Genomic DNA, 115,343 nt, shown 5'->3' on the forward strand with positions numbered 1-115,343 from the left:
GCTGTGCGTAGCGTGCTTGAAGCCTGCTATCGAGCGGGCATCTCCATACCAATCCAACTGGCTGTCAAAAAGCGGCTGAGCTAGGCACGCACCAGACGCGTCCGCTGACACCCACATTTATCAATGTTGTGTGACTAAAAGCCAGAAGTACCCGGTTGTGTGTGAACAAATCCCACACAACTTCGATACTGTGTGCGAAAAAACCAAAAACAGCCCAAAATCAGCCCAAATTTGGCTTTTACCACACACAAATAGTACTCACAATCCTTTCCCGACTTTAGGGACACTTCTATCGCGGTCTGAGCGCCTCTACGATAGTGAGCTGACGCGCTAGCATCCAAGCTGGAACGCTCAGACCAGTACTAACTATGCCAAGAACGATAGCAAACACTGAGATGCTACCTGCTGAAGGCACAGAGAAGAGAACTGGAATAACATTGCTGTGCTTCAGTAATAGCACGGCGCTATGTCCACCCACCACTCCGATAGGTACTCCTACAATTACACCGAAGAACACTATAATGAGAGTTTCATACATAGACGTGCGGAATAATTGCCAAGTAGACATACCCATAGCTTTCGCGGTTGCCAATAAGGGAAATTGTCTCCGAGTGGCTACCAGCTGTAAGTACACCAAGCCACTAACGGCTACGAGGAAAGACACCCCAAGGATGGTAATAAGGAAAACAAAGAGTCCCTGAGTTTGTCTTGAAGTTTCGTCCACATAAGTCTGTTTCAATACTAGATTGTAATCGGAATGCGTTCGCGTGTATTGGATCAAGTCCTCTTCAATATCCTTGCCATCATTCGGAGTCACCATCAACACACTGGGTTCGATCTGCCTAAAAGTTCCTCCTCGTGCTACCTCTTTTGGAATAATCAGTTCCCCATGCAACAAGTGGCTATCGACTATCGCACCTATCTTGACCGTCGTGCAATGCCCTTCATTGTCGGAGATAGAAATCCGGTCACCAATCCTAAATCCCCTATCAGAAGCGTAACTCTGATTCAAAATCGCAAAGTCACTGCTGCGCGAATTATCGGCCAATAGATTGTCTAAACTACCGTCAACTAGAGGCAAACTAGCGGCAATAGAAAACGACTCGAAATCCAATAAATTCACGTTTACCGCTTGCGATTCTATGTTTTTGCTGGGAGCAGATTCACACAAGGGCGCAACGAAGAGCCCTGTAGAACCATCTACAGATGCTACATTTGGCAGATTTCTAATTTTTGTAATATCTTCATTAAAAGTCTCCGTATCAGCATAGGTCGTGAGCAAATACGGCGCTTTTAGCTCCTCCGTAATAGTTTTCGAGATGCCCTTTTCGAGACTTGCTTGTACGAAAAGGCCGGAGATAACCACCCCCGAGGCTAACATGATTGCAACTGTGCCAAAAGATAGCCGTTTCCGATCGTTGAGCAAGGAATTAAGCGAAAGAGCTAGAGCTACTCTCTTCCTGCCGGTCAAACGTTGCACCTGTAGTAAAAGATATGAAACAAGGTATCCGGAGACCAGGATACCTGCTAGGTAAAGCAGGAAAGACAGAATAAGCTTAAGTCTTGCATCAGCAGAAAAGAGCAAAGCCAGCGCAACTGCTCCCAATGAAACAAAACCCACAATGTGCAAGTAGTTCAACTTCACATGGTTAACATCAGTTTCTTTTCGATTTTTGGTGCTGGTGTATCTTGCCGCCGCGACTGCCGCAGAAACCGCAAATATAATGATTGATGTTGCTAAGCCTACAACCGCCACTAGGATACTAAATCGGTAACGAATTGGGGGCAAACCTAGCTCAAAGAACAGCCGATTAATCGCAATAGAACTTGGAACGGACAACAGCACGCCAGTAAGCCCCGCAATTACCCCGGCCGACAAGAATCGTCTGAGAGTTAACCCAATAACTTGTTTCCTAGACATCCCTAGAATCTGCAGTTCTTTTAATCTATCTGATTCAATTGTGAGCAGATAGTTTATCGAGTTAGTGGATAGGTACACTGCAACCAAAGCTGAAAGAACTAAGAGTAGTGCCACTATTGTTAAAGAGTTGAGCTGCCGCTGGAAACCGTCTTTGATTTCATCTCTCAATTGAACCTGAGTCCGTAGTTCTAGACCTGGTAGCTCGTATATTGTTGTCTTGACTTGCTCAAGCGTCAAGCTCTCGGAGCCATCTGGAGCAAGGCCAATCCGGTTAATCTGCTGCTCGCTACGCACAAGTTTATCTCGGTCAGCATCACTAAGGTACAGGTGATGTTCGGATTTAGGTGCTGAATCATTTGAAATTACTGCAACAACTCTGCCTTGGGCTGTTTTACTTCCACTTATAACTTGAATGGGGTAGCCGAGACTAAGATTCAAAGTCTCAAACAGGTACCGATCAACTACTATTTCTCCGGGGGAATTGGAAAACTCTCCTTCGATTACAGAATCTAGAGAATCACTGTAGGCAGACCAACGATCAGCAGCATATTTGGCTTGAATACCTGACCTAAGTACATGGTCACCAATCTTGAGGTCAACCAATATCGGCGCCTCTGGCACTACCTGCCATCCCGGTAGCTGTTTCTCTATAATGGTTAGGGTTTCGTGGTCAATCCCAACCCGTGCAGGAGCTTTCAGCGTCACAGCATTTTCGTTTACCGTAGAATCTCTTTCTCCCACTACATACAAATCGTACTGTAATTTATCCAGCTCGGTTTTTTCTACAGTCTTTCCAACCGAAACTAGGCTGGTCATGATGCTGACCCCAAGCATGACAGTAATAGCAACAATGGCCACAATGCCAACCAGTCGCTTCCGTGAATCGGCAAACAGTTTTCGTGTAACTCTCCAATACCTCATGCATGATTCCTAACTTGTATCCTAAAAGCGATAGAACCAACTCATAAAGACGAGTCAGCTAGTTCGGATAAACTCGACTCGGCAAGAACACCGTCTTGCATTGTTACAACACGCGAGGCATATCCTGCTGCTACCGGATCGTGGGTTACCATGACCAAAGACTGTCCGAAATCAGTAACGGTTTCTCTAAATATTTCCAACAAATCTTTAGACGCCTTGGAATCTAGCGCTCCTGTAGGCTCATCTGCGAAAATTAACTTGGGTTTTGTGATTAATGCTCTAGCGCATGCTACACGTTGTTGTTGGCCTCCAGATAGTTCCTGAGGTTTTCTATGTAAGACTTGGTCGATGCCTAGCCGGCGAGCGATTTCTTGGAAATAACTACCATCCACCTCACCCTGGGAAATAGCTAGTGGTAACAGAATGTTCTCTTCCGCCGTGAGTGTCGGAATCAGTTGGTAGTTTTGAAAAATAAATCCGAAAGTTCTCCGCCGCAGTTCTACGAGTTGCCTACTGTCTTTAGGATTAAAGCGTTTCCCTTGCACCAATATTTCGCCAGAGTCTGGAATGTCGAGTCCGGCCAAGCAATTCAGAAGTGTCGACTTACCAGAACCTGAAGCTCCCATAATCGCCAAAAAATCGCCCCTAAAAATGGACAAGGAAACGTTTTTAAGTGCATGGACTTTAGCCAATCCGCTTCCGTAGGTCTTAGACACTTCAGTAGCTTCCATGATTAGACTTGCATTGAGACTCATAATTGACCCCTTCGTAAATCATGTAAACACACTTAAAAATCACTATCAACAGATTCCAAGTTTGCCAAGTATTTCACAGTATATCGTTTCACAGCTGATTTTTTAGCTTTCCCTGCACGAATTGAAAGTAAATACCGGCTGGAGTAGCTATTATCTGGGTGAAACTACTCTTCCAAACACAAACTGTGCGGGAATCTTCCACACACAAACCGCACTCAATGGTTTTGTGCTGAAAAAGTACAATTGTCTTATGGCTACTGGCTGCTTTCCAAGCTGTCAGCATGGGATAACACTTAACTCTCACCCATTCGCGGACATAAAAATCGGGCGCTACCTGTCTGCAAAGATTGCCTTGCCAGATAGCGCCCGATTCGTTTAGTCTCAGTGCTCGTCGTAATGATCGCCGTCAGGATGATGCAAATGCCCATCATGCAGATAATCAGTATGATCCCCATGCTTCACGGCTGGGTGTCCGCAGTCCTTACCGTGATCATGGTCGACGTGAGCTTCAGCGATTACTTCCTCGGTAACCTCATGCTCGTCGTAATGATCACCGTCGGCATGGTGCAAATGCCCATCATGGAGGAAATCTGTGTGATCCTCACGCTCAATCGCGGGGTGCCCACAATCCTTGCCGTGATCATGGTCGGGATGGGGTTCAGCAATTTTGTGATCGCTCATCGGTTTGCTCCTCTAAGTCTTAGAACAGTAAATGTTACTGTCTTTACAGCATACAAGATATCCTGCATCCAACCTAGACCCAGGCAAGGCGGCCTCTAAAACTGCGCTGCTCTTTGCGATTTCGGAAAAGATCGGATTTTTGCCGGCGACCTAGTTATCCGCGTCCACGCCCCCGTCCGCATCGTTGCTTTCGGTCAGGCCTTGGGCAATGCCTTGCCCCACCATCCTACCTTGCAACATGGCAGCCAAATCCAGGCCGGTAGCTGCCTTCATTGACTCAAATACGCCAGACATTGCGACCGGCATTTCCTGAGACAAATTTTCGCCGGCAGAGGCCTGGCCGCTGCCACCAACAATCGTAATCTTGCCAATCTTCGCGTAACCGTCAGCGAAAGCCATCATCAGTTCTGGCAAAATCTCCAAAGCTCTCTGCGCTAGGATGGCGTCCTGATTCTCCCGCAAGGCTTGCGCTTCAGCAAGGATAGCTTCCGCCTTAGCTTGACCAGCAAGTTTAACCACTTCCGCATCCGCCTCGGCCTCGATCTTCCTTGCTTCCGCCTCCCGCTGCCGGCGATACAGTTCGGCGTCAGCTACCTGGCGAACCTCAGCGTCCAAACTGGATCGCTTGTTCAAGGCCTGCTGCTTCAAAACTCGTTCAGTGGCAGCTTCCCGGGCCAGCCGCTCAGCCTGCTCCGCCTCCGCATTAGCTTTACCGGTAGTGGCATTAGCTTCCGCCTGATTGCGCTTAAACTCAGTGTTTTCGATCAGGTTCTGTTCTTCATTGGCGATACGCTGTTTAGTAATGGCACGTTCAGCGTCAGTCTTAGCGATTTCAGCGGCCTGCCGTTTCGCCTCAGCCTCCGGCGTTCCCAAGGATTCAATGTAGCCGATGCTGTCACGAATTTCCTTAATGGAGAAAGAGTCAAGCACCAGACCCTGCTTTTCTAGGTCTGGACGAATTTCCGTGAAAATATGGTCAGAGAAAATCTGCCGAGACTCCATCAGCTCAGTAACTTTTTGTTTCGCGATGACCCCTCGGAGAGCACCCTCCAACTGTTCCCGAATAAAGACCTCAATGACTTCATCCTGGCTGGCGAAACGCTCAGCCGCAAGACGAACCAGGTCAGGGGTGTTACCGATCTTCACCAGTGCCACAGCCTCAACATCAACCTCAATCTTGTCCAAAGACTGCGCCTGCGCATTAACAATCACCTGACGCGATCGCAAAGAAATAATCTCATGCCGTTGCGTAATCGGATTAACCAGTGATTTCCCGTTAACGATTACGGTAACAGGACTCTCAGTGCCGTCCTCTAGCACTTGCCTCTTACCTGAAATGACTAGTGCTTCGTCGGCCCGAGCCACTTTAATCCAAGCGCGCGATGCCAGCACAAAAATTGCTGTAACCACCGCCGCGATGATAAGAAAAATAATCAAGGCAACTAGGAAGCCGCCGATTTTGATTGTGGTGACTGTATTGTCTATGACATCAAGTCCCTTGTAGGAAAACATTTCCCCACCTTCCGCTAGTGTAATAATGTTGCCATTATATACGTCCGACACTAGCTGAAAAGCCCCCAAGATCAACTTCACCCCCGAAAGCAACTAGGTCTTTCGGGGGTGAACTTCTGGGGGTAATAACCTAAGCGTTTAGAGCATGCAAGAGACGCAGTTATCTACTTCGGTGCCCTGCAGCGCCATCTGTCGCAGGCGAATGTAGTACAGCGTCTTGATGCCCTTACGCCAAGCGTAAATCTGCGCCTTGTTCAAATCACGTGTAGTCACATTGTCCGGGAAGAACAATGTCAGTGACAGACCCTGATCCACGTGCTGGGTAGCTACCGCGTAGGTATCAATAATGGCTTCCGGGCCAATCTGGTAGGCGTCCCGGTAGTATTCCATGTTGTCGTTAGTCATATATGGCGCCGGGTAGTAGACGCGGCCAATCTTGCCTTCCTTACGGATTTCAATCTTGGAAGCAATCGGGTGAATCGACGACGTGGAGTTATTAATGTAGGAGATGGAGCCGGTCGGCGGAATAGCCTGCAGGTTCTGGTTGTACATGCCGTACTCGTGTACGTCAGCGGCCAGCTGCTTCCAATCCTCCTGGGTGGGAATCTCCACACCAAACTGCTCGAACATGTCCCGCACCCGGTCAGTGGCAGGCACCCATTCCTGGGTCACGTACTTTTCAAAGTACTTGCCGCTGTAGTAGTCGGAACGCTCGAAACCATCGAAGCTCTCCCCCCGCTCACGCGCAATCTGGTTCGAAGCCTTAATGGCATGGTAGACCACGGTGTAGAAGTACATGTTGGTGAAGTCCAAGGCTTCCTCGGAGCCGTAATGAATATGCTCACGGGCCAAGAAACCATGCAGGTTCATCTGCCCCAAACCAATCGCGTGGCTCATGGCGTTACCGCGGGCAATCGGCGGAACCGCCTGCACATTGGACTGGTCAGAAACCGCAGTCAGGGCGCGAATCGCCACGTTCACGGCCTCACCAATATTGCCTGAATCCATCACCTTCGCAATGTTCAAGGAGCCCAGGTTGCAGGAAATATCCTTACCCACCTTCGCGTAGGTGAGATCCTCATTCAGTTCCGAGGCTTCCGAGACCTGCAAGATTTCGGAGCACAGGTTCGACATGATGATGCGGCCATCAATCGGGTTCGCCTTATTGACGGTGTCCTCGAACAGAATGTACGGGTAGCCGGACTCGAACTGGATTTCCGCAATCGTCTGGAAGAACTTACGGGCCTTAATTTTCCTCTTGCGGATGCGGCCATCGTCCACCATTTCACGGTAGTGCTCAGTCACGGAAATATCAGACAGCGGCTTACCGTAGACGCGCTCCACATCATAAGGGCTGAAGAGGTACATGTCCTCATTCTTCTTCGCCAGCTCGAAAGTAATATCCGGAATGACAACACCCAAAGACAAAGACTTAATCCGGATCTTCTCATCCGCGTTCTCACGCTTCGTATCCAAGAACGCCATAATGTCCGGGTGGTGGGCGTGCAGGTAAACCGCGCCCGCACCCTGACGGGCACCCAGCTGGTTAGCGTAGCTGAAGGAATCTTCCAGAATCTTCATCACCGGAATCACGCCAGAGGACTGGTTTTCAATCTTCTTAATCGGGGCACCAGATTCCCGCAGATTCGTCAACGACAACGCCACGCCACCGCCACGCTTAGACAACTGCAGTGAAGCATTCACGGCCCGGGAGATCGACTCCATGTTATCTTCCACGCGCACCAAGAAGCAGGAAATCAGTTCGCCACGCTGCGCCTTACCGGCGTTCAAGAAGGTCGGCGTAGCAGGCTGGAAACGACCGGAGAGCATCTCATCAACCAGGCGCTCAGCCAGCCGCTCATCCCCCTCGGCCAAAGTCAACGCAACCATGCAAACCCGGTCCTCAAAGCGTTCCAGGTAGCGGCGTCCGTCGAAAGTCTTCAGGGTGTAGGAAGTGTAGTATTTGAAGGCGCCGAGGAAGGTCGGGAAGCGGAACTTCTTCGCGTAAGCCCGCTGATACAGCGACTTAATGAAGTCGAAGTTGTAGCGCTCCAGTACCTCAGGCTCGTAGTACTTTTCCTCCACCAGGTAGTCCAGTTTCTCCTGCAGGTTATGGAAGAAAACCGTGTTCTGGTTGACGTGCTGCAAGAAGTACTGGCGGGCGGCCTGACGGTCCGCGTCGAACTGGATCTTGCCGTCCTTGTCGTAGAGGTTCAGCTGCGCGTTTAGCGCATGGTAATCGACCTCATCTGGGATCTTCTCTACGCCGGTATCTGTGAGATTTTCTGCCAAAACTTACTCAATCCTTCTTGGACTTTCTGAACATCCTCAGGGGTTCCAAGGAGTTCGAACTTGTACATGTGGGGGACCCCAAGCTTTTTGGCGACAATGTCACCAGCCAGCCCGAAAGCGGGGCCAAAGTTAGTATTTCCAGCGGAAATGACGCCGCGACAAAGCGACCGGTTGTGCTCATCGTTTAGGAACGCAATCACCTGTTTCGGGACTGCCCCACTAATTTTTCCGCCCCCGTAAGTGGGAACAATCAACACGAACGGCTCATCAACCCGTAAGAAAGGGTCATTGCGACGCAGAGGAATCCGCAAGGCGGGCATCCCCAGCTTCATGACGAAACGGTGGGTGTTATTGGTGGCGGAAGAGAAATACACGATTTGCGGCATGCTTATCCCTCCCTAGTTCCAAAACGTTGGTCAGCCGTTAGCCACTGCGGAGGCCTGCGCAACCTGCTTAATCAGGTCGGGGCGGAAGCCCGCCCAGTTCAGGTCGCCGGCAACTACGACGGGGGCCTGTGCGTGGCCGAGAGAGCGGACGAAATCCAAAGCTTCAGCATCGGTGGAGATGTCAACCGTTGAGTAGCTGACGCCCTGCTTGTCCAAGGCCCGGTAGGTGGCCGTGCACTGTACACAGTTCGGCTTGCTGTAAACGGTGATCGTCATGGTGACTCTCCTTCTTCGTGGGCCGTTTCAACGCTGGGGGCGCGACCCGTTTCCATCTCATTTTCGTCTTTGGTTGATTCGGTGACAGCTACCTAGCTATCTCTTGAACCAACACGCAGAACACTACACCTAGTGGTTGAACTTTGCTACTACCCCAATATGTCGTGTCGCACCCATTTTTCCCTTTCTGCCTGTGGGTAGCTTGTGGACAAGTTACACCGATGTGGTTTATTCGAACCATTCCAGTCAATCAGGCAGGCGGGACATTTAAGATGTTTACCGGCCACAAAGCAATTTCCAGCCTCTCAGACCCACCAAAAACACCCGCACACATCCTGTGGATAACTTTATTAACAGGAGGAAAAAATTGTGAATAACATGACTGTGATTTACTTTCCGACAGCCATCATAAAACCCGCAGCCAACCGCCCATTCTGACAAATTAGCCGACGGGTGTCAGAATGGCCTCTTAGCACTCCACCACGTTGACAGCTAGGCCGCCCACACTGGTTTCCTTGTATTTACTCAACATGTCGCGGCCCGTTTGCCACATTGTTTTAATCGCCGCATCTAAAGTCACGGTATGCCGCCCATCCCCCCACAGGGCCATCCGCGCCGCGTTAATCGCCTTCACCGCCGCGATTGCGTTACGTTCAATGCACGGCACCTGCACTAGCCCCGCCACCGGGTCACAGGTCAGGCCGAGGGAGTGTTCCATCGCGATCTCCGCCGCGTTCTCCACCTGTTGCGGGGTTCCCCCCAGCGCCTGCGCCAAACCGGCCGCCGCCATGGCAGAAGCAGAACCAACTTCACCCTGGCAACCCACCTCAGCGCCAGCAATCGAAGCATTAGTCTTAATCAAGGCGCCCACCGCAGTGGAGGCCAGCAGGAAGTCGCGTACCAAATCAACATTCACATGGCCGCGACAATCAGCGCTGCGGACCCGCTCAGCTTCATCCACCGCACCCTCCGCCGGATAGCAATCATTGCAATCCTCGTCCCCACACAAGAAACGACCCTCGGGGCAGAAAAACTCCAAATATCCCAATACTGCGGGAATTACCCCGGCCGCCCCGTTCGTCGGCGCGGTCACCACCCGGTGCCCAGCAGCGTTCTCCTCATTAACTGCCAGCGCGTAAAGATTCACCCATTCCATCGCCCGCAACGGGTCATCGAGGGTGGCCGCCCAGCGGTGCTCCTGGGCGGGCTGGCCGAGGCGACGCGACAGCCGATCCGCCATGTAGGGGGCGCGGCGGCGCACGTTCAAACCGCCCGGCAAGATTCCTTCCCCGCGGCAGCCCGAATCCACACAGGCGTTCATTGCGTCGTAAATATAGTCCAGGTAGTCATTCACTTCGAAAGCTGAGCGGGCCGCCTCCTCATTCGCGCGCACAATCTGCGCAATCGACAAGCCTGTCTGTTCACAGTGCTCCAGCAGCTGCGCGGCGGTAGAGAACGGGTAGGGCGCCACCACATCCGCCACCGAAAGTGCTTCCGCAGAAGCAATCGCCTCCACCTCCGGACGGAAAACATCATCATTGGTTTGCGCCATGACGAAGCCACCGCCCACCGAATAGTAGGTGCGGCGCAGAATCTGCCCTTCCTCTGGTTCCGCACAGTAGCCGTCAGAGCAGCGGGTCAAAGCGGTAATCGTTAAAGCATTCACATGGTAGGGCAGGACAATGCTAGGCAGGAAACGCATATCACGTTCTAGGACGTACTCGACCTCTTTACCGCCCAGTAAAGTGAAACGTTCAGACTGGCGAATCTGGTCAATAATGGTCTTCACCGTCTCCAAATCCACGGTTTGCGGGTCGTGTCCAGCCAATCCCAGCAGGGCCGCCCGGTCGGTGGAGTGTCCCCGGCCGGTCGCCCCTAAAGAACCAAATAGATCGACCGTCAGATGGGTCGGTTCAGGAGCCCCTTCAGCACACATTTGGGCCAGTTCTTCAGCGAAAGCTAAACCGGCCCGCATGGGGCCTACCGTATGCGATGAAGAGGGGCCAACCCCCACCCGGAACATATCAAAAACGCTCAACGGGCGGATTGCGTCTGCTGCTTCCACCTCACCGGAGATCAGATCGGCGGGCAGAGAAAACTGACTAGTATTCGATTCCATACCACTATTGCAACATATCAACGCCGGACCGGCGCGTTAAATCATTCATGGCAACACTGTCGGCTGGGCACTCCGCGCCCCCTCGGCCCCACCTCGGGAAGCTCACGATAAACTTAAGCTCATGAATGATAAACGCATGAACACTGAGTCTTTTAATCTTGACCATCGCACGGTGGCGGCGCCTTATGTGCGGGCCGCGGACCGGAAGGTGCTGCCGGGCGGGGATGTCCTCATCAAGTATGATGTCCGTTTCGCGCAGCCGAATCGGGCGCATATTGACATTCAAGCGGTCCATTCGATTGAGCATATGACGGCGGAGTTCATGCGCAACCATACGGATCGGCTGATTGATTTTTCCCCGATGGGTTGCCTCACGGGCTTCTACTGCCTGACATTGGGTTTGGAGTTGGATGAGTTCTTACCGATCCTGGAGGCCAGTTTTAAGGATATTTTGGGGGCCGAGGAAGTGCCCGCCGCCAATGAGGTACAGTGCGGTTGGGGCGTTAATCATTCCTTGGAGAAAGCCCAGGCGGCGGTGCGTGATTTTTTGGCGGCCCGCCCCGAATGGGAGCAGGTTACTAAACAGTAGCTACGGTAAGATTCTCTGTCACCCTTAACTGAAACTATTGTCGCAACACTGTGGCCGCTCTCGGGGTAGTGGTCGCACTTATTCTGGGAGTAACCATGTTTGTACCTGCAACCGACGCCGCGGCTGACAGTCAAAAGTCTTTGCTTGACGCAGTCGTTATCTGCGCCATGGATTCTGAGGCTGCGCCTTTCTTGGCCATGTCCACCCTCGACCCGAAACCTGACCCACTGAAACCAGATTTTAAGAACGGCAAAGCTGAGGGCTGGGTCATTAGAATCGGTGAGCATCAGCTGCTGGTGGTGAAGTCCGGGATCGGTATTTCGAATGCTTCAGCGGCCGCCACTTGGGCGATCAACCTGACGGCAGCGCCCCTCCTGTTCTCTGCTGGTTCTGCTGGCGGTCTGGCCGCTTCGGTGAATGTGGGTGAAGTGATTGTTTCTTCCGCATCCCGCTATTCTCAAGTGGATGCGACCGCTTTTGGTTATGAAAAGGGCCAGCTCCCGGGTGAGCCCGTCAGCTTTGATTCCCCCGCTGAGCTAGTGAAGCTGGCTACCGAGAACGGTGGTATTGCCGGCCAGATTATTTCCGCTGACCGTTTCGTCATGTCCGACACGGTGGACAGGTTCCGCACTGATTTCCCGGAGGCTCTAGCGGTGGATATGGAGACTGCCGGGCTCGCCCAGGTGGCCAGCCATTTCAACACTCCGTTCATGTCAGTGCGCGGCATCTCTGACCTGTGCGGACCGGCCGCCGACCAAGATCATCACCGTGAGGTTGATGAGGTCGCAGCCTCTGCCGCGAAGGTAGTTATGGCTGTGATTGACGGCCATAAGGCTGCTCAAAACTAAAGCTCCGGGGTTACGGCCGGAGACTTAGAGACGTGAACTGCAACCTATTCGAATATATTTTCCCTTTTGCGTTTGCTAAGAAGCCGGGCTTTCATTTATTATTACTTGGCACGCGCGAGTGGCGGAATAGGCAGACGCGCACGGTTCAGGTCCGTGTGCCCGAAAGGGCGTGGGGGTTCAACTCCCCCCTCGCGCACGTGAAAAGAATCGCGGTACTACCGAAGTAGTACCGCGATTCTTATTTTTTGCGCGATTCTTATCTTTGCTCAGGGACTAGCCATCAGCCATTGATGACTACTATGAAGCCTCAGTCGTTGCGATTGTTTTCTTCGCGAACATCAGGGGTAATACCGTACACGCCGTAAATGTAACCGGGCTCAGGAGCATTCCACTGACGACGGAACTGGAAACCACCATAGAAAGCCATAGCGAAACCGATTACTGAAACCGGGTATCCGATGTATGCCATGTCGAAACCTGAAAAGAGTACTCCCAGCAGGAAGACTACGATTCCAGCAATAAAGATTGCGTAGATTTTCTTATCGGTACGCTTCAACATCTCACCGAGGGAGACATTAGGATCAGCTGTTTGCCCACCCTTTTCCATTGTCGTTTCCTTTCATATATGACAAGAGATGTTCATTTGAACTCTCTATAGTCAGCTTATCGCACGCTTTATGCAAAAATTAAGGAAATCGTGACTAAAAAGGGCAAATTTTCCCAAAGCAGAATTTGAGATAAAAGGGGGATTCTTCCCTGTTTCACAGCCGATTCAGGGGGTCGTCGTCCGCGTCCTCGTCCTCATCTTCTTCACCCATCTGGTACTTATCCGGGTAACCCACATCGAGGGGGCCGAAATATCCAAAGAGGAGGCTGTCGATTGGGCCGGTCCCCGGCGGGAGTTTCCAGTGGCGTTGATAGATGAAACCGGAGGCAACCAGCAGGGCAATACCCGCCAAAACCAGTATCAGAACGCCGATCCCTTTAACCTCCAAACCCGCCAAAGCTAGGCCCAGAATCAGCGAGATCGCACCCGCCACACCGGTAATAATGAAGCTCTTACCGGTTTTCAGCAAAATGTTCTTAGTGGAGGTTTCGTCGAAGATTTTTTCCTGCTGCTCACGCTCAACTTCTTCGCGGCGACGGGCCTCCCGCTGCAGCTGCGCATACTCCGTGGAATGAGCGGAGAAACCGCGGCCTTCCGGCAGTACTTCAGCGGGCTCAAAACCAGCGCGGTCAAAGAAATCCCCCTCAGTCTCCACCCAGTCGGGACGCTCCCCGCTGCGGACCTGCTCAGAGAGCTGAATCAGCAAATCCCAGAACTGCTCCACGCTGGTGAAACTGGCCAACTCCAAAATGTCTAACTGTAGCTGATAATCTTGCGCGGTCAGCAGCAGGTAGTCAGAAAACTGTTTGAACTGGCGTGACCAAAGCGGCTGATTCATTTCCAGGAACAGGGCCGCGGTCGCAATATTATTTTGCAGGGTTTCACGCGGCAGGTCGAGGGCGGGTAGCGCCTCCACATCAAACTGGTTTACCGCATCAACCATTTCCTGACGATGCTCACGCAGGGTCTGCGGGTCCAGCAGAAGCATCCAAAATACGGGCAGGCTGTTGTAGGCCTCAAACAGATTGAACTTTTCAGCTTTCCCAGTCTCGGCCGCCTTGGTGGCGGTCAAATAAACCTGTTGTCCCATAATCTATTCTCTCTTTACGTCAGTTTTCACGGGGTCTCCCCCACCGCTGCCAGCCCCCGAACCAGGCTGTGGTTCAGCTCGGTCTCAATCTTAGCGGCCCAGACGCGGTAATAACAGGTTCACCACGCAACCGGTGTGCGCAACATTATTGCTGATGGAAACGCTGCCGCCGTGAGCTTCCACAATGGTTTTCACAATCGCTAAGCCCAGTCCAGAACCGCCAGAGTTTAATGCTTTACTCCCGGTTTTTTGCGGAGTACGGGCAATATCGCCGCGCCAGCCGGCCGTAAAAATATGTTCCAGTTCTTCCGCCTGCAAACCGGCGCATTCGTCGGCAACCTGCACCCGCAGGTCCGAACCAACCGCATCCAGCTTCACGGTGACAGTGGAGTCAGTTTTCGTGTACTGAACCGCGTTCATAATCACGTTCTGGAGGGCTCTTGTCAGCAGCACACCATCACCAATCATGTCTGATTCTGACACTAGGGTTTCACCCTCTAGGCGTACGGTTTTCGCTTCTGCGACCGGTTCAATCTGGGCGATCAGGTCAGAAACCAAATCGGCTAGACTCACTGCTTCGGTCTGTAGTTTGACCGTACCTGAACGCAGGCTGGCCATTGCCATCAGATCATTAACCATAACTGTGGTGCGCTGCGCGGATTCAATGATCTGCCCATAGTAGGCTCGCGGGTCTGAGGCAACGCCATCCTCTAGGGCTTCAGCCATGGCGCGGATCCCGGCCAGTGGCGTACGCAGATCATGAGACAGCCAGGTGATGAGTTCACGGCGGCCTTCCTCGACTTCGCGGCGGCGGCGCTCAAGTTCCAGTTCGGCTTGCGCCTGCTCCATCATCCGCTGGTTCTTCACCGACACGAAAACCCCCACCAGTAACGCTACCGGCGCGGTCGCCAGCAGAATCAGCAGGGGCACTTGCACTTCTGACACCAGCATCACTTGCATGCCGACCAGTAGCCCGGCCGCGACCGCCAACACCACGGACAGGGGTGCTAAGATAGCTGCCCACCGCACAGATCGGCGGGCCACTCGCAACGTCACGAAGGCGCACAGCAGCCCGGTCAGGAGGGTCGCGGCAATGGCTTCCAGCAAATGAATCGTCATTAGTTACTCTTTCAGTTTTCTGGCGTCTCGGCGGGTTCCCACCGGTAGCCGCGACCCCAGACAGTGACTAGGCGTTTCGGGGCGGACGCATCCGCCTCAATCTTGCCGCGCAAGCGCCGCACATGAACCGTCACAGTGGAAGGGTCCCCGTATTCGGAGCCCCAAACTTCCACCATGAGTTTCTCCCGGGAAAACACCTCGTTCGGGTGGGTCACCAGAAAGGCCAGCAGGTCATGCTCACGCAGAGTCAAACCGAGCGGCTGACCATCGCGGCTGGCTTTGCCTGCTTTCAGGTCCAAAGCCAGGTCACCATCTTCAACAATCTGGCGGGTTTCCTCCGCAGACTGCTCATCCTCGGCGCCCCGGCCGCGACGCAAAACCGACTGGATGCGTAGAACCAGCTCACGTGGGCTGAAGGGTTTAGTCAGGTAGTCGTCCGCACCCAGCTCGAAGCCGAGGATGCGGTCAGCTTCCTCCCCGCGGGCAGTCAACATGACTACCGCGGAGTTCACTTGGCTTTGGCGCAGGCGCCGGAACACTTCCAGACCGTCAATATGCGGCAACATCAGGTCCAGGACCAGCAGGTCGTAGCCGCCGGTGCGGGCCATCTCTAAGCCCTGCAAGCCGTCGCTGGCCTGATCGACCTCCATCCCGGAGGCTTTCAGGTAGTCAGCGACCACTCCGCGCACTGTGGAATCGTCATCTACAACAAGAATCTTTGGCACACCCCCATCATATTCCATGAGGGTGAAGCCGCGGACCTCAGGATTATCCGAAGGTGAAGGCATTGGCGCTCACACCCTTATCGAAAGTCAAAGTGACTTGGGTGCCTTCGGTGATTTCAGGCAGTTCAACCAGACGGTACAGCCGGTAGTCTTGCACTTTCACCTGGCCGTCTTTCACGTCCATGCCGCCGGGCTGACTGATTCCATCAACCATGACTTTCACCTGGCTGGAGGCTCCGGCAGGTACACCCTCGGCCCCCATCACGAGGAACATTTTCTTCCCGGTGAAACGGTAGCTTAAAGTGGCGCCAGCAGATTTGGCGGTGATTTTTTCGCCGTCAACCTCCCAGTCGCCGCCTAGGGTCCACTCGTTTTGGGTGATACTTTCCGCCGGCTGATAGGTGTTCAACCCAGCCTGCAGGTGAGGGGTGCCCACGAATCCACGGGCCCGGTTCACGCCCAGGTAGGTTTCCGGGGACTGCTTTTCGGAGCTGGTTTCAACCATCCCTTGGGGTTTGGCCGAGGGCGCGTCCACATTCAGAAGCTGCTGGATAGCTGATTCGGTCTGCTCATAATCGCCTTCCCCAAAATGGGTGTAGCGGATGTCGCCGTTCTTGTCGATCAGGTATTTGGCCGGCCAGTAGCGGTTATTGAAAGCACGCCAGGTGGTGAAGTTATTGTCTAGGGCTACCGGGTATTTAATGCCGGCTTCTTGGACAGCGTTTTCTACGTTGGCGGGGACTTTTTCGAAAGCAAATTCGGGGGCGTGCACGCCAATGATTTCAAAGCCTTTGTCATGGTAGTTGTCGTACCAGGCGTTCAGGTACGGCTGGGTGCGTTGGCAATTAATGCAAGAGTACGTCCAGAAGTCGATGAGGACTACTTTGCCTTTGAGCTGCTCTAAGGTGGTGGGGTTGGAGTTGATCCATTCTTGCAGGCCAGCCAGTTCCGGCGCCTGCGTGCCAGCGGGCAACAGCTCACCGGCAGGGGATTCCTCAGCGCCGGCACCATTATCGGAGTCCGGGATGAGGCTTTCTTCTAACTGGGTGATGGAAGGGGCCCAGTCTACCGCCCAGGTTTGGATTTTTTTGTCCACGCCGGTGACGATGGAGATACCCACCAGAATGAAGAGGATAGCGAGTGCGCGCTGGAACCAACCGTAGGGGTTAGCCAGCCAGCCGAGCTTGGTTATTAGGGCGCGGCCCAGCATGGCGATAGCCAAGAGGACAATAGCCAGACCAATGCAGTACATGGCCAGATAGAACAGGCCGACAGCCGGTTCGGCGGGCAGCACGGTCGCAATCACCCACGCATAGGTGGGGCTGCAGCTGGAGAAAACGGGGCCGAGGGCGGCGCCGGTTAAGATAGCGGACCAGGTGCCGTTATTTTTGCTGCGGGCGTTGTCCAGCATTTCATGGGATTTATTTCCCAGTTTGGTCCAGGTCATGACACGGGCCCAGAGGCTGGGGAAGAGCATGACGAAGCCAAGGATGATTACCAGGATGCCGGAAATGAACGGCCAAACACCGGGGTCAATATCAATCAGGAGGGTGCTGGCTTTAAGCAAAACTGTGAAGACCAGCAGTGAAGTCACCAGGGAGGCGGACACAATCAGGGGGCGTTTCCAGCCGCCTTTGTTGTCGAGGCTGCCGCCCACAATGATGGGCAGGAAGGGTAACACGCAAGGCGCGAGGGCGGAAAGCATGCCCGCCAGGAGCGAAAGTAGGGCGATTATTAGCATCGTTATGGCTTTCAGGTTTGAGGGTGTAGGTAGGCCCGGATCTGCCAGTGCCTGCGCAAGAGTTGCGGTTCTTGCCTAGGAACTAGCGGATCCGGGCCGGAAGAGGAACTGGTTACTTGCTGAGCTTCTTCGCTAGGTCCGCGGCGTTGGTGCCGGTCCACTGGTTCAGGGCTTTGCCGTCTTTATCTACCTGCACGAAGGTGTGCTGCATGGTGACGCCGTACTTCTTACGTAGGTCAGTGTGGGTGTCGTAGTCAACGGAGACGACGGTTGCGTTTTCCGGGATGAGGGACATATCGGATTTGAAGGCTTCATCGGCGGCGCGGCAGGCGGGGCACCAGGTGGCGTTAAAGAAGAGCACCACGTCGCGGTTCATGTAGGAGTCCATGTGGCCCATGTATTCGTCGTATTTGACGTAGGAGGCGGGCTTCATCATGCCGTCAGGGGTCATGGCTTTATCCATATTTTCCATGCTCTCCGGAGTCATGGACTTGTCCATTTTCTCCATTGATTCTGGGGTCATGGTCATTTCCATGGTTTTTTCCATGGTCATGCCGTCGGGGGTCATCGCATCTTTGGGCTCATCCGCACTGGAGCACCCGGCAAGGGTGGTGGCTAGTACGGCGGCGGCGGACATTGCAATCATTACTGTTTTTCTCATGTCTTTAACTCTGTCACAGGAACCCTTACAGACTGGGGGAGGATTTTATTAACAAAGTATGAACAGTTCTTTCGATTTGATTTTCTCTTGCTCTGGGGTGTTCACCCTCCCTGAATCTTTCGGGGCGGGTTAGAATATGGGTGTTGACCTATATCTTTATGGAGGAGTACTTAAATGGGACTATTCGACAAAGCAGAGCGCGCTGTCGAGAAGTCGGTAAATAGCGTCTTCTCAAAGATGTCTCATGCTCCTTTAAAGTCTGTTGATTTAGCTGCTGAGCTCAAACGCAGCATGGATGAAGCGATGCCTGTTGAGGGAACCCCGGACGTGCATTACAACTTCTTCACGGTGGCGCTTTCTCCGCAGGATTTTGAGAGTCTCACTAAGGACAGTTCGATTAGTCAGCTCTCTGAGTCTTTAGCTGATGAGCTTTACTTTTATGCGGAGGAGCAGCAGTTTTACCTGCTCGGCGATATTTCGGTGACTGTGGTTTCCAGTGAGAGCACTGGCGCGGGCCGCATCATGGTGACTCCGCAGATTCATCACACGGCGACCGCTCCGGCTTTTAACTATGCGGCGACCGCTGCGCATCCCATTATTGAGCTTGATGGCCGTCTCTACCGCCTGAATCAGCCGGTGATTGTGATGGGCCGGGGCACGCAGGCCGATATTCGTTTGAATGATAATGGGGTTTCGCGTGAGCATTTGGAGCTGAAGAACACTGACCAGGGCATGATTGCGACCGATTTGAACTCTACGAATGGCACTTTCGTGGAGGATCAGCGGGTCACGCTGGTTCGTTTGGTGGATGAGAACCTGGTGCGAATCGGCAATACGACTTTCACTTTCTTCACTGGTGATGAGGGTGGGATTTAATGAGCAATGAACTGTTAGTTACCCTCATCCGGGTGGGTTACCTGGCCCTGTTGTGGCTGATGGTGATTGCCTGCCTGTCGGTTTTGCGCCGAGATATTTTTGGCACCATGGTGACGCCTCGGGGACGAGGGCGCGGCGCCGCTACGCGTCGCCGGGCTGCGGTTGCGCCGGCTAACGCGGCGGAAGCTCCGCCGTTGCCGGGCGCTGCTACTTTCCCGAAATCCGACGGTAAAGCTCCGCTGCGTCTGATTGTGATGTCTGGTCCTTTGGCAGGCACCAGTCTGCCTTTAGATAATTCTCCGATTGTGATTGGTCGTTCCCCGACTTCGACTTTGGCTTTGCGGGATGATTATGCTTCCAGTCAGCATGCGCGTTTGTTCCCGAATCAGCAGGGCTGGTGGCTGGAGGATCTGGGTTCTCGGAATGGCACTTTCGTTGATGATGAGAGACTAGTTGAGGCACGGCCTGTGCATGAGGGTGTGCAGTTCCGGATTGGCAGCACCACTTTGCAGATTGGACGATAGTCATGCCGATCGAGTTACGTTACGCGGCCCGCTCCGATGTGGGTTTGGTCCGCAAACAGAATCAAGATTCCGGCTATGCGGGTCAGCATCTACTGGTACTAGCTGATGGCATGGGTGGTCCTGCCGGTGGCGATATTGCCTCATCGGTGGCGGTCGCTCACCTATCTGCTTTAGATCAGGATGCTTTCGCAGCGGAGGAGCTCCTCCCCAATTTGAAGCAGGCTATCCAGGCGGCTCACGATGAGCTGGTGGCGCGCTCTCAGGCGGACACTGAGCTGGAAGGCTTGGGCACTACCTGCATTGCAATGCTGCGTTCGGGCCGAAAACTGGCGATGGTCCATATTGGTGATTCACGCGCCTACGTGCTTAACGGTGGCGTGTTAACCCAGGTGACGAAAGATCATTCTTTTGTCCAGTACCTGGTTGATACCGGCCAGATTACGGAGGAGCAGGCAGAGCATCACCCTCAAAAGTCCGTGATTTTACGGGTTTTGGGTGATTCTGAATCCGATGTGGTCCCGGATGAGTCTTTGCGTGAAGCCGTGCCGGGTGACCGCTGGCTACTGTGCTCTGATGGTCTTCATGGCGTGGTCAGTAAAGAAACCATCACTGAGGTTTTAACTACTTTCAAGAATCTCGATGAGTGCGCCGATAAGCTGGTGGAGCTAGCGCTTCGCGGCGGAGGCCCCGATAACGTCACGGTGGTGGTCGCTGATGTGGTCTCCCAGGTTTCTGATGTGCCGCAAAATATTCCCCAAATTGTGGGTTCAGCTGCTACTGATCGTTTGAAGAAAACTACCGATGAAACTTCCTCGGCCTCACGCGCTGCCGCTTTGACAGCGAACTCCACGCAGCTGGAAGACCCGCAGGGTGAAGAGGCGAAAGAGAATCATCAGCCGCGGAAGCGGCGCAAACTGTGGCGCGGGTTGCTGGCCGCCGTCTTGGTGCTGGCCGCGCTGACGGGTGCGGGCGTGGCCGCCTACCAGTGGGTGAGCAGTCAGTACTACGCCATTTTGGATGATGAAAGTATCGTGATCTATAACGGACTGCCGCAGCAGATTGGCCCCTGGGTTTTAGCTTCCGAGGTGGAAGTCCGTCACGATGACCGGATTGCTGACTTGCTCCCGGCCACCAAGAATCGGCTGAAAGAGCCGGTTCGCCGGGATTCTTTGCAGGCGCTGGATGAGTATTTGGATAATCTGTTTGAGACCGATTTCCAGCAGCGTTTAGAAGCAAAAATGGAAGAAGACCGGGCTAAATCTTTTACCCCGGAGACTTTGACCACCCCCGAGTCTACTCCTTCGGCCCCGGCGCCCAAGCAGGAGTGATGGGCTGATGGCAACTATTTCTGTTCGGCCTGCCCGACCGGGGCGCCTGCCTGAACTATTCCTCATGTTCATGGCAGTCCTCATTGGCGTGGGCGGATATGCAGCCACCGCTTATTCACGGACCGGCACCCTCCCGCAAGGTTTCACCACCCATATTGCGGCTTTCTTGGGACTAGCTGTGGTCGCCTCAGTGCTGGTCAAAATCTACGCCCCCTACGCTGACCCGGTGATTATGCCGGTCGCAGTAGCTTTGAATGGCCTGGGTTTAGCCATGATTTACCGGCTTGATCAGTCATATATTGAGGCAGGAAAAACCCTCTATGTGACTGGTACCAGGCAGCTGACCTGGACCTTTTTAGGGATTGGTGTGGCCGCCCTGATTCTGATTCTGCTGACTTCGCATCGCCGGCTTCGCACCACGCCTTTGCTGTGGATGATTCTGTCTCTGATTCTGTTGGTAAGCCCGCTGATTCCCTTCATTGGACGCAGCATCAATGGCGCCACCATTTGGGTGAAGATCGGCCCTATTAGCGGCCAGCCTGCTGAGCTCGCCAAAGTGACTTTGGCGATTGCTTTCGCCGGCTACCTGGTGGCTTACCGTGACCGCCTGACTTTGGGCGGGAAAAAATTCTTAGGGATTCGCTTGCCCAGGCTGCAAGACCTCGGCCCCCTCGTCATCGTTTGGGCCATGTCTATTGTGGTGCTGGTACTGCAGCGCGACCTCGGCACCAGCTTGCTGCTCTTTGGCCTGTTCGTTGCCATGCTGTATGTGGCGACCGACCGGGTTTCCTGGATTGTGCTGGGCCTGACCATGTTCTTTGGCGCGGCGGCTGTCGCGGTGCAATACATTTCGCATGTGGGCGCTCGCATCACCGTCTGGCTCCACACTTTCGACCCGGACGTTTATTCCGCTCCGCGTGGCTCCTGGCAGCTGGCGCAAGCCCAGTTCGGGATGGCTTCAGGCGGCATGTTCGGTTACGGCTGGGGCCGCGGCTATCCGACGGAGGTTTACGCCGCGCATTCCGATATGATTCTGGCCAGTTTCGGTGAAGAACTGGGCTTGACGGGTCTGCTGGCAATCTTCATGCTGTACCTGATTTTGCTGGAGCGCGGCATGCGTGCTGCCGTCAGCGTCCGCGATGGTTTCGGCAAACTATTGGCGACTGGCCTGACTTTCTCCATCGCTTTCCAACTGTTCGTGGTGGGCGGCGGTATCCTGCGCATTATTCCGCTGACCGGTCTGACTGCGCCGTTCTTGGCGGCGGGCGGCTCTTCCTTGGTTTCCAGTTGGATTATTGTTGCCTTGCTGCTGCGCCTGTCCGATGCGGCTCGTCGTCCGGCTGAAGATCCGCTGACCTCCACTAGGTCGGTACAAAAACTGTCCAATTGGTGGAAGAAACGACAGGCCGAAGGCGCCGAGGAAGATGCAAACACTGATTCTGATGTGGCAGCGGAGGTGATGTCATGAATCCGCAGATTCGTAAACTTACTGTAGCGATGGCCATCATGATTGTCTCACTCCTAGTGATGGCCACTTACGTGCAGTTCTGGCGGGCCCCGGAGCTTTCCAATGATGCCCGTAACCGCCGTGACACTTACCAGTCGTGGGGGCAAGATCGTGGCCCCATTATTGTGGACGGCACAGAGATTGCCCTTTCTGAAAAGAATCAGGCGGGTGATCGGTATCATCGTGTCTACCCGGAGGGGCCGCTCTACGCTGCGGTGACCGGCTATTCGGCAGAAAGAATCCATGTTTCCACTGGTTTGGAGCGGGTTGCCGCTTCGGAGTTGGATGGTTCTTCTAATACTTTTTTTGCGCAGCGGATTAAAGCCATGTTCACGGGTAAGGACCCGCAGGGCGGCGCCATCCAGTTGACCTTGAATCCGCAAATGCAAAAAGCTGCTTTTGCGGCGTTGGGGGATCGGCGCGGCGCCGTCGTAGCTTTGGATGTGAAGACCGGTGCGATTAAGGCACTGGTTTCCACGCCTTCTTTCGATCCTAATCTGCTCACCATGGAAGATGGTAAGACGGCTCAAACAAATCTGGAAACCCTGCAGGATGACCCGCGCGCTCCACTGGTCAACCGGGCAATTTCTGGTAATCGTTATCCGCCTGGCTCGGTGTTCAAGATTGTCACCGCGGCAGCGGCTCTTCAGGCTAATGATTTGTCCCCGGAAACAGTGATTGACGCTCCGCGGGAACTGCAGTTACCGGGTTCAACTGCCACTATTAAGAATGATGGTGGGGCGGCCTGCGGTAGCGGCACGGTTCCCTTCAAGGAGGCGTTCGCCCGCTCTTGCAATACAGTGTTTGCGCAAATGTCCATGGATTTAGGTCAGGCAGCCATGCAGAAGCAGGCCGCTGACTTTGGTTTCGGTGAGGATCTGGCGACGCCGTTGGCTGTCACCCCCTCGATCTTCCCCGATACGAAATCAGCCCCGCAGTTAGCGCAAAGCGGCATCGGCCAGTTCGAGGTGCAAGTCACTCCGATGCAGGTCGCTTTGATTTCCGCGGCGGTCGCCAACCAGGGCAAGATGATGTACCCGTACCTGATTGAATCCACCGCTGACCGTGACTTGGTGGTGCGGGCGAAGACCGCTCCGCGCGTGTGGAAGCAGGCAATCAGCCCGCAGGTCGCGCAGCAGCTCACCAACATGATGGTTGAAGTAGTCAATAGCGGCACCGGTAAGCGGGCCGCGATCAAAGGCATTCAGGTGGCCGGCAAGACCGGCACCGCTGAGACTGGCCGAGGGGGTGCGCACGCCTGGTTCACTGGTTTCGCGCCTGCCGGCGATCCCCGATACGCGGTCGCTGTGATTGTTGAATCTGAGGACGGGAAAGCCTTCCATGGTGGACAGGTCGCTGCCCCGATTGCCGCTGAGGTTTTGAAAGCGGGGCTGAGATGATTCATAAAGGCGCGGTCTACGGCGGCCGCTATGAACTGACTGACCATATTGCGGTCGGCGGCATGGGGGAAGTGTGGAAAGCACATGACCGGCTCCGTGACCGTGAGGTTGCCATTAAGGTACTCCGTGATGATCTGGCTGGTGATAAGCATTTCTTGCAGCGGCTGGCGATTGAAGCGCAGAATGCGCAGCGGATGAAACATCCGAATCTGGCTGCAGTCCTTGACCACGGTGAAGATAATCAGGTGGGATGGCTAGTCATGGAACTAGTTGAAGGCTACCCGCTGGTTGACTATGTGGCGAACGGTCACACCCTGACGGTGGAGCAGCTTCTTCCTTTGCTTTACCAGGTGGCTTTAGCTCTGACTGCCGTGCATGCGGCGGGCGTAGTCCACCGCGATATTAAACCCGGTAATTTCCTGATTGACACAGCCGGGCATTTGAAGCTGACTGATTTTGGGATTTCGCGGGCCGCCCAGCAAGCTGATTTGACTGAGGTCGGCATGGTGATGGGGACCGCCCAGTATTTGCCGCCCGAACAAGCCAAGGGTGAGGTCGCTACCCCGCTGGGAGACCTCTACAGTGTCGGCATTATCGCCTATGAGGCACTGGTTGGGCACCGTCCTTTCACTGGTGAAACCCAGGTTGATATTGCTATCGCACATGTGAATCAGAAGGTTCCGCCACTACCGGAGACTATTCCGGCGCTGATGCGCACCCTGGTGATGTCTTTGCTGCAGAAGAACCCTGCGAACCGTCCGAAGGATGCCATCGCTTTCGCCCGGCAGGTCGCCTATGTGGCTCAGCAGCTTGAAGTGTCTTTGCAACCGGTACCGTTAGGCCCGCCCGATGCGGAGCAACTGGCCACCCCGAAGGTTACGCCCCCGGCGGCGAATGCGTCCTCGGCGCAGCCCCCTCGTCCTGCCTCCGAAACAGTGCAGGCAGCGTCGCAGCAGTCAGCGTCGGGAGCTAAATCGGCTGAGCCCGCCGCCAGACGAGTGGTACGAAAAACCGTTGCTACGAAACCCGCCCCAGCCCAGAGTACGGTCTTGGATCCAGTCCAAAGCAGCGAATGGCATCACTTCGAGCAGTCCTGGGATAGCCTTGTCAGTGAAGAAAACACTGATCTTCCAGAGGATTCCGCAGGGGCCCACAATTTTGCGGATGCGCCCGCTAAGGAGCGCAAATCTGACCACGTTACGACCAGTTTTACCCTAAAAAATGGTAATCTCACACAAAATAGCCCACTATGGCTACTAGCTGTGATTGTTCTGGTCCTCATAATAATCGCAGTACTGATGCAGTTTGGTTTGCACACTTTGAGCTACTCCGGCTCATACATTCAGGAGATGGAGGGAACCTTATGGTTGAATCACGCGCTCAGCGTCTAGCGGGACGCTACGAGTTACGAGGCCTGATTGGCCGAGGGGGCATGGCGGAAGTTCGCCTAGGCTACGATACGAGGCTGTCTCGTATTGTCGCAGTCAAGATGCTCCGCACCGATCTGGCCCGCGATTCGGTATTCCAAGAACGGTTCCGCCGGGAAGCTCACGCAGCTGCTTCTTTGAACCATCCCGCGATTGTCGCAGTTTATGACACTGGGGAAGAGCTTCTGGTTGCCCCAGATGGCAGCAAAGTCAATGTTCCCTACATTGTGATGGAGTACGTGGAAGGCCACACTGTGCGTGATCTCCTTCAAGAAGGCACCCCTCTGCCCATTGATGAAGCCGTTGAAATTGTCGCGGGCGTGCTTTCCGCTTTGGAGTATTCCCACCACGAGGGCTTAGTCCACCGCGATATTAAGCCCGGCAATATTATGGTCACCAAAACCAACAAGATTAAGGTGATGGACTTCGGTATTGCCCGCGTCTTGGAGGACTCTCAGGCCACCATGACGCAAACTGACGCGGTGGTAGGTACCGCCCAGTATCTGTCTCCGGAGCAGGCGCAAGGGGAGCTGGTTGATGCCCGCTCCGACCTGTACTCCACAGGTTGTGTCCTCTTTGAGCTTTTAACCGGGCAGCCTCCCTTCAAGGGTGATTCTGCAGTCGCAGTAGCCTACCAGCATGTGTCTGAGCCTCCACGTCGTCCCTCCGCAGTCACTCCGGACGTGCCGTACGCTCTAGATCAGGTGGTTTTACGAGCTTTAGCGAAGCGGAAAGAAGACCGTTACGCTTCAGCATCTGATATGCGCGCTGATTTGATGCGTGCCGCTGCGGGCGGCGAAGTCGCCACAGTCCCGGATTCTGCTTTCCTTTCCACCCGCCGGATTGATCCAATCCAGCAGACGACTTCAATGCCACCTTTGCCGCCGCAGGCAACCTCCCCGATTACGGGAGGCGTGCCCGCGCAGCTAGGTCACTCCACCGGTGCTTTACCGATGGTAAATGAGTCAGAGAAGCAAAAAAGTGGGAACCGTTGGGCATGGATTATTGCGATTATTGTTGCAGTGATTGTGCTTGGTTCCGCTGCACTACTGTGGTGGTCTCAGTCAGGTGGCTCCGCTCCCGCAACGGTGGAACCCACTGCGGAACAGAGCACAACAGTCCCGGATGTCACTAATATGACCCAGAATCAGGCCCGCGAGGCCCTAGAAAAGGCCGGCCTAGTGATGCGCCTACAGGATGAGCGGGTCTTCTCCGATGATGTCCCAGCTGATTCTGTGGTCTCCACTGATCCGGCTGCTGGAACCCCAGTGAGCCCGGACGCTACCGTTTATGTCACTTTATCTAAAGGCCCGGAAGCTAAGCCGCTACCGGAGCTGGCTGGCCAGAATCTTGACCAGGCGCAGCAACAACTGAAGGATGCCGGATATATTGTCACCCTGGAAACCATGGATGACCCGAATATGGAGAAGGGACACGTCATATCCACTGAACCGGCTGCTGGCTCTGAGCTGGCTGCAGGTGGAACCGTGAAGCTCAAAGTTGCCTCCGGTTATGTGAAGATTCCTTCGAACTTGGCTGGCAAATCAGTTACCGAGGTAACTCAGGTTCTGGAAGGCTTGGGCCTGTCCGTGTCCACTACCGCGATGGAAACCAATTCTAAAGCCCCTGACACGGTCCTGACGGTCAGCCCGATTGGTTCCGTGGAGATTCATTCCGCCGTGAACGTGAAGTATGCGGTAGCCCCGCCGGTGGCCCCGAAGCCACCTTCGGAGGGTAGCTCCAGCCCGGAGAACTGAGTTTAAGCATCGGTTCCTTTCCGTAGCTTGGGGAGGAGCTAAGAAGCCGAAGGAGAACGCCCTCGGTACCTGTGATTGGTGCCGAGGGCGTCTCCTAGTTTGATGCTTAGTTTAGCCTTAACCGATATTGTTATCGTTCAATCCGAAGGTGGTGAATGCCCATGGATAAACCCATAGGAACAACACGATGGTCAGCAGGTACAGCAAGAACAGGCTCTCAATGATTCTGAGCCAGTTCGGTCCAAAGAGGACGTGACGGTAGAACCAGGCGTACATTAGTTGCCTCCTGACTGGGTTAGTTCAACTGGAATGCCGCTAGAGCGCGGCACCCAGTGATCAAGTTTCAGATGCTGAATATAGCGGTGAGAGTTACCGAACTGGCCACCGGTCGCAGTAGCACAGGTAGTTAGTGTCATCAGGCGTTCGGTTGGTTCTGTACCCATCGGTTGTCCAGGAACCGGATGAATCACTTCGACTTGTTCAGGTAGCACCAGTTGATGCTGGTACACGTGGAAGATCAAATATGCGTCCTTGGTTTCCACGACAATCGGGTCGCCGGGTTGTAAGGTGTCGATCTCCCTGAAGGAGTTACCGTAGGAGCGTCGGTGCGCGGCCACAGAGAAGTTTCCGAGCTCCCCAGGCATCGCGGTTTTAATACTGTTCACATAATGACCGGCAAAAGCCTGATCGAGGATGTACTGGTCTTCTCCCTGGGCAATCGGGATGGCTAACATATTCCATCTCGGCACGTACATGGTGGCGAAAACGTCACCATGGTTGACCGGTCCAATCGGGGGTGGAGCATCATAACGCAGGTCGTTGGAGACTGTTTGCGGGGCTTCTGGAAGCTGTTCATGCCACGTGGATACTTGTTCTTGACGAACACCTTCCACCTCGAAGGTTGTCCAGTAGACCTGCCAAACCAGGAACATGCCGACCACATAGGCCGCCAGAATGAAGATTTCTCCGATTGCGCCAATTAGGTTGAAGAAGCCCCAACGAAACCATTGCTTCGCGGTACGCGGCTGTTTGCTGGTGGTAGCTGCCACTGTTTCAAATGCTCCGACTTCGTCTTCAAAGATTGGTTGGAGGCTGCCCGGGAAGGGGCCAGGATCAGGCTCTGTTGCCGTGCTTACCGTCGCGGGGACGGGGGAGATAGCTGACTGCGTGACGCCGGCTTCCACCGCGCTACCTGGCGCAGGGCCACTGGCCGCGGGGGTGGGCATTGGTTCGCGCGGGGCCGAGGGCGTCTGCGGCGCCAAGTATGAGGCACCCGCAACGGGAATGCTGTGTGGGTGAAAAGTGGGTGTGGCATCGGTTTGAGATGAACCTAGTAGCTCGCTCCTAAACTGTTCCCGGATTTCATTTCCTTCGGTTTCAACCTTTCTGGCGCGAACGCGCGAAGGAATCCGAAGAGTCGGTTCCGGAGGATTATTCTCCAAGTCCGTCATGAATTCTCCAGTGTGCTAGCAACCATGTAGGTGGGCTGTTTAGTACCAGCCGGGAAATTCAGTGTATCACTGACTTCCTCCAGATAGCCTAAACCGTAACGCTTCACATACTGTTGGTAGATTTCCAAAGTGTCATCCTGCTTTAATGCTTCCTGCAGGGATTTCGGATCACCGATTGCGGCAATCTCGTAGGGGGGTGAGAAAACTTCACCATCCACGTAGATGACGTTGCCGACGCAACGAATCTTACTGTTTAAGGTCACTCTGGCTCCTTGAACAGTCATGGCTTCCGCTCTGCCACTCCACAGCGCGTTCATTACTGCTTCCACGTCCTGCTGGTGCACCACATAAATGTCCGGGTTGGAGGCATCCTCGGCCACGGGCGCGTCAGTGAGCTGCACAACCACACCGGGACCGCGCACCGGCTTGGAGGCGCTGAGCAAGGTCTCATTCACAGTCACTTGAGTTTTTGAATTTTCTTGGTTTTGAATCAGGGAGTCTACTTCTTTGCGGAGTTTAGCGTTATGCTTTTCAGCTTTCTTCACCGACTGCACTTGATCCAGCACTGAGGCTTGAAGGTCACCCGCCCTCGTCCTCGGCTCTGAGCCCGGATTGAGAGCGGAAACACTCAAAAGCACGCCCGCTACCACCATGACCAGCATGGTGATTAGCTGCACGGGACGAAACTTTTGTCGCTTTCTGGCGCTTTCCATGGCGTCCCCCCTCTCAATCTTGCTAAACTGCTTTAGTATCGATACAACATTAGTGTGTCACGTTCGGGCTATCTTCCGCATGCGAAACCGAATCCGGTGACATTCATTGAAGGAGGCATCATGCCCGAGTCGCGTAAGCGCAAGAAGAACGGTAAGTCCGTATCTCAAATCGCGGAGAAGAAAACTGAAATCAAACCCGACTGGACTGAGGGCATTAAGCCTTCGCCGTCGTGGTGGGCGCCGGTGTTCTGCACCCTGGCTATCATTGGTTTGATTTGGCTAGCTATCTACTACATGTGGTCCGCTCAGTACCCGATTCCGGGAATCGGCCACTGGAATATGGGAATCGGTTTGGGCTTTATTTTTGCCGGCTTCCTGATGGTGATGCGCTGGCGCTGAGCCGCTGTTTAGCTTCTTAAAATCCCCGATTCGCTACCTGATTGGTTAACGAATCGGGGATTTTAGATTTCACAGATTATCTATGTGAAGCTAACCTTCACTTGTGCGCAGGAATCCAAGTGGTTACTCGGATTCTTTCGGATCCTTCAGTTCCATATTGGCAACTGCTTCTTCGACTGCTTCTTCAGCTTCGGCGGCTTCGGTAGCGAAGTCAACCTTAGTGGTTTTAGCTTCCAGGTCGGCCCAGTACTCTTCAGCCCAGGGATCTTCAATCGGCTGACTACGACGCCACAGCACATATCCGGCGGCGCCCACTACTACTGCCAGCAGTGAGAAGCCAAAGCCCTTGAGGACAGGGTGGCCCTTCTTCACCGGCTTGGTTAGCGCAGTGGAGGTAGCTTCAGCAACAGCGCCGGCTTTCTCCTTGAGGGAGCCTTCCACCTGTGCGGCATCAGCGGCATCGCGCATGGCGCGCTGTACGCGCGGCAGGTAGTCGTCAACCAGCTTTTCGTGGGCGGCATCGACATGCGGACGAACTGCCTCGGAAGCGGCCTCAATCTTGGGGGCAGCTACCTTAACGGTTTCGCTCCATGCCTGCTGCGCCTTGGGGGCGGCCCAGTCCATGGTTTTTTCTGCCAGTTCCTGAGCGCGTTCGCCTAGTTCAACCAAGTCAATCGAAGCCACAGCATCTTTGGCGGCTTTCGTGGTCTTGGCGGCTTGATCAGCGACCGTAGTGGTTGCCTCACGGACAGCCTTGCGGCGAGATGAACAGAACAACATAGTGAACTCCTTTGTCTTACCCGCCAAGTTAGACAGGTTTACCTTTACTATTGTGCCGTGAATTGGGCCACTGTGCAGAACTTTTCGCTTCCGAAGAAGAAAAACCCGGCAAGTTATGCCAGTATGAGGATATGAAAGCAACACTACATACTAATCACGGCGATATTGTTATTGAACTTTACCCTAATCATGCTCCGGTGACAGTGAAAAACTTTACCGAGTTGGCAAAGGGTGAGCGCGAATGGACCCACCCCATGACGGGAGAGAAGAGCACCGCTCCGCTTTACGACGGAGTTATCTTCCACCGCATCATTGACGGTTTCATGATTCAAGGCGGCGACCCGACCGGCACCGGCATGGGCGGCCCGGGCTATCGTTTCGGTGATGAGTTCCATCCGGAGCTCACTTTCTCTGAACCCTACCTGTTGGCTATGGCTAATGCCGGCCCGGCCACGAACGGCTCCCAGTTCTTCATTACGGTGGCTCCAACCCCGCACCTGAACCGTCGTCACACCATTTTTGGCAAGGTCGAGGATGAGGCTTCCCGCCGCGTCGTTGATGAGATTGCGAAGGTTCGCGTTGACGGCCGCGATAAGCCCCTTGAAGACGTCGTCATCAACAACATTACGGTTACCGACTAGTCAGTATCTGCTGATGAAGTTCTTTGGTTCTTCAAACTCTGACGATTCTGTTCCGTCATTTAATAACAGCTTTTCAACTGCTGGGCGTGGGCATCCAAAAGCAAAATCTTGGATGCCCACCCCAGTAGTTGCTGTTTTAATCGCGATTTGCGTGTTCTTCGGCGTCATTAGCGTGGTCACCGATGTGGTGGATCAGCAGCTGGCTTTTGTCAGTTTTTTGAGTTATTCACAGCCTTGGCGCTTTGTGCCTCTGCTTTCATTCATTTCGGTCCGGCTCACCTGTTGTTGAATATGTGGGTCTTGTATCTGGTTGGTCCGCCTTTAGAGATCGCTGTCGGCAAGATGCGATTCTTAGCTCTGTATCTGTTCAGCATTTTGGGTGGTTCCACTTTCGTTTTGTTTTGGGAGACTTTGCCGGGCACTCAGTTGGCTTTGACCGCTGGGGCTTCGGGAGCAATTTTTGGCCTTTTTGGCGCCTTAATTGTGCTGCAACGACAGTTGCAGCAAGATATCCGGGCGATGGTCACTTTGGTTGTGATCAACTTTGCGTGGGGTTTCGTGCAACCAGGAATTTCTTGGCAGGGACATTTTGGTGGTCTCCTCGCGGGCGTCGTTTACGCTGTTGTGGTTTTGCTTTTGACCCCGAGGTTGCGCGCTGTCGCTAAACGCCGGAAAGCTGTGAGTAGCGGTTTACCCTATTCTGAAATTCGCACCTCGGTTTTTGATCAGCCGGCAGTTTTAACCACTCTTCAAGTCGTTTTGACATTGGTTTTAGGAGCCGGATTATATCTCTTGAATCTTTCGTTAATATATTTTGTTGGATTACCTTCCTGATTGGTTATGCTTCGTTCTTTATCGAGTATTCACCTTTCTTGGAGCGCACCCGGCCGGTCTGGAGTGAACCGAAGGTTACTCCCTGCCGTTTGATCTAAGGAAAACTACTTAGGTGGGTAAGTTACACGCATGTAATTCATCCACAACTGTGCACAAGCCTGTGGATAACTCCGTTTTTGTGTCCACACCTGTGGATAACCTTAATATGGTTGATTTATCGCCGAATTGTGGCGAATCCTAAACTCGTTCAATTCACAGGCCTGCGCACAGCGTAGTAGGCTAGATGCTTGGTGAGAGCCTAGTTCCCTAGGTTCCCCAAACAAGCGAATATTTAGTGCGTATTACGCACACAGATTGTGGTGCCGGTGGCAGGGGCATCACCTAACAGCCCCTACCCGCGAAAGGACACCCATGTCTGAAAATTCTTCCAGCCACGCCATCCCCGCCGCGACCGTGCGCACGCAAGGAACCGCCGCCGAACTTGGTAACCGCGTCCCCCGCTACTTCGACATTGTGGTCGTAGGTTTCGTTGGATTCCTCCTGCTTTCTAATATCACCGCAACCAAGCTGATTGATATTAACGTCGGCGTCGGCCACCTGATCTTTGATGGCGGCGCCATCCTCTTCCCCCTCACCTATATTCTGGGTGACGTCCTCACCGAAATCTACGGGCTCAAGCGCGCGAAGCGTGCCATCTACCTGGGTTTCGCCATGTCGGTGATTGCCGCCCTCGTGTTCTTCCTCGTCCAGATCGCCCCACCCGCTGAAGGCTACGAAAACCAGTCCGCCTATGAGGCTGTCCTCGGTTTCGTGCCGCGGATTGTTTTGGCCTCCCTGTTGGGATACCTGTTCGGTCAGCTACTTAACGCCCTCGTCCTCGACAAGCTGCGGGCGCGCTTCGGTGAGAACAATATGTGGATCCGCCTGATTGGCTCCACCCTGGTGGGCGAGTTCGCTGACACGTTGATCTTTTGCACCGTCGCCTTCTACGGCATCATCACGGGCGCCGATTTCCTCAACTACCTAATCACCGGCTACGTTTACAAGGTGGCTGTCGAGGTTATCTTGCTGCCCGTCACCTACCTGGTGATTGGCTGGTTCAAGCGCCATGAGCCCGGCTGGGTAGGCAAGTCCGACCCGAACCTGCGGCTTTCTTGAGGACGAGGGGGTGGCGACCACTAACCCCCTCGGCAAGCAAACTCTTATCCTTTACCTGAATGAACTAGCGCGAAAGCGGCATAATGGACAGTATGACTGATGATTCTTTGACCTTGACACCAGCCCAGACGGGGAATGCGCAGGAGGAAACCTGCTTCACCGTAGGTACCCGACTGGAGTCCGGTTACGGCCTAGGCCGGACCGGGACGATCCACACGCCGCACGGTGAGATTCAAACTCCCGCTTTCATTCCGGTCGGCACTAAAGCGACCGTGAAGACAGTGCTGCCGGAAACGGTAGCGGAGCTAGGCGCGCAGGCGGTACTGGCGAACGCCTACCACCTGTACTTACAGCCCGGCTCCGATATTGTCGATGAGGCCGGCGGCCTGGGTAAGTTCATGAACTGGCCGGGACCAACCTACACGGATTCGGGTGGCTTCCAGGTGCTCTCACTGGGTTCAGGCTTTAAAAAGGTACTGAGCCAACAGTTCGCGGGCACGGCGAATGCGGACACGGACGTCGCAGAGGATAAGATTCGCCGCGCCCAAGTCGATGACGACGGGGTTTGGTTCAAATCACATCTGGATGGTTCCATGCACCGGTTTACCTCGGAAATTTCGATGCGGATCCAGCATGAGCTGGGGGCGGATATTATTTTCGCTTTCGATGAGCTCACTACTTTGTTGAACTCTTATGAGTATCAGGTGGAGTCCCTAGAGCGGACCCGCCTGTGGGCGGAGCGTTGCCTGCGGGCGCACGGTCAGCTGACCGCACAGCGGGCCGGTAAACCCCGGCAACTGCTGTTCGGGGTAGTCCAGGGAGCCCAGTATGAGGATTTGCGGCGCAAGGCTGCCCGAGACCTAGCGGCCATGGAAGTGGACGGCTGGCGTTTCGACGGCTTTGGTTTGGGCGGCGCCTTGGAAAAAGAGAATCTGGGGAAGATTTGCGCCTGGGTGTGCGAAGAGCTGCCGGAAGATCGCCCTCGTCACCTGCTGGGCATTAGTGAGCCTGATGATTTCTTCCGCGCCATTGAGGCGGGCGCGGACACCTTCGACTGCGTTTCCCCCTCCCGCGTGGCCCGCACTTCCGCGGTGTATTTGCCGACCGGACGGAAAAACCTGACCCGCGCAGAGTTTAAGCGTGATTTCCGGCCCTTGGATGAGACCTGCGGCTGCTACACCTGCCAGCATTACTCCCGCGCCTACCTGCATCATTTGTTTAAGGCGAAAGAGATGCTGGGGAAGACCCTGGCGACCATCCACAATGAGTACTTCACTGTGCATCTGGTGGACCGTATCCGTCAGTCCATTGAGGATGGCACCTATGAGGAGCTGAAGGCTGAAGTGCTGGGCAACTATTACGGGTCAAGCTCCGCAAGCTAGTACCTTCAGCGCGGCCCCTCCTGCGCACCAGCGGTTCAGCATACCCCTCCTGCGCGCCGACGGTTCAGCGCACCCCCTCCAGCTCGCCCGCCGGTCCAGCGCACCCAGCCAGCCGACAGCATCGTGCACCTTAGCAACAATTGTGCACGTTGCAAGGCACACAATTGTTGCTAAGGTACACATTTGTCTGCGCAGACGCTTTAGAATCAGGGTAAGACAGTGTCACATTGATACGCCTCAGCCTGACGTGAGACGAGGGCGCCCGCACGAAAGGTACATAATGAGATCAGCTACCCTTACTATCCCCTTGGACAGGAAAGCTCGGAGACTACTAAGGTATCGCTGGCATGGCCTTGTCTTCACTATGTCCCTGATAGTCACGTTCATTACCGTTTTCTTTGCGGTAATGTTTGCCGGTTTACTCGCTTTCGTCCCTGAGTTAGAGGAAGTCTTCGATGGTGCAACTATCGCAGAGTTCCATAGATTTATTTCGCTGGTGCTGATTTTTCCTTTCGGTTTAGGCTTTTTGCGTCTGTTGGATTCCGCGAAGTCGAAGTCTCGCGGACCCACGGTCAACCACAATCAGTTCCCCGCTGTGCTGGAAATTGTGCAGGATTTATCTAAGAAGGCCGGCTTGAAGACAGTTCCTACAGTTGTAGTGGTTTCTGGTTTGACTGGGCTTTCGAACTCTGTGCAGGGCAGCGGCGAGTCCGTCATCATGGTTCATTCTGATCTACTGGACTCTCCCCGCCCTAACGGTGATTTAGGAGCACTACGTTTCGCTATTGCTCGCGAGATTGGAAACTTGAGCGCGAATCATCAAAAGGTCTGGTATGAGATTGCTACTACCGTCACCCAGTCCGTACCCTACCTGCAGAATCTGCTGAAATGGACTGAAACCTACACTGCGGACCGTTACGGTGCCGCTTTAGCCCCCGAGTATGCAGGTGACTACTTCGCGGTGGCCGGCGTTTCTAAAGATTGCTGGCTGGAATTCTATATCGCTGAAGTACTCCGTAGAGTCGGAAAAGAGAAACTGATTAACCTCCTAGCTGCTTGGACTAACCCAGTACCACCACTGACTTGGCGGATGCTGGCCCTAGCTGAGCTAGGTGTTTTCCGCGATGAAATCGTGAAACAACCTGAAATCAAAACCACAGACCTGAAACGTCATTACGGCAGACTATTCATTAAGCCAAACCGAGTCTCCGAAACACACCTGACTGAACTAGTCACCGAAAGCGAAATGCAAGACTACTTAGAGCGCATCGCCGCTTAATCTTCACCGACTATCCCGACTATCCCGAGCATCAATTGTGCACCTTATTGACAATTGTGCACCTTGCAACGTGCACAATTGTCAATAACGATCACAGTCGCGCACCACGATCAACGATTAAGCCACTACACGGGCTACTAGTTGCCTGTAGTGCCAGCCAAACATCTTCCGTCCTGTGAGTGTTAAGAAACCGCTCCTAAACCCTCTAACTCAGTGGTAATCCTACTCTGGTTCACCAAGGTTCATGGCTGACTTTTAAACGAAAAATCCCGCTATCTCAACGATAACGGGATTTAATCCGTGGAGCCTACGGGACTCGAACCCGTAACCCCCTGCTTGCAAAGCAGGTGCGCTACCAATTGCGCCAAGGCCCCTATTTAGTTAGCTGAGCTAGTGACATCGTGCCAGATTTCCCGGCGTAAGCCAAGATCACGAACCACGTTAATAGTCACCAACGCAAGCACAGTGGCAAACAAGGACAGGAACAAACTAACGAAAAACTTTTTCATCAGATTTCCTCCTCATCATTGCTGCTGTGGGCCTAGCTGGACTCGAACCAGCGACCTCTTCCTTATCAGGGAAGCGCTCTAACCGACTGAGCTATAGGCCCGCTTTACAATCGCAAACATGCAAGCAAGCTGCGTGTTAAGCACTCCGATAGTTTAACCTACGAAACAAAGCGCGGCAAAACGAAAGGGCGGGTGGTGATGCAGTCCACTATTACGAGCTACAGCAACCACCCTGCCAACGATCATTCATCAATCAGATGAACCGAAATGCCACCCACCAATTTCACCAAAACATTGTAGAGCAAAGCACAAATCGTGGAAATCACCGTCATCAAAATCACGTTGATAACTGAAATAATCGCAGCCATCGACACGACCTTAGAGAACTGCAAATATTCCGCTACCGCAGCCATCTTTCCGGAGGCATCCACCTGGCCGATAATGTTTTCAATACCGGAGAAAACATGCATACCATTCAAAACGCCCCACATCAGTGCAACCGCCACAATCGTGGCAATACCGAAAGCCACTGACAGCAGGAACGACAAACGTAGCACCGACATAGGATCAACATGATCCACAGTCATCCGGTACCGGCGGGGAGCCGATTTAGTTGGCTCTGACATGCGAACTACTCCTTCTCAGCGGCATCACTGCCGGACTCATCAACTGAAGAGACTACTTCAGCTTCACCTGCGACCGATTCAACAGCGGCAGCCCCCTCGGCCTCCCCCTCGGACTGCTCATCCGAAGTAGACTCCAAGTCACGCTCCACGTTTCTAGTCACAGCTATAACTTTATCGTCATTATCTAGGCGAACGAAAGTAACACCCTGAGTGGAACGACCAGTACGGCTCACATCCGTGACCGCAGCCCGGACAATCTTGCCGCCAGCCATAATGGACAGCACCTCATCATCCTCGTCCACCACCAAGGCGCCAACCAGATCACCACGATCTTCAACAATCTTAGCTACCTTAATACCAAAACCGCCACGACCCTGCGTACGGTACTGGGAAAGCTCAGTACGCTTCGCGAAACCGCCCTCAGTGACAGTGAACAAGTCAGCGTCATCACGGGCCACCACCATGGCCAGCAAACTGTCATCATCCTTGAACTTCATGCCACGCACACCAGAGGTGGAACGACCCATCGGACGCAAAGCATCATCATTAGCTTCGAAACGCAAAGACTGACCGCCCCGCGAAACCAACAACAACTGGGAATCAGAATCCGCTAAAACAGCGGAAACCAACTCGTCGGGATTACCGTGCTCATCCTCACGCAAGTTCACGGCAATCAAGCCGGCTGAACGCGGGGAATCATAGTCAGCCAAACGGGTCTTCTTCACCAAACCGGACTTCGTCGCCAACACCAGGTAATCTGCCTGATCATAAGACTTCAAAGCCATCACCTGAGCGATAGTTTCCTCCGGCTGGAAAGCCAACACGTTAGCCACATGCTGACCCTTCGCGTCACGACCACCCTCCGGCAACTCATAGGCCTTCACGCGGTACACGCGGCCCAAGTTCGTGAAGAACAGCAGCCAGTGGTGCGTCGTCGTGGAGAAGAAATGCTCCACCACGTCATCATCACGCAAAGAAGCGCCCCGCACACCCTTACCGCCACGCTTTTGCGCCCGATAGTTATCGGTACGGGTCCGCTTCACATAGCCACCACGGGTAATAGTGATGACCACATCCTCTTCCGGAATCAGGTCTTCCTCATTCATTTCACCATCGAAAGGCAAAATCGTGGTGCGACGCTCATCCCCGTACTTGTTGACAATGGTGGCCAGCTCAGTGGAAACAATCTCCCGCTGACGCTGCGGCTTCGCCAAAATATCCTTGTAGTCGGCGACGCGAGCCTCCAGATCCTCATACTCATCCACAATCTTCTGGCGTTCCAAAGCTGCCAAACGACGCAGCTGCATGGCCAAAATCGCTTCCGCCTGAACCTCATCAATGTCCAGCAGGCTCATCAAGCCTTGACGGGCATCCTCAGTGGTTTGGGAACGACGAATCAACGCAATGACTTCATCCAGATTATCGAGGGCGCGCAAGTAGCCAATCAGAATGTGTAGGCGCTCCTCCGCCTTCGTCAGACGGAACTGTGTCCGCCGAGAAATCACATCTAACTGATGCTCCACCCAGTGACGGACAAAACCATCCAAGCTCAAAGTACGCGGCACACCATCAACCAAGGCCAGCATATTCGCGGGGAAAGAATCCTGCAGCTGGGTGCGCTTGTAAAGGTTGTTCAAAACTACCTTCGCGACCGCGTCACGCTTGAGCACAATCACCAGACGCTGACCGGAACGATCCGAAGACTCATCCCGAATATCGGCGATGCCCTGAATCTGACCGTCCTTCACCAGCTGCGCAATCTTCGCAGCCAAGTTATCGGGGTTAACCTGGTAAGGCAGCTCAGTGACCACCAGGCATTGCCGATGATTGATTTCTTCAACATTCACCACCGCCCGCTGCACAATGGAGCCGCGACCAGTACGGTACGCCTGCTCAATGCCGCGGCGGCCCAAAATAGTGGCGCCGGTGGGGAAATCCGGTCCCTTAATCAAAGTCAGCAGAGCTTCCAGCAGCTCAGTTTTGGAGGCTTCCGGATGCTCCAGGAACCACTGCACACCCTCGGCCACTTCCCGCAGGTTATGCGGCGGAATGCGGGTAGCCATACCCACGGCAATACCCTCAGAACCATTCACCAGCAGGTTCGGGAAACGGGCCGGCAAGACGGCGGGTTCTTGCGTGTGACCATCGTAGTTATCAACGAAATCGACGGTCTTTTCGTCAATATCGCGAACCATCTCCATAGCCAACGGAGCCATCTTACATTCGGTGTAACGCGGAGCCGCGGGACCCAGGTTACCCGGGGAACCGAAGTTACCCTGCCCGGCCACCAGCGGGTAGCGCATCGACCATGGCTGCACGAGGCGAGCCAAAGCATCATAGATCGCGCCGTCACCGTGCGGATGGTAATGACCCATCACGTCGCCGACCACACGCGCACACTTAGCGAAAGAAGCAGTGGGTCGGTAGCCGCCATCGTACATGGCGTAAAGGACACGGCGGTGCACCGGCTTCAACCCGTCACGCACCTCAGGTAACGCACGGCCCACAATCACCGACATGGCATAATCCAGATAGGATTTTTGCATTTCGGATTCCAAAGGAACCACGTCAATGCGGCCATGATTATAGGCTTCTAGTTCTTCTTCAACCTCTTCTACCTCAACGGTGGACTCAGGGTCCTGCGGGTTCAAGTCGTCAATCTTATCGCTCATTGTTTTTCCTTAAATCCCTTACCCGTTAAATGTCCAAGAAGCGGACGTCCTGGGCGTTACGCTGAATGAAGCTACGACGAGCCTCCACATCTTCACCCATCAAAACAGAGAACATTTCGTCAGCCGCAGCGGCCTCGCCCAACTCCACACGCTTGAGCACGCGCACCGCCGGATCCATCGTGGTTTCCCACAGCTCATGGGAGTCCATTTCACCTAGACCCTTGTAGCGCTGCACGCCGCCGCCTTCCTTCTGAAGACGATGCCCGGCCGCCAAGCCGGCTTCCAGTCGCAGGTCACGCTCCTTGTCGGAGAACACGAACTCATGCGGGGCGTTCGTCCACTTGAGACGGTACAGGGGCGGCTGCGCCAAATACACGTGGCCTCTTTCGACGAGGGGGCGCATGTAACGAAACAGCAGGGTCAGCAGCAAAGTATTAATGTGCTGACCATCCACATCAGCATCCGCCATGATTACGATCTTGTGGTAGCGCAGCTTATTAATGTCGAACTCTTCACCAATGCCGGTACCGAAAGCAGTAATCAGAGACTGAATCGTGTCAGAGGAGAGCGCGCGATCAAGGCGGGCTTTCTCCACGTTCAAAATCTTGCCGCGGATCGGCAAAATCGCCTGATGCTTCGGGTCACGACCGCCCACGGCGGAACCGCCGGCGGAATCACCCTCGACAATGAAAATCTCGCACTCTTCAGGATTATTCGAGTTACAATCCTTCAACTTGCCCGGCATTGAAGCCGATTCCAAAGCGGTCTTGCGCCGGGTAGCTTCGCGAGCCTTCCGGGCCGCCATGCGGGCTGCCGCAGCCTGCTGGGCTTTACCGATAATCGCTTTCGCGTCCGCCGGATGAGAATCGAACCAGTCACCCAGCTGTGCGTACATTTGCTGATGCACGAAAGTACGGGCCTCAGTGTTACCCAGCTTAGTCTTCGTCTGGCCTTCGAACTGCGGCTCAGAGAGCTTCACCGAAATGACCGCGGTCAAACCTTCACGGATATCATCACCAGTCAGGTTTGGATCCTTATCTTTCAAAATATTGCGTTCCCGGCCGTACTTGTTGACCAAAGTGGTGAGCGCGGTACGGAAACCTTCCTCATGGGTGCCACCCTCAATGGTGTTAATGGTGTTCGCGTAAGTGTGAACCGACTCTGAGTAGGCGGAAGTCCACTGCATGGCGACTTCCACGCTGATGGCCCGCTCACCGGCGTCTTCAGCTTCGAAATCGATAATGTCATGCAGGGTTTCAACCTTCTTCGCCGAGTTCAAATACTTGACGTAATCACGCAGGCCATCCTCGTAAAGGAAAGTTACTTCCCGGTGCGCGGGAGCCGACTCGGACTCTTCCTCGGCGCCAACAATCTCATCGCCCTCCCAAGAGTGGTTCTCCCGCTCATCGGTCAAGCTGATGCGCAGCCCCTTATTCAAGAAAGCCATCTGCTGGAAACGAGAACGCAAAGTCTCAAAGTTAAAATCTACGGTCTCAAAGATTTCATCATCAGGATAGAAAGTCTGAGTGGTACCAGTTTCGGTGGTTTCTTCACCCTTTTCGAGGACGCCCACCGGCTTGCCGCCATCAGCGAAGGATTGACGCCACACATGACCTTGACGTTTCACCACAGTATCCACGCGCTTCGAGAGGGCGTTCACCACGGAAATACCCACGCCGTGCAGACCGCCAGAAACCGCGTAACCGCCGCCGCCGAACTTACCGCCGGCATGCAAAATCGTCATGACAACCTCAACCGTTGGCTTTCCTTCGGTGGGGTGCAAATCAACTGGGATGCCACGGCCGTTATCAGAAACCCTGACGCCGCCATCTTTTTGCAAGACAACTTCAATATGATCGCAGTACCCGGCCAGTGCCTCATCTACAGCGTTGTCGACAACTTCGTAAACTAGGTGATGGAGGCCTCGCTCACCAGTTGAACCAATATACATACCGGGCCGCTTACGAACCGCTTCCAATCCTTCGAGGACTGTAATATCAGCGGCATCATAACCGTGCTCTTCCACGTTATTTTCCGTCACGGACGGTTCTCCTTCATTGCTCGGCCTCAGCCGACCAGCCAAACATGTTGGCAAACTCTTAGGCTAAGACTTCAAATTCCTAGTTCATTCTACCCTAAAAGCGTCTAAGAGCACTAAAAATGGCGCTATGAGCTTAGCTACCCCTTTATCCGTAGGTGTCCCTAGGTCCGCGCCCCGGAACCGAGAGAGCGCCCATTTTCCACGATGGGACGATGGGGCCGAGGATTTTGATGTCATCAATCACCTGAGAACCTATCTTCCCCTGAATTTTTTGCAACATCAGGTAGCTGAGCTTACGTAGTTGCGTGGCCCAGGCAGTGGAACTAGCCCGCACAACAACAGTTTCTTTATCGACTTTCTCCACCTGACAATGCGCTGCAATATCGCTACCCACAATGTCATCCCATTGTGTTCTCAACTTTGCTAAAGCCAATTCTCGAACGAAAGGTCCAAGCACTGAATTCATAACTTGTGAGGCTCGGGCAGGATCATAAGGTGATGGTCCAAAGCCTGTTGGAGTTACGGGAAAACCAGGCCCGTAGCTGGTTAAACCAGCATCACGCTGAACCTTTCTGCGCCCCGATTTTTTGGTAGCCAGAAGCGCTTTCAAAGGGACAGGGAATTGTTTATTCCGCAGGGCAACCTCCCTAGCTTGATCCAGCATCCGGGCCGGCAAAACCTCGTCAGCTTCCAGATTCGGTTCCATCTTCATTCACCCCCTCAGCTTCAGCTTTGGAACCCAATTCTACGCCTTCCCCAATCTGGGTGCCTTCCTCATCATCTCGCCGGACGCGAAGCTGCGTGGCGTGCAATGACTCAGGGAGATCCTCTGGGACTGCGGCAGTAATCAAGACCTGCTCTGCACCGGAAACCAGCCGACCCAACGCCTCCCGCCGACCAGCATCCAGTTCGGCAAAAACATCATCGAGAATCAAAATGGGACGTTGGGACGCATCCTCGTCCTGACCGCCCAAAACCGCGAACATGCCTAGGCGCAAAGCCAACGCCACCGACCAGGATTCACCGTGGGAAGCATACCCGCGCACCGGCAAATGATCAAGACCGATCTCCAGGTCATCGCGATGGGCACCAACTAGGTTGACGCCGCGGGAAATCTCATCTTTACGTTTGAGTTCCATCGCCTGCAGGAGCCGGTTTGTGAGTTCTTCACGACTCTCTTCGCTGTCGGTCGGTGGAGGAATGATGGAGTCAATCGCTGCCACATACTGCAGTTCTAGTTGCCGGGCCCCCTCGGACACATGCTCGTGCGCAGCCTGGGCGGGCCCACGTAACTGCTCCACCAGGTTAGCGCGGGCAATAATTACCTGCGCGGCCACTTCCGCCAGCTTTTGATTCCACACTTCGAGGGTGGATTGTGCGTACTCATCCGCGCCGTATTTGAGCTGCTTCAATAAGGCTCCGCGCTGGCGCACAATCTTATCGTGTTCAGATTTGAGCGCCCCATAACTGGGATTTAGCTGGGTTAAACCCTCATCCAAGAAACGACGGCGCACCCCCGGCTCAGACCTCACGAGGGACAGATCTTCTGGGGAAAAAGTGACGGTTCGAACCTGACCGGGCAGCTCCTTAGGAGCCACCGCCGCGCGATTGACGCGAGCTCGGTTCGCTTTGCCGGAAATGATTTCGATCTCTAGGATTCTTTCCCGCCCGCCGCGCACCAATTTCGCCCGAATCACTGCCCCGCCCGGATGCGGCGGATTCGCGGTCGCGCGAACCAGTGCAGTATCGGCACCGACTCGGTGAGAAGAAAGCGTGGACAGGTAGGCAATCGCCTCCACAAAATTCGTTTTCCCCTGACCATTAGGTCCGGTAAAAACCGTAACTCCAGGCGCTAACTCAACAACGACGTGACGGTAGGATCGAAAATCATCAAGCGCCACATGCGTGACGTACAAAAGAATCTATCCTTTATGCACCGTAGCGGATCGGCATCAGCAGGTAACGGAAATCCAAATCTTCTTCCCCGTCAACCGTTTCCTGACCGGTCAAAACTGCGGGCTTGGAAGGATGAGTGAAAGACATGCGGACGTATTCAGTGGTCAGCACTGACAGGCCTTCAGTGAGATAGGTCGGGTTAAAAGCGGTCTGAATATTTTCACCCACAATGGTTGCCGGTAGCGCATCGGCGCCTTGCACATCATCACCCTGGCTGGCCTGCAAGGACAAAGTACCATCAGAGAACTGCAAACGAACCGGAGTGTTCCGCTCTGCTGCCAACTTCATACGACGGGTTGCTTCCAGGAGCTCTTGGCGATTAACTACCGCGTAAATCGGAGTGGATTCGGGGAAAAGACGACGAACTGGCGGATAGTCTCCATCCATCTGGTTAGAAGTGGTGCTGCGATCTCCAGCGGTAAAACCAATAATCCGGGCTGCCCCCGGCACGGTCGCATCCGAAAGCGCAAGCGAAACTTCACCAGTGCTGGTCATAGTCTTAGCAACATCGGAAAGTACCTTTGCCCGTACCAGAGCATTAGCTTTCATTTTCATGTCCTGGGGATGCCACAAAATTTCCCGCATCGCTAGGCGGTAGCGGTCAGTAGCCATCAAAGTCATCTTCGGGCCATCAATATCGACCTGAATTGCGGTCAACAGCGGCAGTGTTTCATCACGGGATGCGGCGATGGAAACCTGGTTCACTGCGGTAGCTAGTTTATCTGCGTCAATATGACCAGAAAGCACCGGGAACTGCGGCAACTTCGGGTATTCATCGACCGGCATCGTAGCCAAAGTGAAGCGGGTAGCTCCACAGGTCAACAAAACTTTGGAGTCTTCCAGCTTCATGGTGACATTCTGATGAGGAAGCACTTTCACGATTTCTGAAAGAAGACGACCAGAAACCAAAATATCTCCGGGCTGATTCACTTCTGCGGGAACTTCAGACTTAGTGGAGTTCTCATAGTCAAAAGCGGAGATCGTTAAAGTCTCTTCGCTGGCTTGGAGGTGAACCCCGGAGAGAATCGGAATTGATGGTCGCGGCGGCACCACTCGTGCAGCCCAGCTAACTGCCTCAGCAATTACGTCACGTTGAACGGTAAATTCCACGGTCATCCCTTTCTCATTAGTACTGCCACTACTTTACGCGATAGAAGCGTACTGCGTCAGGTGATTTGTTTTTGTCACCTTGAATCTAATTGTTATTCACATTTTGATTTTTTCAAATTAATTAAAACATCATCATAGGCTCTGTGAATTCTGTGGAAAACGCCTTTTTCTGTTGTCATCATCGGTTTTTAGCAGTGGATAGTTTTGTGAACCAATTGGGGACGTACTAGCACTTTGAAAAATCAGTGCACCGCAGCCCAGTAAATATCAACAGAGCAGGCAAAGTTATACACAGTGAATTACCAGAATTTTTGGTTAATTCACAACGCCTGTGAATTAACCGTATTTTAGTAGCGGCGGCGGGCCTTTTGTTTGATTCGGTTAGTTAGTTCTGAAACCTGGTTAAAGACCTGACGTTTTTGGGTCATGGAATTGCGGATTTTTTTATTGGCGTGCATGACAGTGGTATGGTCACGGCCCCCGAACTCCTTACCAATCGCTGGCAAAGACAAATCGGTTAGTTCACGACAAAGGTACATGGCAATCTGTCTAGCATCCACCAGCATTCGGGAGCGGTCCGCGCTACATAGCGCTTCCACAGTGGTTCCAAAATAGTCGGCGGTTTCCAGCATGATTAAAGACGGCGTGATTTCTTCATCATCAGGGTCTGTGATGATGTCTTTGAGAACCATCTCTGTCATATGCAAATCAATTTCTTGATTCGACAGGTTGGCGCTGGCGGTGACACGAATCAGTGCGCCTTCGAGTTCACGAATATTCGTGGAAATCCGCGAAGCAATGTATTCCAAAACTTCGGGCGGCGCTTCAGTTTTGTCTAGGCGCGCTTTCTTCTGCAAAATTGCGATACGGGTTTCTAGGTCAGGTGGTTGTACGTCAGTGAGCAAACCCATTTCGAAGCGCGAACGCATACGGTCTTCAAAACCTTGCAATTTTTTTGGCGGCACATCTGAGGTGATGACGACTTGTTTATTAGCAGTGTGGAGAGCATTAAAGGTATGGAAGAATTCTTCCATGGTCTGCTCTTTATCTTGAATGAACTGAATATCGTCGATCAACAAGATGTCGATTTCACGGTAGCGGCGCTGGAATTGTTCCGCGCGGTCTTCCCGAATGGAGTTAATAAAGTCATTAGTGAAGGCTTCACTGGATACGTATTTAACCTTTAATTCTGGGTAGAGCGAAAGCGCGTAGTGACCGATGGCGTGCATAAGGTGGGTCTTGCCCAGACCTGAACCGCCGTAGATAAACAGCGGGTTGTATGCGCGGGCCGGAGTTTCAGCTACGGCACGGGCTGCCGCGGAGGTGAAACGGTTAGAAGCGCCGGTCACGAAGCTATCAAAAGTGTATTGTGGGTTTAGGTGGGCTTCCACCAGAATTGTGGGATCAATTTCCGGGTTGGAAACGACTAGGCGTGGGCCGCTGGGGATTTGGGATTCCTGTTCCGCCTTGTTAACGTACTGGTCTTCAGCGGTGAAGGGGTAGTCGGCTGCGGTAAAGACGTCCGTATTTTCCGCCGAGGACGAGGGTGGTGCGGATTTTTCTTGGTCGTTGCGTAGCTCATGAAGATTAGTAACTGGGGCAGGCGACCTATCTTCCTCGTCGGCTGGAGGCTGTTCCACACTGACTGCTAGGCGTACGTCATGTGCCAAATATTTGGCTAAGGCAGCGGTCAGTTCCTGATTGAGCTGATTTTCAATCGCTTTTTTCGCAATTTCGTGTGGGGTAGCCAGCAAAATAGTGCCGGAAATATTAGCGAGAGGACGGGTAGCTTTAATCACAGCGCGGACGAAATCGTTCTCGATCTCTACTTCTCGCAACGCGCGATTCCAAGCATCTTGGAGAGAATACTCAGCCATCTCTACCCTTTACTACTAATTTTATGAATCATCTGGTGATGTCACTCACTAACGATACCCCGTTGTCACGGTGACAAACTCTCTCTAGTGTAGGTGTCAACATAGTTTTACACAGCCGATGTGGATAATCAATCGACGTTATCCACAGAGTTATTGACACCCTGTGGGTAAATTAGGCTTGAAATTACAGCATTTTGGGGAGTTACTGCCAAATTCTTCACATTAGAAATCACATTCATGTGATTTAACTGCTTTTCCACAGTTGTGTAAAAAATCGGGTGGGGACACGGGGAAAAGCCCAGTTTGACGGTTAAAGATTTAGGTTCTATTGTTGGTAGTCGCCTGTGTTTATGCAGGTACTATTTGTTGCCAGCAGTCAAGGGACTCTTGTCTGCGTATTCAGAGGAGTAGACCGTGAAGCGGACTTTTCAGCCGAATAACCGACGCCGCGCCAAAACGCACGGCTTCCGCAAGCGCATGAGCACCCGCGCTGGTCGCGCCATTTTGGCCGCCCGTCGCCGTAAGGGTCGCGCAGAGCTTTCAGCCTGACGTGCTGTCGCGTAAGAACCGAATGGTTCGCGCGGACGATTTCAAGACGACTTTTCGTCGCGGATCGCGCGCAGTGACGCCACGTATTATTGTGCACGCACAAGCCGACAAGTCCCTCGCAGAGAGTGTACTTGTCGGCTTCGTCGTACCTAAAAAGCAGATTGCGAAAGCCACTGGGCGTAACCTAGTGAAGCGCCGGTTACGTGCCAGCATAGGTGAACAGTTACCAAATATTCCAGGTGGTACTCGAATCGTAGTACAGGCTAAGGCCGCTGCCCGTGAAGCCAGCTATGAGACTTTAGCTGGAGATCTGGAAAAGTCTCTGCCGAAGGCAATTGCCCGGGCCCAGGAAATGGCCGCAAAAAGAGAAGGCGAGGTAGTCAATGCATAAGCTACTTCAGCCGCGCACCTGGGCACTAGCACCGATTCGTTTTTATCAGCGCTTCATTTCTCCGGGTCTTCCTCGACGTTGTAAATACCATCCCACCTGCTCAGCCTACGCGGTGGAAGCAATCACCACGCATGGTGCAATCAAAGGTATCTTGTTGGGGACATGGCGGATTCTTCGCTGCAATCCCTACTCAAGTGGCGGCCTTGATTACGTACCGCCGCAAGGTCGTTGGAAAGCTGACCCTGCTCCCACCTATGAGGAGTTAGTGGCTTTGCATGATCAGCAAATGAAACACAGTGGTGCATAGCCCGCAATACTCGCGTAATCTTGATGTCAGACTGTGAAAAAATAATCGCTCGAATGGAGCCCGTATGTTGGATTTGTTAGTGAACTTGGAGTACACGCCAAGCACTTCGGCAATTACTCAGTACAGCTGGTATGACAAGCTGCTTTGGCCCTTCAAGTGGGTGATCGCTTGGGTAATGGTGATTATTCACCGTGGCCTAGAGTTCATCGGCGTTCCTTCGGGACCCGGCATTGGCTGGATTCTGACGATTATTTTGCTGACCATTGTGGTTCGTGCATCCATTTTCCCGCTGTTCACTAAGCAGATCCGGTCCCAGCGTGCCATGCAGATGCTGCAGCCGGAAATGAAGAAGATCCAGGCCCGGTATAAGGGCAAGAATGACACGGTTTCACGCCAGAATATGCAGGCTGAAACCATGGCTTTGTACAAGAAGCATGGAACTTCACCTTTCGCTTCCTGTCTGCCGCTGTTGGTGCAGATTCCGTTGATTGGTGCGCTCTTCCGCGTCTTGGCTGCGACTGCCGGTTTGGAAACCGGTGACTACCCCTTCCCGAATATTGGTGGTTTGGATAAGGCACAGTCGGTCGACATTAACCGAACCCAGTTGTTCGGCGCCTACATGGTGGAGACCTTCACTACCGCGCAGGACCTGCATTCTCAGATCATCATCGTGGTCATGATTATCATCATGGGTGGCACCCAGTTCTGGATGATGCGTCAGCTCACCATGAAGAATATGCCGGCTTCCGCTTTGGAAGGCCCGCAGGCGCAGATGCAAAAGACCATGATGTACATGATGCCGCTGATGATTGTGGTCACCGGCTTCTTCTTCCAGGTTGGTTTGTTGATTTACATGTTGACCTCCAATATTTTTACCGTGGGACAGCAGGTTTGGGCGATTAACGCCATGCCCACCCCCGGCTCTGAGGCCTACCGTAAGTGGCACGCCAAGCAGCAGGCCAAGTACGACAAGTACCGTGGGCAGCTGATGGAAGAGTATGAGGCTAAAGAAAATGCCGCGGTAATGACTGATCCTGAGGCTGCGAAAGAGGTCCGTTTGGAGCGTGACCGTTTGCTGCGGGAAAAGCGTATCAAGTTGGGTTTGGAAGAAAAGCGTAAGGTCGAGGATGAAGCCGCTGAAGAAGCCGAATCGATCCGCATTCAGCCGACTCGTAAGACCCGCGCCCAGCGCAAAGCTGCACAGAGCAAGGGTGGTCAGCAGGCGAATTCTGAGCATGACGCGGATCAGGACGCGGATCAGGACGAGGATGGTCTGACGGCTGAAGAGATTGAGCGTCGCCGAGCTGAGCGCCGCGCTGCGCAGCGTGCCCGTAAGGCGCAGCTGCGTAAGGCAAAGCAGCAGGAGCGTCAGCGTCGCATCCGGGAACAGGGTAAACGTCCCGGAGACATGTCAAACTAGACTTAGATAGGTAAGCACTTCGGTGCTTAGGGAAAGGAAAAATATGGCTAAGGAAGATGCTGAGCTGATTCAGCAGCTTGAAGACGAAGGCGATATTGCAGCTGACTACTTGGAAGAGCTGCTAGATATTGTGGGCCTAGGTGGAGAGTTTGAGATTGACGTGGAGCGTGATCGCGCCACGGTTGAGATCATTGATGAGGAAGAAGACCGCGAATTGCGTCGCCTCGTGGGTCGTGACGGTGAAGTTCTGGATGCTTTGCAGGAGCTTACCCGTCTGGCCGTGCACGCTAAAACCGGTAACCGCTCCCGTTTGATGCTAGATATTGCGGGTCACCGTAAGTCTCAGCGTCTGCGTTTGGCTGCGATTGCCGAGGAAGGTGTGACTCGCGTGCAGGCCACCGGTGAGCCGGTGAAGCTCAGCCCGATGAACCCCTTCGAGCGTAAGGTGTGCCATGATGTGGCTGCTGCTGCCGGTCTGGTCTCTGACTCTGAAGGTCGGGAGCCGAACCGTTATGTGGTGATCCACCCGGAGCGTCTAGAGGACGTTGCTGAGCAGGCTGAGGAAACCTTGGCTGCTGAGGATTTTTCTGAAGCTGCTGAAGAGTAAATCTTGAGTGAGGTTGAGCAGCCCACTGAGGCGATGGCGGAGTTGTTCGATCTGCATTTTGGGCAGATCGAACATTTCGCCGGCATGCTTGCCGACGAGGGTGAGTTGCGGGGCCTGATTGGTCCGCGGGAGTTGCCACGTTTGTGGAGTCGCCACTTGGTGAATTCCGCTGCGGTGGTACCTTTCTTGCCGTCCACTGGGACGGTGGCTGATGTGGGTTCGGGTGCAGGTTTCCCTGGTATTGTGGTGGCTTGTTTGTGTCCTGATCTTGAGATTCATTTGATTGAACCGATGGAACGTCGGGTGAGTTGGCTATCTGAGGTCAGTGAAGAGCTGGGTTTGGATAACGTGGTGATTCATCATCGGCGGGCTGAGGAGTTGCATCAGCGGGAGGCTTTCGATGCGGTGACCGCCCGGGCGGTGGCAGCAATGGATAAGTTGGCTCGTTTCACTGCTCCGTTGATTCGTCGAGGGGGCACCCTCGTCGCCCTTAAGGGAGCTAATGTGGATGCGGAACTGGAGAAGTCCAAGTACGTATTGAAGCGGCTGCATCTGGTTGAGGTTGAGGTCAATGAGGTCTCCTTGCCGGATTCTGAGTCAACCATGGTGGTGACTGCGCGTAAAGCGTAGCGGTCACAATCTGCTGACCGGTCAGTTAGACTGGAATTCTTGGGCCCCTCATGGGGCTGAGGTGGGTGCTTTGGGCACCCCGATACGACTGAGGTGAATGGAATGTCGGAGGAAACTCCTTTAGCGTCTGCTCTGGTGCGTAATGCCCAGGAGCTGCATGAGCTGGATCAGGTTATCTATCCGCGTCCCCCTCAGCCGGTGGTGTTGACTTTCGCTAATCAAAAAGGTGGCGTCGGTAAGACGACCTCTGCGGTGAATGTGGCGGCTGCTTTAGCTTCGGCCGGTTTGAATGTTGTCCTGTTGGATATTGATCCGCAGGGTAATGCTTCTACTGCTTTGGGTGCGGTTCACCGTGAGGGCACTCCGTCGATGTATGAGGTGCTATTAGAGGGTGCCCACCTGGCGACTGTTCTCCAGCAGTGCCCTGATATTGAGCACCTATGGGTTTGCCCGGCAACTTTGGATCTCTCCGGCGCTGAGGTTGAACTGGTTGACGTTAATAATCGAGAATATCTGTTACAGCGGGCAATAACACGGTTCATTGCAGATAATGATTGGGTCGATTACATCGTCATTGACTGCCCTCCTTCGCTGGGTTTACTGACTTTGAATGCTTTTGTGGCGGGTCCGAATGTAGTGATTCCCATCCAGGCGGAATACTATGCTCTGGAAGGCCTGTCTTCTCTGCTTCGGGCAATCTCACGGATTCAGGCTGGTTTGAACCAGCAGTTGCAGGTCGCCGCAATTATGATCACCATGTTCGATTCGCGCACGAAACTCTCTTCTGAGGTAATGGCCGAGGTTGGGGAGCATTTCCCGAATCAACTGTTACGGACGCCGATTCCTCGCTCGGTGCGTTTGGCTGAAGCGCCCAGCTACTCCCAATCTGTGATTACTTATGATCCGCGTTCTACCGGTGCGCTTGCGTATCGTAGAGTAGCATTGGAATTAGCGCAACGATTCGCAGGTGGTGAAGGGTAATGAGTCAGAAAAAACGAGGAGGATTGGGTAGAGGCCTGTCAGCTCTAATTCCTGAATCTCAACGCGAGGAAGTTCCCACCAGTGCTGGCTCTCCCCTAGATGTATTCTTCTCCGGCAATGTTTCACGTGAAATATTGAGCGGTCAGGACGAAATCACTGATAGTGTCACAAAGAATGCTGCCCAGCTTTCCCAAACCAAGGACGCTGCCCGATCGCTACTTTCAGCTCCCGCCAAGTCTCAGAAGCGGAGAACCAAGAAGAAGGCTACTGCTCCCAAGCCGGCTAAGGCCGGCACAAAGACTCCGCGTCCACAGGCCCATGATGAGCCTGTTAAGTCCGATAACCAGGCGGCAGCGGAGACAATTGTTTCACGTGAAACAATTGCCGAAAAAGCGGGTGAGAAAGGACAATACGGGCCCGTGTTGTACGGTATTTTGCCCGACTCAGAGGAAAGTGGGGAGATCGCATCGTCACAGTCTGCTCAAGGGTTACCAGACACTGAGACAGAAGCTGAAGCAGTTGAGCTAGCTCCGGTTCCTGGTGCCACCTTTGGTGAAATTCCCATCTGGGCGATTGTTGCTAATCGAGCGCAACCACGTACCGAGTTTTCTCAGCATGAGCTTAGTGAACTGGTGGATTCAATCTCCGAAGTCGGCGTATTACAGCCAATCGTGGTCCGTCCGTTGCCTGAGGCGGAACAGCAAGAGCTCTTTGACTCACGTTTGGCACAGGCTCGTAAGCGCGAGCTCTTTGCCTATCACAATGCTGATTCCTTAGTGAAAGAGATGGATGAGGCCGCCAGAGAGAACGGCGACCTCGAAAAACTCCTCTCGGTAGCCGATGTGAAGCGGATTGGCCCCCCTCGCTATGAGCTCATCATGGGTGAGCGGCGTCTGCGCGCGGCTCGACTGGCCGGCGTCAGCGCCATTCCAGCTATTGTCCGACGAACCGAAGATCAGGATGTGCTTCGCGATGCCTTGCTGGAAAACCTGCATCGCGTACAGCTCAACCCTATCGAAGAGGCAGCAGCTTATCAGCAGCTTATGGATGACTTCTCTTGCACACAAGAAGTTCTTGCTAAGAAAGTGGCCCGTTCACGCCCGCAGATTGCCAATATGCTACGCCTGCTGCGTCTGCCCGGGTCGATTCAGAATAAGGTGGCAGCGGGCACTCTGAGCACAGGACATGCCCGTGCAATCTTGGGACTGTCGCGCACGGATGACCAAATCCATCTGGCAGAGCGGGTGATTAAGGAACAGCTTTCTGTCCGTGCGACTGAAAAAATTGCCGCACAGGGTAATCCTTTGGCCTCCCCGCACGCGAAGGCCACCCGGCCGCGTTCAGTGGAGCATCTACCTGAACAGATTGAAGCTTTTGCTACTAAGTTCGGGGATGCCTTGGATACAAGGGTCAATGTGCAAATGGGCAAGAAGAAATGCAAGATCGTCATCGAGGCAGCTGACTACGCTGACTTGGAACGGCTCATTCAAATACTAGAGGCTCAGAACTGAGTTTCAGCAATTGTTTCACGTGAAACAATGTGGATTCTACAGTGAAAGCTGCAGAATCAGACGAAGGAAAGGTATCCATTATGGAAATCGTAGGTATGGTAATTTTTGGCGGCGTGATTGGAGCGCTGGCAAGGTTCTTTATGAAGGGTGACCAGAATATCGGCACCCTCTGGACTATTATTCTCGGCGTGGTCGGTGTAGCCCTGGGCAACTTTGTGCTGTCCCTATTCAGCTACCCGCTGGACACCCCCGGAATTGACTGGATGCGTTGGATTGTCTGCACAGTCTGCGCAGTGATTGCTATCTCCGTTTACCTAGGGATCAAGAACCGCAAGTAGATAATCGGTTCTGAACTTGAAGGTGGGCACGCTCAAAGCGTGCCCACCTTCATTGTTTGGAATAGCTTGTGAGATGCGCGAGACTGGTTACGACCTTCTTCCGGGTGTGAGATCTGCAGAAATCAAGCTTAATCGGTAAAGCTATGTAGCTGCGTTGGCGCCCAAGTTCAAAGAAGGAAGCAGTTACGGGCGGCAGAGCCCACCACAACTAACCCATAGTAGCCGCGATGGTACACTTGCGGGAGGTTACGCAAAGGGTGGGCCTAATGTTTGAAAACTTAGACCTCAGCGGCTTTTGGGACGAAAGTAACTACGCCAAGGCTGTCATTAGTGAGTATCTACTGATGAACTAATCCTCAGCATGAAGAGGGACTAGCCTACAAACTACTACAGTCATACATCAGGCTAATGAGACAGCAAAATGGTGGCGTGCCAATTCGTACCTGTCAGCGGACAGACAGACCTACCTCCTGCGCGGAAGGCCATGTGACTATTACGACGATCTTTGGAATTGGACGGGAGAAAAGCGAATCGCTTTGCGGGAAACTGTGTAGCCGATTCATGATATAGGAATGGGGTTATTCCCCAATTGGGGTAGCTATCTGTGACTGCCCCAGCGATGGTCACGACATGATGTTCCTAGACTACCGCGAGTGTGGCCCGCAAGGGGAAACCAAAGTGGTGCATATCGATTAAGAATGTGATTATCGAATCACTCCGGTGGCAGATGATTTTGAGAGTTCCATCCTCGGTCTCTATGAAGAGGAGTACTGACCAGTCGCAATCGCGATTGTTTCACGTGAAACAATCGCTACTAGCGTTAGTAGATGACCTAGACTGACTTACTCAACTTCGCTGAGTTTTGCCTCCACGACAGCTTTCAACAGCTCCGGCATCGTGCTATCGTGTTTCGCTGCCTGCGGGAATAATGACATTTCAGTCATACCGGGGGAGACGTTGGAATCAATAAACCACGGAGTACCCTCGGCATCTAGTAGCAAATCAATCCGTGCAATATCACGCATGCGCAGGCTACGGCCACAAATTTCCGCCGCCTCCACGCAGGCCACATTCTCTGCTTCAGTCAACCGAGCCGGCGCGAAGAAGACAGATCGGCCAGCTGAATAACGTGCTTCAAAATCGTATGTACCTGTGTCAGTGTCAATCTCTACGGGGGAAAGCGCTTTCAAACCGTCACCTGTGTCAACCAAAGACACGGTGATTTCACGGCCCACTATGTACTTCTCGATCAAGGCACTGTCACTGTACGCAAAGGCTTCAACTAGCGCGGAGCGAAGCTCGTTGATTGAGTCTACGCGGGAAACACCCAAGGATGAGCCGCCATCAACCGGTTTCACAATCAGCGGGAAATGCATGCTCTGCGCCATCAGGTCCACTAGGCCATGCGCGCCAATCTGGCTGAATAGCGCGCGCGGCATCGTCACAGAATCGGGTGTGGCCACACCGGCATTACGCACAATCGACTTTGCCAGCGGCTTCGAAGAAGCCATCCGGGCAGAATCCGCCGAGGAACCAACAAAGGGAATCTTCAGCATCTCTAGCAGACCCTGCAAGGAGCCATCCTCGCCAATCCCGCCATGCATCAGCGGCCAAACCAAAGCCGGTTTGAACTTTCGCAACTCATCAATCAGGGTTTGGTCAGGGTTCAAAGTAACGGTCTTAAAGCCGACACTACGCAGAGCTTTCGCCACATAGTGGGCGCTACGAATCGAAATATCGCGCTCATAGGTGACGCCACCGGCGATAATTGCGACCGTGACACCCTCGGACTCAGCCTTTGCGGTTACAACAGGTTCAGGGCTCATCAAAAACTCCTAAGCTTCGTCATCGGAACTATGGAACATATCAATCAAGGCCTTTTCCCGGTTAACTACCCGGGCTAGGCGCCGCACACCCTCACGAATCTCTTCGGGCGGCGGGAAACAGTAAGACAAACGCAAATGATCACGTCCCTGACCATCAGCAAAGAAAGCGGTACCAGAAACATAGGCGACAAGGCCGGCAACAGCGCGCGGCAGCATCTCCTTCGCGTCCAAACCCTTGGGCAGTGTCACCCACGTGTAGAAACCACCCTGAGGGACCGTCCAACTACAGCTAGGCATGTACTCTTCTAAAGACTCCAGCATGGCGTCACGGCGAGCTTTATACATGCCGCGATACTGTTTCACCTGTCCCCACCAGTCAAAATCGCGCAGATAGGCGTGAATAGTCATCTGAGCCATCATCGAGGGCGACAAAACCGCAGACTCATTAGCCAGGACCAGTTTATCGCGGACCGCGTGCGGAGCCAATGCCCAACCCACCCGGTATCCGGGGGCAAACATCTTCGAAAACGAACCCAAGTAAACTACGCCGTCAGGATTCAAAGACTGCAGAGCGGGACGGGTCTGGCCATCAAAACCCAACAGACCATACGGGTTATCCTCCACAATCAAGACCCGTTCACGCTCACAGAGGTCAACGATGGCGCGACGGCGCTCCATGGTTTGCGTAACACCGGCAGGATTATGGAAATTCGGAATCGTGTAAACGAACTTAACGGCTTTTCCTTCAGAGCGAGCCTGCTTAATGGCAGCTTCCAAAGCATCCGGAAGCAGACCATCCTGATCCATAGCAACATGCCGGATGTCGGCTAGATTATTAGCAAAAATGCCCAGAGAACCCAAATACGAGGGGGCCTCCACTAAGACAACGTCACCAGGGTTAATGAAAATCTGGGAAAGCAGATCAACGGCCTGCTGAGAGCCCGTCGTAATCACAACATTCTCGTAATCGCCATCGATCTGCTCCAGTGCCATCACTTCACAGATCTTTTCCCGGAGGGGATCCCATCCTCGGCCTGCCCCATACTGGAGGGCCTGGGTGCCGTGCTCGCGCATGACCTGAGCGGTGGACTCAGCTAATGCCTCCAACGGAAGATCCTTGATATTGGGCATTCCGCCCGCCAAAGAAACCACTTCTGGGCGCGCCACTACGGCGAAAAGGGAACGGACTTCAGATTCACGTAGATGCTCAGCGCGCACAGAATACGTGTCCCACCAAGTATCTAGGCGACTACCGCCAGAAATATCCCCATGCAAAGGCATTACAGTCCTTCCTGCGCGGGCGCTGAGAGGCACACTGGATGTGAATCCCAAAAGCGTCGGCACTTCAATAGATTCAGCACTGAAATCCCCACGACTAGGAGACAGTGCTCACTTAATATTACGTCATGAGACTGTAAAAATGGTAATGCTGAAGTCAGTTAGCAGGAAGGTGCTTGCGCAAAGTCTCCAGAATCTCAGACTTCGGGGCAGAATGCATAGTGTCGACTAGCTCCCCGTCCAAGAAAATCAGCATAGTTGGAATCGCGCGGATACCGTATTTTGCTGGGGAAACAGGATTTTCATCCACGTTGAGTTTCCAGATGACGAGGTCGTCTCCCATTTCCTCAGCAATCTCATCCAGGACGGGTGAGAGCTGCCGGCACGGAGCACACCAAGGAGCCCAAAAATCCACCAGCATCAGACCGCGATCTAAACGAACATTCGCCTGGAATTGCCGGTCGGTGAGCTCCTTGGGTGCATGTGCTGACATCTTCAAAACTCCTCTGAAACTAATCTAAGTGAGTGCTTACAGGTTGGACAGGTAACGCTCTGTATCCAAAGCGGCGCGGCATCCGGAAGCCGCCGCAGTGATCGCCTGACGGTAGGTATGGTCCACTACGTCGCCACAGGCGAAAACGCCCGGCAGATTAGTTTCCGTACTGGGGTCAGCAACCTTAATGTAACCCTTCTCGTCGAGGTCCACCTGATCCTTAATCAGCTCATTGCGCGGATCATGACCGATGGCCACGAAGAAGCCTGTTACATCTAGCTTGCTTTTTTCGCCAGTAACCGTGCTGGTCAGCGTCAGAGACTCCAAGGAATGGACGCCGTGAATCTCAGAAACCACTGAGTTCCAAGCGAACTTAATCTTCTCATTCGCGAAAGCGCGGTCAGCCATAATCTTGGAGGCGCGCAACTGATCACGACGGTGAATCACTGTCACAGAGCGGGCAAACTTAGACAAGAAGATAGCTTCTTCCAAAGCGGAATCGCCGCCGCCCACAACCGCAATATCCTGATCCTTGAAGAAGAATCCATCACAGGTAGCACAGTAGGAAACACCGTAGCCGGAGAGACGATCCTCATCAGGCAGACCCAGCTTGCGGTATGCGGAGCCGGTAGCCAAAACTACTGCGCGGGCACGGAACTCTTGGTCTTCAGTCTTGACAATCTTCACGTTTCCGGTCAGGTCAACGGAGACAACATCCTCGTAACGAATATCGGCGCCAAAACGCTCAGCCTGCTGCTGGAAATTCTGCATCAAATCAGGGCCATTAATGCCGTCAGGGAAACCGGGAAAGTTTTCCACTTCGGTGGTGTTCATCAGTGCACCACCGGCAGCCAAGGCGCCAGCTAGCACCAGCGGTTTCAGCTCAGCGCGAGCCAGGTAAATCGCGGCAGTGTATCCAGCTGGGCCCGAACCGACCACAATCACATCGCGCACAATCTCATCCCACTTACATTCCGTGGGGGTGCTTTGCGTCTGAGTGGTCAAGCCCGGAAGCGAGATATTCAAGTTAAGGTTATTCATTGTGATCCTTTCAGAATCAGCTAGAGAAGCTCTCTATGAGCATATAACGGTGAGGATACGAAAAAGATTCCCAAATGTGACCGGCAGCAAACTGCTTTATTTGACAGTCAGCGTGCCAAGCCATGCTCGGTTGCGACCCTCCCGATCCTTGGGGAGTTCAGCGATACGCAAGGTGAAGTGGTCTGTCAGTATCGGTTTATCCAGTTTCAACTGGAAACTGTCGGTGAAAGTGGCCCGAGCCAGCACCCCTCCAGCTTTCGGGTCTGCGCTAGCAGGGTCGAGGAAGTGGATGGTGCCGCCCTGCGCTGGTGACGTTAAATCCACAGTACTTACCCGCGCGGGCTTCTCCAAGTGAACCACTAGGTAGACGCCGTCATTGGCATAACTACTACGGCCGAAGTAGCGGCTACGCCAAAGCGAGTTCGGGTCTCCGTCAAGGAGCCGGCCAGTCATTTCTGGATGGTCGCCATCACCACCGCCCAAAGAAATCACATCAATCTTGGTGACCTTGGGTGAATCAGTTTGGGGGACTTCTGCAGTTTCCGGCGTTGGCTTAGAGAAGCCAGCATTACGCGCGGTTTCATAGTCCGCTGCACGGTAGGAATCAATCGGCTGGAGTAAGGTATGGTAAGCTATGGAGCCGACAATCAGCACGATCAGAGCCGTGGAACCCAGCAGAATAGTTCGCATCAAAGTGAAGCCTTCCAGCTTCGGACGAGGCTTGTGCTCTGGTTCCGGTTTTGGCGGAGGAAGCTGAGAAATTGGAGTTAAATCAGCATCTTCAGAGTCACTATCGTAGGCGATAGCATCGTGAACCTTGGTGCCGGCGTGCTGCGCAAAAGAAAGACTGCGGGCGTATCCGGTCTGTAAAGAGTGCTTTAGTTTTTCAGACTGCTCAAGGAACTTTTCCTGGGTGCTGGATTTATTCTCACTAGCGATTGGCTCCGGCAGAGTTGGAGGGGCCGGCGGGGCAGGTGGAGTTTTCGGTCCAGCAGAAGTTTTCTTCGGCTTCTTGGGCTGCTTAGCTTTTTTCTGGTCAGAACTGGCCTGAACCGGTGAGTCTGATTCTGCAGCATCTTCTTCAGCTTGTAACATGGCGTCTTGCTGCGAAGCCTTCTCAGCTAAAGCTTCACGAATCTCCCGGAATACAGAACTCGGGTCCTCCTCCGGATTCGTTTGCTTTGCCATCTTGTCCTCCACAATAAATCAGCTACCAGATACCATTTTGCCTTATTTCCCTAGTGTATGGGAAACAGCCCAGCGGTGAGTTAGAAAACAGTTGTTTGCTTGCACATAACGCATGATTTACAGGTCATGGAACTGCTTCACGTTGGCGAAATCTTTACTTGCGACAGGACGACCCATCCGAATTCTGCGCCACAGACCAAAGATAAAAACTGCTAGGGCGATTCCGCCAAGTACGAAGAGTCCGCGAGTTTCCCAGTCGGCCCGGACGCGAACAATAATCGAGGCGGTCTGGGCAACCGGCTCATTTGCGGAAGAATAGACAGAAATTTGGGTTCGGATATCCCCAGACCCAACACCGTTCAAAGATAGATTCACCGTGCTTCCAGAACTGGGAGGAAGCTGCGCCTCAGTAGTTTTCGGGGACTGTAAACGCGGGGATGAAGAATCTGCTTTGAAAGTAGCTGTCACAGGCCAAGGTAGCTGGTTTTGTACTGCAACCGGCAGGGTACTTTCACCATAAATCATCAGCACCGACTTTGGTGCTGTTAGCTGGACAGGGGTGTACCAAGGCTGCAAAGACTGTTCCCATGCGGCTAAGCCGGGTTCCACCTCCGCATTGCAGTTGAGCTGCAGTAAGAGTGCGTCAGTCACCGGGTTTAACAGGTTATGGGGTTCGTCGAGGATGGCTGCGATCTTCTCAATCCGTTGCATCGCGTGAATCGCTACCCGTAATGTATCTGCGTCTACCGCTTCCACGGTAGCGGTAGACGCAGAGCCTTCACTCAAAGTGATGGGTGGGACAGGCTGCTTTGGCAGACTCTGGTTAAGCGTTTGCAGACGAATCCAGTCTTGTGTTTTAGTCAGTTCTTTGAGCTCTTCACCCGTGCGGATAATACTTGCCGGGGAAGCCGGGACAGTGACCGCTAATGATTGAGAAGCCCGAGCAGAATCAGCTAAAGCAGCTAAAAAGAGCTGAGAATTGTTGAAATCCGAACTGGCGTGACCACCCGTCTTGCTGGCTGTTTGTAATGTCCTAGAGACTTCCGAATTTATAATCAGAGTTGGAACCGGGCCACTGGCTTCAGCAAGTTTCAACTGTCCCGCGCTCAGGTTAGCAGAATCTCGAACCAGTGAATCCGGTGCAAGCAGGTTAATGCCAGTACTAGATTTCGCAAGCAAATCTAGAAGCTGGGGGTCGCTGCTAGACAGTGGCACCAGCGGCATTATAGATGTCGGTTGGGCACTGGCGCTGCTGAGTAACCGCAACCAGTCGGCTTGTTTCTGCAAGGATCGGGCAGCAGTTAACTCTCCCTCGATACCCATTGTCGCGAGCCCTTCAAAATGGGGACTACTCCACGGTAAGAGGGCCACTGATCCGGAAGGTAAAAGGGTGACCTGATGGGCCAAACCCAGGAGCTCCCGTTTAGTGTGCGCCAGCGCTGAGGGTTCTTCCGGAATGGGGGCGCGTAAGCCTTCCGTAGTCTCTGTTGCGGTGACGGGCGTGGGTACCGCCGAGGGGGCCGCCTCCTCAGCTGTAGGGGAAACAGTAGCAACGGTGGAGAAAGACTTAATCTGATCTGCCGTCGGTAAACCATCAGTACTGACATTAGCGAGATCAGGAAGAAGCCGGCGAGAATACTCCAAGAGGGCGGGGTCAAGCAGCAGATTAATTCCTGCAGCAGAACTAGCGGAGATGATGGACTCAGCCCGCGCAGAAGCCGCCTGCGCGGGCACATCCGCCTGCAAATCAGCTGCCTCAAACTCCAGCCTAGTTAAAACTGTTAAATCTACCTGCGGGTCTTTCGCTCCAGCTAAGGATGGTAACAAAGTATTCGCATCCAACTGGTAGGAGTCACCAACAGTACTGGTATCTGCAGTAATCTCTAGGGGTAGAGGCAATGTCGGCTCAAAACTGTAACCGGGCCGGCTGACTCCCATTTCTGCGGGCCGAGGCAGGTTAGAACTAGAACCATCAGCCTCTAAAGATTGCAAATACTGGGTGACTTTGGTGCGGGAAGCTTTTGCCGAATAGGAAATATTGGACAGAGAACGTACTGACAGTTGAGTGCTCAAGCCATAAATGCCCGGTTTACTCAGAAGAGGTTCTAACTGTTTGCGTGGCAGGGTTACTTTCACTCTAGCTTCTGAAGTGGCAAACATGCTAGGGAGGCTGATTGAAGATAACACCGTAACTGGTTTATGTTCAGTGGCCGCCAGCCAGTCGGCCCGCTGTTTAGCGGCAGTCAAAGAAGAGCTAGTGAGGGAAACTGTCAGTTTTGGGGTGCGCAGGTAATGCGGAGAATTGTTCTTCACCAGCAAATGTAGAGTCACATCAGATTTGCTGCTGTCGGTCCACACCCTCGGCGAAAACTCAAGCACCTCAATGCCGGCGCGGTCTGCAACGCGAGTGGGAGTAGACTCAAGCGCGGAAGCTTGGGAGGCTACAGCAAGTCCAGAAAAACTCAAAAGCAAGGTCACTAGCACCGCGCATAATGCTGCCAAGAGCCAAGAAGAAGTCTGTTTACGTGAGGAAAACCGCTGCTGCACCCGTGCCAAGCTAGTCCTCCAAATCAAGCAGGTCTTGAGCAATCGCAATAATTCGACGCTCATTCGGATAAGCTAAGCGCTGCGCCACCTCACTTAAAGGCACCCAAGCCGCCACCTCCGCCTCATGGTCAGGGTCATTTTCCACGGTAATATCCCCAGACAGAGCCTCCATCAGATAGTGGTGGACGACCTTATGAATTCGTCGAGATGAGCCCGCAAACCAGTAGTCAATCGAAGCTAGGTGCGTGATCACGCGGCCGTGAATGCCGGTTTCTTCGCCAACTTCACGAACCGCAGCCTGCTGGATGGTTTCCCCCAGTTCCACGTGCCCCTTCGGGAGACACCATTCAATGTTGCCAGTGCGATTACGGCGGGCAATCACCGCTACACTTACCCGTCCATCAATCTTGGCGACCACTAGGCCGCCAGCGGAAGTCTCATCATAGACTGGCGGACGCGCCCGCTCAGACTGGACACTCCCAATCATGGTACCGGTACGTGACAAACGACGTGAAACCATCTGCGGAGTGGGAATGTGACCAATTCCAGTTTTGCTGGATTTATCTTGCCGAGGATGATGCTGATGGCCTTCTTCTTCCTCACTCTGAGGGTTCTCAGCAGAGCGATCAGCAGCTGGCTTGCCCGCCTGATCTGAACCGCTGGGAAGAACCTCCTGAGAATCGTATTTTCCTTGAGATCGCAGGGTAAAAGCGGTATTCTCAGGAGTGCTTGAAGGAGGTGAGTTAGGGGGCTGTGAGAAGTTCCGTGGCGTAGAGGTCTCGCGCCCCTCAGCCGGCCCGGAGGACGACTTAAAGCTAGGGCGCTCACTGCGCGACGGATCGATATACATAACTACTATGCTAATGGTTCAATGTTGATTCATTCGAATTGTCTCACGGTATGGCACTCTATTAGGGATGAGTTCTTCAAATTCTGATATTTCAGTCGCCCAATTATTGCTCAACGCGCAGCAAGCCTTAGGGGTATTGCCCCCCGCTGTCCTAGAGGTTGGTCAAATCTTCGCTGACGCCGGATACGAACTAGCCCTAGTTGGTGGCCCGGTTCGTGATGCCGCCCTCGGCGTGGTCCCGCACGACTTTGACCTGACCACGAATGCGCGCCCAGAAGAAACTGAACGCCTCCTCGGCCAGTGGGGCAAGGTGTGGGATATTGGAAAAGAGTTCGGCACCATCGGAGCCGCCCGCGGTGACCTAGTGGTGGAAGTAACCACCTACCGGACTGAAGAATATGATGCTTCCAGCCGTAAACCCACCGTCGCTTACGGCGACACCTTGGAAGGGGATTTGACCCGGCGTGACTTCACGGTCAACGCCATGGCGGTGCGCTTGCCCGAAATGATTTGGGTGGATCCCACCGGCGGTTTGGAGGATGCCGCCGCTCAGCTCCTACGCACCCCTGTCACCGCTAAACAGTCCTTCGACGATGATCCCTTGCGGATTATGCGCGCCGCCCGTTTCGCCGCGCAACTAGGTTTCTCAGTGGCGCCGGATGTGGTGGCTGCCATGACGGAAATGGCTCAGCGCCTAGAAATCGTGTCGGCAGAGCGGATTTGCTCAGAACTCAAACGGTTGATGATTAGTGATCACCCGCGGGCCGGACTGGAACTGATGGTTGACACTGGCGTGGCTGACGTGGTTTTGCCGGAACTGTCTGCTTTGCGTGAAACCGCCGATGAGCACAACCGACACAAGGACGTTTACGAACACACCCTAACCGTAGTTGAGCAGGCCATAGATTTGGAGACTGGACCGGACGGGCCAGTGCCCGCCCCCGATTTTATTCTGCGCTTCGCGGCCCTCATGCATGACGTAGGAAAACCTTCTACCCGCGAATTTGATGCGGACGGAAAAGTTTCCTTCCACCATCACGAACTGGCGGGCGCCCGCCTCACCCGTAAACGTATGCAGGCCTTGAAGTTCGATAAGGTCACCATCAAGGCTGTCTCGCACCTAGTTGCCTCCCACATGCGTTTTTATGGTTATGGCGAGGATGCTTGGACAGACTCAGCGGTGCGCCGCTACGTTGCTGACGCGGGAGATCAGTTGGAGCGCCTCCACCGCCTCACCCGGGCGGATGTGACTACCCGTAATCAGCGTAAAGCCCGCCGGTTGGCTAATGCATACAACAGCTTGGAAGAGCGAATCAAGAAACTGGCCGAGGAAGAAGAGCTGGCCGCGATCCGTCCGGAACTGGACGGGGACGACATTATGCAAATCTTGAATCTGAAGCCAGGACGCGCTGTCGGCGCTGCCCGTGCCTACCTACTGGATCGTAGATTAGAGCGCGGCCCGGTTGAACCAGAGGTAGCGAAAGCGGAACTTTTGTCATGGTGGGAGGAAAACCGTGACGGTCTCTTATAAGTGAAAAGATTGTTCCCCAAATTAAGGGGTAGAATCAGAGCAATACTGCATATATCGCAACGAGGTGTTTGGTGAGTAATAACTGGGATGAAAACGACTTGGATAAGTCCCCTGAGAATCACGGCGAAGCCGATTCGCAGCCGCGCCTGCCTTGGCGTCCCCTCAGTGAAGAAAGTGAGTACACTGACTCGCGGATTCCGCCGGTTCCCACCGGTTCTGATTCAGGTGAATCCCAGTCTTCTGAGCCTCCTTTGAGCGCAACCGAGCGGGCCCGCAGGCAGTTCCCTTCCCGGCGAGCAAGCCGCTCCCCTGAAAGTGCTCCGGTAGCTCCGGAAACACCGGCTGCTCCGCCTGCCCCGGTAGAGGACTCGAAGGTAGAAATTCTGCGCCCGATAGAGGCGGAGGAAGAAGACGTGCCAGAAGTGCCGACTCCGATCCGCCGCTCTCGACTACACCCGCAGCCAGAGGAAACAGAAAGCGCTGAAAGCGCCGCGGTGAACCAGAGCAATGAGTTCCTAATCCAAGAACCTGAAGCTAAAACGGAACTGAACTACATGACAGAGGTTCAGACGGAAACAGAAAGCGTAGCGACCACCATTCCCAGCCCAGAACCGGAAGCTGAAAGCATGGCAGTTTTCGCTGCTGGAGCCACAGCCGCTACCGTGCCTCTTCCTGAAGGCGTGGAAGAGTGGCAAGAGGCCATCAGCCCGGACTTCGATGATGAAACACTACTGATTGACGACGTGGAACCCGTGGAACCCACCTTGGTTCAGCACGCCGCTTGGGCCAGTATTCCGGGGACTGAGGGGAGCTCCCCCTCGGCACTAAACCCCGCAGGTGCAGAAAACGAAAACTTAGAGGGAGAAGCCGTGGCAAAGGCAAAACCAAAACCGAAGCGGCCCTGGTGGAAGCGCACACTAATCTGGCTGGCCTGGATTATTCTGGCCGGCATTATCTTGGGTGCAATCTTCTTCATGATTTCCTACCTGGTGATTAAGGTACCCCCGGTAGATGATGCCGTGCGTTTGCAGCGGACCGCCGTGACCTACGATGATGGGACCACCGAGATTGGTTCCCTCTCTGAGATTGACCGCACCATCATTGATCCGGCGATTTTACCCGAATATGTGGGCAAAGCGGTTGTCGCCTCTGAAGACCGCAGCTTCTATGAGAACAGTGGCATTGACCTGAAAGGTATTGCCCGTGCGTTCTGGAATAACATTCGTGGCAACCCGCGTCAGGGCGGTTCAACCCTGACCCAGCAGTATGTGGAAAACTACTACAAGGGGTCAACTGCCGGCTACACCGGAAAATACCGGGAAGTTATTTTGGCGTTGAAGATTAACCAGTCGCAATCCAAGGAAGAAATCCTAGGCAACTATCTGAACACCATTTACTTCGGTCGCCGCGCCTACGGCATTGAGGCAGCCTCACAAGCCTATTTCGGTAAGTCTGCGAAGGACCTGACAATCTCTGAATCCGCTCTGCTTTCTGGAATTATCCCGGCCCCCTCGGCTTGGGATCCCGCGAAGAACCGGGAAAAAGCTGAGCAGCGTTGGACTCGCGTTATCAACTTGATGGCCGAGGATGGTTACATTACTCAGGCGCAGAAGAATGAAGCTAAATTCCCTGAATTTTTAGAAAAGAGCCCGCTGAGTCGGCGCAGCGGAAACTCCGGATACATCCTTGACCAAGTCACGGCCGAGCTAAAAGAAAAGGCCGGCATGAATGCCAGTGACCTAGCAGCTTCCGGTTACACCATCGTTACCACGCTGAACCAGCCGCGGATGGAAGCCATGGAGCAGACCATTAAAGAGATGCCGGCGGGATCCCCGAACCTGCGGGTGGGGATGATTTCAGTCGACAATAAGACCGGTTCCATCATCGCGGAATACGCTGGGGCTGACTACAACAAGTCACAGCGCAATACGGTTACTGAAGATATTTTGCAGGCCGGATCTACGTTCAAGCCTTTCACCTTGCTGGCTGCCTACGAGAGTGGAGAGTACAACAACAGAACTATTGTGGATGGTTCCTCACCGGCTTCATTCCCCGGTGGTTACCGCCCCTCTAACTACGGCGGTGTTTCCTACGGTAAGGTGCCTTTGCGTCGCGCCTTGGCGCTATCAATGAATACTGCGTTCTTACGGGTCAATGACAAGATTGGTCCAGATAAGACTAAAGAAATGGCTATTCGGCTAGGTATCCCCCGTGACACCCTCGGCCTTGATGACAACCTGTCTAACTCTTTGGGTTCTGCTTCCCCGCACCTGATTAACCTAGCGCAGGCCTTCGCCACCATTGGTAACTACGGTAAGCAGGTTGATGTTCATCTGGTCCGTGAAGTACGCAGCCCCAACGGAGAGATTGTGTACACGGAGCCGACCGCCGGTGAGCAAGTAGTGGAAGCTAATCTGGCTAAGCACGCTTTGGACGCCATGCAAGATGTAGTGAAACGCAGCGGTTCTGCTGGTGGAGCTATGATTCGCGGATACCAGATAGCTGGTAAGACCGGCACTTCCTCCGACAATAAGTCCGCCCTGTTCGTTGGTATCATTCCGCAATGGACCACGGTGATTGGTTTATATCAGGTCGGCGCAGATGGCAGCTCAGAATCTCTCTCCCCGATTGGTAACTTCCGCGAGATTACCGGCGGTTCCATCCCGGCAATCACCTGGCGACAGTACATGGTGCGGGCCCTGAACGGAATTGAGGCAGAGAAATTTGAGAAGCCTGAACGTATGGAGAATGAGATTTCAGAGAAATCCCACACCGAAGAAGCGATCCCGTACGAGACTCCTGAGACTGACCCGGCTGCACCTGCGCCGGAAGAAACCAAGAACAATAAGACAAATAAGGGTAGTAAATCTAGCGGCGGCAAAAACAATGCAGCTAAGACACCTGAAGCTAAGAAGACGGTAGAAAAACCGTAACTCAAAGCTAATTGAACCAGGAGTATCCCCCGTGACGCCGGGGAATACTCCTGGTTTTTTATCAACCAGAACTAGGACAAAAGCCCCTGGTTTTCCTGCTTGATATAGGTCTGCATCCATTTTTCCTGACCGGGTTGAGTTACCATCTTGAGCTTTTTAAGGAACGGAGTAATCTGAATTATATGTGAGGCATATCTCACAGGGGTTATCCCTTTTCATTTCTGTAAAGGAGCAGATGATGACAAAGTTTGCTATCACTGGTGGGAAACTCATTGATGGCAATGGCGGAACACCAGTAGAAAACTCAACCGTGCTGGTCTCTGACGCACGAATCGAATACGCTGGACCAGCCCACAAATTTGGTACCGAATATCAGGTAATCGACGCTGCCGGAAAAACCGTGATGCCAGGTCTGATTGACTCACACCTTCACTTCACCGGCAACGAATCAGATGACGACACCCAATGGGTGCTGGATGATGTCACCCAAAAAACCGTGATTGCGGTGCAGCAGGCGCATGACGCCCTCGAAAGCGGTCTCACCACGGTCGGTGAAATCTCCCGCTCCGGAGTGGCGATCCGAAACACTATTAACGCAGGGATCATGCAAGGCCCCCGCATGGTGGTCACCGGCCTGGGCTTCTGCCGCACCGGCGGACACGGCGACTCACACAAACTCCCCCTCGAATACAACGAAATGTCGCATCCGTGGGCCGAACGTGTAGACGGGCCATGGGAGATCCGTAAAGCCATGCGGCGACGCTCCCGCGAAGACGTGGACGCCTTCAAGATCTGGGCGACCGGTGGCGGTATCTGGCGTCACGACGATAAGCTACTCACCCACTACTCCGATGAGGAAATCCAGTCGGCAGTAGACGAAGCAGCCATGATTAACGTGCCCGTGTGGGCGCACTGTGAAGGTTACGAGGGAGCCTTGTCGGCGGCGAAAGCCGGCGTCCACCTCATCATTCACGGGCAAACCCTGAATGAGGACTGCCTGGATATTATGGCGGAGAAAGGCATCTACTTCTGCCCCACGATTCAGTTCCTGGAGCAATGGTTTAAGACCTATCCGCCAGAATACAATCCGGAGCAGGACAAGTATCCGGGTGAAACCAGGGAAGAACGCGAACTAGCCCGCGTCTACGACAACCTCCGCAAAGCCGACCAGAAAGGCATTGTGCTGGTGACCGGATCGGACTCCTTCTGCTCATCCCTCACCCCGTACGGAACAACACTGATCGGGGAAATCTACTCCTTCGTGGAGAAAGCCGGATTCTCACCCCTGTTCGCAATCACCTGCGCCACAAAGAACGGCGCCCAAATGCTGCGAGTCGCGGATGAGACCGGCACCCTGGAAGCTGGAAAGTCCGCTGACCTGCTGATCATTGACGGCGACCCCGCCACCAATATCCGCGACCTGACACGCGAAAATATGCACACCATCATGAAAGAAGGCGTGATCGTTAAGCGATAAGTCGTTTGAAATTGTCCATTCGAAAGACCCCGATAGGTGTAGGAAATAAGCCCAAAAACAATTCGATACAGAAGGAAAAGAGCGATGGAAACACAATCCACTTCCGCTCCACAATCCGGACAAATGGTGAAGTCCCTCAGCCTGTGGAACTACTTCACCATGGGGTTTGGAGCGATCATCGGCACCGGATGGGTGCTACTGGTTGGCGACTGGATGATTATGGGCGGTGGCCCGCTTTCCGCAATGATTGCCTTCCTAATTGGGGCGCTCTTCCTGCTACCTATCGGGGCTACTTTCGGTGAACTCACCGCCGCCATCCCCATCTCCGGTGGCATCGTAGAATATGCGGACCGGGCCTTCGGGCCGCTGGCCGGGCATTTCACCGGATGGTTCCTCGTCCTCGGCAACGCAATCTTGTGCCCCTGGGAGGCAATCGCGATCTCCGCGCTACTGTCCTCCATGTGGGCGCAACTGCCGTGGCTGAACTGGATGAACTCCGTGGAACTGTACCGGGTGGCCGGCTCCCCCATCTACCTCTACCCCACCATCATTTCCGTGAGCATCTGCCTGCTGGTTATCCACCTGAACTTCAAAGGCGCGAAATCGGCGGCAAAACTGGGAGGATTCCTCTCCAAGGCGCTGCTAACGGGAATGGTTTTGGCGATGGCAATCTCCCTGTTCAAAGGCTCACCAGCGAACCTAACTCCCATCTTTGAAGCCATCCCGGCGGACGCCTCCGGCTCCGCTGCGGAAGTATCCACGCAGGCCGGAAACTTCTGGTACGGCATCCTTGCGGTTCTAGTCATCACCCCGTTCTTCTATGCGGGTTTTGACACCATCCCGCAAAGTGCCGAGGAAGCCTCAGCCGACCTGAACTGGAAAAAATTCGGTTGGATTATTGCTGCGGCACTGTTGGCCTCCGGCGCTTTCTACATGCTGTGCATCTACGCTTTCGGAACTATCATGCCGTGGACCGAAGCAGTCACCCACCCGGTGCCTGCGCTATCCACCCTGGCATTCATCAGCATGTGGTTCTACCTGCCGATGCTGCTGATCGCCACGATAGGCCCAGTTGGACCCATGAACGCCTTCTTCGGCGCCAGTGCCCGCATCATGCTGGCGATGGGACGAAAACAGTATCTGCCCGGCAGCTTCGCGAAGGTTGATGAGAAATCAGGGACCCCCAAGACCGCTAATCTGGTGCTGGCTGTAGCCACCCTGATTGGGCCGTTCCTGGGCGGAAATCTACTGATTCCGCTGACTGAGGTTTCCTCATTCTCATTCGTGCTGGCCTGCTCGATGGCGGCGGCGTCTTGCCTGCGCTTGCGGTACACGGAGCCGGATCTTCCTCGGCCCTATCAGGTGCCCGGCGGGAAAGTCGGGATTGGTTTAGCGGTGCTTTTTGGGGGCATCATTATTGCGCTGCAAGTGTTACCGTTCTCCCCGGCGGCGCTGAAGCCAGTCTCCTGGATGATCATTGCCGGATGGGTGATTTTAGGAATCATTGTGAAGCGGTTAGCGCACCACGCTAGCTGACAGTTGCCACAGACAGAGAATCCCCGAACTGAAGATTCCAGTTCGGGGATTCTCTAGGTTCAGACGCTGCTGAATCGCGGGCTGAAATCAGCCGCGCAACACCAGCAGTTTCACAGTGGCGACCACATCAGCGTGCAGATTAACTGTCACTTCGTGGTTACCAATGGTCTTAATCGGTGCGTCAATGACAACCTTGCGGCGGTCAATGGTCTGGTTCAGCTGAGCCTTAACGGCATCAGCAATATCCGCGGTAGAGGCGGAGCCGAAGAGGCGGCCGTTCTCAGTTGCGGGCAGAGCCAGTTCAATCAGGGCCGACTGCAGGGTGTCACGTACCGCGCGGGCATCCTCAATGGAGGTGATTTCGCGCTTGCGACGGGCCGCAGCCATCTGCTTCAGCTGCAAGCCAGCACCCTTGGTCCACTTCACAGCGAGCTTGCGGGGAATCAGGAAGTTACGTGCGTAACCGTCCTTCACCTCCACAACGTCGCCAGCGGAGCCGAGTTTTTCTACATCGTGAGTCAGAATAAGTTTCATGATCTATGATGTCCTTTCTGCTCAGCGGCCGGAAGTTGAGTAGGGCAACAGGGCCATTTCGCGTGCGTTCTTAATCGCCTTGGCCAGCTTGCGCTGCTCCTGAACGCTCACGCCAGTGACGCGACGCGCACGGATCTTGCCGCGGTCGGAAATGAATTTACGCAGCAGAACGGTGTCCTTGTAATCGATCTTTTCGATCTTTGCTGCCTTCAGCGGATTAGCCTTCTTTTTAATAGGCTTATTGCGAAGTGGTTGCTTCGCCATGGTGGTATCTCCTTACGATTTTGCCCGAGAAACCCCGGTTAGGGGTGGGCTGTCACCTTGAGTTGGTGACTGACATGATTAGTTAGAAGGGAGGCTCATCATCGAAGCTGGTGGAAGCCCCACCAGTCGCCCAAGGATCTTGCGGGGCGCCACCTGCAACAGGTTCTGCGAACCCACCCTGGGGTTGTCCGCCACCATAGTTTCCTTGGCTTGAGCCGCCATTTCCATAACCGTTGTTGCTGTAGCCGCCCCGGCCACCAGCGCCGCCACCCGCGGCTTCGCGCGGATTGCGGGTCACTTGAGCCTTAGCGTAACGAAGCGACGGACCAACCTCATCCACCTGCATTTCCAGCGAAGTGCGATTCTCCCCTTCACGCGACTTATAGGATCGCGATTCTAGGCGGCCCCGAACAATGACGCGCATTCCCTTAGTGAGGGACTCCGCAACATTCTCCGCAACCTCACGCCACACTGAGCAACGCATGAACAAGGTTTCCCCATCACGCCATTCGTTGGACTGACGATCGAAGGTGCGAGGGGTGGAAGCAACCGTGAAAGAAGCCACGGCCACACCCGAGGGGGTGAAGCGTAGTTCCGGGTCAGCGGTCAAGTTTCCGATTACGGTGAGAGTAGTTTCTCCAGCCATTATTGCTCCTTCAAGCAGTTCTACTTTGAACGGTTATTTGTTGTGCTTCAGTGAGCGTCGGGGCGCATGAGCTTGGTCCGCATAATGGACTCATTCAAGTTCAGCTGACGATCCAGCTCGCTCGCATGCTCAGGGGTAGTAGTCATGTCGATGACTGCGTAAATGCCTTCGTTCTTTTTATTGATCGGGTAGGCTAGACGACGCTTGCCCCACACGTCCAAGTTCTCTACTGAGCCACCGTTGTCGGTAACCACAGTCAGAATCTTCTGGAGTGAAGGAGCGACGGTACGCTCATCAATCTCGGGGTCGAGGATTACCATCAGTTCATACTGACGCATACTTAAACCCACCTCCTTTGGTCTTTAACGGTCACGGTATTTCCGTGACAGGAGGGTTGTATGCACGCCAACAGGATTCTTGCATGGTGCAATCCGCCCGTTTAGCGCGTGCCTACAAGGATAGCAGTCTTTGGCTGGCAATGTAAGCCGTTAGAAGTGTGGGATTGCCCGCGATTGCTTGAATTTTCTGCGGTTGGGCGGGTGCTGGTGGGATTGGCTTGGGCGGCGGCCTGGGCAGTAGCCTTGGGGCCTGAGCGACGGCTTCACCGACTGGGATGGTTAAAAACAATTGTGCACCTTGCAAGGTGCACAATTGTTCGTAAGGTGCACACTTGACGAAGAGGGGCGACCGGGAAACTGAAGGGCCGGTTGCGCCAAGTTTAGGTCAAGTTGTTGCTCAGCTGGGTGCCGAGGGTGCGGGCTACTGCCCGATCCGGTTTCCCGTTCGCATTCAAAGGCAAAGCATCCACCTGCAGGACCTGTTTCGGCCACGCGAAGCGGGGCAGTCCGGTTGACTCGGCGGTAGCCAGGGTCTGCTGCTAAAAATCTTAATAATATAGATCAGGACGCTTAGGTTGCATTGTTGGGTATCTCCTGTTAGTCTATTGGGACGGAGCCAATCGGTATCCAATATGAACCACAACGTGACGGCCGCAAGGCCCTAACAAAAGGAGGTAGACGGTGTATTCCCTAGGGACTCACGCTTACGGCTTTGAAACAGCCAAAAAAATTCTTGGACTTGGATCTAACTCTTTGGGCAAACTGGTTGACCTTGGGTTAATCAGTGTGGAGGACGTGCCAGCCAGCCAGCGAAATCAGAATTATTCAGGCTGGGATTTGGCCTATCTGGCATCCGCAAGGAATCGCCCACTACTGATTGATGACAATCAGAGGGCTTTAGTTTGCTCAATGGGGGTTGAACGTTCTGGAAGTAGCCCCTCGGTCTTTTTTGATTTGTCCTTAAATCCTTCTCCGGAATGGCTTGAAAGCGTCCAAAGGGGAGTTGATCCTGAGATTTGGGAAGCTATTGAAGATGGCAGTTTGCGAGTGTCCGGTTACTGGCGGGTCAGTCAAGACGATACTGACTTTCTAGTTAAGAACCACTCAATCCTTGTTGCTTCCTATGCTGGATTCATACTTGACGGTGGAGTAATCGTCGCCTGGATTCGTGGCGAGTATGGGGACTCGGGTGGTCGTTGCTTTGTTGTTAAACCTTTCAGTCCTCAAGAACGGTACCGCTATGCGCACAATTTCTTGGCTTCTCGGCAGGGCCCGCCTAACCGTGTGTGGTCCGCTGAGGAACTCAAAGTTGAAGCCTTGAAGGAGTTTAAAGCACTTTTGCCGGGCGGTGTGATTGAATGAGTAACTCTTTACAAAGCAATAGCCCCGGAGGTGTACCGATGTTTCGCGGCATTGACCTTTCCGGGACTCTCTGTGAATCAAGCTACCAGTTTTCGCCGGATCTGTCAAACCTGCAGCAGTGGTTTTCAACGCCCAGACTGCAAAAATACGCCACCGCATCTGAGCCGATTGCTCTCTACCAATGGAACACTGAATTGTCCAAGGCCTTTCTAGTGGAAGTGGAACACGTAGAGGTGTTGCTGCGTAACTTCATTCATGCCCGAATGACAGCTGACGCTGGTACAGAGTTTTGGTTTGATTGTTGTCAAGATTCACCATTAGTACAATGCAAAAACCGGTATCCGTTTAACAATCCTTTTAAAAATTCGATACGAAAAGTTAAGCGCAGACTAAGTAACCAATCTCCGGGTAGCAATCCTACAGCGGGCGCAATAGTTGCGGAACTGTCGTTAGACAACTGGCGTTTTCTTCTGGCGCGGCGACTTGAAGCCACGATATGGAGGGCATTGGTGAACCCGCACAATGGCGGTATGCCATTCTATAGAGAACGAAGGCGAAGCATATTCGAAGATGATGTGGAGACGATACGCAAACTTCGGAACCGAGCTTCACATCAGGAATCATTCATTGTTGAGCCACGACTCACATGGGACGAGGTTATACGCATCGAGCAGTACCAGCGTGCGCTATTTGATACTGCTAGACGAATAAATCCAGAGGCAGCCGCTTGGATTCAAAAAATAACTCCGGTGCAGGCAGTTTTACAAAGACGACCCCGGTAAAATGAATGACTTAGACTCGGTGCAGGCGTTAAGTCTGCGCCAAGTTTAGGTCAAGTTGTTGCTCAGCTGGGTGCCGAGGGTGCGGGCTGCCGCCCGATCCGGTTTCCCGTTCGCATTCAAAGGCAAAGCATCCACCTGCAGGACCTGTTTCGGCCACGCGAAGCGGGGCAGACCGGCTGACTCCGCAGCCGCCCGGGCCAAAGACAGCAGATCCCCTCTGCCAGCTGTCTGGCTGCTGGTGTTGCGCGGTGAATCCGCGGTTTCTGAGGCCGTTGCCCCCTCGTCCTCGGCCCCAAAACTGGAAGCGGTGAGAACCGTGACGACCTCCCCCCAAACCTCATCCGGCACGCCCACCACTAGGCAGTCAGCGAAGGCGGGGAGGGGGCGCAGGGCGGCCTCCACTTCGGCGGGGTTGATGTTCTCGCCGCCGGAAATGATGCGGTCGGCGGCGCGGCCCAGAATCCGGTAGCGGCCCAGTGCGTCACGGCTGCCAATATCGCCGGTTAAGAGCCAGCCGTCAATCACGCCGGCCTTCGTGTGCCCCGGGTCAGCGTAGGCGGTGATGACGCCGGGGCCGCGTAGCGCAACCAGGCCGGGCTGCCCGTCAGCGCAGTCAGTGAGCGGCAGTTTCGGTTGCATCGCGGTGCCCTCGGCCTCCTCCACGATGCGAGCCTGCACGAACCGGAAAGGGAAACCCACCATGCCGGTGCTGGTGAGGGCATGGCCGGTGTGCGCGCAAAAGCCGGCGCCACCGGTTTCCGTCATGCCGAACACGTTGATAGGGCTGAGGCCACGCTCGGTCAGGGCGTGAAGCAGGTCAAGGGAGGGCGTGTCCCCGCCAATTAGCGGATTACGCCAAGTGGACAGGTCGGCGCTACCCCAATTCGGGGCGAGGGTTAGCGCCCGGTACATGGTGGGCACGCCGAACATTTGATTCACCTGGTATTTCTCAATGTGCTGTAGGAGGCGCTCAGGGTTGAAATCTTGCTCAATAATGACGGTGCCGCCGCCCACAAAAATATCGTTCGTGGTGCCGTTCAGCCCGCCAATATGCGACAGTGGCGCCGCGACTAGCACCGTGTCCGCGGCAGAGTAACGGAAAGCGTCCCGAAAGTTCTGCCACGCCCAAAAAATCTGGTTCGCGCTGAGCAGCACCTGCTTCGGGTTCGCGGTCGTCCCAGAAGTCAGCATCCCCAGGATGGGGGCGTCATCGTCAGTTGGAATGGGGGGAAGCTGGGCGTCAAGTTGATCCAGTTTGTCTAGGTTGGGGGTGTCGGTGTGTGCGGGGCCGAGGACGAGGGTGTGCAGTTCCGTCAGTGTTTCAGGTGTGAACAGGCGCCGGCAACCAATATTTTCCGCAATCACCTCTGCCTGAGCTGGGGGAATCCGCCAGTTTAGGGGAACAAAGACGGCGCCGATCCGGGCGCAAGCAGCAAAGAAAAACAAATGCCAAGCAGAGTTCGGGGCGTGCAAAGCAACCTTATCGCTAGGGTTTATGCCAGTTTTCAGGAGATGCTGGGCTAGGCGGCTCACGGTGGCTGCCGACTGGAAGACGGTGAACTCCCCCTCGGCACCGACAATGCTGAGACGGTGCGGGGTGCGGCGAGCTGACTGGCTGAGAGTCAGGGCCGGATTCACGCTGGCTTGAGGTGTCTTTGCAGTGTTCACAGTCTGATTCTACGAGTTAGTGGAGTAGTCGGGAAATCATTGACGAGCTAAACCGTGGTTTACTACAATTTGTGTAAATATTTTGCCCGCCTTGGCGGCGGGTAAATCCAGACTTTGGGCAGCACAAGGAGAAGCTGGCATGAATGATTTTCAGTCTCGGCATACTGTGGGCAACACTGTTGGTTATTTTGTGAATGCTTTTTGTGCTGGCTTCGCCATGCTTGGAGTCTACGCGGTTTTTGAGCGTTATTGGGCAAATGGCACAGCTGGCGTGATTGGGTTCTCGGTACTGCTCACCTTAATCTCAGTGTTCCAAGCAGTGACCTTGGTGAAGGCTGGTGCGAAAAAGTATGAGCATTTTGTGCAGCTTTGGGCTGTGCCTTTCGGGGTGTCGTTCAGTGTGTTTTTGCTGATGCCTGTATACCAGTTAGCGATTGCGTCGACACTGATCGTTTTCGCGGTCGGGTCTCTTGGCACCTTGGTGATCTACTGGGCTTGGAAAAAGTCTTAGAAAATGCTGCCCAGCTAGGTTCATAAAAAACTTTCAGGATTTAGCTTGAAAACTATTTGAGGCTGTCTGCCTAGGCGGCTGACGCTCCAACTCCCCTATGAGTGCCAGGTTCGGGTGGAAAATCATTCTTTCGGATGAGGTGAAGTTGCTTGGAAACACCTGTAATTGTGAGCATAAACAGGTGCGTAACAGGTGACAAAGGTGTAACCGGCGCATGGTTTAGAAAGGGGCAAGACAAGTGTTTAAGGGGCGTGGGTTTAAGGTGCGGGCAGTGGCTGTGGTTGCTGCCTGCGCTTTGGGCTTGTCTTTGTCTGGTTGTGGTGGTGGGATATTGCGTGGTTCTGGGGTGGAGCAGGTTGATTTAGGTACGGTGCGGTATGTGTTTGAGGCGGGGATTGATTCTAGGTATTTGCCGTTGCCGTTGCCGGAGCCGAGTTTGTTGTTGTTTGTGCATGAGGATGATTCTGTGCAGGTGGTGAAGAAAGCTGATATGTGGCTGGATTCTATGTCTTGGACGGATAAGGGCTTGTTTTATGCGGATGAGGATAACGACTATTTTTATGAGGGCGGTAAGCTAACCACAATTCCCGCGAAGAAAGCTGCTTTTGCTGATGCTTTGGTGGAGTTAGATGACCGGAGCACCCGGGTTGGTTTGTATAACAGGGGTTTTAGTGAAGATGGCGGATATCGGGAAGATGTTTATGTCTCCACTCCGCAGGGTAACCAGCTGGGAAACGCGGGAGCACCTATGTCTATGGTTGGGATATGCGACAACTCAGTGTACGGAGTTAGTTTAGAAAATGATTCACAATATCGCGAGTATCTTCAGTTGAAATTGATTGTTAAAGATAAGATTCCGCAAACGAAACTTTTGGCTAAAGCGTACCCGCTAGGGACATCTCTATACGGGTCTGATGAGTCTATTCCATGTGTGGATAACCAGTTGCTCTTTATTTCAACAGATTCTATAGATCCTGAAGAGACACCTAATTTTAAGTTGCCGGATATGAAAGACAGTCTGCCAACCATAAAACTGGGTGGAGCTAAGTTTGATGGTGATTATGCTGATTTATTTACTTCAGTTGATGAACTGGGTCACCGTGTTTTTTCTACTTTAGAAAAATGGGATGTGCAAACCGGTGAGCGGCTAGTTATCCCATTGGTTGATAAAGCGGGAAAGCAGCTTACCTGGTCTCCAGGATCCTTTAGACAAGGCAAGCACTCTCTGCTTGGGAGAGAGCTTTACTGGTTTGATCGTGGACTTTTGGTGAAAACCAATATTGATTCTGGTGTCACAGAGATTGTAAATGATGAGCTAAAGGGTCTAAAAAATAACTGGATTGTTGACCGATTCAAGGATGGTAAGTTCATCGTCTATGTTGAGCGATTGGATGAGGGGGGTTCTGATCTGGTTTACACCTTTGATTTACTTTCAGGCTCCCTCGTTCATAAGAAAGATGTGACCTTCTTACGCAAGTATCTGGGCGATAAAAGCATTGCTGGGATCGAAATCCCGCCGGGCGAGAAGTAGACACTAGAGGCAACATGCTTGCTCGTCGCGCTGCTTCTTACGTTGCAAGTGCTCTGCTTCCAACCAAATCGCTAAAATCGTGTGGCAAGTTCGCACACGGTTTTGTTTGTGTGTGGAAAAAATCCAAATTCGGGCTGAATTCGGGCGGTTTTTGGTTTTTTCGCACACAGTACCGAAATTGTGTGGCATTAGTCCACACACAAACGGCTGGTGGCTGCGGCTGGCGACTGTGGTCTAATTGAGGAATGGAAATCTCGGTCGCCTCACCCCAGCAAATGCCGCACATTTACAATCTGCGCTGGCGGGTCTTCGTGGAAGAACAACAAGTACCGTTCCTCCTGGAACTAGACGCCAGAGACACCGCGCCCGACACCATCCACGTCGCCGCCACCCATCACGGGCAAGTCGTGGGGACCGCCCGAATCCTCGACACCGCGACACTGGCCGACACGGCAAACCCCCTCGGCCCCAAAACCGGAACCCTCCACATAGGGCGCGTCGCCGTGGATAAAGCATGGCGCGGGCAAGGCGTGGGGCGAAAGCTGATGGAGGGCGCGCACCGGATTATTCAAGGGAAACTGGGGGCCGAGGGTTCCGCGGCTGTCGCCCAAGTCCGCTTGGATGCGCAAGTCCAAGCACAGGATTTCTATGCCAGCCTCGGCTACCGAGTGCTAGACGGCCACCAGTTCATGGACGCCGGAATCGCGCATGTAGAAATGGAACTGGTACTGTCCGCGGAGAATCAGTAGTGGCGGGGAGCCCAGAATCCTCCTAATTTCGCAGACAACCAATCGGTATCACATACACGCCATCTTCCCTCCGGTAAGCGTAACCACCACCCGTTATCACAGCCAAAAATGCGGGAGAGTTCATGGACTCCTGATCAATCCTACTGGCCAACTTAACGAGGTTCTTAGCGCCTTCATCCACGGCTCTATTACCTAACTTCACTTCAAAGGCAGCCCACTGCCCATCCTTGAAGTGCAAGATTGCGTCAGCTTCCAGACCGCCATGGTCACGATAATGGTAAACCTTCGCTTCCAAAGTCTGGGCATACGCCCTCAAATCTCGCACCACAAGTGACTCAAACAGCAGACCCATCGTGTGTAAATCATTAAGCAAATCGGCAGGATTAGCGTCCAGAAAGTAGGCAGCTATCGCCGGATCAGTAAAATGTCTAGTTGAGCTGGCCGCAACGGTTGTCTTTGAGCGTAAAGCCGGACTCCAAGCAGGCAAATCTTCGATAACAAAAATACTTCGAAGCGCCGTCAAATATTTGCTTACAGTTTCACGATAGATAGAGTCATAGTTGTTTGAAACATCACTGGTGATGGTCTTGATGGTCGCTTGAGTAGAAATATGCCGCGAATATGACCTTAAAACATAGGAAAGCTTCTGACTATCGCGGATGTCTCCATCCGCAGCATAAACGTCCGTGTCAACAATCGCTTCACAATACCCCGCGACTTGCCTCTGCTTAACTTCCTGTGGTTTGCCAACCGATGAAGGCCATCCGCCGCCCACTATCAAGTTAGCAATATCCTCAATCGTGTGGGGAGATCTGCCTGCTGGTTCTTCGCCTGCTAGTAGTTGGGAAAGACTCACCTCTCCGGTTGAATCACCAGCCTCATAAAGGCTCATTGTCCGCATTTTGAGTCTAGAGATTCTTCCCGTCCCAGTGTGAGCGATTAGTGACTCATTAACCCGAGTTGAGCCAGTCAGAATATAAAGCCCAGACTCGCTTCTCTTGTCGACACTGAATCTGACTGCATCCCAAAGTTGAGGCGCGTCCTGCCATTCATCTATTAGTCTAGGGTTTTCTCCTTCTAGGAGTGCAGAAGGCTTGATGTCGGCGAGGGTTAGGTTCTGGTCTCGTTCATCTGGATCTTGTAAAAATAGTGCGCTTTTAGCTTGATTTAAAGCCGTTGTGGTTTTCCCGCACCATTTTGGTCCAGTTATCAGTACTGCGCCGAAAGCCTCCAGCTCTTGTTGTAGCCGATTATCTATCAGTCGTGGAAAATATGGTTTCATGCGTGCCTCCCTTACTCAAGAATACAATGTAAGCCGCAAAAATGTAATCTCCTAAGCCGCAGATTTCTGGTGTGCTAAGCCGCAGAATTTGGATTGTGTTTCCTGTGAGTTAGGACAGCTACTGGCTGAACGGCGCCGATTGGCGTTCTGCGAGGACGGTTTTTGTGTGGGATTAGTCTGGGCATGATTGTCTGTGTGTGGTATTAACTCACACGGTTTTGTTTGTGTGTGGCAAAAAGCCAAATTTGGGCTGAATTTGGGCGAATCTTGGTTTTTTCGCACACAGTATCGAAACTGTGTGGGATTGGTTCACACACTACTGGTGATTTGTGGCAGTTTTGCACACAATTTCGGCGCTGGTTTGGGGTCGAGGGGGTGGGGGCGCCGGTTTCACGCTAAGCGCAGGCGATTTTTAAGGAATCACCCAGCCTACTTCACCGAGTGTGACGCTTACAGACAATTGTGCACCCTGTACGGTGCACAATTGTTGTTAAGATGCACAGTCGCTGAGGGGGGTGGCGGCCGCTTGGGTGGCGGCTCCAAAAGCGGGCGGCTGAGTTATTTAATCGGGAGCACACCGATGTAAGTCAGTAAGGCCAAAACAGCGGTAAGCAGCAAGAAGTGGCCTAAAACAAAGAAGATTCTAGTGTGCCCATCTATGTGTTTCCAACGCAGAAGCAGATTGCTTCCCTGAGTTTTCTCGTTCTCAGGGAAGCTAACAAAATACAGATTCCGATAGGAAATGAAAATAAACCATACGGAGCTTAAAGCGAAGAAAACAGATTGGAACAGTGGGTTGATTAGGAAATTAATCATGGGTATTTATGGTCCTACGATTGTTATCAAGCCGAGGATATCTAGCAAAGATAGTGTTGCCGGAATTAAAGCTAAATGGCCCAGAAAGAAGTTGACCTTCGTCTCCCGACTGGCGTGCTTCCAACGAAATGAGAAGCTACGGCCTTGGCGTTTCTTTTTCTTTGGCTCACTGAATATGTGTAGTTCCATGTAGGAAAGTCCCAGAAACAGTATTGCCCCGAAGCCAAATACCGCAAAAATCACGAAGGAATTATCGAAGAAAGCAGACAATCGTCACCTCCGTTTAAGGGTTCCAAGGGATCCTCCCTAGGGATTAAGCACTGAATGAAAATGTCGGACATGCTCTTGGGAAGGATTGTAGTCATAGTCCCATGCTGACGTCTACGAAACTGTGCACACCCTCGGAATCTCGAAGAAAAATCGTTCTGAAGGAGGAGACTAACGCCTTGTCCTAGCCTCTTCAAGGCAGCTAGACTTTGGGTATCGTCTTGGATGAGCACTAGCCAAAGGAGTGACCAGTGCAAACAGAAACCACAAACCGAATCAGCTACTTTGTTGGGGCTGCAGGGATCGTGTCACTACTCAACTTTATTGGATTTATTCTGTTTCCACCAATGACCCAAGTGCCTGACCTGATATACATGGCGACTTGGGGGATTTTTCTGATTACCATCCTAGCTTTGTCGCTGTGGATGGCAGTAAAGGGAAAGAATAGGCTTTGGCGCGCCCGCATCACTGCCGGGTTAGCATTAGCCTCGACGATGTTGCTCTCTGTGACTATTTTGCTGAGCACGATGACTGAAATCTATCCCGTGCATTTAACCTTCTATTACTTGCTGGGGTTCTACCTCACGCCGGTAGCCGCCATCTCAGCGATCACCATGTTCTTACCCTCGCGTCGCAGCCAGTAGCTGCAGAAATGGGCAGATAGCTTCACAAATAGGTCTGGGGCTTAGCAGTATTTACCAAGCCCCAGACCATGCGGGGTGATTAAGCGTCAATCAATCGGGACTAGCCCGACAACATCCAAGAGAGACATGACTGCCACGATCAAAAATAGGTGACCAGTGAAGAAAAGCCCTCTAGTGTTCCAGCTGGCTTTTCGCCAACGCTCCAAGAAGCTCTGGTTTTTCTGTTCTTCCGAAGGCTTAAAAATCCCCAGTTTGTAGTAGGCTTCGCCCAAAAACAAGAGAGTCAGCCCGCTATAAACAATGAAGTTGAACAGAGTGTTATCAAATAGATCAAACATTGAGAATCATTTTAACCTCAAGGTTTCGAACTCACCTTTAGGGCGAGTAGGTTGAACAAAAATTGGGGTTTGGGAGTGCCTCCCACGGAGATTGTAAGCAACGTAAAATGCTACCGTCAACGACTTTATTGAAAACCTTGAAAAGTGTGACGCTTACGGACAATTGTGCACCTTGCAAGGTGCACAATTGTTGTTAAGGTGCACAGTCGCCGAAGAGGAAAGGCCGGCGTCTAGGCCGGGGTGTCTAGCTTCTAAGCCTCCCGGAGGCGTCGAAGGCGAAAGCGAACCGCTAATCAAGCGGAAACTGCGGCTGCTGTAGCGTGACTCGCGCAGCCGCCGCTCCCGCTTCCACAGCCGCCACCCGCAGGCGCATTCTCACCCACCGGAGTGATCGACAGGCGACGCCGCGAATCCTGCGCCACCGGAATGGACTTACCGCCACGCAAATGCGGCAGCTGCTCCAGCAAACTAGAAGCCTCCTGGCGGGTTGAACCCTCGGCCCCCAAATGCTTTAGATTCTCAGGAATCTCCCGGCCCAAAGCCCGCATAGCTTCACCCCACAGCTTTCCCGCCCGGTAGGAGGAACGCACCATCGGCCCGGCCATTACACCCAAGAATCCCATCTGCTTGGCAATCTCGGACAGTTCAATGAACTCCTCCGGATGCACCCAGCGGTCAATCGGATGATGCCGCGGCGAAGGCCGCAAATACTGCGTCAAAGTCAGCAGATGCGTGCCCGACTCCGCCAGATCAAACATGGCGTCCTCAATTTCGGAGCGGGTTTCACCCATCCCCAAAATCAGGTTCGATTTCGTAATCAGCCCCGCCTCATTCGCAGCATTCAGCACGTCCAAGGACCGCTCATACCGGAAGGCCGGGCGAATTTTCTTAAAAATTCGCGGCACAGTTTCTAGGTTGTGGCCGAAAACTTCCGGACGTGACGCGAACACTGTTTCCAATGCCGAGGGGGTGGCCTTCATGTCATCAACCAGCAGTTCCACGCCGGTGCCTGGTGCTTTTTCATGAATCAGCCGGCAAGTCTCCGCGAATAGCCAGGCCGCGCCGTCGGGCAGATCATCGCGGGCTACACCAGTAATCGTGGCGTACTTCAGGCCTAGTTCTTTCACCGAATCAGATACACGATTCGGCTCATCCTTGTCGTATTCTTGCGGTTTACCGGTCGCAATATCGCAAAAATCGCAGCGACGGGTACAGAATGCGCCACCAATCAGGAAGGTTGCTTCACGGTCTTCCCAACACTCGTAAATATTCGGGCAGCCGGCCTCCGCGCAAACAGTGTGTAACCCTCGGCCCATACTGAGTGAACGCATGTCAGTGTATTCTTTACCGGCCTTCGCGGTGGTGCGAATCCATTCGGGTTTGCGCTCAATCGGAGATTCAGAGTTCTTCTGTTCGATTCGCAGCATCCGCCGCGATTCTTTTAGTTCCTTATCTACGGTACTCACGGCCGTTCCTCCGTTAAGCTAAAAATCCGATCCGGGTAGCGCAAGTCAATTAGTGACTCCACCAGATTGGGGATGAGTTCTCTGCCTACGGTAATCAGATCCATGTCGACGCCCTCGGCCTGCAAACTGGTCACTGTTGCGTCAGCAATCCCGCAGGGCACAATCTCATCGAAGCGATCCAGGTTGGTTTTCACGTTCAAAGCTAAACCGTGCATGGTGGTGTCGTTAGCGAACTTGACGCCAATCGCACAGATTTTGCGGTCAAGGCGTTTGCGGGGATCCGAAGAATCTGGTTCGCGCAGTAGCCATACCCCGGAGCGGCCCTCCACGGTGGTGACCGGCAGATCGGTTAAAGTCTCGAGGGCGTCAATGATGCCAGCTTCAAGGAGGCGGACGTAGCGGACCACATCGACGGGTGGCTGCACCTGCATGATGGGGTAAACGACCAGTTGACCGGGGCCATGGTAGGTGATGCGTCCCCCTCGGTCTGCTTCCACAACCGGAATGTTCGGGTTAACTACGTCGCCGGGTTGGGTGCGTCGCCCTGCCGTGTAAGTGTCCTCATGCTCTAGCACAATGAAAGTGTCGGGCGCGTTGCCCAGCCGGACCTCCTCATGCAGTTGATGCTGTAGGTCCAGAATCTCTTGATACGGCTGGGGCCCTTTGGGCAACAGATTTAATATACGCACCCTCACAGTCTAACGACTCTAGGGTCGAAAGACCTATGCGAAGGATTTTACTTTCACTGGAGGAAAAACTATTGCGTTCTAGAAAGTCCCGCGCAGGTAGTATTCTGAAACCATGTCTGAATTATTGAATCCTGATACTGCCCCTGTTCCTGACGCTCGCCCGATTGAGCGGACTTTCCACGGTGACACTTTTGTTGATCGTTGGGATTGGTTGCGCGATAAGACGAACCCTGAAGCGATCGCCCATTTGGAGGCGGAGAACGCTTGGACTAGGGCCCGGATGGCGCATACTGCGCAGTTGCAGGCTGATTTGGTGGAGGAGTACCGTTCTCATACGCAGCTTGATGACGTGTCTGTGCCTGAGCGCGTGCGTAACTGGTGGTATTACAAGGCGGTTGACGCGAAGCATGACTACCCGCGCTACTATCGAGTGCCCGCGAATCCGGAGGATATTTACGAGGATGCCCCCACAGTTGATCCTGTCACTGGGGAGGTCGAGGGTGCCGCTGCTGCCCTGCTGCTGGATGTGAATCTGCTAGCGGCAGGACATGAGTTCACGAATGTGGAAAACGCTGAAATTTCACCGAATGACCGGTATTTTACCTACGGCGTGGATCATACTGGGGATGAGCGTTTCACCCAGTACATTCTGGATACTGCCAGCGGCCAGGTGATTGATCAGATTGAGGATGTCGTGTATTCGGTGGCTTGGTCGGCGGCTTCGAACTGCCTGTACTATGTGCGGGCGGATGAGAGCTGGCGGGCCTGTGAGGTGTGGGTGCACCGGATTGGTCAGCCGGCGGAGACTGACACTTTGGTGCTACGTGAAGATGATGAGATTTTTGAGGTCGGCATTGGTGGCAGCCGCGACGGTAACTGGGTGATTATTGCCGCCTATTCGACAAATACGACTGAGTTCTGGCTGGTGGATGCGCACGCCTTGGCGGGCTCGCCGGAGGCCCATCCGACTTCGGTGGCGGGCCGCCGCCCGGGGTTGCGCTATCAGGTGGAGCCGGCGGGCGATCATCTGCTGGTCGTTCATGATTTGCATCATGCGGACTCTGAGCTGGCAATGGCGCCGCTCCCAATTCCGGGGGTCGCCGGGCGTCCGGAAAGCTGGCAGTCTCTGCGGGTTCCCGCCGAGGGGGAGCGCATCCTGTCCGTTAGTGCTTACGCCATGCACGCCGTGTTGGAGCTTCGCTCTGAGGGCATGGCCGCCGTTGAGTACCTAGTGCCCGACCCTGATCACGGCTGGGTGGTGGAAGGCCGCGCTCGGCTGGGTCGTGAAGTGGAGACTGTGGAGTCAGTGGATTCGGACTGGTGGTTTAGCCCGAAGATTCGGTTCGTTTCAGAGTCTTTGATGACTCCGCCAACCTTGGCGGAGGTGGACTGCTCCCACGGTGAAGTGAAGGTTCTAAAAACCCAGAATGTCCCCAATTTTGATGCGTCACTGTATGAGGAGTGGCGGGAGTGGGCGACCGCTGAGGATGGCACGAAGATCCCGATGACTTTGGCTCGTCGGAAGGATGTGCCCGCTGACGGGACTGCCCCAGGCTTGATTTGGGGTTACGGATCCTATGAGATTTCGGTGGATCCCCGTTTTCGGACGAACGCGGTTTCGCTACTGGACCGCGGCGTGGTTTTCGCTTTTGCGCATATTCGTGGCGGCGGCGAACTGGGCCGCAACTGGTATTTGCAGGGGCGGACTAATCAGAAGATCAACACTTTCACTGATTTTGTGGCCTGCTCTAAGCATCTGATTGATTCGGGTCTGGTGGCGGCTGACCGCCTGGCCGCGCAGGGCGGTAGTGCGGGTGGCCTGCTGATGGGCGCGGTCGCTAACTTGGCGCCGGAGCTTTACCGGGTGATTTTGGCGCACGTTCCCTTCGTTGATGCTTTGACCACGATTTTGAACCCGGATTTGCCGCTGACTGCGGGTGAATGGGAGGAATGGGGCAACCCGATTAAAGATCCGGAGATCTACCGGTACATGAAGTCTTATTCCCCGTATGAGAATGTGCGTGAGGGTGTTCAATACCCCGCAATTTTGGCGACCACCAGTTTGAATGACACGCGCGTTTTCTATGTGGAGCCCGCTAAGTGGGTGGCTCGTTTGCGGGAGGCTGCCACGAATGATCCGGTGACCCGCCCCATCTTGTTGCATTGTGAGATGGTGGCCGGTCATGGTGGCGTCACTGGCCGCGAAGCGAAATGGGCGGAAATCGCCCGCGATTACGCTTTCGCTCTGGATCAGCTATCTGCCACCGAGTTGCTGGAGGGTAAGTAAACGATGAGGCAGGCAGCAGCGACTCTCCCTCGTCCCCTTTTGGAAATCTGCGTCGAGGACGTGCCGGGCGCCCTAGCGGCAGCCCGGGCGGGCGCGGACCGGATCGAGTACTGCGCAAACCTGGAGGTGGGCGGCGTGACCCCTCCGGTCGAGGAAGTGCGGGAGTTGCTGGGCCAGCTGGAAGGGGCTGACCTGCAGATTCTGATTCGCTCACGCGAAGGCAATTTCGTGTACTCGGAAGCGGAAATTGAGCAAATGTGCGCACAGATTAGTGACTTTGAGCAGGTCACTGCGGACGCACCAGTGACGGTCGGCTACGTGGTGGGGGCTATCACCGCGGAAGGGCAGTTGGATAAGGTGGCCTGTGAGCGTTTCCGGGCGGCGGCCGCAGGTAAGCCATTGACTTTCCACCGGGCTTTCGATGAACTGTCGGACCCGATTGCGGCGGCAGTCTGGCTGGCAGAGCACGGCTATAACCGGATTTTGACGACCGGTTTGGGCGTGCCGCAAACCTCGGCTGCTGGCGTGGTTTCTGCGGCAGCCGCCCATGCGGATCAGATTGTGGAGCGCGGCTACAGCCTGTCCGGTTTGGCGGCCTTGCAGAAGGCGGTCGATCAGCTGGGTTTGCGGATTCTGGCCAGCGGGGGTTTACGTCCCGAAACCTGGGATAAGGATCTGCTGGCGGAGGCGGCTTTGCGTGAGTTCCATTTGCGGGCTCCCTGGGCCGAGGGGGAAGCCGCGGACCCGGCCAGCGGTGGAGTGAACCCCGCAGTGGTCAGAGTGATGCGTAAGATTCTCAGCTAAATGGGTGAACGTCAGCATAGTGGAGCATCAGAGCGGACCGTCATCATGTGGTTTCGCTCAGATTTGCGAACCGCAGACCATCTGGCTTTAGGAGCAGCGGCGCAGGCCGCCCAGCAGCAGGGCGGGAAACTGCTTTGCCTATATGTGCAAAATCCTGCCGATGACCGCGGTCCTTTACAGGCTGCCGCGCTCAGTAACGCCCTGTTTGAGTTGAATCAGAACCTGTCCGGTCGGCTGCTGGTGGTAGCTGGGGACGGCCCACAGATGATCACCCGCCTAGCCGAAAAATCGCGGGCCAGCGAGGTTTACGTCAGCGAAGATTACACTCCCGCTGGCGGCGGGGAACTCTCAGATGCCGCCCAATCCTTAACCAAGGTCGGGGCCGCTTTGCTGCGCTGTGGAGATAACTATGCGGTTTCACCAGGCAGCATTCTCACCGGCGCGGGCACACACTACCGGGTGTTCACGCCCTTTAAGAAACGCTGGCTGGCACACCCTTGGCAGCGGCCAGTGCGCAGCCGGCCAGAGATAGCGCTGCTGGCTGAACCGCACCGGATCGCCCTCGCCCTCGGCCTGAAACCCAGTGAAATCCTGCACCCTGAGGCCGCCCCAGCGCAGTCCCCGGCGACGGTTAGGGTCGGTGAGGAGAGCGCCCGGGAAAGCTGGGAGCAGTTCCTCGCCGACCGGCTGCTTGACTACGCGGAGGCGCGAGATTTACTGGCAGAGGAGGGGACCTCACGCCTGTCAGGGCAGCTGGCGCACGGGACGATTCACCCGCGGACTTTGCTGGCTGACCTTGCGGACGCCGACGAGGCGCCAACCGGCCGGGACGTTTACGCGACAGAGCTGGCCTGGCGGGAGTTCTATGCGGACTTTTTGGCGGCGCAACCCCAGTCCGGCTGGCAGGACGTGAACCCGATTTTCCCGCACTACCCGTGGGATGAGGATCCGGAGCTTTTCGCCGCCTGGCGGGAAGGCCGCACCGGTTTCCCGGTGGTGGATGCGGCCATGCGGCAGCTGGCGCAGACCGGCTGGATGCACAACCGGGCGCGCATGATTGTGGCGTCATTTTTGACGAAGGACCTGCATCAGCCCTGGCAACTAGGCGCCGAGTATTTCCTCAGCCAGCTGGTGGACGCCGATTTTGCCTCGAATCAGCATGGCTGGCAGTGGACTGCGGGCACCGGCACAGACGCCAGCCCATACTTTCGCATCTTCAACCCGTACACGCAAAGCCGCAAGTTCGACCCGTCCGCCCGCTACATTCACCGTTGGCTTCCCGAACTGCGTAGCCTATTCCCGCAGGACCTGTTTGGGGACGAGGGCGTGCCTGGTTCCGCCGGCCGCCAGCTGAAGCGAATCCATTACGGACTAGCGGAAGGCGGTTTCCAGCCGTCTGAGCTACCGGAGGGTGTTTACTATCCTGAGCCGATTGTCGATCACAGTGAAGCTCGGGCAGAGTCTTTGCGCCGCTACCGGGCCCGCTAGTTTTGCGTAGCCCGTCGCTCTAGCCTTGCACTTCCGCCCGGGCAGCCACAAACGCATTCACGCAGGCGCGCACATCAGCCTCGGAATGAGCGGCAGACAACTGCACGCGAATCCGGGCTTTACCGCGCGGCACCACCGGGAAGCTGAAAGCAATCACATAAACGCCGCGCTTCAACATGGCGTCCGCAATCTGAGTGGCCAGTACAGCGCCCTCGTCCCCCGGGAACATGACGGCGGTAATCGGGTGCGTGCCCGGCAGCAAATCGAAACCAGCCTCAGCCATCAGGGAGCGGAACAGGGCAGAGTTAGCAGCCAACTGCTCACGACCAGCCTCAGAATCACGCGCCAACTCCAAGGCTTTCCGCGAACCCGCGACAACCGCCGGGGCGACCGCGTTAGAGAACAGGTAGGTGCGGGCCCGCTGCCGAGCCAAATCCACAATCTCCTGATGTGCCGCCACGAAACCACCCGAAGCGCCACCCAGCGCCTTACCCAGCGTCGAAGTGATCACATCAACCCGGTCAGCCACCCCAAACAGGTGCGGCGTGCCGCGACCCTGCGGGCCAACAAAACCAGTGGCATGCGAATCATCAACCATCACCATGGCGCCAAACTCATCCGCCAAATCGCAAATCTCATCCAGCGGCGCATAGGATCCATCCATGGAGAAAACACCGTCAGTGACAATCAGCATCCGGCGCGAACCCGCCTCCTTCGCGGCGGTCAGCTGCGCCCGCAGATCCTCCATATTGGCGTTCCGGTAACGGAAACGCTTCGCCTTACACAAACGAATCCCATCAATCAAAGACGCATGGTTCAACTCGTCCGAAATCACGGCATCCTCAGCGGACAGCAGCACCTCAAAAATGCCGCCATTAGCGTCATAGCAAGAGCTGAACAAAATCGCGTCATCAGTGCCCACATATTCCGCGATCTCACGCTCCAAATCCCGGTGCTGACCCTGCGTACCGCAAATAAAACGCACCGAAGACATGCCGAAACCCCAACGATCCAGGGCCTCATGGGCGGCCTGCACGATCCGCGGATCATTCGCCAAACCCAGGTAGTTATTGGCGCAAAAGTTCAACGATTCAGCCGCGCCGTCGGCCGACCAGAGCGGTGCACCCTCGCCCTCGGCAACCAGCGTAGAAGTCGCAATCTGCGCGGACTGGGGTGTGGTTAGGGTGCGCTCGTTCTTGTACAGGCCAGCTTCACGGATCTGGTCCAGTTCGGCGCGAATACCTTCAGGATTAAACATGGGATTCCTTTCAATGAGGACGAGGGGGAGCGGCAAAGAATGCGCGGTGAAACTACTCCCAGTTCATAATGACTTTGCCCGCATGGCCGGACGCTTGGGCGGCGAAAGCCTGCTCCCAATCATCGGCGGCGAAACGGTGAGTAATGACGGAGCGGACGGATTCACGGAGCTTCTGTGAGGACTGCAACATGAAGGTCGCCAGATACCAGGTGTCGAACATTTCCCGGCCGTACACGCCCTTAATGGTCAGCATGTGGGTGATGACCTTGCCCCAATCAACAGGGAACTCCATCTTCGGCAGACCCAATAGCGCCAAAGTGGCGCCGTGAGTGACATGGTCAATCATGGTGTGCAAGGCGGCGCCCGCACCGGACATTTCCATGCCGGCGTCGAAACCTTCCTCGATCCCCAGGGTAGTGAAAGCGCTGCTGAGGGGTTCCTTCGCGGTGTTCAAACCCAGGTCAGCCCCAGCTTTGCGGGCCAACTCTAGGCGCTCCTCATTAATGTCGGTGGTGACAATGTAGCGGGCGCCGGAGTGGCGGGCAATCGCGGTAGCCATCACGCCAATCGGGCCGGCACCGGTAATCAACACGTCTTGGCCGGTCAGCTCCAGCTGCTGGGAGGTGTGCACAGCGTTGCCGAAAGGGTCAAAGAGGACGCCCAGTTCCGGGTCAATCTCATCTGGCTGCACCCACACGTTGGTGGCGGGCACGACCACGTAATCAGCGAAAGCACCGTCACGGTTCACGCCAATGCCGAGGGTGCGCACACACATATGTCGGCGGCCCGCGCGGCAGTTACGGCAGCGGCCACAAACTACATGCCCTTCAACGGAGACACGCTGGCCAGCATGAAGCTGATCTTTGCCTTCTCCCACTGCGACGCCGGGGCCGATCTCAGCGATCTCACCGTAGAACTCATGGCCAATAGTCATCGGGGGAGTGAACTGGGTGCGGGCCCAGTCGTCCCAATTGTAGAGGTGCAGGTCGGTGCCGCAAAGGCCCGTTCTCAGGACTCGAATCTTAACTTCACCAGGGCCCGGGGTGGGTTCAGGAATGTCACACATTTCCAATCCGGGACCGTCAATAGTTTTACGTAGTGCACGCATGGAAACCTCACAAAATAGGGTTGCTGTGAAATGAATTCTACCCTCTTATCCAGATTCATCACATTGAATTTCATTGTGTCATAAAAATGTGGAATACTTGTGTGCGGTAAGGCTCAGCTAAGTTTGCCTGCTTAGGAATTCCTCTGTTGTAGTTGCGGAGAATTTCTGTGCAGTTACAGGGCTTAGCAGATATGAAAGGTAGCTCATGCGTTCTTCAATGAAGACAACTATCGTTGCAATGATGACCGCTCTAGCGCTGTTGCCGATGGGAATGTCTGTTCCCGCCGCAATGGCCGAGGGTGACGCACCCGCAAATCAGGTTTGTGTAGATGATCCGGAAATCTCCACCGTTCAGGCGGAAGGTAAACTCCAGTGGAAGTTTAAGGACTCTTGGATTCGATACATGAAGATGAAGGTCTTCAAGCCCAAGTGGGAGACTTCCGAGGGGGCCGTCTGGAACGACGCTCAGCAGTTCTTCGATTTCCCGGTGAAGAGCGGAGAATACAACCGCGTCACCAAGCAGACCACGGTTCATTTCGGCGGTAAGGTACAGTTCCTCTCTCACCCGTCCACCAAGAACCCCGGCACCTATGTGCTGGATGTGACTGTCGCTAACCCGACTTTGGTGTTGGATGCGCAGGGTAACGGCACTTTGTCTTTTGAAACGATTTCCCGTGATGAAGCGACCGAAGTGTTGAACAATTATGGTCGAGTCAATACTAATGCTTTTGCTGGTGCGCAGCTAAGCTTTGCTGACGGTACCGTGACTATGGATGCGCCTTCCACCTTTAGCGCTGACGCAGTTCAGGCCTACGGTGGCTTCTACGAAGCCGGCCTAGAGTTAGCCAACGTGAAGAGTAACTTCAAGACCACCCCGAAGCAGAACTGCACCGAGGTTGTTCCCGAGCCGACCGTCGAACCGACTGTGGAACAGACCGTTGAGCCGACCGTGGAGCCCACTGTGGAAGAGAGCGTGGAACCGACCGTCGAGCCGATGGTGATTTCAGTAGATGGGAAGAAGTTGGGCTTCCAGGGAGAGCCACCTGTCACTGTCACTGTAGAAGAAGGCGCCACCGTAGAGCTATCTTTCATGAATCTGCACAAATCTCAGTACAAACTGTTCAGGGCTTCTCAAGGTGGCTCGAGCATTCCGTTTGGCTTGGTTGTGGGGACTGTAGGCGATAACACGAAATTTGAATTTACTGCTAAAGCCGAACACAATCGCAACGCCTTCGTAGTTTTGGATGACGAAGGACCGGTCGCCTTCTTCATTCTGCTTGTGACTTCGCCAGTAGTTCCCACTGTGGAGCCGACTGTGGAGCCGACTGTGGAACCCACCATGGAACCCACCATGGAGCCGACTGCGGAACCCACTGTGGAACCCACCGTGGAACCCACCGTGGAACCAACTGCTTCTGGAGAGCTCAACTGGGGCTTCCGCGCCAGCTTCATCAAGTACATCCAGACCACTGCTCATGGCAAGTGGCTGCTCACTGACGGCGCGACCTGGACTGGCAATCAGTTCAGTTTCCCGCTCAGCGCGATTGACTACTCCACAGCAAAGAAGACCGGCACGCTGGACTTCGCTGGCCAGGTACACTTCCTCGGCCACCGTGGCATCCTCGATATTAAGCTTTCCAACCCCAGCCTCATTATGAACGGGAAGAAAGCTGCGCTTTACCTCAACATGGTCAGCTCCGACATGGAAGGTAAAAGTACCGATTACGGTCGCGTTCACTTCGCCGACGTCCACTTCAACAAAGTCGAAATCGCCAAACTCCCTGCGGCTATGAAAACAGGCGTATTCTTCCGTCAGGCAATCACCGAGCCGAACGATGTGAAGCTAGTACTGGAAGCCGCATCAGTCACCCTGACTGCGGCAGGATCCAAGGCTTTTGCTGGTTACTATCAACCGGGCGCTGCTCTAGATAACCTCAACGCCTCCGCCGTCTTCACCGGGTCAGGTACGGGCGTGATTCCGGAAACTACTCCCGACAACGGCCCAGACACTTCAGATAACACAGCTAACACCACTGAGGATCCTGCCGGCAACGGCAACGGAACCGACGTGAATCCGGGCACCGACACCGGTAACAGTCAGGGCACCACGCAGACTCAGGACAAGAAGAAGTGCCTTGCTGACCCGGCTAAGAACATCGTCACCGGTGGTTCCTTGCACTGGGGTCTACGTAGTTCCTTCACCACTTACCTGCGCGGCCTCGCAAAGGGCGGCTGGGACCTGTCCGGTGGCGCTTCTTGGAGCGGCGGCAAGTTCGGTTTCGTAGCCCACAATGGCAACTACAACACCAAGACCCGCCAAGGCAAGATCAACTTCGCCGGACACGTGCACTTCACCGGACACAAGGGTGTCCTAGACATGAACCTGTCCAACCCCACCCTCGTGATCAACGGAAATAGCGGCGCTCTCTACCTCAACATGACCAGCTCAGACATGGGCGGCAAAAAGACCAACTACGGTCGCGTCCACTTCGCTAACGTCCGACTGAACCAGCTCAGCGTCAACAACGGCCGACTGAACCTAGGTTCATCCTCGGTCAGCCTCACTGCTGCAGGCTCCAAGGCATTCGCCGGCTTCTACCAGCCCGGTGAAGCACTGGACAACCTGAACGCTTCAGTGAAGCTAGCACAAGCCACCATGTGTGATCCGGAAACCGGTGAACTCCTGGTCCGCGACGGCAACGGCAACTGGCGTAAAGCCACCGAACAGGAACAGCTAGCCGCCACCGGTGCAGACACCACCGCACCCGCACTGCTGGCAAGCCTCCTAGCTCTGGCTGGCGCCGGTCTCATCGCGACCCGCCGCCGGAAGGTAACCGCCTAAGCTGACGCTTAGGTGAAAAGCTGAAACCGTGTAGCGGGGGTGGGCACCAGTCCACCCCCGCGCCACTATTCAGCAGCCAACCAAAACCATTGCCGCAACTGATCGAAAGAAACTCATGCGCACCAAAATCTCCGCTCTCACCGCCCTCATCGCGGCAGCCGCACTGACACTGTCAGCTTGCAGCACCAGCCCCTCAGGTACTCAAAGCACTCCCGAAGCCACCGCGGAAAGCACTGACACAGCCACCGCGGAAACAGTCAACCTGCCTGACCCGCGCACCCTCACCGGTGTCAGCTCAGTGGCAGAACTGCCCGACCCAGAACCAATCAGCGGCGACTTCACACAGCAGCTCCCCGTCACCGTGACCGACGTGGAAGGCCGCCAAGTCACCGTCACAGACACCAGTCGCATCCTGGCACTTGACATTTACGGCACACTATCACGCACCGTCATCTCCCTCGGCCTCGGAGACAAACTGGTGGGACGCACCATTTCTTCCACCGAAGCGCAACTGGCGAAACTCCCAGTCGTCACCGAAAACGGACACTCACTGAACGCCGAAGCGATTCTCTCACTCAAACCCACCGTCATTGTCGCGGACCGCTCCGTCGGCCCGCCCGAAGTGCTGGACCAGATAGCGGCCGCCGGTGTGCCCGTCGTGCTAGTTGAACAGGAACGGTCCCTCGCCAAAAACGGTGAACTAATGAAGACCGTCGCCCACGCCCTCGGCATGGACCAGGCAGGAGACGCCCTCGTCACCAGAACCGACAAAGAAATCGAGGAAGCCAAAGCGCAAATCGCCGCCTGGGCCCCCGAAAAACCCCTCAACGGTGTTTTCCTGTACGCGCGCGGTAACGCTGGCGTGTTCTTCATACTCGGCGGCGGATACGGATCCGATGCGCTCCTTGAAGGCGTTGGCGTGCACGACATTGCGACCGCCCAAGGAATCAAAGACCTCGCCCCCGCCAACGCGGAAGCGCTAGTCTCCTTGAACCCCGAAGTGTACTTCATGATGACGCACGGCCTGGAATCCGCGGGCGGCCTAGAGCAGCTACTCACCCGGCCCGGCATTGCTGATACGATTGCGGGGAAAAATCAGCGGATAGTTTCCATCCCCGACGGGATGGCGTTATCCTTCGGACCGCAGACCGCGCAAGTACTACTTGCGGTCGCCAAAGCAACCTACGGAGTGCCCGCTAAATGACAGACGTAACCAAGACTCCGGCACGGCCGCGCTGGGTGAAAGGCCCCGAAAGCGACCATGCCGGGGTCATGGCACGCCACCACAAACGCGTCAGCACCTATATTTTTCTGATCCTGTCGCTGATTCTTACCATCATTATTTCGGGAGCAATGGGACAGTACACCATTAGCCTCCGGGATGTGATTGCCGGGATTTTCTCCCCCCTCGGCCTGATGGAAGCACCCCATGACCCGACCGTCATGTCGGTGCTGTGGAGTATCCGCTTCCCGCGCATCGCCCTCGGCATCATGGTGGGGGCTGCGCTGGCTGTGGCCGGCACCGTCATGCAGTCAGTGTTCTCCAACCCGCTGGCGGAGCCCGGCATCATCGGTGTCTCATCCGGCGCCTCCGTGGGCGCCTCCCTCGCGATCGTATTCGCACCCCAAGCTCTGGCCGGCTTCGGCGTCCCCCTCTCCGCTTTCGTCTCCGGCACAGCCGCCGCCTTCCTGGTTTACGGAGCTTCACGCTCCCGCGGGAAAGCGGAAGTGATCTCCCTCGTCCTCACCGGTATTGCGGTCACCGCGGTCTGCGGCGCCATCACCTCATTCGCCACCTACCTGGCCCCCACTACCTCCCGTGACCAGATCGTCTTCTGGCAGATGGGTTCACTGGCGGGAGCCTCCTGGGCGCATGCGGGCACGGTCGCGGCCGTCACCATCCTCGGCGTCATAGGCGCGATCGCCATTGCGAAACAGCTAGACACCCTAGCCCTTGGTGAGAAAGCCGCCGGACATGTCGGCATCAACGTGAACGGCCTACGCATCTGCTCGATCGCGCTGTCCGCCCTCCTGTCTGCCGCCGCAGTCTCCTATGCGGGTGTCATCGGTTTCGTTGGCCTGATTGTGCCGCACCTGCTGCGACTAGTAATCGGCCCGTCCAACCGGTACCTGATCCCCGCCTCCATGCTGGGTGGCGCCCTCCTCATCTCCCTGTCCGACCTGGTGGCTCGCACCATTTTGCCTTTCGCTGACCTGCCCATCGGTATTTTCACCGCCCTGGTTGGCGGCCCCACCTTCTTCATTCTGCTACGCCGCGGCATGCACCTAGCGAAGAAAGGATGAGCATGAAAGCGTCCTACGAAGTCACCCAGTCAGATCACTCCGCGATGCCGCTAGGCTCCGCCGCTGAAGCTGAAGTCCCCACCGCCATCCGGATCCATGAAGACGGCAGCGGTCAGCCCGCCGAAGTGCTACGCGCCGAAAACATCAGTTTCGCTTACGGGACCCGAAACATCCTCCACAACATTTCCATACAGTTAAAGGCCGGCGAAATCGTTGGCCTGCTCGGCCCGAACGGAACCGGCAAATCCACCCTCGTCGGCGTCCTCTCCGGTGACCTCACGCCCGCGACCGGCACCGTCACAATCGCCGGCAAAACCCTCACCGACTATGACCGGATGGAGCTGGCGCAAACCCGCTCCGTCATGCCGCAAGCCACCGAGTTCCCCTTTGCCTACCTGGCCCGCGACATTGTTTCCATGGGTCGCGCCTGCTGGGGCCGGACGCAGCATGGGGCCGAGGATGAGAGGGTCGTTGATCAGGCAATGCGCTGTACGGACTCCTACCAGTTCGCTGACCGGGATGTCACCCGGCTATCTGGCGGCGAAAAATCCCGCGTCACCCTAGCCCGAGTCATCGCGCAGCAAGCCAGCGTCGTGTTCCTAGATGAGCCGACCGCGGCCCTAGATATTTACCATCAAGAAAAAACCATGCGGCTTTGCGAAAGCCTAGCTGCCGCCGGTGTCGCCGTAGTTGCTGTTATGCATGATATTCAGCTGGCAGGCGCATACTGCGACAAGATTGCGCTCATGTCCGGCGGCGCCATTGCCGCTTACGATACGCCACAAAAAGTGCTGACCGCTGAGAAACTCTCCGCCGTTTACGATCATCCGATTGACGTGTGCACGCTGGCGTCTGGAGAAATTGTGGTGCTGCCCAGGCGTTCGGTAAGACAACCAGGCTGAGCGGATAGGCTGAGCGGTGAAGCTGAAAAGCCTGCAGTTACTAGAGGCTTTGGCGTTCCTTCGGGACCCGGTGTTTCAGGGGTGTGTGAAGGGATATGCTAAGGGCGCGTAAGAGGATGCGGCCCCTATTCTTCACGGTCACGCACCGTGCGACGCCACACCCAAATCAGCGCAATGAGCGCCACAAACAAGGCCACAAACAGGGCCGGTGGAACCGCATTCGTCACACTCGCAATGGTCTGCTCCCACTGCACCTGCGTGGTAGGAGAAAGCAAGGCCGGCAACGCTGAATGGCCGCCCGTAATAATCAAAACCACGCCCAGCAGGATGAAAATAATGCCGGAGATAAGGCCGCCACGGGTAGTTGCACGACCCAGCACCCGGATCGGCGTCGGCTTCAACCAGCCGCGCTCACCCAGACGGAACCGCTCCCACAGCAAAGCCAACAGGAAGATCGGGGTCGCCATCCCGAGGGCGTAGAACGCCATTAAGAAACCGCCCATAATGGGGGAGCCACCAAAACTAGCCAAGGCCAGCATTGCCCCCAAGATCGGGCCAGAACAGCCCACGCCAGCGAGGCCGTAGCCCACTCCCAAACCGAAAACAGCCAAGGGATTTGTTGCCGAGTTCGCCGCCGCAGTCTCAGTGTCCCGCAAAACCCCCAGCTTCACGTCCGCGACCAGACCCACCTGCGGATTCTGCGTTACCGCGGAGCGGGTGGACAGGCGCCCTCGTCCCCCTCGTCCCCCACTGCCTGAACGCTTAAACCATTGGGAGAAGCCGGGCAGGGCCAGAGCCTGCCACACGCCCATCACGATGACGAGGGCGCCAATGATCAGCGTCAAAGTTGTGCCGTAAGACTGGATGAGCGCGCCGAAAGAACCCGCCAGGAAACCCAGCGGGGTCAACGAAATCAGCAGACCCAAGGTGAACCAGAGGGTGCGGCTAATCAGAGTGCGGCGGTCCGCGAAAGCGTAAGCGAAAAATGATGGCAGAATCAGCGCCGCGCAGGGCGCGAACAGGGTCAGGAGGCCGCCCAGGTAGGCGCCCGCAAAGTTAATAGACATGGGGTTCCTTCGGGGAGGCTCGCCAAGGCTACTTCAGGTTAGCGATGCGGTCCTCAATGGTGTTCACGAAATACTCGGTCGGGTAGGCGCCACTGACGGCCGCGTCACCAATGATGAAGAACGGGGTGCCGCCAATGCCAATGGACTGAGCGAAAGCAGTGTCGTCATTGACCTTCTTGGCTAGCTCCGGGTCGGCGAAGTCCTTCTTGAACTTCTCCAAGTCGGGCACTCCCGCCTGCTTTGCGATTTCCAGTACGGAAGCCTCATCGTAGGTGGGGTGGTTGCCCGCACCAGCGGAGGCGAAAGCGGCAGTGTTGAACTCCCAGAACTTGCCCTGATTGGCGGCCGCCCGGCCACCAATCGCCGCGAGGTCAGAGTGGTAGTTTTGCGCGAAGATCGCCATGTCGCGCCATTCGATGCGGATCTTGCCTTCATCCGCGTACTTGCGGACCGTGTCGAAGCTGTCGGTCTTGAACTTGGTGCACATCGGGCAGGCGTAGTCTTCCCAGATGATCATGACGACGGGCGCGTCCACCGGCCCGAGGGTGAGCGGGTCGCCCTCTTCGCGTTTCGGCAGGGTTTTAATCAGGTCGAGGGTGGTCTTGTCAGTGATCGGCTGTGCCATGTCGGGGCGCGGCGCAGGAGCTTCGGCAGTTTGCTCTGCGGTGGCCGCGTCGGTCGTAGTGTTGGCAGGGGTCGAGGGGGTGGCCGGCTGCGTGGTTGAACCGTAATTGCGGCCCACCATGAAAGCAATTACGGCCAGCAAAACCATCACTACTGCCACCAAGATTGGTAGCAGCACCTTGTTCTTGTTGGCTGGTTTAGCTGTAGTGTTCGGTGTGTTGTTGGTAGAGTTTTGGTTTTCCATCAGCAGCACTGGCTTCCTCTTAGACGTCACTGTTAAAGCTAATCGTATACTTTCACATATTTTTCGTCAGCTTTGAAACTAATTTATCCCTCAGCGCGTAGTTATCAGACCAGTGCGACAGTGAGGTTGCTGTGGTTAAGGGCTGTGGTTTTCTACACCAATGCGTTTCCCAGCAGTCTACCCAGCAGAGCGCCTAGGTAGGCGACGATTAGGCAGGCAAGCAGCGGGCCAATCCACAGTTTGAAGGCCCGCCAGGGGAAACCTTTGCGGTGCATTTTCAACACATCCACCATGGCGGTGGAGAATGTCGTGTAGCCGGAAAGGAAAGCGCCGATCAGTGCGGTAAGGGTTGGATGGTGCGCATCCAGCGTCAGTCCGAAGATGAACCCGGCGAGGGCACAGCCCAGCAGATTCACGCTGACAATACCCAGATGCGCCATTTCTGTAGTTTCGTGGCGTTTGGCCAGCCAGGATTGGATGGCCTGGTCTGTGCTGTAGCGGGTGATGGCTCCGATGCCGCCCGCCAGCGACGCCATGATGAGGCTCAGGATAAGCATCAGTTTGCCCCTTCCTGAGCGGCGTGGCTGGCGGCGTTGTTTTCGGCGGTTTTACTTGCGGTTTCACCTGAGGTTTCTTCCACACCCGCCGTTTTCCCTTCACCGAGACGCCAGCCAATCACGGCGAAAAATAGTCCGGCCACCATGATGGTCACTGTCCAAGCCAGAGTCTGTAGCAGAGCGGTCGGATGTGGGGACTGAATCCCAACGCTCAGCATGATGAGTGAGCCGTAAGTGGTGAAGGCTCCGCACATTCCAGTCCCGAAGAATAGTTTCCACCAGTTGAGGTGGCGGGCTTGCACTTTCCTCAGGCCCGGGGTGGTGCGCCGGTTGCGCTGGTGCCGGATCTCCACGCCACCAATCATGCCCAGCAGGAAACTACCAATCAGGTTGACGGTCAGCAAATACCACGGGTGGACGGTGGCGCCGTCAGGGAAAAACAGCGCTTTTTCGCCTAGCTGCAGTTCCCAGGCTGAGGAAATCAGGATGCGCAGGGCAGTTCCAAGCGTGCCGCCTAAGAAAACCGCGGCGAGTTTCTGGGGTGTCTTCAGGTTTAGGGGCGCAGGCAGGGCGCGGGTTTCGGTCGGGTGGGAGGCAGTAGCGGCAGTAGTGGGCGCCGTCAGGCCGAGGGAGGGCGCGGTGGCGCTGGCCTTCGGTTCGCTGCTGTCCTGCGGTTTACTCACAGTCCAATGCTAGCGTGCCTGCTGCCGAGGCGGCTACTTTCCAGTATTTTCTACCGGTTTTGCCTAGGCCTTCGCTCCGCACCGCACCACATTAACCAGCGCGCGGACAGTGTTTTCTACCGGTTTTGCCTAAGCCTTCGCGCCTAGATTTTTCCTACTCAACTTTCCAGTGTTCACCACCGCTGCGCTGTTACCTGCATTTCCCTTCCACTTCGTCGAGTGTGATGCTTAAGAACAATTGTGCACCGTGCAAGGTGCACAATTGTCGGTAAGGTGCACAGTCGCTGCGGATGATGGTGTTGCGCTGGCTGGGAAAGCGTTTGTGCGTGGCAGAATCCCACACATTATTGTTTGTGTGTGATAAAAAGCCAAAATTAGGTCGAATTTAGGCTATTTTTGGTTTTTTCGCACACAGTATCGAAACTGTGTGGCATTAGTTCACACACAACCGTGTGATTGGGGCAGTTTCGTACACAATTTCGGCGCTGGTTCGGGGTCGAGGGAGTGGGGGCGCCGGTTTTAGCTAAAACAGCTGCGGCCGAGATGTAGCGCCTGTGCTGTAGCGCCTGCGCTGCCGTCTCCCGCGGTGTTTGCCCCTGACCGCTGCTGCGCTGTTACCTGCATTTCCCTTCCACTTCGTCGAGTGTGATGCTTAAGAACAATTGTGCACTGTGTAAGGTGCACAATTGTCGGTAAGGTGCACAGTCGGCGGGCGAGCCGGGGGATCCGGCGGAGCAAGTGGGGCGGCGGATCCGGTGGTGGCAGCGGGGCGGCGGATCCGGTGGTGGCAGCGGTGGCGTCGGGGTGCGGTCGCCCCACCGCCCGGCCGCACAGGTGACTCTGCCCGCAAATTCCCTATTGGCCCCTTAGGTTACTGCCGTAGCACAGCCAAAATGATACCGTTTAAGCGTGACTATGAATCTTTTAGCGACCGCCGCCGCGACAGCAACAGCTGTGACAACCGCAGCCACAACAGCCGCAAACACTGCCGCATCAACCGCCTCCGCGGCAACGGAAACTGCCCTTTACGCGGCTACTGGCATGCCAGCCAGTTTCTTTGGCGACATTATCTACTATTTCCGCAATGTGGATCAGTTGCTGTTGGCTTTAGGCCCCTGGGTGCTGGCTGTTACCTGCCTGATGGTGTTCATTGAGTCAGGTGTGCTGTTCCCGTTCTTGCCGGGAGACTCGCTAATCTTCACGGCGGGTCTGCTGCATGAGCAGTTAGGTTTGAACCTGTGGTGGCTGATGTTCGCGGTTTTCCTCTCCGCTTTCTTAGGTGACCAGGTCGGTTATTTCCTAGGCTACCGGTTCGGACGCAGACTGTTCAGCCCGGACGCCCGCGTCTTAAAAACCGAGTATTTGTTAGCCGCTGAGGAGTTCTTCCATAAGCATGGTGGCCCCGCCCTCGTCCTCGCCCGCTTCGTCCCGATTGTGCGAACCTTCGTGCCTTTGGCCGCCGGTGTCGCAAACTATGGGTACAGTCATTTTATTCGGTGGAATGTGTTTGGAGCGTTGCTCTGGGGTTGCGGTTTGACTTTCCTGGGCTCACGCCTGGGCAACATCGCGTTCATCAGAAACAATATTGAAGTCATCGCTGTAATCATTATTTTGGTATCAGTCTTACCAATTGTGATTAAATCGTGGACAACTTACCGGAAAGGTCGCGCCGCAAGGCTTGCTAAGGGTAACCAAACCGCGTAGTCTTAATGAGAATAGAGGGTTCTTATTGAGAATGAGGTTTGTTAAGTGTTTGGGCATTCGCATGATCACTCCCACGATCACAGCACGGGCGGAGAAAACCGCAGAAACCTCGGCCTCGCGCTGTTATTGACAGCGACACTCATGGTCGCAGAAATCGTGGTCGGCCTCTGGTCGGGCTCCCTCGCCCTGCTTTCTGACGCAGCGCATATGGGTACCGACGCGGCCGGCTTAGCGATGGCTTTCGCGGCGATCACCCTCGCCCAGCGCCCACCCACCGCGAAACGAACCTACGGCCTGTACCGGCTGGAAGTTTTGGCGGCCCTCATCAATGCAGTCCTCCTCATCGGTGTCGCCGGCTATGTCCTCTATGAGGCGGCGCAGCGGATCTCTAATCCGCAGCCCATTGAGGGCGCCTGGATGCTGGCGACCGCAATCGCTGGTCTGTGCGTGAATATTGCGGCGGCCTTCATTTTGCGAGCCGGCGCGAAGAACAACATTAACGTGCGCGGCGCTTTCCTTGAGGTCATGGCGGACATGATCGGTTCGGTTGGCGTCATTATTGCCGCCGTCATCTATTTGACGACCGGCTGGGCGCAGGCTGACATTATTGTTGGTGTCGGCATTGGCTTGTTCATTCTGCCGCGCACTGTCCGCCTGGCCCGCGACGCGATCATGATTTTGCTGGAGGCCGCTCCGGATCGTTTGAATCGGGATGAGATTATCGGCAAGATTGAGCAGCTTGCTGAGGTTGAGTCCGTGCATGATTTGCATTTGTGGACGATTTCTTCGGGCTTGGAGGCCGCCACAGCGCACGTCGTGGTGGCGGAATGCATCGATCATCATGCGGCCCTTGACGCGGTCACGGAGGTCCTGCGCGACCAGTACGGGATCGGGCACGTCACCATTCAGACTGAGCCTTCGGAGCATTGCGAGACTTTGCCGACCCTCTAGTTTTCTGGTTTTTGGGGACGAGGACGAGGGTGTGCTCCTCCCTAAACGTCAGTGTATTTTTAGGGTTCTGCCGCGTCGGACAATACTGTATGCTGAACTATCCTCAGCCGCGTCGCAGGTGCGGGTGCAGTAGTGCCAGCAGTAGTGCGCCCAGCATCATGACGGCTCCGGCGACGGTGGGAATGTCGTGGTGGAGAGTGTACAGGGCTCCTGCCGCGACGGGCGTAATCATGAAGGCGAAAGCATTATTTCCCCACAGCAGGCCAGCCAAGGCGCCCTGTTCTTCATCGTTGACCAGCATGGTGGGGGCGGCAGTGTAGCCGGGGACGGCGAAGCCGCTCCCTAAGCCAAGCAGGAACATGGAGACGAAGATTGTCCACATGGGCAGGTGGAAGACCAGAATAATGGCGGCGACCGTCAAGATGGCGATGCCAACTTTCAGGAGCCGGTGCGGATGCCAAGAGATGCGGGGGATGATTCCCAGCTGTGCGGTCAGTGAGCCGATGCCGCTGGCTAGTAGCCCCAGCCCGGTAATGGTAATGGTCTGCTGAGGGTCCAGGTGGAAACGGTCAGCCACAATGAACCCCATAATAATCTGCGTCATCCCGACCGCTGTGAACATGGCGTAGCCAGTAATCAGGTAGGGCAGGACGCGCTTATCCCAAGGCGACATTTTCGGTGGGTTCTTCACCAGCTGATTGTGGTCGGGGTGAGGTAGGAACAGCAGCAGGAAAACCGCTGCCAACACGAGGAAGGGAGCCCCAATCAGGGGTGCCCGCAAACCCAAAATACCTAGCAGTGCCCCCAGCATGGCACCGCCAATCATTGACAAGGATTGGGCGGCGCCCATGGAGGCCATACCTTTGACGCGCTGCGACTCGGTCGTAGTAATTGCGGCCACGTAGGCTTGCGTGGTGGGGGAGATAGCGGCCAGAGCCCAGCCGTAAATGATTCCGCGAGACAGCAAGAACAGCAGGAACAAGAGCGTGCCACCCAGTATGCGGGCCATGCCAGCTTCGGCGGCCAACCAGAAACTCACCAGCGCAAACAGGTTCACCCAGATGGAGAGGCGTAGCACCCGCCGGTAACCCCATTTCAGGGACCGCCGACCCCACCAGGTGGAGGTCAGTGTGATCATCAGGGCGGAGGCGGAAACCATCGCCCCCACATGCCAGGCCTCCAGATTCGTTGCCCGCGCCAGCGGCGCCAGCACCGGGTTAATCGTAATCTTCGCCAAATTAGTGAGCAGTACAATGCCGAACAACGCCCGGATGGCACGACGGATGGCAAGGCTTTCTGAGGGGTCGTAACTGCTGGTGGAATCGTCGCTCATGTGAAAGTCCTTAGCCTGAAACAAACATTATGCAAAATCTGTTAGCAAACAGTGCAAGTCTACTAGTTTAATCAACAATTCCTCATTCGCAGGGTGAAGCAGTAAACTTTAGTTTATGGCCAGCGGTTTTACAAAAATGATGCGAATCATCCTGATTGGGGGGCTCATGCTTGCCGGCATTCTCTATTCGCTTTGGCCGCTCGGATTTTGGGTAAACCCGGAGGCGATTGCGCCCTCGGCCTTCATTTCGGAGCTCGCGGTGTCCGGGCAGCCCGGTTTTCAGATTTTTCGCCTCGCTGACCGGGTGGCGGGCATTATTTTTACGCTAGCGGTAGTGATTTTGTGGCCATCACGCAAAACCAATCGGGCAGCCTGGCAATGGCAGCAAGAGATCACCGGCAACGCTGTGAAGAATGCCCTGCCCGCCTCGGCTGATACCGGGCGATCCTCGTCCCTGCTGAGGTTGCGCACCCGACTGCCGAAACCCCAAACCTTGCTGCTGCTGGGGCTGCTACTGATTGGGCTGGCCACGGTGATGGATTCATTTTTTACGCTGAGCTGCTCCCCCACGACTCAGGAGTCGTGCGTGAATGAGACCCTCAGCTGGGGTCGCCCGCTGACCGATATTCTGCATGAAGTGGCCTCCACTCTGGTACAAGTTGGCATGATTACAGCAACCGCGGCGGCCACTTTCACCCGCGGCTGGGGGCGGACCCAGCGTGTGTTGGCCGGCGTCACGCTGGTTCTGTCAGTGCTCCTCATGCCTGCTTCCGTGGTGGATGCCATTCCGGTCTTTTATTTTCAAGCCCCCACCATTACTTGCTTCAGCTTGTGGGTGGGGTGGTGGGCATGGTCTGCGATCCCTGACTGGTCACAAAAATGAGCAAAGCCAGTGAAACCGTCGTTTTAGTTGGAGGGTTGGCTGTTTTTGGGCCTTTCTGGGAACCGTCTTTGGCTCCGTTGCAGACCTCTGGGCGGCGTTTCGTGGTTGCGGAACGGACCGCGATTCGCAGATTTTTCGCCGAGGATGCAGCGCCAGCCCAAGCGACTTCACCAGCACAGTCGCAGTCTTCAGCACAGTCAGACCAGGTGCTTTGGGCTGACTGGGAAACTGAGGTGTCAGCCCTCGGCAAGCTGGTTTCTGAGCTGGCCGACGAATCCGGTCCGGTCATCCTCGTCGGGCATTCGATGGGCGGTTTCTTGGCGGAAGCGGTAGCGCGCACGCACCCCGCCGAGGTGGCGCAACTGATTCTGTTGGAAGCCTCACTGCCCGCCCCAACGGATTGGCCTCTGCCCTTGTTTTGGTTGCCGCGGGTTCTCAGTTTGAAGCCAGTTAGCGCAATTATCAAACACTTTCTGTACCGTTGGCTGTCCCGCTACGATTACCCTCCAGAAGTGTCGGAGCGGATTGCCAGAATCTATCTCAGTCGCCCCGGGGTGACACAAATTTGTGCCGAATTTTCGGAGTTTAACCATTGGGCTAGAGAGTTGCAAAGCCTCTGCCAAAAATTCCCTTTGCAGGTTCCGGTAACGGCGCAAGTCTCATTGGGGGCTAACTATCCCATCAGTCGGGCAGACCGAATCTGGGTGGATCAGTGGCGTTCGCATTTGCGTGGATTGGAAACTAGCATCCCTCCCCGTTTGGTGTTGTGGCCACGTGCTACCCACATGGTGATGGCTTCCGTGCCGGAGGCCCTCCGGGAACTGTTATCTCGCTAGCTGCCGGGTTTAGGTTTTCAGCCGAGGGCTTCTTGGCTTCCAGCCGCCAGCCGTCACCGCTGTCTGAGTCAGTTCTCAACCCTCGGCTACCATCTGGTATTTATGCTGCTTTCCCCCGAAAACGGCGCAGACGCAAAGAGTTCAGGACCACGAAAATTGATGAGAATGCCATACATGCCCCCGCAATCATCGGATTCATCAGCCCCGCAACCGCTAAGGGGAGAGCCACCACATTGTAGCCGAAGGCCCAAAGCAAGTTACCTTTAATAGTGCCGACGGTGGCGCGCGAAATTTCGATCGCACTGGCGGCGGCCCGCACATCCGAAGTCATTAGGGTCACGTCAGCGGCTTCCATTGCCACATCCGTGCCGGAGCCCATTGCCATCCCTAGGCCGCGCTGACCCGCCTGGGCTAGTGCCGCCGCGTCGTTTACTCCATCACCGACCATGGCAACAGTGTGCCCCTCGTCCTGTAGTTTGGCGACGAGGTTGCGCTTATCGGCAGGCAACACTGAAGCATATACGTCGGATTCGGCGATTCCTACCTCAGAGGCGACCTGCTGTGCGACTTGCTCATTATCGCCGGTCAGCAGGACAGGTTTCACACCTAATTTTTGTAGCTGGCGGATCGCTTCAGCGCTGGAGTCTTTCACCCGGTCAGTGACCTGAATGGTGCCGAGGCTACTAAAATCGGGGCGTGGCCAGTCTTCCCCGTCAGCTTCCGCCCGCTGCTTCAAATCAGGTAGGCGTACCCCGCTAAAAGCCGCGGTCCGGGACAGCAAAGTGGCACTAAATCCGGTGCTGTTTACGGCCTCTAAGAGCGCCTGGGTGTCCACTGCCGCATCCACGTCGATGGTGGCAGTCCCGGTCGCCAAATTAACTAGCGGATCAGTACCGGGAACACTCTTTTTTAGTTTCCGCTGCACCCTATGAACGCAGGAGCCGCAGGTCATCCCTTCGACCCGCATGGTGACGGTTTCACGGTCAGTGTCCGTTCCTGGAGCGGGGTTTTCCGCGCTCTGGTCTGAGGGTTCCCTGCCCATCTTGAAATCCTCGGCTAGTTCACCGCCGGCGACTGCGATCAGGGTGACTGCGGTTTGCGGTTCCGGCACAGGTTCTGCGGTGATTTCTGCAATCCAAGCGGGGGAGCCAACCGCTGTGACCTGTCGGCCTGCAACAGCTACTAACCCTCGGCCCGGCAAGGTCCAGGTCCGGTCAGGGCGGGTGAAGCTCTGCCCGGATTCTTCGGCGGCCGTGATGATCGCCCGCCCGATGGGATGTTCGGTGCCGGTTTCTGCGGCGGCAGTACGGGCTAGGAGCTGCTCCGCGGTGACTCCGGCGGCGGCATCCACTCCGCTGACACTCATGACTCCTTCGGTGAGGGTGCCGGTTTTATCTAAAACGATGGTGTCCACATGGCGGGAAGTTTCTAAAGTTTCTGGCCCTTTCAACAGGATTCCTTGGCGGGAAGCGACCCCGTTACCCACCATTAAAGCCATGGGGGTGGCAAGGCCGAGGGCGCATGGGCAAGCAATCACGAGGACGGCGACTGCCGCGGTGACGGCACTTTGTGGGTTGCCGGTGAAGAATAGCCAGCCCGCTAAGGTCAGTAGTGAGAGGCCGATGACGACGGGTACGAAGACGCCGGCGACCCGGTCGGCGAGGCGTTGGGCGGGCGCTTTCCCGGATTGTGCCCGGTCCACTAGCTGCTGGATTTGGGCGAGGGCGGTGTCCGCCCCCACTCTGGTGGCTTGCACAATTAGTGGTGAACCAACATTTACGGTGGCGCCGGTGACGGTGCTGCCGGCACTGACGTTCACGGGGAGGGGTTCACCGGTGAGGAGGGATTCATCCACCACTGACTGGCCTTCCAAAACGGTGCCGTCGGTAGCGATTTTTTCGCCCGGGCGCACCATGAATACGTCTGCGACTTTAAGGTCGGTGGCGTCGATAATGGTTTCTTGGTAGCGGCTGGTTGGGGTGTCATCCTCGGCCTGCGTGATTCGCCAGTTGGGGAGCAGGGTTGCGGTTTTTGCCCCTAAATCGAGCAGCGCCCGCAAAGCTTGGGAGGCGGAGTGTTTGGCTTTCGCTTCAATATACCGGCCGACCAGCAGGAAGGTGGTGACCATGGTGGCGCCCTCGAAGTAGAGGTGGGCGTGGTGTGCTGAGGCGTGGCGGGGGAGGAAGGTCATTTCCATGGTGGCGCCGAGGGTTCCCGCCCCCGTAAACAGCAGGGCGTAGAGTGACCAGGCGGTGGCCGCTATGACACCTAGGGAAACTAGTGTGTCCATGGTGGTGGCGCCGGCGCGGGCGGCTTTCGCCATGGCGGAGTGGAAGGGCCAGGCGGCCCAAGTGACGACTGGGAAGGAGAGGGCGGCAACCACCCATTGCCAGCCCCGAAACTGGGTGGCGGGAATCATGGAGAGAACCATGACGGGTGCTGACAGAGTGAGAGCTACCACCATTTTAGTGTAGAGAGCTGATACCTGGGAGGAATGTTCAGTCTGTGGTTTCATGCTTCACCTGATTCTGTTTTCGGGGCTGGAAATCCGGTCTGGCGGGGTTAGCGGCGTCCGCAGTTGCAGTCGCAGTCTCCGTTTTCGGCTTTCTGATCTCCGGCGAGGGAAAGTGAGGTGCGGCTCAAGCCAACCAGCTGGTAGCCGGCTTCGGTGACCGCGCTCTTAAAAATGGTGTCTTCGAGGTGACGGTCGCTGGTGACGGTAACGGTGGAGACCCCTTCGGGGTTGAGGTCTACGGAGGTTTCCACGACGCCGGTTACGTCGGCTAGTTCTTCGCTGAGGTTGGCGACGCAGCTTTGGCAGGTCATCCCTTTGACGTGTAGTTCGACGGTGTTTGTTGAGGTGGCCATGATTTCTCCTTAATTGGTTTGAATGGTCCTTGCTATTAGGTTATCGGAGTGGCGGGGCGTAAACTAGATTTATGTCCCGGCATCATCTAAAGCGAACGCGCTTACTAAAAATGCTGCCCCTGGCGCCGATCATGGCACGTTTGGGGGTATCTTTGGGGAAAGGTATGTTGTCCACGTTACCGTTGCCGTTCGGTGGATCCCACTATTTGCGAAGTAATGCGAACCAGCAGTGGGATGTGGGGATGGAACGCCTGGAGGGTTTCTATTTTGATAATCCTTGGTTTATGGTGACTTTTGTGCGAGGTTTCTCCAATCTAGCTGGTGCGGGTAGTTTAACGATTCGAACAGTTTTATCTGCTTTGCAGCAGCTGCAATATAGTCAACGTCGAGAAGTGGTGTTAGATTCCCTGCAAACGACGGGTTACCGTTCTTTCATGGCGGCCTATCTGACTTTGGGGACCGCGATGGGCTATTTTCGGGGCGGTCCGGTGCATGTGCGGTTGATTCGGCATAATGATCGGTCTTTGCGGGTTTTGAATGAGCCGCCTTTTATTCCGCCGGCTGGTGAAGATTCTGCCCATGAGGGCGGTTTGTGGCCGGAGCAAGATCAGTTGGCTTCCGCCGTGGAGGCTTTGGAGGCGATTGAGGCCGAGGGGGAATCCTCGGACTATTCGCAAGAGCGGGCGGAGCGGGCGAAACGGAAAGTTTTGCGTAAATTGCATGCGGCGAAGGGTTTGGCCGGGCCGACACAGCCGGCTGTTTTTTCTTTGCATCGGGTGAAGCCGCCACGGACTTTAGCTGATACTCTCACGGATTTGGATGACTTGTATTGGTCTGCTTCTGCTGGCATGGTGATGAAGGTGGTAGCGATAGGAGAGTTTCCGCATTACCGGTGGGTGGTGATCGCTCCGGGGACTGACCATATGGCGGCGACCACGATTGCGAACCCGGCTGATACGGAATCCAATATTAGAGAAATGTTGGATTTGCGTTCAGCGGCCCGGGCGGGGGTGGAGCGGGCTTTAAATTCGGCGATGGAGGCTTTGGAAGTCCCGGTAGAGTTACGTCAGCAGCAGCAGATTTTGATGGTGGGGCATTCACAAAGCGGCGTGACGGCGCACGCTTTGGCGGCGGAGCCACTGTATGAGGCAAGAATTTCTCATGTTTTGACGATTGGTTCACCTTCGCGGGGCATCTCTTTACCGTATGGGGTTCGTTCGGTGAGCGTGGAGCATATTCAAGACTGCATCCCGTGGATGGATGGATTGGATGAAACTCAGATCGATGGTCGGGTGATGGTTCGGCGTTCTCTGGATAAGCCGCGGCGTAATCCGTTGCATTATGCGCACGCAGTTTCCACCTATTTGGACACGGTGAAGCTGTTGGAGAAAGAAACGGAGCGTAAGCTGAAGCTATTTCGGGCCGGCAAGGGCCGCCTTGATCGGGTGACTAAGGAGGTGCTGGCGTTGCAGGCGATGCTGCCGCGACCGGATGAGCCGACGCAGGTTTTGTTTTATGAGATTGCGCAAGAGGTATTGGAGTGGGCTCCTTTACGGCAGGTGAAAGAGAACTGGATTTCGCAGCTTGTTCCGGATGCTGACGCGATGGTGGCGGCTTTGGTGGAGCGTTCTGTGTTTGATCCGGCGGGGGTTGAACGGGAGCTTGACGAGGATGCGCGTGAGGCTTTAGAGTGGGCGGTTCAGGTTCGTCAGGCGCGTCAGGGAAGTCTTGAAGTTTTAGAAGCTGAGGAAAACTCGACAATTGTTTCGGAGGGGTCAGATGAAAGCTAAACGTCAGTTGCGGGAGGCGTTACAGTATATGACCCGGTATCTTCCGGTGAATAAGCGCTACGATCAGCAAAAGAATTCGGTGATTTTGCCGCAGTTGAGTAATCCGCTAGTGTTGGGCACGATTGGCTTGGGGGCGACTGCTACGACCGCGCTTTACCATATGTTGCGGCGCCGTCCGAACACCCAGTTGGCGGCTACTTTTGAGGCGGCACTGCTGAAATCTGAGCTGGTGGAGAAAGCGTGCGTGCGGATTCAAGAGTCAATGGCGGCCCGCCGTTTACATGTGCAGCTGCAAACCGAAACGGGAGTTAGTGATGAGCAGGCAATTCAGTTAGCGAAAGAGGTACTGGAGTTGTCTTGGAATGCGCCGAAGCTGGGACCGTTGGCGGTCATGGTGGAGGTTTTGACCGCGCAAGGCACCATGATTACCTCGAAAACTCTCGGTTTTGAAAGTGAAGTTGCCTACCCGCACGAAATGTATGAACGGTTTGGGGCGCCCGCCAGCGACCCGAATTGGCTTCCGTAACGACTAGCGGGTCTGCTGAAATAATCTGCGGATGCGATTTATTCGACTTCGGAAAGACCCAACTGTTTGGAAAGACCCAGGTAGCTAGCCGGGGTGAGCTCTAGGAGCCGTTTCTCGGTTGCTTCCGGTAGGCCGAGGCTGGCAATAAATTCGCGCATTTGGGGTCCGGTGACTCGCCGGCCTCGGGTCAGGGTTTTCAACCTTTCATAGGGGTTGTCCATACCGGTGACGCCAGAAATTGCGGCTACGCGCATGGACTGCTGGATAGCTTCACCGAGGATTTCCCAGTTTTCGTTTAGGTCGTTAAGCATCCGGGCTTCATCAACTTCTAGCCCGGACAGTCCGGTTTGGAGATTCTTTAAAGCCAGCAGGGAATGACCTAGGGCGGAGCCAATATTGCGCTGGGTGGAGGAGTCAGTCAAATCGCGTTGCAGCCGTGAGGTGACCAAGGTGGCAGAGAGAGTGTCCAGCAGGGCGCAGGAGATTTCTAGGTTAGCTTCCGCGTTTTCGAACCGAATCGGATTAACTTTATGGGGCATGGTGGAGGATCCGGTATTGCCTTGCGCGGCCAGATTTTGCCGGAAGTATCCTAAAGAAATATAGGTCCACATGTCGGTCGCTAGATTGTGAGCGATCCGGTTGAATCTAGCCAGGTCTGCATAGAGTTCACTTTGCCAGTCATGCGACTCGATCTGGGTGGTGAGTGGGTTCCAGGTTAGCCCTAGGTTAGTCACAAAACGTTGGGAGAGAGCTTGCCAGTCTACTTCCGGCAAAGCCACCGTGTGGGCGGCATAGGTGCCGGTGGCGCCGTTGAGTTTGCCTAAATATTCAGCCGTTTGGAGGCGCCTTAGTTGCCGCTGGAGGCGGTGGGCGAAGACTGCTAGTTCTTTCCCCATGGTGACGGGCGTGGCGGGCTGCCCGTGGGTGCGTGCCAGCATGGGCACGCCCGCGTAAGTTTTCGCCATTTCGGTGAGCTGTTGGACGAGGGTTTGGGCGGTGGGCAGCCAGACGTTTTGCAAGGCGCCTTTAATGGTCAGTGCGTAAGCCAGATTGTTAATATCTTCGCTGGTGCAGAAAATGTGTACTACCTCGGTCAGCTGCGGGAGCACAGTGTTTTCCCCAAGGTGCTCTGGTGCGGCCTGCAAATGTTTTTTCAGGAGGTACTCTACGGCTTTTACATCGTGCCGGGTGAGGGCTTCGAGTTCGGCTAGCTCACTAATCTGTTCCGCCTCAAACTCGGCGACGAGTCGGCGCAGATAGCTGGTTTCCGCGGCAGATAGCTGAGGGGCGAGGGGGAGTACTGACTGCTCTAGCAGAAAAATTAGCCATTCAGTTTCGACTTGGAGGCGGGCCCGGTTGAGTGCCGCCTCGGACAGGTAGTTGAGGAGCGGTGCGACGGTTTGGCGATAGCGTCCATCTAATGAGCCCAAAGTGATCTGAGGGGCGAGGGTGGAGAGGTCGCGAAGTGGCAGGTTTTCCGGCATTGACATGGGCTACCTTTCTGAAGCTGAAGACAAGTTGATTTTATCAGTGCCTCTCCGCCTTGTTGGGCCGAAAGTCTGGTCTGTTAGCGCACGGGGTTACTTGACAGTTGTGAGTTTCGTCTTGGAGGCTCTAAAACAGTGGTTAAAGGAGGGAAATCTGGGGAGAACCGGCTAGGGTAAACTCATGCTGACTTTACCTGAAACTCTGCGCGCCCAAATTGATGGCGCAATCCATAAAGATCATGCTTCGGCTCAGCCGTGGCGCTACCTGGTGGCCGCCATGTTGGCGGGAGCCTACATTGGTGTGGCCGATGTTTTCATGTTCACTGCGGCGGGTCCGTTCGTGGTGGCTGGTGATCCGTGGGGCCCGCTGATTAGCGGCGCAGTCTTCGGGATTGGTCTGATTCTGGTGATTTTTGCCGGCTCTGAGCTGATTACTTCCGCGATGATGATTGTGCCGATTGGCTTGTGGTCGCGCCGCATCAGCTGGAATGCGGCTGGTCGTGCCGTGCTGCTGATGCTGATCGGCAACCTGCTGGGTTCCATTGTGATTGCCGCCCTCGTCACCGGTGCGGGCGTCATGGATCATGGTGCGGCCGGGGAAATGCTGGCGACCGTGGCCGCCGCGAAGGTCCACAAGAGCACGCTGTCGCTGTTCCTGCGGGGCATCTTATGTAATATTTTGGTTTGTTTAGCAATCTGGGCGCAGACCCGCGCCAGCAACGAGGTCGCCAAAATGGTTCTCATGGCCTGGTGTATGGCCGCTTTCGTGACTTCCGGTTTTGAGCACGTGGTCGCCAATATGACCACGCTGGCTTTGGGCCTCTTCAATGGGGTCGAGGGCGTGACGCTGCTGGGTGCCGGTCGTAATCTGCTGCTGGTGCTGTTAGGCAATTTCGTCGGCGGTTTCCTGTTCGTCGCAGTTCCCTATATGATGACTGCCGTGGAGGAAAAGAAAGCAGAAAAGGTTTCCGCTTAAGCCTTTTACTTCAGCATATCCATGGTGACGCGGCATTCGTCACCGATGTCCATTTTGCCTAGGGTGGCTTCGTGTCCGGCGGCCTCTGCCCCCTCGGACTCCTCTCTGAGTTCCAGGAGTCGCTTAACCATGCGATCGCGGATGGTCCACGGATCCAGGGTGTTCAGGTAGATGCGGGTGCCGCCCTCGAAACCAGCTAGGGTGGAGATCCGCCATTTCAGCAGCAGACGCCAACGCATGGTGACACTGCCTTTGAGGCGCGGCGGGCAGTGGTACCATTCCTCATTGCTGGGGACGTCCGCGCCGGTCGCTTTATGCATGGCATGTAGCAGGTCGGAGACGCCGCGGACTTCTGCTTCACTGTATTCCCAGGGCTGACGGATCGGGCCCAGCGGCCAGACCGCCAAGGTTGGGTAGCGGTGTCCGAAGCCGGCGATTGCGACGGCATGGGGGTTTTGTGCGATAACCAGTCCCCGAGTCACCGCGAAATGCAGGATTTCTTCATACAGGTCAGGGTTTTCCCGCAGGCGGGAAAGTTCGGCGTCTAACTGTACGGGACGCTCATCAATGGCGACCAGTTGCTTATGCAGGTGGTCGAAAGAGGCGCCCGCGGGACGTAGCCAGTTTTGGAAGGCGGCCACATACTTCACGTTCTCATTCAGAGTGTAAAGATCCTTGAGGGCGTCAATCGTGAACTGCGTGTAACGGTAGTGTTCTTCCGGGCTGAGAGTGCCGGCGGAAGCCAACTGATTGTCGTTGGTGGCGCCTTCCACGAAATGGCGGCGAGCCACAATCACGTCATGACCGCCCGCGAAGAAACCATAAGCGTAAGAGAGTAGCTCTGGCTCACTCATGGCACTGATTTTTTCTTCACTCATGCCTGAAGCCATGAGGCGGCGCGTAATAATGTTGATGACGTGGTCGTAGCCTTCACTGGAACCCAAGTATTGGGCCATGAGGCGGCGCTGTTCCTCACTGGGCTGGTGTCCGTGCCCCAGATTCCAGTACGTGTAGGAAACAATCTCAAACAGGTTAGGGATCCGCCGAAAAGCCGCGGTGGTGCGGAAAATTTCGGAGGGACTAATATGGTCAATCTGTCGCCAGCTGACCTCCCCGTACGCGCTAATGTCACGCACTAGGCGGGATTTTTCTGGTGGGGTTTCCAGGTAGCGGTCGGTGCAGAAAGCGCAGGTGTGACGGTTTGCGTCAGCGTCAATGGGGGAAGGATTCTCCGGCAGCATACTGATGGGGCGGTGAGCCCGCCCGGGCACTGTCCAAACTTGAGTTCCGGTCAAAGGATTGCGTTGCTTTACTGTACCGTCAGGCATTCGTTGAATGTAGTCAGCAGCTTTGCCTGGATTCGGTTCTTGAGTGCTCAAAGTTCTTTCTTTCAACTCTACGACAGTGCTTCCATTTTACTTCGAATTCTGTCTGCTAGGGTGTCGACTTTTGGATGAAACCCAAATTGTGGATAGCGGCGGTGATGGGACTGGGCAGACGTTTGCCCGCCTCAGAATCTGGGCGGGCAAACGTGAAATGTTTTGAGTTGAACTGTTAAAGCACGCGCGGCGCGGCAGCAGTATTGGAAAGGGTTTCCGTTATTGCGTTGCCTTGCTGCAGGTGGATTTGTAAGGGAACGGGACGTCCCATCAGTCGATCTAGTTTTTGGGTAACCTCATCCACTGTGGCGCAAACCGTGGCGGGTGAAGCGCCTCTAGCGACTTTGACTTTCAACAGTAAAGCGGTGTCGCCTTTAACCTTCCAGTGGGAAGTAGTCAGCGAAGTAATATTGGCTTCTTCTAACAGTTCCCTCTGTACGAACTCATCCACGAAACGGCTGGTGAAAGTGATTGAGCCACCATCATCTGGGCCGTTCAACCCGGGTAGTTGCGTTTGCACTGCGGATCGCGTCTTGCCACCCGATTGGGCGAAAATCGTGAAGAGGAACAATATCGCCAGCAATAACAAAACCAGTAGGGCAAGCATGATAATCCACGAGCCTTGCGACTC

General features: G+C 54.8%; 105 protein-coding genes and 3 tRNA genes (2 of these 108 only partly in view). 52 read left to right on the top strand and 56 right to left on the bottom strand.

Features of this window, described 5'->3' with window-relative positions; all coding sequences use genetic code 11:
• Positions 1-84, top strand: the 3' portion of a protein-coding gene (locus BM477_RS00735; protein ID WP_075360766.1) for a hypothetical protein. 723 nt of this gene lie to the left of the window's left edge; 84 of the gene's 807 nt are visible here — the last part of the coding sequence; its start codon lies off the left edge, out of view; its stop codon occupies positions 82-84.
• A gap of 205 nt (positions 85-289) precedes the next feature.
• On the opposite strand, the gene BM477_RS00740 is transcribed toward BM477_RS00735, so the two are convergent.
• From BM477_RS00740 to BM477_RS00775, 8 genes are all read right to left on the bottom strand, one after another.
• Entirely contained in the window at positions 290-2,779 is a 2,490-nt protein-coding gene (locus BM477_RS00740) for an ABC transporter permease (RefSeq protein ID WP_158024333.1), read from the bottom strand.
• Between the two features lie 104 nt (positions 2,780-2,883).
• A complete protein-coding gene (locus BM477_RS00745; protein ID WP_075360768.1) occupies positions 2,884-3,597 on the bottom strand; it encodes an ABC transporter ATP-binding protein in 714 nt (237 codons plus the stop codon).
• Positions 3,598-3,978: 381 nt separating this feature from the next.
• Positions 3,979-4,278, bottom strand: a complete 300-nt coding sequence (locus tag BM477_RS00750) for a hypothetical protein (RefSeq protein WP_075360769.1) — start codon at positions 4,276-4,278, stop codon at positions 3,979-3,981.
• Between the two features lie 150 nt (positions 4,279-4,428).
• A complete protein-coding gene (locus tag BM477_RS00755; protein WP_084543608.1) occupies positions 4,429-5,790 on the bottom strand; it encodes a flotillin family protein in 1,362 nt (453 codons plus the stop codon).
• 138 nt (positions 5,791-5,928) lie between these two features.
• The gene (gene nrdE, locus BM477_RS00760; protein WP_075360770.1) at positions 5,929-8,082 is read right to left on the bottom strand and encodes a class 1b ribonucleoside-diphosphate reductase subunit alpha; all 2,154 of its coding nucleotides are present in this window, start codon (positions 8,080-8,082) and stop codon (positions 5,929-5,931) included.
• The gene (nrdI, locus tag BM477_RS00765; RefSeq protein WP_075360771.1) at positions 8,052-8,468 is read right to left on the bottom strand and encodes a class Ib ribonucleoside-diphosphate reductase assembly flavoprotein NrdI; all 417 of its coding nucleotides are present in this window, start codon (positions 8,466-8,468) and stop codon (positions 8,052-8,054) included. Before nrdI ends, nrdE begins: the two co-directional genes overlap by 31 nt.
• A 30-nt stretch (positions 8,469-8,498) precedes the next feature.
• A complete protein-coding gene (nrdH, locus tag BM477_RS00770; RefSeq protein WP_075360772.1) occupies positions 8,499-8,744 on the bottom strand; it encodes a glutaredoxin-like protein NrdH in 246 nt (81 codons plus the stop codon).
• A gap of 469 nt (positions 8,745-9,213) precedes the next feature.
• Positions 9,214-10,863: an L-serine ammonia-lyase, iron-sulfur-dependent, subunit alpha gene (locus tag BM477_RS00775; protein ID WP_075360773.1), complete on the bottom strand. Its 1,650-nt coding sequence runs from the start codon at positions 10,861-10,863 to the stop codon at positions 9,214-9,216.
• A 136-nt stretch (positions 10,864-10,999) separates the two neighbouring features.
• Between BM477_RS00775 and BM477_RS00780 the strand changes: the two genes are divergently transcribed.
• The 3 genes from BM477_RS00780 (at position 11,000) to BM477_RS00790 (ending at position 12,496) form a co-directional block, all read left to right on the top strand.
• Positions 11,000-11,452 (top strand): S-ribosylhomocysteine lyase, encoded by a 453-nt coding sequence (locus BM477_RS00780; protein WP_143230167.1) that lies wholly within the window; start codon positions 11,000-11,002, stop codon positions 11,450-11,452.
• A gap of 95 nt (positions 11,453-11,547) precedes the next feature.
• Positions 11,548-12,300 (top strand): 5'-methylthioadenosine/S-adenosylhomocysteine nucleosidase, encoded by a 753-nt coding sequence (gene mtnN / locus BM477_RS00785; protein ID WP_075360775.1) that lies wholly within the window; start codon positions 11,548-11,550, stop codon positions 12,298-12,300.
• Positions 12,301-12,412: 112 nt separating this feature from the next.
• Positions 12,413-12,496, top strand: a tRNA-Leu gene (locus BM477_RS00790).
• A 111-nt stretch (positions 12,497-12,607) separates the two neighbouring features.
• Here the strand turns inward: BM477_RS00790 and BM477_RS00795 are convergent.
• From BM477_RS00795 to BM477_RS00820, 6 genes are all read right to left on the bottom strand, one after another.
• Positions 12,608-12,907, bottom strand: coding sequence for a hypothetical protein (locus BM477_RS00795; RefSeq protein WP_075360776.1), 300 nt, complete (start codon positions 12,905-12,907; stop codon positions 12,608-12,610).
• 154 nt (positions 12,908-13,061) lie between these two features.
• Positions 13,062-13,997: a hypothetical protein gene (locus BM477_RS00800; RefSeq protein WP_075360777.1), complete on the bottom strand. Its 936-nt coding sequence runs from the start codon at positions 13,995-13,997 to the stop codon at positions 13,062-13,064.
• A gap of 90 nt (positions 13,998-14,087) precedes the next feature.
• Complete coding sequence (locus BM477_RS00805; protein WP_075360778.1) at positions 14,088-15,116, bottom strand: sensor histidine kinase; 1,029 nt, start codon at positions 15,114-15,116, stop codon at positions 14,088-14,090.
• Positions 15,117-15,127: 11 nt separating this feature from the next.
• Complete coding sequence (locus tag BM477_RS00810; protein ID WP_222842259.1) at positions 15,128-15,904, bottom strand: response regulator transcription factor; 777 nt, start codon at positions 15,902-15,904, stop codon at positions 15,128-15,130.
• Positions 15,885-17,582, bottom strand: coding sequence for a cytochrome c biogenesis protein DipZ (locus BM477_RS00815; RefSeq protein WP_075360779.1), 1,698 nt, complete (start codon positions 17,580-17,582; stop codon positions 15,885-15,887). The genes BM477_RS00810 and BM477_RS00815 overlap by 20 nt, the downstream gene beginning before the upstream one ends.
• Positions 17,583-17,694: 112 nt before the next feature.
• Positions 17,695-18,243 carry a thioredoxin family protein gene (locus BM477_RS00820; RefSeq protein ID WP_075360780.1) on the bottom strand — a complete coding sequence of 183 codons (549 nt, stop codon included), beginning with the start codon at positions 18,241-18,243 and terminating at the stop codon, positions 17,695-17,697.
• A gap of 174 nt (positions 18,244-18,417) precedes the next feature.
• Here BM477_RS00820 and BM477_RS00825 point away from each other — a divergent pair, with 174 nt between their 5' ends.
• Genes BM477_RS00825 through pknB form a run of 7 tightly spaced genes read left to right on the top strand, consistent with a single transcriptional unit; the run spans position 18,418 to position 27,062 of the window.
• Positions 18,418-19,119 carry an FhaA domain-containing protein gene (locus BM477_RS00825; protein WP_075360781.1) on the top strand — a complete coding sequence of 234 codons (702 nt, stop codon included), beginning with the start codon at positions 18,418-18,420 and terminating at the stop codon, positions 19,117-19,119.
• Positions 19,119-19,643, top strand: coding sequence for an FHA domain-containing protein FhaB/FipA (locus BM477_RS00830; protein ID WP_075360782.1), 525 nt, complete (start codon positions 19,119-19,121; stop codon positions 19,641-19,643). The genes BM477_RS00825 and BM477_RS00830 overlap by 1 nt, the downstream gene beginning before the upstream one ends.
• Positions 19,644-19,645: 2 nt before the next feature.
• Entirely contained in the window at positions 19,646-20,971 is a 1,326-nt protein-coding gene (locus BM477_RS00835; protein WP_075360783.1) for a Stp1/IreP family PP2C-type Ser/Thr phosphatase, read from the top strand.
• 7 nt (positions 20,972-20,978) lie between these two features.
• Entirely contained in the window at positions 20,979-22,439 is a 1,461-nt protein-coding gene (locus tag BM477_RS00840; protein ID WP_075360784.1) for an FtsW/RodA/SpoVE family cell cycle protein, read from the top strand.
• Complete coding sequence (locus BM477_RS00845) at positions 22,436-23,878, top strand: peptidoglycan D,D-transpeptidase FtsI family protein (RefSeq protein WP_075360785.1); 1,443 nt, start codon at positions 22,436-22,438, stop codon at positions 23,876-23,878. Before BM477_RS00840 ends, BM477_RS00845 begins: the two co-directional genes overlap by 4 nt.
• Entirely contained in the window at positions 23,875-25,269 is a 1,395-nt protein-coding gene (locus tag BM477_RS00850; RefSeq protein ID WP_075360786.1) for a serine/threonine-protein kinase, read from the top strand. The genes BM477_RS00845 and BM477_RS00850 overlap by 4 nt, the downstream gene beginning before the upstream one ends.
• A complete protein-coding gene (gene pknB, locus BM477_RS00855; RefSeq protein ID WP_075360787.1) occupies positions 25,242-27,062 on the top strand; it encodes a Stk1 family PASTA domain-containing Ser/Thr kinase in 1,821 nt (606 codons plus the stop codon). The genes BM477_RS00850 and pknB overlap by 28 nt, the downstream gene beginning before the upstream one ends.
• Before the next feature lie 117 nt (positions 27,063-27,179).
• Here pknB and BM477_RS08390 read toward each other — a convergent pair whose 3' ends face one another.
• From BM477_RS08390 to BM477_RS00865, 3 genes are read right to left on the bottom strand one after another with little or no spacing between them, the layout of a single operon-like run.
• Entirely contained in the window at positions 27,180-27,338 is a 159-nt protein-coding gene (locus BM477_RS08390; RefSeq protein ID WP_169823235.1) for a hypothetical protein, read from the bottom strand.
• On the bottom strand, positions 27,338-28,513 hold the full coding sequence (locus BM477_RS00860) for a class E sortase (RefSeq protein ID WP_143230152.1): 1,176 nt from the start codon (positions 28,511-28,513) through the stop codon (positions 27,338-27,340). Before BM477_RS00860 ends, BM477_RS08390 begins: the two co-directional genes overlap by 1 nt.
• On the bottom strand, positions 28,510-29,226 hold the full coding sequence (locus BM477_RS00865) for a DUF881 domain-containing protein (RefSeq protein WP_075360788.1): 717 nt from the start codon (positions 29,224-29,226) through the stop codon (positions 28,510-28,512). Before BM477_RS00865 ends, BM477_RS00860 begins: the two co-directional genes overlap by 4 nt.
• A 120-nt stretch (positions 29,227-29,346) precedes the next feature.
• Between BM477_RS00865 and BM477_RS00870 the strand changes: the two genes are divergently transcribed.
• Positions 29,347-29,625, top strand: a complete 279-nt coding sequence (locus BM477_RS00870; RefSeq protein WP_075360789.1) for a cell division protein CrgA — start codon at positions 29,347-29,349, stop codon at positions 29,623-29,625.
• A 123-nt stretch (positions 29,626-29,748) separates the two neighbouring features.
• Here BM477_RS00870 and BM477_RS00875 read toward each other — a convergent pair whose 3' ends face one another.
• Positions 29,749-30,405, bottom strand: coding sequence for a hypothetical protein (locus BM477_RS00875; RefSeq protein ID WP_075360790.1), 657 nt, complete (start codon positions 30,403-30,405; stop codon positions 29,749-29,751).
• Positions 30,406-30,536: 131 nt separating this feature from the next.
• Between BM477_RS00875 and BM477_RS00880 the strand changes: the two genes are divergently transcribed.
• The 6 genes from BM477_RS00880 (at position 30,537) to BM477_RS00900 (ending at position 35,699) form a co-directional block, all read left to right on the top strand.
• Positions 30,537-31,046 carry a peptidylprolyl isomerase gene (locus BM477_RS00880; RefSeq protein ID WP_075360914.1) on the top strand — a complete coding sequence of 170 codons (510 nt, stop codon included), beginning with the start codon at positions 30,537-30,539 and terminating at the stop codon, positions 31,044-31,046.
• Between the two features lie 13 nt (positions 31,047-31,059).
• Positions 31,060-31,335 carry a hypothetical protein gene (locus BM477_RS08245; protein WP_143230153.1) on the top strand — a complete coding sequence of 92 codons (276 nt, stop codon included), beginning with the start codon at positions 31,060-31,062 and terminating at the stop codon, positions 31,333-31,335.
• A gap of 2 nt (positions 31,336-31,337) precedes the next feature.
• Positions 31,338-31,880, top strand: coding sequence for a rhomboid family intramembrane serine protease (locus BM477_RS00885; RefSeq protein WP_245792781.1), 543 nt, complete (start codon positions 31,338-31,340; stop codon positions 31,878-31,880).
• A gap of 411 nt (positions 31,881-32,291) precedes the next feature.
• A complete protein-coding gene (locus BM477_RS00890) occupies positions 32,292-33,038 on the top strand; it encodes a queuosine precursor transporter (protein WP_084543609.1) in 747 nt (248 codons plus the stop codon).
• A gap of 92 nt (positions 33,039-33,130) precedes the next feature.
• Positions 33,131-34,420, top strand: coding sequence for a tRNA guanosine(34) transglycosylase Tgt (tgt, locus tag BM477_RS00895; RefSeq protein WP_075360792.1), 1,290 nt, complete (start codon positions 33,131-33,133; stop codon positions 34,418-34,420).
• 280 nt (positions 34,421-34,700) lie between these two features.
• Positions 34,701-35,699: a M48 family metalloprotease gene (locus BM477_RS00900; protein ID WP_143230154.1), complete on the top strand. Its 999-nt coding sequence runs from the start codon at positions 34,701-34,703 to the stop codon at positions 35,697-35,699.
• Positions 35,700-36,000: 301 nt separating this feature from the next.
• On the opposite strand, the gene BM477_RS00905 is transcribed toward BM477_RS00900, so the two are convergent.
• The 10 genes from BM477_RS00905 to dnaA all read right to left on the bottom strand — a co-directional run bounded on the left by BM477_RS00905 (position 36,001) and on the right by dnaA (position 46,490).
• A tRNA-Ala gene (locus BM477_RS00905) sits at positions 36,001-36,073 on the bottom strand.
• A 3-nt stretch (positions 36,074-36,076) separates the two neighbouring features.
• Positions 36,077-36,208 (bottom strand): hypothetical protein, encoded by a 132-nt coding sequence (locus tag BM477_RS08560; RefSeq protein ID WP_281247071.1) that lies wholly within the window; start codon positions 36,206-36,208, stop codon positions 36,077-36,079.
• A 27-nt stretch (positions 36,209-36,235) separates the two neighbouring features.
• Positions 36,236-36,309 (bottom strand) — tRNA-Ile (locus BM477_RS00910).
• Between the two features lie 141 nt (positions 36,310-36,450).
• The gene (locus BM477_RS00915) at positions 36,451-36,834 is read right to left on the bottom strand and encodes a DUF3566 domain-containing protein (RefSeq protein ID WP_075360794.1); all 384 of its coding nucleotides are present in this window, start codon (positions 36,832-36,834) and stop codon (positions 36,451-36,453) included.
• Between the two features lie 5 nt (positions 36,835-36,839).
• Positions 36,840-39,506 (bottom strand): DNA gyrase subunit A, encoded by a 2,667-nt coding sequence (gyrA, locus tag BM477_RS00920; protein ID WP_075360795.1) that lies wholly within the window; start codon positions 39,504-39,506, stop codon positions 36,840-36,842.
• 25 nt (positions 39,507-39,531) lie between these two features.
• Positions 39,532-41,547, bottom strand: coding sequence for a DNA topoisomerase (ATP-hydrolyzing) subunit B (gyrB, locus tag BM477_RS00925; RefSeq protein WP_075360796.1), 2,016 nt, complete (start codon positions 41,545-41,547; stop codon positions 39,532-39,534).
• 145 nt (positions 41,548-41,692) lie between these two features.
• Positions 41,693-42,259, bottom strand: a complete 567-nt coding sequence (locus BM477_RS08455) for a DciA family protein (RefSeq protein ID WP_222842261.1) — start codon at positions 42,257-42,259, stop codon at positions 41,693-41,695.
• Complete coding sequence (gene recF / locus BM477_RS00935; RefSeq protein WP_075360797.1) at positions 42,231-43,463, bottom strand: DNA replication/repair protein RecF; 1,233 nt, start codon at positions 43,461-43,463, stop codon at positions 42,231-42,233. The genes BM477_RS08455 and recF overlap by 29 nt, the downstream gene beginning before the upstream one ends.
• Before the next feature lie 13 nt (positions 43,464-43,476).
• A complete protein-coding gene (dnaN, locus tag BM477_RS00940; protein WP_075360917.1) occupies positions 43,477-44,613 on the bottom strand; it encodes a DNA polymerase III subunit beta in 1,137 nt (378 codons plus the stop codon).
• 347 nt (positions 44,614-44,960) lie between these two features.
• Positions 44,961-46,490 carry a chromosomal replication initiator protein DnaA gene (gene dnaA / locus BM477_RS00945; protein ID WP_075360798.1) on the bottom strand — a complete coding sequence of 510 codons (1,530 nt, stop codon included), beginning with the start codon at positions 46,488-46,490 and terminating at the stop codon, positions 44,961-44,963.
• Between the two features lie 414 nt (positions 46,491-46,904).
• Between dnaA and rpmH the strand changes: the two genes are divergently transcribed.
• The 9 genes from rpmH (at position 46,905) to BM477_RS00990 (ending at position 53,224) form a co-directional block, all read left to right on the top strand.
• Entirely contained in the window at positions 46,905-47,039 is a 135-nt protein-coding gene (rpmH, locus tag BM477_RS00950) for a 50S ribosomal protein L34 (RefSeq protein ID WP_075360799.1), read from the top strand.
• A gap of 1 nt (position 47,040) precedes the next feature.
• On the top strand, positions 47,041-47,430 hold the full coding sequence (rnpA, locus tag BM477_RS00955; protein ID WP_075360800.1) for a ribonuclease P protein component: 390 nt from the start codon (positions 47,041-47,043) through the stop codon (positions 47,428-47,430).
• Positions 47,423-47,737 carry a membrane protein insertion efficiency factor YidD gene (gene yidD / locus BM477_RS00960; protein ID WP_075360801.1) on the top strand — a complete coding sequence of 105 codons (315 nt, stop codon included), beginning with the start codon at positions 47,423-47,425 and terminating at the stop codon, positions 47,735-47,737. Before rnpA ends, yidD begins: the two co-directional genes overlap by 8 nt.
• Positions 47,738-47,801: 64 nt before the next feature.
• Complete coding sequence (gene yidC / locus BM477_RS00965; protein WP_084543611.1) at positions 47,802-49,157, top strand: membrane protein insertase YidC; 1,356 nt, start codon at positions 47,802-47,804, stop codon at positions 49,155-49,157.
• 43 nt (positions 49,158-49,200) lie between these two features.
• Positions 49,201-49,764 (top strand): Jag family protein, encoded by a 564-nt coding sequence (locus BM477_RS00970; RefSeq protein ID WP_075360802.1) that lies wholly within the window; start codon positions 49,201-49,203, stop codon positions 49,762-49,764.
• Between the two features lie 33 nt (positions 49,765-49,797).
• The gene (gene rsmG, locus BM477_RS00975) at positions 49,798-50,394 is read left to right on the top strand and encodes a 16S rRNA (guanine(527)-N(7))-methyltransferase RsmG (protein ID WP_075360919.1); all 597 of its coding nucleotides are present in this window, start codon (positions 49,798-49,800) and stop codon (positions 50,392-50,394) included.
• Between the two features lie 102 nt (positions 50,395-50,496).
• Complete coding sequence (locus tag BM477_RS00980) at positions 50,497-51,375, top strand: ParA family protein (RefSeq protein ID WP_075360803.1); 879 nt, start codon at positions 50,497-50,499, stop codon at positions 51,373-51,375.
• Positions 51,375-52,886, top strand: coding sequence for a ParB/RepB/Spo0J family partition protein (locus BM477_RS00985; RefSeq protein ID WP_075360804.1), 1,512 nt, complete (start codon positions 51,375-51,377; stop codon positions 52,884-52,886). Before BM477_RS00980 ends, BM477_RS00985 begins: the two co-directional genes overlap by 1 nt.
• A gap of 41 nt (positions 52,887-52,927) precedes the next feature.
• Positions 52,928-53,224: a GlsB/YeaQ/YmgE family stress response membrane protein gene (locus tag BM477_RS00990; RefSeq protein ID WP_342741772.1), complete on the top strand. Its 297-nt coding sequence runs from the start codon at positions 52,928-52,930 to the stop codon at positions 53,222-53,224.
• 842 nt (positions 53,225-54,066) lie between these two features.
• Here the strand turns inward: BM477_RS00990 and BM477_RS01000 are convergent.
• The 7 genes from BM477_RS01000 to BM477_RS01030 all read right to left on the bottom strand — a co-directional run bounded on the left by BM477_RS01000 (position 54,067) and on the right by BM477_RS01030 (position 62,084).
• Positions 54,067-55,050, bottom strand: coding sequence for a D-alanine--D-alanine ligase family protein (locus BM477_RS01000; protein ID WP_075360806.1), 984 nt, complete (start codon positions 55,048-55,050; stop codon positions 54,067-54,069).
• A 9-nt stretch (positions 55,051-55,059) separates the two neighbouring features.
• Positions 55,060-56,331, bottom strand: coding sequence for an aminotransferase-like domain-containing protein (locus BM477_RS01005; RefSeq protein ID WP_075360807.1), 1,272 nt, complete (start codon positions 56,329-56,331; stop codon positions 55,060-55,062).
• Positions 56,332-56,485: 154 nt separating this feature from the next.
• A complete protein-coding gene (gene trxA, locus BM477_RS01010; RefSeq protein ID WP_075360808.1) occupies positions 56,486-56,821 on the bottom strand; it encodes a thioredoxin in 336 nt (111 codons plus the stop codon).
• Between the two features lie 36 nt (positions 56,822-56,857).
• A complete protein-coding gene (trxB, locus tag BM477_RS01015) occupies positions 56,858-57,778 on the bottom strand; it encodes a thioredoxin-disulfide reductase (protein WP_245792800.1) in 921 nt (306 codons plus the stop codon).
• Positions 57,779-57,958: 180 nt separating this feature from the next.
• A complete protein-coding gene (locus tag BM477_RS01020; RefSeq protein WP_075360809.1) occupies positions 57,959-59,050 on the bottom strand; it encodes a hypothetical protein in 1,092 nt (363 codons plus the stop codon).
• A gap of 117 nt (positions 59,051-59,167) precedes the next feature.
• A complete protein-coding gene (locus tag BM477_RS01025; RefSeq protein ID WP_245792802.1) occupies positions 59,168-61,597 on the bottom strand; it encodes a DUF6049 family protein in 2,430 nt (809 codons plus the stop codon).
• A gap of 10 nt (positions 61,598-61,607) precedes the next feature.
• The gene (locus tag BM477_RS01030; RefSeq protein ID WP_075360921.1) at positions 61,608-62,084 is read right to left on the bottom strand and encodes an NUDIX hydrolase; all 477 of its coding nucleotides are present in this window, start codon (positions 62,082-62,084) and stop codon (positions 61,608-61,610) included.
• A 430-nt stretch (positions 62,085-62,514) separates the two neighbouring features.
• Here BM477_RS01030 and BM477_RS01035 point away from each other — a divergent pair, with 430 nt between their 5' ends.
• The 4 genes from BM477_RS01035 (at position 62,515) to BM477_RS01050 (ending at position 69,924) form a co-directional block, all read left to right on the top strand.
• The gene (locus BM477_RS01035) at positions 62,515-63,978 is read left to right on the top strand and encodes a CCA tRNA nucleotidyltransferase (RefSeq protein WP_143230156.1); all 1,464 of its coding nucleotides are present in this window, start codon (positions 62,515-62,517) and stop codon (positions 63,976-63,978) included.
• 71 nt (positions 63,979-64,049) lie between these two features.
• Positions 64,050-66,911: a transglycosylase domain-containing protein gene (locus tag BM477_RS01040; RefSeq protein ID WP_075360811.1), complete on the top strand. Its 2,862-nt coding sequence runs from the start codon at positions 64,050-64,052 to the stop codon at positions 66,909-66,911.
• A gap of 235 nt (positions 66,912-67,146) precedes the next feature.
• Positions 67,147-68,388, top strand: a complete 1,242-nt coding sequence (locus BM477_RS01045) for a metal-dependent hydrolase family protein (protein WP_245792782.1) — start codon at positions 67,147-67,149, stop codon at positions 68,386-68,388.
• 84 nt (positions 68,389-68,472) lie between these two features.
• Positions 68,473-69,924: an APC family permease gene (locus BM477_RS01050; protein ID WP_075360813.1), complete on the top strand. Its 1,452-nt coding sequence runs from the start codon at positions 68,473-68,475 to the stop codon at positions 69,922-69,924.
• A gap of 87 nt (positions 69,925-70,011) precedes the next feature.
• Here the strand turns inward: BM477_RS01050 and rplI are convergent, their stop codons facing one another.
• The 4 genes from rplI to rpsF form a co-directional block, all read right to left on the bottom strand.
• The gene (rplI, locus tag BM477_RS01055) at positions 70,012-70,458 is read right to left on the bottom strand and encodes a 50S ribosomal protein L9 (RefSeq protein ID WP_075360814.1); all 447 of its coding nucleotides are present in this window, start codon (positions 70,456-70,458) and stop codon (positions 70,012-70,014) included.
• A 21-nt stretch (positions 70,459-70,479) separates the two neighbouring features.
• Positions 70,480-70,722, bottom strand: coding sequence for a 30S ribosomal protein S18 (rpsR, locus tag BM477_RS01060; RefSeq protein WP_075360815.1), 243 nt, complete (start codon positions 70,720-70,722; stop codon positions 70,480-70,482).
• Between the two features lie 82 nt (positions 70,723-70,804).
• On the bottom strand, positions 70,805-71,368 hold the full coding sequence (locus BM477_RS01065; protein ID WP_075360816.1) for a single-stranded DNA-binding protein: 564 nt from the start codon (positions 71,366-71,368) through the stop codon (positions 70,805-70,807).
• Positions 71,369-71,415: 47 nt separating this feature from the next.
• On the bottom strand, positions 71,416-71,706 hold the full coding sequence (gene rpsF / locus BM477_RS01070) for a 30S ribosomal protein S6 (RefSeq protein ID WP_075360817.1): 291 nt from the start codon (positions 71,704-71,706) through the stop codon (positions 71,416-71,418).
• Between the two features lie 332 nt (positions 71,707-72,038).
• On the opposite strand from rpsF, the gene BM477_RS01075 reads away from it, so the two are divergent.
• The 3 genes from BM477_RS01075 to BM477_RS01085 all read left to right on the top strand — a co-directional run bounded on the left by BM477_RS01075 (position 72,039) and on the right by BM477_RS01085 (position 73,850).
• Positions 72,039-72,221, top strand: coding sequence for a hypothetical protein (locus tag BM477_RS01075; RefSeq protein WP_075360818.1), 183 nt, complete (start codon positions 72,039-72,041; stop codon positions 72,219-72,221).
• 166 nt (positions 72,222-72,387) lie between these two features.
• Positions 72,388-73,068: a hypothetical protein gene (locus BM477_RS01080; protein WP_075360819.1), complete on the top strand. Its 681-nt coding sequence runs from the start codon at positions 72,388-72,390 to the stop codon at positions 73,066-73,068.
• Positions 73,065-73,850 (top strand): Abi family protein, encoded by a 786-nt coding sequence (locus BM477_RS01085; RefSeq protein ID WP_075360820.1) that lies wholly within the window; start codon positions 73,065-73,067, stop codon positions 73,848-73,850. Before BM477_RS01080 ends, BM477_RS01085 begins: the two co-directional genes overlap by 4 nt.
• Positions 73,851-73,895: 45 nt before the next feature.
• Here BM477_RS01085 and BM477_RS01090 read toward each other — a convergent pair whose 3' ends face one another.
• On the bottom strand, positions 73,896-75,518 hold the full coding sequence (locus BM477_RS01090) for a class I adenylate-forming enzyme family protein (protein ID WP_075360821.1): 1,623 nt from the start codon (positions 75,516-75,518) through the stop codon (positions 73,896-73,898).
• A gap of 139 nt (positions 75,519-75,657) precedes the next feature.
• Between BM477_RS01090 and BM477_RS01095 the strand changes: the two genes are divergently transcribed.
• The 3 genes from BM477_RS01095 (at position 75,658) to BM477_RS01105 (ending at position 78,309) form a co-directional block, all read left to right on the top strand.
• A complete protein-coding gene (locus BM477_RS01095; protein ID WP_075360822.1) occupies positions 75,658-76,029 on the top strand; it encodes a hypothetical protein in 372 nt (123 codons plus the stop codon).
• Positions 76,030-76,375: 346 nt separating this feature from the next.
• Positions 76,376-77,560, top strand: a complete 1,185-nt coding sequence (locus tag BM477_RS01100) for a hypothetical protein (RefSeq protein WP_143230157.1) — start codon at positions 76,376-76,378, stop codon at positions 77,558-77,560.
• A 245-nt stretch (positions 77,561-77,805) separates the two neighbouring features.
• Positions 77,806-78,309 (top strand): GNAT family N-acetyltransferase, encoded by a 504-nt coding sequence (locus tag BM477_RS01105; protein WP_075360824.1) that lies wholly within the window; start codon positions 77,806-77,808, stop codon positions 78,307-78,309.
• Between the two features lie 22 nt (positions 78,310-78,331).
• On the opposite strand, the gene BM477_RS01110 is transcribed toward BM477_RS01105, so the two are convergent.
• Positions 78,332-79,591, bottom strand: coding sequence for an ATP-binding protein (locus tag BM477_RS01110; RefSeq protein ID WP_075360825.1), 1,260 nt, complete (start codon positions 79,589-79,591; stop codon positions 78,332-78,334).
• Between the two features lie 1,334 nt (positions 79,592-80,925).
• Between BM477_RS01110 and BM477_RS01125 the strand changes: the two genes are divergently transcribed.
• Positions 80,926-81,318 (top strand): hypothetical protein, encoded by a 393-nt coding sequence (locus BM477_RS01125; protein WP_075360828.1) that lies wholly within the window; start codon positions 80,926-80,928, stop codon positions 81,316-81,318.
• Between the two features lie 86 nt (positions 81,319-81,404).
• Here BM477_RS01125 and BM477_RS01130 read toward each other — a convergent pair whose 3' ends face one another.
• The 3 genes from BM477_RS01130 to lipB form a co-directional block, all read right to left on the bottom strand.
• A complete protein-coding gene (locus tag BM477_RS01130) occupies positions 81,405-81,656 on the bottom strand; it encodes a hypothetical protein (RefSeq protein ID WP_075360829.1) in 252 nt (83 codons plus the stop codon).
• A gap of 293 nt (positions 81,657-81,949) precedes the next feature.
• Complete coding sequence (locus BM477_RS01135) at positions 81,950-83,083, bottom strand: lipoyl synthase (RefSeq protein ID WP_143230169.1); 1,134 nt, start codon at positions 83,081-83,083, stop codon at positions 81,950-81,952.
• A gap of 35 nt (positions 83,084-83,118) precedes the next feature.
• Complete coding sequence (gene lipB, locus BM477_RS01140; protein ID WP_075360830.1) at positions 83,119-83,811, bottom strand: lipoyl(octanoyl) transferase LipB; 693 nt, start codon at positions 83,809-83,811, stop codon at positions 83,119-83,121.
• Between the two features lie 112 nt (positions 83,812-83,923).
• Between lipB and BM477_RS01145 the strand changes: the two genes are divergently transcribed.
• The 3 genes from BM477_RS01145 to BM477_RS01155 are packed head-to-tail and all read left to right on the top strand — an operon-like array spanning position 83,924 to position 88,390.
• Complete coding sequence (locus BM477_RS01145) at positions 83,924-86,098, top strand: S9 family peptidase (RefSeq protein WP_075360831.1); 2,175 nt, start codon at positions 83,924-83,926, stop codon at positions 86,096-86,098.
• A 3-nt stretch (positions 86,099-86,101) separates the two neighbouring features.
• Positions 86,102-86,902, top strand: a complete 801-nt coding sequence (locus tag BM477_RS01150; protein ID WP_075360832.1) for a copper homeostasis protein CutC — start codon at positions 86,102-86,104, stop codon at positions 86,900-86,902.
• On the top strand, positions 86,903-88,390 hold the full coding sequence (locus tag BM477_RS01155; RefSeq protein WP_075360833.1) for a cryptochrome/photolyase family protein: 1,488 nt from the start codon (positions 86,903-86,905) through the stop codon (positions 88,388-88,390).
• Positions 88,391-88,409: 19 nt separating this feature from the next.
• On the opposite strand, the gene BM477_RS01160 is transcribed toward BM477_RS01155, so the two are convergent.
• Entirely contained in the window at positions 88,410-89,648 is a 1,239-nt protein-coding gene (locus BM477_RS01160) for a glycine C-acetyltransferase (protein ID WP_075360834.1), read from the bottom strand.
• A gap of 52 nt (positions 89,649-89,700) precedes the next feature.
• Complete coding sequence (tdh, locus tag BM477_RS01165) at positions 89,701-90,756, bottom strand: L-threonine 3-dehydrogenase (protein WP_075360835.1); 1,056 nt, start codon at positions 90,754-90,756, stop codon at positions 89,701-89,703.
• Positions 90,757-90,961: 205 nt separating this feature from the next.
• Here tdh and BM477_RS01170 point away from each other — a divergent pair, with 205 nt between their 5' ends.
• The 4 genes from BM477_RS01170 to BM477_RS01185 all read left to right on the top strand — a co-directional run bounded on the left by BM477_RS01170 (position 90,962) and on the right by BM477_RS01185 (position 96,804).
• A complete protein-coding gene (locus BM477_RS01170; RefSeq protein ID WP_075360836.1) occupies positions 90,962-93,598 on the top strand; it encodes an HtaA domain-containing protein in 2,637 nt (878 codons plus the stop codon).
• 115 nt (positions 93,599-93,713) lie between these two features.
• Positions 93,714-94,802 carry a heme/hemin ABC transporter substrate-binding protein gene (locus BM477_RS01175; RefSeq protein WP_084543614.1) on the top strand — a complete coding sequence of 363 codons (1,089 nt, stop codon included), beginning with the start codon at positions 93,714-93,716 and terminating at the stop codon, positions 94,800-94,802.
• On the top strand, positions 94,799-95,902 hold the full coding sequence (locus BM477_RS01180; RefSeq protein WP_084543615.1) for a FecCD family ABC transporter permease: 1,104 nt from the start codon (positions 94,799-94,801) through the stop codon (positions 95,900-95,902). Before BM477_RS01175 ends, BM477_RS01180 begins: the two co-directional genes overlap by 4 nt.
• A 2-nt stretch (positions 95,903-95,904) precedes the next feature.
• The gene (locus BM477_RS01185; protein ID WP_245792784.1) at positions 95,905-96,804 is read left to right on the top strand and encodes a heme ABC transporter ATP-binding protein; all 900 of its coding nucleotides are present in this window, start codon (positions 95,905-95,907) and stop codon (positions 96,802-96,804) included.
• Between the two features lie 125 nt (positions 96,805-96,929).
• Here the strand turns inward: BM477_RS01185 and BM477_RS01190 are convergent, their stop codons facing one another.
• The 4 genes from BM477_RS01190 to BM477_RS01205 form a co-directional block, all read right to left on the bottom strand.
• Positions 96,930-97,871, bottom strand: a complete 942-nt coding sequence (locus tag BM477_RS01190) for a cytochrome c biogenesis CcdA family protein (RefSeq protein WP_075360837.1) — start codon at positions 97,869-97,871, stop codon at positions 96,930-96,932.
• Positions 97,872-97,899: 28 nt separating this feature from the next.
• Entirely contained in the window at positions 97,900-98,739 is an 840-nt protein-coding gene (locus BM477_RS01195; protein WP_143230158.1) for a DsbA family protein, read from the bottom strand.
• A gap of 152 nt (positions 98,740-98,891) precedes the next feature.
• Positions 98,892-99,296: a fluoride efflux transporter FluC gene (locus tag BM477_RS01200; RefSeq protein WP_075360838.1), complete on the bottom strand. Its 405-nt coding sequence runs from the start codon at positions 99,294-99,296 to the stop codon at positions 98,892-98,894.
• A complete protein-coding gene (locus BM477_RS01205; protein WP_075360839.1) occupies positions 99,296-99,979 on the bottom strand; it encodes a fluoride efflux transporter FluC in 684 nt (227 codons plus the stop codon). Before BM477_RS01205 ends, BM477_RS01200 begins: the two co-directional genes overlap by 1 nt.
• 915 nt (positions 99,980-100,894) lie before the next feature.
• Here BM477_RS01205 and BM477_RS01210 point away from each other — a divergent pair.
• Complete coding sequence (locus tag BM477_RS01210) at positions 100,895-101,683, top strand: VTT domain-containing protein (protein WP_245792786.1); 789 nt, start codon at positions 100,895-100,897, stop codon at positions 101,681-101,683.
• Between the two features lie 45 nt (positions 101,684-101,728).
• Positions 101,729-102,634, top strand: coding sequence for a cation diffusion facilitator family transporter (locus BM477_RS01215; protein WP_075360840.1), 906 nt, complete (start codon positions 101,729-101,731; stop codon positions 102,632-102,634).
• A 103-nt stretch (positions 102,635-102,737) separates the two neighbouring features.
• Here BM477_RS01215 and BM477_RS01220 read toward each other — a convergent pair whose 3' ends face one another.
• Positions 102,738-103,967 (bottom strand): MFS transporter, encoded by a 1,230-nt coding sequence (locus BM477_RS01220; RefSeq protein ID WP_075360841.1) that lies wholly within the window; start codon positions 103,965-103,967, stop codon positions 102,738-102,740.
• Positions 103,968-104,082: 115 nt separating this feature from the next.
• On the opposite strand from BM477_RS01220, the gene BM477_RS01225 reads away from it, so the two are divergent.
• Together BM477_RS01225 and BM477_RS01230 are read left to right on the top strand one after the other, a co-directional pair.
• Positions 104,083-104,850 carry a DUF998 domain-containing protein gene (locus BM477_RS01225; RefSeq protein ID WP_075360842.1) on the top strand — a complete coding sequence of 256 codons (768 nt, stop codon included), beginning with the start codon at positions 104,083-104,085 and terminating at the stop codon, positions 104,848-104,850.
• Positions 104,847-105,686, top strand: coding sequence for an alpha/beta fold hydrolase (locus BM477_RS01230; RefSeq protein WP_075360843.1), 840 nt, complete (start codon positions 104,847-104,849; stop codon positions 105,684-105,686). The genes BM477_RS01225 and BM477_RS01230 overlap by 4 nt, the downstream gene beginning before the upstream one ends.
• A gap of 100 nt (positions 105,687-105,786) precedes the next feature.
• Here BM477_RS01230 and BM477_RS01235 read toward each other — a convergent pair whose 3' ends face one another.
• Together BM477_RS01235 and BM477_RS01240 are read right to left on the bottom strand one after the other, a co-directional pair.
• Positions 105,787-108,201: a heavy metal translocating P-type ATPase gene (locus BM477_RS01235; RefSeq protein WP_075360844.1), complete on the bottom strand. Its 2,415-nt coding sequence runs from the start codon at positions 108,199-108,201 to the stop codon at positions 105,787-105,789.
• Between the two features lie 47 nt (positions 108,202-108,248).
• Positions 108,249-108,554, bottom strand: a complete 306-nt coding sequence (locus BM477_RS01240) for a heavy-metal-associated domain-containing protein (protein WP_075360845.1) — start codon at positions 108,552-108,554, stop codon at positions 108,249-108,251.
• A 164-nt stretch (positions 108,555-108,718) separates the two neighbouring features.
• Here BM477_RS01240 and BM477_RS01245 point away from each other — a divergent pair, with 164 nt between their 5' ends.
• Both BM477_RS01245 and BM477_RS01250 read left to right on the top strand, forming a co-directional pair.
• A complete protein-coding gene (locus BM477_RS01245; RefSeq protein ID WP_143230159.1) occupies positions 108,719-110,344 on the top strand; it encodes a lipase family protein in 1,626 nt (541 codons plus the stop codon).
• The gene (locus BM477_RS01250) at positions 110,334-110,870 is read left to right on the top strand and encodes a hypothetical protein (RefSeq protein ID WP_075360847.1); all 537 of its coding nucleotides are present in this window, start codon (positions 110,334-110,336) and stop codon (positions 110,868-110,870) included. The genes BM477_RS01245 and BM477_RS01250 overlap by 11 nt, the downstream gene beginning before the upstream one ends.
• 38 nt (positions 110,871-110,908) lie before the next feature.
• Here BM477_RS01250 and purB read toward each other — a convergent pair whose 3' ends face one another.
• Entirely contained in the window at positions 110,909-112,360 is a 1,452-nt protein-coding gene (gene purB, locus BM477_RS01255; RefSeq protein WP_143230160.1) for an adenylosuccinate lyase, read from the bottom strand.
• A gap of 178 nt (positions 112,361-112,538) precedes the next feature.
• Between purB and BM477_RS01260 the strand changes: the two genes are divergently transcribed.
• Positions 112,539-113,333, top strand: coding sequence for a formate/nitrite transporter family protein (locus BM477_RS01260; protein ID WP_075360848.1), 795 nt, complete (start codon positions 112,539-112,541; stop codon positions 113,331-113,333).
• A 5-nt stretch (positions 113,334-113,338) separates the two neighbouring features.
• Here BM477_RS01260 and BM477_RS01265 read toward each other — a convergent pair whose 3' ends face one another.
• Both BM477_RS01265 and BM477_RS01270 read right to left on the bottom strand, forming a co-directional pair.
• Complete coding sequence (locus tag BM477_RS01265) at positions 113,339-114,661, bottom strand: DUF4921 family protein (RefSeq protein ID WP_075360928.1); 1,323 nt, start codon at positions 114,659-114,661, stop codon at positions 113,339-113,341.
• Positions 114,662-114,887: 226 nt separating this feature from the next.
• Positions 114,888-115,343 carry the 3' portion of a hypothetical protein gene (locus tag BM477_RS01270; protein ID WP_143230161.1) on the bottom strand. 192 nt of this gene lie beyond the right edge of the window, so 456 of the gene's 648 nt are visible here — the last part of the coding sequence; its start codon lies beyond the right edge, outside the window; the stop codon is at positions 114,888-114,890.

It is taken from the genome of Boudabousia marimammalium (assembly GCF_001936115.1).
GTDB lineage: Bacteria > Actinomycetota > Actinomycetes > Actinomycetales > Actinomycetaceae > Boudabousia > Boudabousia marimammalium.

What these genes read in the sequence shown, in the direction of transcription:
- BM477_RS01110 (WP_075360825.1), bottom strand. Translation starts at nt 79,591, where the DNA reads ATGAAACCATATTTTCCACGACTGATAGATAATCGGCTACAACAAGAG.
- BM477_RS00980 (WP_075360803.1), top strand. Translation starts at nt 50,497, where the DNA reads ATGTCGGAGGAAACTCCTTTAGCGTCTGCTCTGGTGCGTAATGCCCAG.
- BM477_RS01195 (WP_143230158.1), bottom strand. Translation starts at nt 98,739, where the DNA reads ATGGAAAACCAAAACTCTACCAACAACACACCGAACACTACAGCTAAA.
- BM477_RS00880 (WP_075360914.1), top strand. Translation starts at nt 30,537, where the DNA reads ATGAAAGCAACACTACATACTAATCACGGCGATATTGTTATTGAACTT.
- BM477_RS01130 (WP_075360829.1), bottom strand. Translation starts at nt 81,656, where the DNA reads ATGTTTGATCTATTTGATAACACTCTGTTCAACTTCATTGTTTATAGC.
- BM477_RS01260 (WP_075360848.1), top strand. Translation starts at nt 112,539, where the DNA reads ATGCTGACTTTACCTGAAACTCTGCGCGCCCAAATTGATGGCGCAATC.
- BM477_RS01135 (WP_143230169.1), bottom strand. Translation starts at nt 83,083, where the DNA reads ATGCTGCGAATCGAACAGAAGAACTCTGAATCTCCGATTGAGCGCAAA.
- BM477_RS01220 (WP_075360841.1), bottom strand. Translation starts at nt 103,967, where the DNA reads ATGAGCGACGATTCCACCAGCAGTTACGACCCCTCAGAAAGCCTTGCC.
- yidC (WP_084543611.1), top strand. Translation starts at nt 47,802, where the DNA reads ATGTTGGATTTGTTAGTGAACTTGGAGTACACGCCAAGCACTTCGGCA.
- BM477_RS00900 (WP_143230154.1), top strand. Translation starts at nt 34,701, where the DNA reads ATGAGATCAGCTACCCTTACTATCCCCTTGGACAGGAAAGCTCGGAGA.
- rpsR (WP_075360815.1), bottom strand. Translation starts at nt 70,722, where the DNA reads ATGGCGAAGCAACCACTTCGCAATAAGCCTATTAAAAAGAAGGCTAAT.
- BM477_RS01230 (WP_075360843.1), top strand. Translation starts at nt 104,847, where the DNA reads ATGAGCAAAGCCAGTGAAACCGTCGTTTTAGTTGGAGGGTTGGCTGTT.
- BM477_RS00780 (WP_143230167.1), top strand. Translation starts at nt 11,000, where the DNA reads ATGAACACTGAGTCTTTTAATCTTGACCATCGCACGGTGGCGGCGCCT.
- BM477_RS00850 (WP_075360786.1), top strand. Translation starts at nt 23,875, where the DNA reads ATGATTCATAAAGGCGCGGTCTACGGCGGCCGCTATGAACTGACTGAC.
- rsmG (WP_075360919.1), top strand. Translation starts at nt 49,798, where the DNA reads ATGGCGGAGTTGTTCGATCTGCATTTTGGGCAGATCGAACATTTCGCC.
- tgt (WP_075360792.1), top strand. Translation starts at nt 33,131, where the DNA reads ATGACTGATGATTCTTTGACCTTGACACCAGCCCAGACGGGGAATGCG.
- BM477_RS01035 (WP_143230156.1), top strand. Translation starts at nt 62,515, where the DNA reads ATGAGTTCTTCAAATTCTGATATTTCAGTCGCCCAATTATTGCTCAAC.
- BM477_RS00870 (WP_075360789.1), top strand. Translation starts at nt 29,347, where the DNA reads ATGCCCGAGTCGCGTAAGCGCAAGAAGAACGGTAAGTCCGTATCTCAA.
- rpsF (WP_075360817.1), bottom strand. Translation starts at nt 71,706, where the DNA reads ATGCGTCAGTATGAACTGATGGTAATCCTCGACCCCGAGATTGATGAG.
- BM477_RS00745 (WP_075360768.1), bottom strand. Translation starts at nt 3,597, where the DNA reads ATGAGTCTCAATGCAAGTCTAATCATGGAAGCTACTGAAGTGTCTAAG.
- BM477_RS00835 (WP_075360783.1), top strand. Translation starts at nt 19,646, where the DNA reads ATGCCGATCGAGTTACGTTACGCGGCCCGCTCCGATGTGGGTTTGGTC.
- BM477_RS01045 (WP_245792782.1), top strand. Translation starts at nt 67,147, where the DNA reads ATGATGACAAAGTTTGCTATCACTGGTGGGAAACTCATTGATGGCAAT.
- BM477_RS01020 (WP_075360809.1), bottom strand. Translation starts at nt 59,050, where the DNA reads ATGGCAAAGCAAACGAATCCGGAGGAGGACCCGAGTTCTGTATTCCGG.
- yidD (WP_075360801.1), top strand. Translation starts at nt 47,423, where the DNA reads ATGCATAAGCTACTTCAGCCGCGCACCTGGGCACTAGCACCGATTCGT.
- BM477_RS01065 (WP_075360816.1), bottom strand. Translation starts at nt 71,368, where the DNA reads ATGGCTGGAGAAACTACTCTCACCGTAATCGGAAACTTGACCGCTGAC.
- BM477_RS01085 (WP_075360820.1), top strand. Translation starts at nt 73,065, where the DNA reads ATGAGTAACTCTTTACAAAGCAATAGCCCCGGAGGTGTACCGATGTTT.
- BM477_RS01180 (WP_084543615.1), top strand. Translation starts at nt 94,799, where the DNA reads ATGACAGACGTAACCAAGACTCCGGCACGGCCGCGCTGGGTGAAAGGC.
- BM477_RS00815 (WP_075360779.1), bottom strand. Translation starts at nt 17,582, where the DNA reads ATGCTAATAATCGCCCTACTTTCGCTCCTGGCGGGCATGCTTTCCGCC.
- BM477_RS01190 (WP_075360837.1), bottom strand. Translation starts at nt 97,871, where the DNA reads ATGTCTATTAACTTTGCGGGCGCCTACCTGGGCGGCCTCCTGACCCTG.
- BM477_RS01095 (WP_075360822.1), top strand. Translation starts at nt 75,658, where the DNA reads ATGAATGATTTTCAGTCTCGGCATACTGTGGGCAACACTGTTGGTTAT.
- BM477_RS01170 (WP_075360836.1), top strand. Translation starts at nt 90,962, where the DNA reads ATGCGTTCTTCAATGAAGACAACTATCGTTGCAATGATGACCGCTCTA.
- BM477_RS00875 (WP_075360790.1), bottom strand. Translation starts at nt 30,405, where the DNA reads ATGTTGTTCTGTTCATCTCGCCGCAAGGCTGTCCGTGAGGCAACCACT.
- BM477_RS01185 (WP_245792784.1), top strand. Translation starts at nt 95,905, where the DNA reads ATGAAAGCGTCCTACGAAGTCACCCAGTCAGATCACTCCGCGATGCCG.
- BM477_RS00885 (WP_245792781.1), top strand. Translation starts at nt 31,338, where the DNA reads ATGTGGGTCTTGTATCTGGTTGGTCCGCCTTTAGAGATCGCTGTCGGC.
- BM477_RS01250 (WP_075360847.1), top strand. Translation starts at nt 110,334, where the DNA reads ATGAAAGCTAAACGTCAGTTGCGGGAGGCGTTACAGTATATGACCCGG.
- BM477_RS00795 (WP_075360776.1), bottom strand. Translation starts at nt 12,907, where the DNA reads ATGGAAAAGGGTGGGCAAACAGCTGATCCTAATGTCTCCCTCGGTGAG.
- gyrA (WP_075360795.1), bottom strand. Translation starts at nt 39,506, where the DNA reads ATGAGCGATAAGATTGACGACTTGAACCCGCAGGACCCTGAGTCCACC.
- BM477_RS01175 (WP_084543614.1), top strand. Translation starts at nt 93,714, where the DNA reads ATGCGCACCAAAATCTCCGCTCTCACCGCCCTCATCGCGGCAGCCGCA.
- BM477_RS00985 (WP_075360804.1), top strand. Translation starts at nt 51,375, where the DNA reads ATGAGTCAGAAAAAACGAGGAGGATTGGGTAGAGGCCTGTCAGCTCTA.
- BM477_RS00860 (WP_143230152.1), bottom strand. Translation starts at nt 28,513, where the DNA reads ATGACGGACTTGGAGAATAATCCTCCGGAACCGACTCTTCGGATTCCT.
- BM477_RS00865 (WP_075360788.1), bottom strand. Translation starts at nt 29,226, where the DNA reads ATGGAAAGCGCCAGAAAGCGACAAAAGTTTCGTCCCGTGCAGCTAATC.
- BM477_RS01160 (WP_075360834.1), bottom strand. Translation starts at nt 89,648, where the DNA reads ATGTTTAATCCTGAAGGTATTCGCGCCGAACTGGACCAGATCCGTGAA.
- BM477_RS00800 (WP_075360777.1), bottom strand. Translation starts at nt 13,997, where the DNA reads ATGGGACAACAGGTTTATTTGACCGCCACCAAGGCGGCCGAGACTGGG.
- BM477_RS01150 (WP_075360832.1), top strand. Translation starts at nt 86,102, where the DNA reads ATGAGGCAGGCAGCAGCGACTCTCCCTCGTCCCCTTTTGGAAATCTGC.
- rplI (WP_075360814.1), bottom strand. Translation starts at nt 70,458, where the DNA reads ATGAAACTTATTCTGACTCACGATGTAGAAAAACTCGGCTCCGCTGGC.
- BM477_RS08390 (WP_169823235.1), bottom strand. Translation starts at nt 27,338, where the DNA reads ATGTACGCCTGGTTCTACCGTCACGTCCTCTTTGGACCGAACTGGCTC.
- BM477_RS00915 (WP_075360794.1), bottom strand. Translation starts at nt 36,834, where the DNA reads ATGTCAGAGCCAACTAAATCGGCTCCCCGCCGGTACCGGATGACTGTG.
- BM477_RS00775 (WP_075360773.1), bottom strand. Translation starts at nt 10,863, where the DNA reads ATGGAATCGAATACTAGTCAGTTTTCTCTGCCCGCCGATCTGATCTCC.
- nrdH (WP_075360772.1), bottom strand. Translation starts at nt 8,744, where the DNA reads ATGACGATCACCGTTTACAGCAAGCCGAACTGTGTACAGTGCACGGCC.
- tdh (WP_075360835.1), bottom strand. Translation starts at nt 90,756, where the DNA reads ATGCGTGCACTACGTAAAACTATTGACGGTCCCGGATTGGAAATGTGT.
- BM477_RS01240 (WP_075360845.1), bottom strand. Translation starts at nt 108,554, where the DNA reads ATGGCCACCTCAACAAACACCGTCGAACTACACGTCAAAGGGATGACC.
- BM477_RS01155 (WP_075360833.1), top strand. Translation starts at nt 86,903, where the DNA reads ATGGGTGAACGTCAGCATAGTGGAGCATCAGAGCGGACCGTCATCATG.
- dnaA (WP_075360798.1), bottom strand. Translation starts at nt 46,490, where the DNA reads ATGGCTGAGTATTCTCTCCAAGATGCTTGGAATCGCGCGTTGCGAGAA.
- BM477_RS00825 (WP_075360781.1), top strand. Translation starts at nt 18,418, where the DNA reads ATGGGACTATTCGACAAAGCAGAGCGCGCTGTCGAGAAGTCGGTAAAT.
- BM477_RS00805 (WP_075360778.1), bottom strand. Translation starts at nt 15,116, where the DNA reads ATGACGATTCATTTGCTGGAAGCCATTGCCGCGACCCTCCTGACCGGG.
- BM477_RS01050 (WP_075360813.1), top strand. Translation starts at nt 68,473, where the DNA reads ATGGAAACACAATCCACTTCCGCTCCACAATCCGGACAAATGGTGAAG.
- BM477_RS00890 (WP_084543609.1), top strand. Translation starts at nt 32,292, where the DNA reads ATGTCTGAAAATTCTTCCAGCCACGCCATCCCCGCCGCGACCGTGCGC.
- BM477_RS00845 (WP_075360785.1), top strand. Translation starts at nt 22,436, where the DNA reads ATGAATCCGCAGATTCGTAAACTTACTGTAGCGATGGCCATCATGATT.
- nrdI (WP_075360771.1), bottom strand. Translation starts at nt 8,468, where the DNA reads ATGCCGCAAATCGTGTATTTCTCTTCCGCCACCAATAACACCCACCGT.
- trxA (WP_075360808.1), bottom strand. Translation starts at nt 56,821, where the DNA reads ATGTCAGCACATGCACCCAAGGAGCTCACCGACCGGCAATTCCAGGCG.
- BM477_RS01105 (WP_075360824.1), top strand. Translation starts at nt 77,806, where the DNA reads ATGGAAATCTCGGTCGCCTCACCCCAGCAAATGCCGCACATTTACAAT.
- BM477_RS01245 (WP_143230159.1), top strand. Translation starts at nt 108,719, where the DNA reads ATGTTGTCCACGTTACCGTTGCCGTTCGGTGGATCCCACTATTTGCGA.
- BM477_RS00810 (WP_222842259.1), bottom strand. Translation starts at nt 15,904, where the DNA reads ATGCCTTCACCTTCGGATAATCCTGAGGTCCGCGGCTTCACCCTCATG.
- BM477_RS00820 (WP_075360780.1), bottom strand. Translation starts at nt 18,243, where the DNA reads ATGAGAAAAACAGTAATGATTGCAATGTCCGCCGCCGCCGTACTAGCC.
- BM477_RS00755 (WP_084543608.1), bottom strand. Translation starts at nt 5,790, where the DNA reads ATGTTTTCCTACAAGGGACTTGATGTCATAGACAATACAGTCACCACA.
- BM477_RS00840 (WP_075360784.1), top strand. Translation starts at nt 20,979, where the DNA reads ATGGCAACTATTTCTGTTCGGCCTGCCCGACCGGGGCGCCTGCCTGAA.
- BM477_RS08245 (WP_143230153.1), top strand. Translation starts at nt 31,060, where the DNA reads ATGAAGTTCTTTGGTTCTTCAAACTCTGACGATTCTGTTCCGTCATTT.
- BM477_RS01030 (WP_075360921.1), bottom strand. Translation starts at nt 62,084, where the DNA reads ATGATTGGGAGTGTCCAGTCTGAGCGGGCGCGTCCGCCAGTCTATGAT.
- BM477_RS01000 (WP_075360806.1), bottom strand. Translation starts at nt 55,050, where the DNA reads ATGAGCCCTGAACCTGTTGTAACCGCAAAGGCTGAGTCCGAGGGTGTC.
- BM477_RS00970 (WP_075360802.1), top strand. Translation starts at nt 49,201, where the DNA reads ATGGCTAAGGAAGATGCTGAGCTGATTCAGCAGCTTGAAGACGAAGGC.
- mtnN (WP_075360775.1), top strand. Translation starts at nt 11,548, where the DNA reads ATGTTTGTACCTGCAACCGACGCCGCGGCTGACAGTCAAAAGTCTTTG.
- BM477_RS01200 (WP_075360838.1), bottom strand. Translation starts at nt 99,296, where the DNA reads ATGCTTATCCTGAGCCTCATCATGGCGTCGCTGGCGGGCGGCATCGGA.
- BM477_RS01225 (WP_075360842.1), top strand. Translation starts at nt 104,083, where the DNA reads ATGGCCAGCGGTTTTACAAAAATGATGCGAATCATCCTGATTGGGGGG.
- BM477_RS00830 (WP_075360782.1), top strand. Translation starts at nt 19,119, where the DNA reads ATGAGCAATGAACTGTTAGTTACCCTCATCCGGGTGGGTTACCTGGCC.
- purB (WP_143230160.1), bottom strand. Translation starts at nt 112,360, where the DNA reads ATGTCAATGCCGGAAAACCTGCCACTTCGCGACCTCTCCACCCTCGCC.
- BM477_RS08560 (WP_281247071.1), bottom strand. Translation starts at nt 36,208, where the DNA reads ATGAAAAAGTTTTTCGTTAGTTTGTTCCTGTCCTTGTTTGCCACTGTG.
- BM477_RS01235 (WP_075360844.1), bottom strand. Translation starts at nt 108,201, where the DNA reads ATGAAACCACAGACTGAACATTCCTCCCAGGTATCAGCTCTCTACACT.
- BM477_RS08455 (WP_222842261.1), bottom strand. Translation starts at nt 42,259, where the DNA reads ATGAAGATGGAACCGAATCTGGAAGCTGACGAGGTTTTGCCGGCCCGG.
- BM477_RS01210 (WP_245792786.1), top strand. Translation starts at nt 100,895, where the DNA reads ATGAATCTTTTAGCGACCGCCGCCGCGACAGCAACAGCTGTGACAACC.
- BM477_RS01145 (WP_075360831.1), top strand. Translation starts at nt 83,924, where the DNA reads ATGTCTGAATTATTGAATCCTGATACTGCCCCTGTTCCTGACGCTCGC.
- BM477_RS00750 (WP_075360769.1), bottom strand. Translation starts at nt 4,278, where the DNA reads ATGAGCGATCACAAAATTGCTGAACCCCATCCCGACCATGATCACGGC.
- pknB (WP_075360787.1), top strand. Translation starts at nt 25,242, where the DNA reads ATGGTTGAATCACGCGCTCAGCGTCTAGCGGGACGCTACGAGTTACGA.
- BM477_RS01265 (WP_075360928.1), bottom strand. Translation starts at nt 114,661, where the DNA reads ATGCCTGACGGTACAGTAAAGCAACGCAATCCTTTGACCGGAACTCAA.
- BM477_RS01005 (WP_075360807.1), bottom strand. Translation starts at nt 56,331, where the DNA reads ATGCCTTTGCATGGGGATATTTCTGGCGGTAGTCGCCTAGATACTTGG.